103 protein-coding genes and 4 tRNA genes (2 of these 107 running past the window's edge) are annotated in these 113,287 nt (G+C 67.3%); 63 read left to right on the top strand and 44 right to left on the bottom strand.

Features of this window, described 5'->3' with window-relative positions; genetic code table 11:
• The 3 genes from FWJ47_RS11405 to FWJ47_RS11395 all read right to left on the bottom strand — a co-directional run.
• On the bottom strand, window positions 1-340 hold the beginning of the coding sequence (locus FWJ47_RS11405) for an ABC transporter permease (RefSeq protein WP_246126286.1). Its footprint begins 653 nt before the window's first position; the window shows 340 of its 993 coding nt (coding positions 1-340); the start codon lies at window positions 338-340; the stop codon falls past the left edge of the window.
• Window positions 340-1,476 (bottom strand): quaternary amine ABC transporter ATP-binding protein, encoded by a 1,137-nt coding sequence (locus FWJ47_RS11400; protein WP_147108371.1) that lies wholly within the window; start codon window positions 1,474-1,476, stop codon window positions 340-342. Before FWJ47_RS11400 ends, FWJ47_RS11405 begins: the two co-directional genes overlap by 1 nt.
• Window positions 1,477-1,587: 111 nt before the next feature.
• Complete coding sequence (locus tag FWJ47_RS11395; RefSeq protein WP_147108368.1) at window positions 1,588-2,892, bottom strand: MFS transporter; 1,305 nt, start codon at window positions 2,890-2,892, stop codon at window positions 1,588-1,590.
• Window positions 2,893-2,924: 32 nt separating this feature from the next.
• Here FWJ47_RS11395 and FWJ47_RS11390 point away from each other — a divergent pair, with 32 nt between their 5' ends.
• From FWJ47_RS11390 to FWJ47_RS11340, 11 genes are all read left to right on the top strand, one after another.
• Entirely contained in the window at window positions 2,925-4,631 is a 1,707-nt protein-coding gene (locus tag FWJ47_RS11390; RefSeq protein ID WP_147108365.1) for a 5-oxoprolinase subunit B/C family protein, read from the top strand.
• 62 nt (window positions 4,632-4,693) lie between these two features.
• Window positions 4,694-4,960 carry a hypothetical protein gene (locus FWJ47_RS11385; protein ID WP_147108362.1) on the top strand — a complete coding sequence of 89 codons (267 nt, stop codon included), beginning with the start codon at window positions 4,694-4,696 and terminating at the stop codon, window positions 4,958-4,960.
• Between the two features lie 252 nt (window positions 4,961-5,212).
• A complete protein-coding gene (locus FWJ47_RS11380; RefSeq protein ID WP_147108359.1) occupies window positions 5,213-6,451 on the top strand; it encodes an FAD-dependent monooxygenase in 1,239 nt (412 codons plus the stop codon).
• Window positions 6,452-6,478: 27 nt separating this feature from the next.
• Window positions 6,479-7,387, top strand: a complete 909-nt coding sequence (locus FWJ47_RS11375) for an FAD binding domain-containing protein (RefSeq protein WP_147108356.1) — start codon at window positions 6,479-6,481, stop codon at window positions 7,385-7,387.
• Window positions 7,384-9,765 carry a xanthine dehydrogenase family protein molybdopterin-binding subunit gene (locus FWJ47_RS11370; RefSeq protein WP_147108353.1) on the top strand — a complete coding sequence of 794 codons (2,382 nt, stop codon included), beginning with the start codon at window positions 7,384-7,386 and terminating at the stop codon, window positions 9,763-9,765. Before FWJ47_RS11375 ends, FWJ47_RS11370 begins: the two co-directional genes overlap by 4 nt.
• Window positions 9,766-9,776: 11 nt before the next feature.
• Complete coding sequence (locus FWJ47_RS11365) at window positions 9,777-10,319, top strand: (2Fe-2S)-binding protein (RefSeq protein ID WP_147108350.1); 543 nt, start codon at window positions 9,777-9,779, stop codon at window positions 10,317-10,319.
• Window positions 10,316-10,975: an SRPBCC family protein gene (locus tag FWJ47_RS11360; protein ID WP_147108347.1), complete on the top strand. Its 660-nt coding sequence runs from the start codon at window positions 10,316-10,318 to the stop codon at window positions 10,973-10,975. The genes FWJ47_RS11365 and FWJ47_RS11360 overlap by 4 nt, the downstream gene beginning before the upstream one ends.
• A gap of 143 nt (window positions 10,976-11,118) precedes the next feature.
• The gene (locus tag FWJ47_RS11355; protein ID WP_147108344.1) at window positions 11,119-11,310 is read left to right on the top strand and encodes a hypothetical protein; all 192 of its coding nucleotides are present in this window, start codon (window positions 11,119-11,121) and stop codon (window positions 11,308-11,310) included.
• Window positions 11,311-11,313: 3 nt separating this feature from the next.
• Window positions 11,314-12,819, top strand: coding sequence for a sodium:solute symporter family protein (locus FWJ47_RS11350; RefSeq protein ID WP_147108341.1), 1,506 nt, complete (start codon window positions 11,314-11,316; stop codon window positions 12,817-12,819).
• 90 nt (window positions 12,820-12,909) lie between these two features.
• A complete protein-coding gene (locus FWJ47_RS11345) occupies window positions 12,910-13,962 on the top strand; it encodes a TAXI family TRAP transporter solute-binding subunit (protein ID WP_147108339.1) in 1,053 nt (350 codons plus the stop codon).
• Window positions 13,963-13,973: 11 nt separating this feature from the next.
• The gene (locus tag FWJ47_RS11340; protein ID WP_147108335.1) at window positions 13,974-15,962 is read left to right on the top strand and encodes a TRAP transporter permease; all 1,989 of its coding nucleotides are present in this window, start codon (window positions 13,974-13,976) and stop codon (window positions 15,960-15,962) included.
• On the opposite strand, the gene FWJ47_RS11335 is transcribed toward FWJ47_RS11340, so the two are convergent.
• A complete protein-coding gene (locus FWJ47_RS11335) occupies window positions 15,952-16,974 on the bottom strand; it encodes an XdhC family protein (protein WP_147108332.1) in 1,023 nt (340 codons plus the stop codon). The two genes, FWJ47_RS11340 and FWJ47_RS11335, sit on opposite strands and share 11 nt — an antisense overlap.
• A 178-nt stretch (window positions 16,975-17,152) precedes the next feature.
• On the opposite strand from FWJ47_RS11335, the gene FWJ47_RS11330 reads away from it, so the two are divergent.
• Together FWJ47_RS11330 and FWJ47_RS11325 are read left to right on the top strand one after the other, a co-directional pair.
• On the top strand, window positions 17,153-17,815 hold the full coding sequence (locus FWJ47_RS11330) for a flavin reductase family protein (protein WP_170228572.1): 663 nt from the start codon (window positions 17,153-17,155) through the stop codon (window positions 17,813-17,815).
• Between the two features lie 41 nt (window positions 17,816-17,856).
• Window positions 17,857-18,699: a carbon-nitrogen hydrolase family protein gene (locus tag FWJ47_RS11325; RefSeq protein ID WP_170228571.1), complete on the top strand. Its 843-nt coding sequence runs from the start codon at window positions 17,857-17,859 to the stop codon at window positions 18,697-18,699.
• 9 nt (window positions 18,700-18,708) lie between these two features.
• On the opposite strand, the gene FWJ47_RS11320 is transcribed toward FWJ47_RS11325, so the two are convergent.
• On the bottom strand, window positions 18,709-19,755 hold the full coding sequence (locus tag FWJ47_RS11320) for a LacI family DNA-binding transcriptional regulator (RefSeq protein ID WP_147108323.1): 1,047 nt from the start codon (window positions 19,753-19,755) through the stop codon (window positions 18,709-18,711).
• A gap of 89 nt (window positions 19,756-19,844) precedes the next feature.
• On the opposite strand from FWJ47_RS11320, the gene FWJ47_RS11315 reads away from it, so the two are divergent.
• The 9 genes from FWJ47_RS11315 (at window position 19,845) to FWJ47_RS12100 (ending at window position 31,065) form a co-directional block, all read left to right on the top strand.
• Window positions 19,845-20,876, top strand: coding sequence for a 2,5-dihydroxypyridine 5,6-dioxygenase NicX family protein (locus FWJ47_RS11315; RefSeq protein WP_147108320.1), 1,032 nt, complete (start codon window positions 19,845-19,847; stop codon window positions 20,874-20,876).
• Window positions 20,873-22,381, top strand: coding sequence for an amidase (locus tag FWJ47_RS11310; RefSeq protein ID WP_147108317.1), 1,509 nt, complete (start codon window positions 20,873-20,875; stop codon window positions 22,379-22,381). The genes FWJ47_RS11315 and FWJ47_RS11310 overlap by 4 nt, the downstream gene beginning before the upstream one ends.
• A gap of 249 nt (window positions 22,382-22,630) precedes the next feature.
• Window positions 22,631-23,422 carry an alpha/beta fold hydrolase gene (locus FWJ47_RS11305; RefSeq protein ID WP_147108314.1) on the top strand — a complete coding sequence of 264 codons (792 nt, stop codon included), beginning with the start codon at window positions 22,631-22,633 and terminating at the stop codon, window positions 23,420-23,422.
• A complete protein-coding gene (locus FWJ47_RS11300; RefSeq protein ID WP_170228570.1) occupies window positions 23,419-24,186 on the top strand; it encodes an alpha/beta fold hydrolase in 768 nt (255 codons plus the stop codon). Before FWJ47_RS11305 ends, FWJ47_RS11300 begins: the two co-directional genes overlap by 4 nt.
• On the top strand, window positions 24,183-24,782 hold the full coding sequence (locus FWJ47_RS11295) for a nucleotidyltransferase family protein (RefSeq protein WP_147108308.1): 600 nt from the start codon (window positions 24,183-24,185) through the stop codon (window positions 24,780-24,782). Before FWJ47_RS11300 ends, FWJ47_RS11295 begins: the two co-directional genes overlap by 4 nt.
• A gap of 53 nt (window positions 24,783-24,835) precedes the next feature.
• Complete coding sequence (locus FWJ47_RS11290) at window positions 24,836-25,786, top strand: DUF368 domain-containing protein (RefSeq protein WP_246126285.1); 951 nt, start codon at window positions 24,836-24,838, stop codon at window positions 25,784-25,786.
• An 81-nt stretch (window positions 25,787-25,867) separates the two neighbouring features.
• Window positions 25,868-28,774 (top strand): aminomethyl-transferring glycine dehydrogenase, encoded by a 2,907-nt coding sequence (gene gcvP / locus FWJ47_RS11285; protein WP_147108305.1) that lies wholly within the window; start codon window positions 25,868-25,870, stop codon window positions 28,772-28,774.
• Between the two features lie 27 nt (window positions 28,775-28,801).
• The gene (gcvT, locus tag FWJ47_RS11280) at window positions 28,802-29,920 is read left to right on the top strand and encodes a glycine cleavage system aminomethyltransferase GcvT (protein WP_147108302.1); all 1,119 of its coding nucleotides are present in this window, start codon (window positions 28,802-28,804) and stop codon (window positions 29,918-29,920) included.
• An 875-nt stretch (window positions 29,921-30,795) separates the two neighbouring features.
• Window positions 30,796-31,065 carry a response regulator transcription factor gene (locus FWJ47_RS12100; RefSeq protein WP_170228569.1) on the top strand — a complete coding sequence of 90 codons (270 nt, stop codon included), beginning with the start codon at window positions 30,796-30,798 and terminating at the stop codon, window positions 31,063-31,065.
• Between the two features lie 477 nt (window positions 31,066-31,542).
• Here FWJ47_RS12100 and FWJ47_RS11270 read toward each other — a convergent pair whose 3' ends face one another.
• Window positions 31,543-32,256: a response regulator gene (locus FWJ47_RS11270; RefSeq protein WP_147108296.1), complete on the bottom strand. Its 714-nt coding sequence runs from the start codon at window positions 32,254-32,256 to the stop codon at window positions 31,543-31,545.
• Window positions 32,257-32,367: 111 nt separating this feature from the next.
• Here FWJ47_RS11270 and FWJ47_RS11265 point away from each other — a divergent pair, with 111 nt between their 5' ends.
• On the top strand, window positions 32,368-33,600 hold the full coding sequence (locus FWJ47_RS11265; RefSeq protein ID WP_170228568.1) for a sensor histidine kinase: 1,233 nt from the start codon (window positions 32,368-32,370) through the stop codon (window positions 33,598-33,600).
• 277 nt (window positions 33,601-33,877) lie between these two features.
• Here FWJ47_RS11265 and FWJ47_RS11260 read toward each other — a convergent pair whose 3' ends face one another.
• The 11 genes from FWJ47_RS11260 to FWJ47_RS11205 all read right to left on the bottom strand — a co-directional run bounded on the left by FWJ47_RS11260 (window position 33,878) and on the right by FWJ47_RS11205 (window position 45,650).
• Window positions 33,878-34,363, bottom strand: coding sequence for a hypothetical protein (locus FWJ47_RS11260; RefSeq protein WP_147108290.1), 486 nt, complete (start codon window positions 34,361-34,363; stop codon window positions 33,878-33,880).
• 25 nt (window positions 34,364-34,388) lie between these two features.
• A complete protein-coding gene (locus tag FWJ47_RS11255) occupies window positions 34,389-34,928 on the bottom strand; it encodes an NUDIX hydrolase family protein (protein ID WP_147108288.1) in 540 nt (179 codons plus the stop codon).
• Between the two features lie 81 nt (window positions 34,929-35,009).
• A complete protein-coding gene (locus tag FWJ47_RS12095) occupies window positions 35,010-36,626 on the bottom strand; it encodes a DUF2339 domain-containing protein (RefSeq protein ID WP_170228567.1) in 1,617 nt (538 codons plus the stop codon).
• A 274-nt stretch (window positions 36,627-36,900) separates the two neighbouring features.
• The gene (locus tag FWJ47_RS11240) at window positions 36,901-37,947 is read right to left on the bottom strand and encodes a pseudouridine synthase (RefSeq protein ID WP_246126284.1); all 1,047 of its coding nucleotides are present in this window, start codon (window positions 37,945-37,947) and stop codon (window positions 36,901-36,903) included.
• Window positions 37,944-38,477, bottom strand: coding sequence for a VOC family protein (locus FWJ47_RS11235; RefSeq protein WP_147108279.1), 534 nt, complete (start codon window positions 38,475-38,477; stop codon window positions 37,944-37,946). Before FWJ47_RS11235 ends, FWJ47_RS11240 begins: the two co-directional genes overlap by 4 nt.
• A gap of 129 nt (window positions 38,478-38,606) precedes the next feature.
• Window positions 38,607-43,193 carry an ATP-dependent helicase gene (locus FWJ47_RS11230; RefSeq protein ID WP_147108276.1) on the bottom strand — a complete coding sequence of 1,529 codons (4,587 nt, stop codon included), beginning with the start codon at window positions 43,191-43,193 and terminating at the stop codon, window positions 38,607-38,609.
• 33 nt (window positions 43,194-43,226) lie between these two features.
• Entirely contained in the window at window positions 43,227-43,901 is a 675-nt protein-coding gene (locus tag FWJ47_RS11225) for an NADPH-dependent F420 reductase (protein ID WP_147108273.1), read from the bottom strand.
• On the bottom strand, window positions 43,894-44,352 hold the full coding sequence (locus FWJ47_RS11220) for a 23S rRNA (pseudouridine(1915)-N(3))-methyltransferase RlmH (protein ID WP_147108270.1): 459 nt from the start codon (window positions 44,350-44,352) through the stop codon (window positions 43,894-43,896). The genes FWJ47_RS11225 and FWJ47_RS11220 overlap by 8 nt, the downstream gene beginning before the upstream one ends.
• A gap of 77 nt (window positions 44,353-44,429) precedes the next feature.
• A tRNA-Ser gene (locus tag FWJ47_RS11215) sits at window positions 44,430-44,515 on the bottom strand.
• A 95-nt stretch (window positions 44,516-44,610) separates the two neighbouring features.
• A complete protein-coding gene (locus FWJ47_RS11210) occupies window positions 44,611-45,168 on the bottom strand; it encodes an adenine phosphoribosyltransferase (RefSeq protein ID WP_147108266.1) in 558 nt (185 codons plus the stop codon).
• Between the two features lie 11 nt (window positions 45,169-45,179).
• On the bottom strand, window positions 45,180-45,650 hold the full coding sequence (locus tag FWJ47_RS11205; protein WP_211359005.1) for a nucleoside deaminase: 471 nt from the start codon (window positions 45,648-45,650) through the stop codon (window positions 45,180-45,182).
• A 48-nt stretch (window positions 45,651-45,698) separates the two neighbouring features.
• Here FWJ47_RS11205 and upp point away from each other — a divergent pair, with 48 nt between their 5' ends.
• The 3 genes from upp (at window position 45,699) to FWJ47_RS11190 (ending at window position 47,905) form a co-directional block, all read left to right on the top strand.
• Entirely contained in the window at window positions 45,699-46,334 is a 636-nt protein-coding gene (upp, locus tag FWJ47_RS11200) for a uracil phosphoribosyltransferase (protein ID WP_147108263.1), read from the top strand.
• A gap of 149 nt (window positions 46,335-46,483) precedes the next feature.
• Entirely contained in the window at window positions 46,484-47,290 is an 807-nt protein-coding gene (locus FWJ47_RS11195; RefSeq protein WP_147108260.1) for a winged helix-turn-helix domain-containing protein, read from the top strand.
• 105 nt (window positions 47,291-47,395) lie between these two features.
• A complete protein-coding gene (locus FWJ47_RS11190; protein ID WP_147108257.1) occupies window positions 47,396-47,905 on the top strand; it encodes a SixA phosphatase family protein in 510 nt (169 codons plus the stop codon).
• Between the two features lie 210 nt (window positions 47,906-48,115).
• Here the strand turns inward: FWJ47_RS11190 and FWJ47_RS12165 are convergent, their stop codons facing one another.
• Together FWJ47_RS12165 and FWJ47_RS12460 are read right to left on the bottom strand one after the other, a co-directional pair.
• Window positions 48,116-48,562 (bottom strand): Fic family protein, encoded by a 447-nt coding sequence (locus FWJ47_RS12165; protein ID WP_211359004.1) that lies wholly within the window; start codon window positions 48,560-48,562, stop codon window positions 48,116-48,118.
• A 6-nt stretch (window positions 48,563-48,568) separates the two neighbouring features.
• Entirely contained in the window at window positions 48,569-49,291 is a 723-nt protein-coding gene (locus tag FWJ47_RS12460; protein ID WP_425466010.1) for a Fic family protein, read from the bottom strand.
• A gap of 309 nt (window positions 49,292-49,600) precedes the next feature.
• On the opposite strand from FWJ47_RS12460, the gene FWJ47_RS11180 reads away from it, so the two are divergent.
• Window positions 49,601-49,864, top strand: coding sequence for a site-specific integrase (locus FWJ47_RS11180; RefSeq protein ID WP_147108254.1), 264 nt, complete (start codon window positions 49,601-49,603; stop codon window positions 49,862-49,864).
• A gap of 26 nt (window positions 49,865-49,890) precedes the next feature.
• Here the strand turns inward: FWJ47_RS11180 and FWJ47_RS11175 are convergent.
• Window positions 49,891-49,967: transfer RNA gene (locus FWJ47_RS11175), tRNA-Arg, on the bottom strand.
• A gap of 309 nt (window positions 49,968-50,276) precedes the next feature.
• Here FWJ47_RS11175 and FWJ47_RS11170 point away from each other — a divergent pair.
• From FWJ47_RS11170 to FWJ47_RS11155, 4 genes are all read left to right on the top strand, one after another.
• On the top strand, window positions 50,277-52,124 hold the full coding sequence (locus FWJ47_RS11170) for a phosphoenolpyruvate carboxykinase (GTP) (RefSeq protein WP_246126282.1): 1,848 nt from the start codon (window positions 50,277-50,279) through the stop codon (window positions 52,122-52,124).
• 98 nt (window positions 52,125-52,222) lie between these two features.
• Complete coding sequence (locus FWJ47_RS11165; RefSeq protein WP_170228566.1) at window positions 52,223-53,347, top strand: CdaR family transcriptional regulator; 1,125 nt, start codon at window positions 52,223-52,225, stop codon at window positions 53,345-53,347.
• Between the two features lie 86 nt (window positions 53,348-53,433).
• Window positions 53,434-54,615 carry a glycerate kinase gene (locus FWJ47_RS11160; protein ID WP_147108248.1) on the top strand — a complete coding sequence of 394 codons (1,182 nt, stop codon included), beginning with the start codon at window positions 53,434-53,436 and terminating at the stop codon, window positions 54,613-54,615.
• Between the two features lie 40 nt (window positions 54,616-54,655).
• Complete coding sequence (locus FWJ47_RS11155; RefSeq protein WP_147108245.1) at window positions 54,656-56,017, top strand: GntP family permease; 1,362 nt, start codon at window positions 54,656-54,658, stop codon at window positions 56,015-56,017.
• On the opposite strand, the gene FWJ47_RS11150 is transcribed toward FWJ47_RS11155, so the two are convergent.
• The 6 genes from FWJ47_RS11150 to FWJ47_RS11125 are packed head-to-tail and all read right to left on the bottom strand — an operon-like array spanning window position 55,998 to window position 60,511.
• On the bottom strand, window positions 55,998-56,729 hold the full coding sequence (locus FWJ47_RS11150) for an urease accessory protein UreD (RefSeq protein ID WP_147108242.1): 732 nt from the start codon (window positions 56,727-56,729) through the stop codon (window positions 55,998-56,000). The genes FWJ47_RS11155 and FWJ47_RS11150 overlap by 20 nt on opposite strands.
• The gene (ureG, locus tag FWJ47_RS11145; protein WP_246126281.1) at window positions 56,710-57,447 is read right to left on the bottom strand and encodes an urease accessory protein UreG; all 738 of its coding nucleotides are present in this window, start codon (window positions 57,445-57,447) and stop codon (window positions 56,710-56,712) included. The genes FWJ47_RS11150 and ureG overlap by 20 nt, the downstream gene beginning before the upstream one ends.
• On the bottom strand, window positions 57,440-58,144 hold the full coding sequence (locus tag FWJ47_RS11140) for an urease accessory protein UreF (RefSeq protein ID WP_147108236.1): 705 nt from the start codon (window positions 58,142-58,144) through the stop codon (window positions 57,440-57,442). The genes ureG and FWJ47_RS11140 overlap by 8 nt, the downstream gene beginning before the upstream one ends.
• The gene (locus FWJ47_RS11135; RefSeq protein WP_147108233.1) at window positions 58,144-59,847 is read right to left on the bottom strand and encodes an urease subunit alpha; all 1,704 of its coding nucleotides are present in this window, start codon (window positions 59,845-59,847) and stop codon (window positions 58,144-58,146) included. Before FWJ47_RS11135 ends, FWJ47_RS11140 begins: the two co-directional genes overlap by 1 nt.
• Window positions 59,847-60,182, bottom strand: coding sequence for an urease subunit beta (ureB, locus tag FWJ47_RS11130; RefSeq protein WP_147108230.1), 336 nt, complete (start codon window positions 60,180-60,182; stop codon window positions 59,847-59,849). Before ureB ends, FWJ47_RS11135 begins: the two co-directional genes overlap by 1 nt.
• Before the next feature lie 26 nt (window positions 60,183-60,208).
• Window positions 60,209-60,511 (bottom strand): urease subunit gamma, encoded by a 303-nt coding sequence (locus tag FWJ47_RS11125; RefSeq protein ID WP_147108227.1) that lies wholly within the window; start codon window positions 60,509-60,511, stop codon window positions 60,209-60,211.
• A gap of 269 nt (window positions 60,512-60,780) precedes the next feature.
• On the opposite strand from FWJ47_RS11125, the gene urtA reads away from it, so the two are divergent.
• The 9 genes from urtA to FWJ47_RS11080 are packed head-to-tail and all read left to right on the top strand — an operon-like array spanning window position 60,781 to window position 68,947.
• Window positions 60,781-62,097, top strand: coding sequence for an urea ABC transporter substrate-binding protein (gene urtA / locus FWJ47_RS11120; protein WP_147108223.1), 1,317 nt, complete (start codon window positions 60,781-60,783; stop codon window positions 62,095-62,097).
• 10 nt (window positions 62,098-62,107) lie between these two features.
• Window positions 62,108-62,989, top strand: coding sequence for an urea ABC transporter permease subunit UrtB (gene urtB, locus FWJ47_RS11115; protein ID WP_147108220.1), 882 nt, complete (start codon window positions 62,108-62,110; stop codon window positions 62,987-62,989).
• Window positions 62,986-64,119, top strand: coding sequence for an urea ABC transporter permease subunit UrtC (gene urtC / locus FWJ47_RS11110; protein ID WP_211359002.1), 1,134 nt, complete (start codon window positions 62,986-62,988; stop codon window positions 64,117-64,119). Before urtB ends, urtC begins: the two co-directional genes overlap by 4 nt.
• On the top strand, window positions 64,116-64,910 hold the full coding sequence (gene urtD, locus FWJ47_RS11105) for an urea ABC transporter ATP-binding protein UrtD (RefSeq protein WP_147108217.1): 795 nt from the start codon (window positions 64,116-64,118) through the stop codon (window positions 64,908-64,910). The genes urtC and urtD overlap by 4 nt, the downstream gene beginning before the upstream one ends.
• Entirely contained in the window at window positions 64,911-65,609 is a 699-nt protein-coding gene (locus FWJ47_RS11100) for an ATP-binding cassette domain-containing protein (RefSeq protein WP_147108214.1), read from the top strand.
• 13 nt (window positions 65,610-65,622) lie between these two features.
• Window positions 65,623-67,287 (top strand): purine-cytosine permease family protein, encoded by a 1,665-nt coding sequence (locus FWJ47_RS11095; protein ID WP_147108211.1) that lies wholly within the window; start codon window positions 65,623-65,625, stop codon window positions 67,285-67,287.
• Window positions 67,271-67,873, top strand: coding sequence for a TetR/AcrR family transcriptional regulator (locus FWJ47_RS11090; RefSeq protein WP_147108208.1), 603 nt, complete (start codon window positions 67,271-67,273; stop codon window positions 67,871-67,873). Before FWJ47_RS11095 ends, FWJ47_RS11090 begins: the two co-directional genes overlap by 17 nt.
• A 25-nt stretch (window positions 67,874-67,898) precedes the next feature.
• Window positions 67,899-68,498, top strand: coding sequence for a TetR/AcrR family transcriptional regulator (locus FWJ47_RS11085; RefSeq protein ID WP_147108205.1), 600 nt, complete (start codon window positions 67,899-67,901; stop codon window positions 68,496-68,498).
• Complete coding sequence (locus FWJ47_RS11080) at window positions 68,495-68,947, top strand: Fur family transcriptional regulator (RefSeq protein WP_147108201.1); 453 nt, start codon at window positions 68,495-68,497, stop codon at window positions 68,945-68,947. Before FWJ47_RS11085 ends, FWJ47_RS11080 begins: the two co-directional genes overlap by 4 nt.
• Here FWJ47_RS11080 and FWJ47_RS11075 read toward each other — a convergent pair.
• On the bottom strand, window positions 68,919-69,971 hold the full coding sequence (locus FWJ47_RS11075) for an SDR family oxidoreductase (protein WP_246126280.1): 1,053 nt from the start codon (window positions 69,969-69,971) through the stop codon (window positions 68,919-68,921). The two genes, FWJ47_RS11080 and FWJ47_RS11075, sit on opposite strands and share 29 nt — an antisense overlap.
• An 88-nt stretch (window positions 69,972-70,059) precedes the next feature.
• Window positions 70,060-70,215: a GntT/GntP/DsdX family permease gene (locus tag FWJ47_RS12310; RefSeq protein ID WP_281289265.1), complete on the bottom strand. Its 156-nt coding sequence runs from the start codon at window positions 70,213-70,215 to the stop codon at window positions 70,060-70,062.
• A gap of 43 nt (window positions 70,216-70,258) precedes the next feature.
• On the opposite strand from FWJ47_RS12310, the gene FWJ47_RS11065 reads away from it, so the two are divergent.
• From FWJ47_RS11065 to FWJ47_RS11010, 12 genes are all read left to right on the top strand, one after another.
• On the top strand, window positions 70,259-71,353 hold the full coding sequence (locus FWJ47_RS11065; RefSeq protein WP_147108196.1) for a FecCD family ABC transporter permease: 1,095 nt from the start codon (window positions 70,259-70,261) through the stop codon (window positions 71,351-71,353).
• A gap of 16 nt (window positions 71,354-71,369) precedes the next feature.
• A complete protein-coding gene (locus FWJ47_RS11060) occupies window positions 71,370-72,383 on the top strand; it encodes an ABC transporter substrate-binding protein (RefSeq protein WP_147108191.1) in 1,014 nt (337 codons plus the stop codon).
• Window positions 72,383-73,159 (top strand): ABC transporter ATP-binding protein, encoded by a 777-nt coding sequence (locus FWJ47_RS11055; RefSeq protein WP_147108188.1) that lies wholly within the window; start codon window positions 72,383-72,385, stop codon window positions 73,157-73,159. The genes FWJ47_RS11060 and FWJ47_RS11055 overlap by 1 nt, the downstream gene beginning before the upstream one ends.
• Complete coding sequence (locus FWJ47_RS11050) at window positions 73,156-73,959, top strand: class I SAM-dependent methyltransferase (protein WP_147108184.1); 804 nt, start codon at window positions 73,156-73,158, stop codon at window positions 73,957-73,959. Before FWJ47_RS11055 ends, FWJ47_RS11050 begins: the two co-directional genes overlap by 4 nt.
• 79 nt (window positions 73,960-74,038) lie before the next feature.
• Entirely contained in the window at window positions 74,039-75,049 is a 1,011-nt protein-coding gene (locus tag FWJ47_RS11045; protein ID WP_147108179.1) for a LacI family DNA-binding transcriptional regulator, read from the top strand.
• Window positions 75,050-75,153: 104 nt separating this feature from the next.
• Window positions 75,154-76,485: an MDR family MFS transporter gene (locus FWJ47_RS11040; protein WP_170228565.1), complete on the top strand. Its 1,332-nt coding sequence runs from the start codon at window positions 75,154-75,156 to the stop codon at window positions 76,483-76,485.
• 119 nt (window positions 76,486-76,604) lie between these two features.
• Window positions 76,605-77,813: an agmatinase gene (speB, locus tag FWJ47_RS11035; RefSeq protein WP_246126277.1), complete on the top strand. Its 1,209-nt coding sequence runs from the start codon at window positions 76,605-76,607 to the stop codon at window positions 77,811-77,813.
• A 59-nt stretch (window positions 77,814-77,872) separates the two neighbouring features.
• Window positions 77,873-79,537, top strand: coding sequence for an ABC transporter substrate-binding protein (locus FWJ47_RS11030; RefSeq protein ID WP_147108170.1), 1,665 nt, complete (start codon window positions 77,873-77,875; stop codon window positions 79,535-79,537).
• A gap of 11 nt (window positions 79,538-79,548) precedes the next feature.
• Window positions 79,549-80,892, top strand: a complete 1,344-nt coding sequence (locus FWJ47_RS11025) for an MDR family MFS transporter (RefSeq protein ID WP_147108167.1) — start codon at window positions 79,549-79,551, stop codon at window positions 80,890-80,892.
• Window positions 80,889-82,664: an ATP-binding cassette domain-containing protein gene (locus FWJ47_RS11020; protein ID WP_147108164.1), complete on the top strand. Its 1,776-nt coding sequence runs from the start codon at window positions 80,889-80,891 to the stop codon at window positions 82,662-82,664. The genes FWJ47_RS11025 and FWJ47_RS11020 overlap by 4 nt, the downstream gene beginning before the upstream one ends.
• Complete coding sequence (locus tag FWJ47_RS11015) at window positions 82,661-83,578, top strand: ABC transporter permease (RefSeq protein WP_147108161.1); 918 nt, start codon at window positions 82,661-82,663, stop codon at window positions 83,576-83,578. Before FWJ47_RS11020 ends, FWJ47_RS11015 begins: the two co-directional genes overlap by 4 nt.
• 5 nt (window positions 83,579-83,583) lie before the next feature.
• A complete protein-coding gene (locus tag FWJ47_RS11010) occupies window positions 83,584-84,582 on the top strand; it encodes an ABC transporter permease (protein ID WP_147108158.1) in 999 nt (332 codons plus the stop codon).
• A 198-nt stretch (window positions 84,583-84,780) separates the two neighbouring features.
• Here the strand turns inward: FWJ47_RS11010 and FWJ47_RS11005 are convergent, their stop codons facing one another.
• The 7 genes from FWJ47_RS11005 to FWJ47_RS10975 form a co-directional block, all read right to left on the bottom strand.
• Complete coding sequence (locus FWJ47_RS11005) at window positions 84,781-85,569, bottom strand: nitrilase-related carbon-nitrogen hydrolase (protein WP_147108155.1); 789 nt, start codon at window positions 85,567-85,569, stop codon at window positions 84,781-84,783.
• Window positions 85,570-85,573: 4 nt separating this feature from the next.
• Entirely contained in the window at window positions 85,574-87,283 is a 1,710-nt protein-coding gene (locus FWJ47_RS11000) for a flavin monoamine oxidase family protein (RefSeq protein ID WP_147108152.1), read from the bottom strand.
• Window positions 87,284-87,352: 69 nt separating this feature from the next.
• Window positions 87,353-88,318 (bottom strand): agmatinase, encoded by a 966-nt coding sequence (speB, locus tag FWJ47_RS10995; RefSeq protein WP_147108150.1) that lies wholly within the window; start codon window positions 88,316-88,318, stop codon window positions 87,353-87,355.
• 15 nt (window positions 88,319-88,333) lie between these two features.
• A complete protein-coding gene (locus FWJ47_RS10990) occupies window positions 88,334-89,713 on the bottom strand; it encodes an NAD-dependent succinate-semialdehyde dehydrogenase (protein WP_147108148.1) in 1,380 nt (459 codons plus the stop codon).
• On the bottom strand, window positions 89,710-90,639 hold the full coding sequence (locus FWJ47_RS10985) for an Lrp/AsnC family transcriptional regulator (RefSeq protein WP_147108146.1): 930 nt from the start codon (window positions 90,637-90,639) through the stop codon (window positions 89,710-89,712). The genes FWJ47_RS10990 and FWJ47_RS10985 overlap by 4 nt, the downstream gene beginning before the upstream one ends.
• Window positions 90,640-90,641: 2 nt before the next feature.
• Complete coding sequence (locus FWJ47_RS10980) at window positions 90,642-92,018, bottom strand: purine-cytosine permease family protein (RefSeq protein ID WP_147108143.1); 1,377 nt, start codon at window positions 92,016-92,018, stop codon at window positions 90,642-90,644.
• Window positions 92,019-92,306: 288 nt separating this feature from the next.
• Window positions 92,307-93,707: a phosphomannomutase/phosphoglucomutase gene (locus FWJ47_RS10975; RefSeq protein ID WP_147108140.1), complete on the bottom strand. Its 1,401-nt coding sequence runs from the start codon at window positions 93,705-93,707 to the stop codon at window positions 92,307-92,309.
• A gap of 55 nt (window positions 93,708-93,762) precedes the next feature.
• Here FWJ47_RS10975 and FWJ47_RS10970 point away from each other — a divergent pair, with 55 nt between their 5' ends.
• Window positions 93,763-94,611, top strand: a complete 849-nt coding sequence (locus tag FWJ47_RS10970; RefSeq protein ID WP_147108137.1) for a hypothetical protein — start codon at window positions 93,763-93,765, stop codon at window positions 94,609-94,611.
• Window positions 94,612-94,628: 17 nt separating this feature from the next.
• On the opposite strand, the gene FWJ47_RS10965 is transcribed toward FWJ47_RS10970, so the two are convergent.
• Window positions 94,629-94,716, bottom strand: a tRNA-Ser gene (locus FWJ47_RS10965).
• A 53-nt stretch (window positions 94,717-94,769) separates the two neighbouring features.
• Between FWJ47_RS10965 and FWJ47_RS10960 the strand changes: the two genes are divergently transcribed.
• The 3 genes from FWJ47_RS10960 (at window position 94,770) to FWJ47_RS10950 (ending at window position 97,015) form a co-directional block, all read left to right on the top strand.
• The gene (locus FWJ47_RS10960; protein ID WP_147108134.1) at window positions 94,770-95,210 is read left to right on the top strand and encodes a hypothetical protein; all 441 of its coding nucleotides are present in this window, start codon (window positions 94,770-94,772) and stop codon (window positions 95,208-95,210) included.
• Between the two features lie 262 nt (window positions 95,211-95,472).
• The gene (locus FWJ47_RS10955; protein WP_170228564.1) at window positions 95,473-95,793 is read left to right on the top strand and encodes a hypothetical protein; all 321 of its coding nucleotides are present in this window, start codon (window positions 95,473-95,475) and stop codon (window positions 95,791-95,793) included.
• Between the two features lie 559 nt (window positions 95,794-96,352).
• On the top strand, window positions 96,353-97,015 hold the full coding sequence (locus FWJ47_RS10950) for a hypothetical protein (protein ID WP_147108128.1): 663 nt from the start codon (window positions 96,353-96,355) through the stop codon (window positions 97,013-97,015).
• Between the two features lie 201 nt (window positions 97,016-97,216).
• On the opposite strand, the gene FWJ47_RS10945 is transcribed toward FWJ47_RS10950, so the two are convergent.
• The 6 genes from FWJ47_RS10945 to tmk all read right to left on the bottom strand — a co-directional run bounded on the left by FWJ47_RS10945 (window position 97,217) and on the right by tmk (window position 102,535).
• The gene (locus FWJ47_RS10945) at window positions 97,217-97,600 is read right to left on the bottom strand and encodes a hypothetical protein (RefSeq protein WP_147108125.1); all 384 of its coding nucleotides are present in this window, start codon (window positions 97,598-97,600) and stop codon (window positions 97,217-97,219) included.
• 155 nt (window positions 97,601-97,755) lie between these two features.
• Window positions 97,756-97,831: transfer RNA gene (locus tag FWJ47_RS10940), tRNA-Thr, on the bottom strand.
• Between the two features lie 81 nt (window positions 97,832-97,912).
• On the bottom strand, window positions 97,913-98,926 hold the full coding sequence (locus tag FWJ47_RS10935) for a universal stress protein (RefSeq protein ID WP_147108122.1): 1,014 nt from the start codon (window positions 98,924-98,926) through the stop codon (window positions 97,913-97,915).
• A 193-nt stretch (window positions 98,927-99,119) separates the two neighbouring features.
• Window positions 99,120-100,691 (bottom strand): alpha/beta hydrolase, encoded by a 1,572-nt coding sequence (locus FWJ47_RS10930; protein ID WP_147108120.1) that lies wholly within the window; start codon window positions 100,689-100,691, stop codon window positions 99,120-99,122.
• The gene (locus tag FWJ47_RS10925) at window positions 100,684-101,877 is read right to left on the bottom strand and encodes a DNA polymerase III subunit delta' (protein WP_147108117.1); all 1,194 of its coding nucleotides are present in this window, start codon (window positions 101,875-101,877) and stop codon (window positions 100,684-100,686) included. Before FWJ47_RS10925 ends, FWJ47_RS10930 begins: the two co-directional genes overlap by 8 nt.
• Complete coding sequence (gene tmk / locus FWJ47_RS10920; RefSeq protein WP_246126276.1) at window positions 101,870-102,535, bottom strand: dTMP kinase; 666 nt, start codon at window positions 102,533-102,535, stop codon at window positions 101,870-101,872. Before tmk ends, FWJ47_RS10925 begins: the two co-directional genes overlap by 8 nt.
• Window positions 102,536-102,585: 50 nt before the next feature.
• Between tmk and FWJ47_RS10915 the strand changes: the two genes are divergently transcribed.
• Together FWJ47_RS10915 and FWJ47_RS10910 are read left to right on the top strand one after the other, a co-directional pair.
• Complete coding sequence (locus FWJ47_RS10915; protein ID WP_147108113.1) at window positions 102,586-102,918, top strand: DUF2516 family protein; 333 nt, start codon at window positions 102,586-102,588, stop codon at window positions 102,916-102,918.
• A gap of 42 nt (window positions 102,919-102,960) precedes the next feature.
• The gene (locus FWJ47_RS10910) at window positions 102,961-103,704 is read left to right on the top strand and encodes a phosphoglyceromutase (protein ID WP_147108110.1); all 744 of its coding nucleotides are present in this window, start codon (window positions 102,961-102,963) and stop codon (window positions 103,702-103,704) included.
• Between the two features lie 100 nt (window positions 103,705-103,804).
• Here FWJ47_RS10910 and phoU read toward each other — a convergent pair whose 3' ends face one another.
• Window positions 103,805-104,452: a phosphate signaling complex protein PhoU gene (phoU, locus tag FWJ47_RS10905; protein ID WP_147108107.1), complete on the bottom strand. Its 648-nt coding sequence runs from the start codon at window positions 104,450-104,452 to the stop codon at window positions 103,805-103,807.
• A 172-nt stretch (window positions 104,453-104,624) separates the two neighbouring features.
• Here phoU and FWJ47_RS10900 point away from each other — a divergent pair, with 172 nt between their 5' ends.
• The 5 genes from FWJ47_RS10900 to FWJ47_RS10880 all read left to right on the top strand — a co-directional run bounded on the left by FWJ47_RS10900 (window position 104,625) and on the right by FWJ47_RS10880 (window position 112,099).
• Window positions 104,625-105,887: a sensor histidine kinase gene (locus tag FWJ47_RS10900; protein WP_147108104.1), complete on the top strand. Its 1,263-nt coding sequence runs from the start codon at window positions 104,625-104,627 to the stop codon at window positions 105,885-105,887.
• Window positions 105,884-106,564: a response regulator transcription factor gene (locus FWJ47_RS10895; protein ID WP_147108101.1), complete on the top strand. Its 681-nt coding sequence runs from the start codon at window positions 105,884-105,886 to the stop codon at window positions 106,562-106,564. The genes FWJ47_RS10900 and FWJ47_RS10895 overlap by 4 nt, the downstream gene beginning before the upstream one ends.
• 42 nt (window positions 106,565-106,606) lie before the next feature.
• Window positions 106,607-108,244 carry a bifunctional phosphoribosylaminoimidazolecarboxamide formyltransferase/IMP cyclohydrolase gene (purH, locus tag FWJ47_RS10890; protein ID WP_147108098.1) on the top strand — a complete coding sequence of 546 codons (1,638 nt, stop codon included), beginning with the start codon at window positions 106,607-106,609 and terminating at the stop codon, window positions 108,242-108,244.
• 174 nt (window positions 108,245-108,418) lie between these two features.
• Entirely contained in the window at window positions 108,419-109,777 is a 1,359-nt protein-coding gene (mgtE, locus tag FWJ47_RS10885) for a magnesium transporter (RefSeq protein ID WP_147108096.1), read from the top strand.
• A 99-nt stretch (window positions 109,778-109,876) separates the two neighbouring features.
• A complete protein-coding gene (locus FWJ47_RS10880; RefSeq protein ID WP_147108093.1) occupies window positions 109,877-112,099 on the top strand; it encodes an NADP-dependent isocitrate dehydrogenase in 2,223 nt (740 codons plus the stop codon).
• Between the two features lie 1,004 nt (window positions 112,100-113,103).
• On the opposite strand, the gene FWJ47_RS10875 is transcribed toward FWJ47_RS10880, so the two are convergent.
• A protein-coding gene (locus tag FWJ47_RS10875; protein ID WP_246126352.1) for a PadR family transcriptional regulator crosses the window boundary here: on the bottom strand, window positions 113,104-113,287 show its 3' portion. The gene runs 74 nt beyond the window's last position; only the last 184 of its 258 coding nucleotides appear in the window; the start codon falls outside the window, past its right edge — the gene reads right to left on this strand; the stop codon is at window positions 113,104-113,106.

Genomic DNA, 113,287 nt, shown 5'->3' with positions numbered 1-113,287 from the left:
AGGCGATGCCGGCGAAGACAAGGGCTGCGATGTACCAGGGCGGCAGGTGCAGTCCGCCGAGGATCAGCCCGAGCATGAGGGTCGAGCCCAGCCCGAGCTTCCACGACCGGGTGATGAAGTACAGGGCCGCGCCGATGACGAGGGCGAGGATGAGCGGAGCCCACTCGGGAACCTCGAAGGGCAGCACCGCGGCGAGCCCGTCGGTCACCAGGTTGAAGAGCATCCGCATGAGGTCGGCGAGCCAGCCCAGCGGGGTGTCGAAGACCTCCTGGACCCAGTCCTCAGCGGTCTCGGCCCACTCGCCGAGCGGGATGCGGAAGTCGATCGCCTCGTCAGCCATCACGCACCCTCTCCCTCAGTCTTGGCGGTGGGGGTGGTCTGGGGCTCGGGCACCACTGGGGTCGTCCCGGTGGTCTCGGGAGGCGACATGGCCTCCAGCAGGTTGCTCAGCTTCACGTATCCCATCTGTACGGGCTCGCCGTCGCGGCCGTCGCCCTCCACGGCGACTGCCCCGTCGGAGCGGATGGCGACCGGGACCAGCTCCTGCAGGGTCATCCCAGCCTTGACGGTGGTGGCCCTGGCCCGGGACTGCTCCTCGGCTGAGAGGGCGGCAGGCGGGACCATGACGGACTCGGCGGTCAGGACCCTGGTGCGGTCCACATCGGCGATGAAGGAGGCCACGTAGTCGTCCGCGGGGCGGGAGAGGATGTCCTCCGGGGTGCCGATCTGGGCGATCCTGCCGTCCTTCATCACCGCGATCCGGTCTCCGAGGTACATGGCCTCGTTGAGGTCGTGGGTGATGAACACGATGGTCTTGCCCAGCTCTTTCTGCAGGTGCAGCAGCTGGCCCTGCATCTCGCGCCGGATGAGCGGGTCCAAAGCGGAGAACGCCTCGTCCATGAGCATGATGTCGGTGTCGGCAGCCAGCGCCCGGGCCAGCCCGACGCGCTGCTGCATGCCGCCGGAGAGCTCGTCGGGGTAGTGGGCGCCCCAGCTCTCGAGGCCGACCTTGGACAGGATCTCCTCGGCCCGGGCCCGCCGCTCGCCCCTCTCCACGCCCTGGATCTCCAGGCCGTAGGCGGCGTTGTCCAGCACGGTGCGGTGCGGGAACAGCGCGAAGTGCTGGAAGACCATCGCCAGGTGCTCGCGCCGCAGGCGGCGCAGTTCAGTCCTGTTCGCCGCGGTGATGTCCTGGCCCATGATCTCCACCACGCCGTCCGTCGGCGGCTGCAGGCCGTTCAGCGTGCGGATCAGAGTGGACTTGCCTGAGCCGGAGAGGCCCATCACCACAAAGATCTCGCCGGGCTTGACGTCGAAGCTGGCGTCAATGACAGCGGCGGTCCCCTGAGACTTCAGCTCCTGCCGCGTCGCGCCCTCTTTGAGACGCTTCACGAGCTGCTTCGGCCGCCGGCCGAAGGCTTTGTATACGTTCTGGACGCTCACTGCTGGTGCAGCGGCATGACCACTTTGGCTCAAAACCTCAGTCTCCCTCTGGTGCAAGATTCAACACTTCAACATAGCAAAGCCTGTGTTGCACCTGGGTGAAGATGAAGCGACAGGTGTATTGCACCTGGGCTGCCCGGACGGTCATCGGCCTCCTGCAACGGCAGGCATCACGCCGGTCTCGGGTCGGCGCTGCCCGGCCAGCGGACCCCTGCGGTGGACTCCCTGCTTGACGCTGTAGCGGCCGTGCACCAGCCAGTACAGCCCCAGGTTCAGGGCGACGACGACGGCGCAGGCGCTGTACATCGCCTGGTACCCCACAGCCTCCACCACCGGTCCCAGGGTGAGCGGCGCGAACCCGAAGCCGACGTCCATGCAGATGAAGAAGGTGGAGACGCCGATGCTGATCCGGTGGGTGGGCAGCGCGTTGGCGATCACCGCCTGCAGCGCCGGCAGCATGGTGCCGAAGCCGCCGCCGGCCAGCAGCCCGCCCACGTACAGCGCCCAGGACCCCGGGGCCCAGGCGGTCAGCGCCATTGAGCCCACGAACAGGCACAGCGCGGGGTAGATGACGGAGTTGTCCCCGAACCGGTCTTGGATCCGCCCGGTGAACAGCCGGGTCGTCAGCATCCCTGCCGAGTACAGCAGGAAGTACACGGAGGCGGCGTCGAGCATGCCCAGCTCGCGGGCGTAGCCGTTGAGGAAGGTCATCACCGAGGCGAAGGTCAGCCCCAGCAGCATCGCCACCAGGGCGACGGCGAAGATCCTCGGCTCGATGATGTCTGAGGGGCGCAGCGACAGCCGCTCCCACCAGCTCGCCCCGGGGCGCTTGATCTCCGGGATGCGCATCAGCAGCGCCAGTCCGAAGGCCAGGGCGGAGAGGGCGCTGACCACCCAGAACATGGCGTCGAACCCGTAGCGCTCAGAGAGCTGGATGGACAGCAGCGGGCCCAGGGCAGGCGGCAGGGCGTTGGCCAGCAGGTAGTAGCCGGAGCCCTCCCCGCGGCGGGACTTCGGGATGATGTCGAAGACGGAGGCGGTCAGGGCGGTCTGCGCGAACCCCAGGGCGATGCCGTGAACGATCCGCACCGCGATCAGCACCTCGTAGGAGCCCACGGCGAGATAGGCCACCGTGGCGAGCGTGAAGACGGCCAGGCAGCTGATCATCACAGCCCTGCGGCCCAGCGTGTTGACGTACTTCCCGGCGAACACGCGGGCGCCCAGGGCTCCCACCACAAAGGAGCTGGCGGCGAACCCGGCAGCTGTCTCCCCGGCGGAGAACACGGAGGCTGCGTACACGGCCATCCCGGTGACCAGCGTGAAGAAGGTGGTGGTGATCAGCAGGTTGATCAGGGTGGCGAACAGGAAGTCGCGGGTGAACAGCTGCGGCTTCGGCGCAGCGGCCGCGGGCTGCGAAGCGCCTTGACCCTGCGACGTATCATCAACCACGTCTTTGATTGTCCCATGAGGAGCCTGCCCAGATGCCCGACGCCGTCCTTCCCGCCGGTCAGCGTGCGCTGATCGCGGAGTTCGGCACCCTCGCAGAGGTCATGGCGTTCCACGCCCATGTGAAGGCCTCCCCGCTGGCCGGGCAGACGGAGGCGGTGGCCGCGGCGCGCACTGTGCTGCTGACCTTCCGCTCCCGCCGGGAGACCGTGTCCGCAGCTAAGCAGATCCGCCGACTCCGGCCTCGTCCGCCTCGGGCCGAGAAGGCCCGTGAGGTCCAGGTCCGGGTCCACTACGACGGCGAGGACCTCGAGGCGCTCGCCGAGCAGCTGAGCATCACCCGGGAGGCGCTCATCAGCTGGCACATCCGGACCGTCTGGGTGGGCGCCTTCGGAGGGCTCGCCCCCGGTTTCGCCCACTGCGTGCCGGAGGAACTCGTCCGGCGGAAGCGGCCCCGAAAGTCTGAGCTGCTGGCCGGCGGCGCGGAGGTTCCTCGGCGCGCCTCTCCTCGGACGAGGGTCCCGGCGGGGGCGGTGGCGCTCGCCGGGGAGTTCTCCGCGGTGCATCCGCGCTCCTCGTCCGGCAGCTGGCAGCTGATCGGCACCAGTGACGCCCCGCTCTGGGACCTCACCCGCAGCGGTCAGGAGGGGCCGGCGCTGATCCGGCCCGGAGATCGCGTGCGCTATGTGCCGGTCACAGAGCGCATTGAGGTGGCAGAGCCGGCATCGCCGGCCTCCGGCGAGGTGCGCGATCCGGTGATGGAGGTGATCACGCCCGGCGCGCAGGCCCTGGTCCAGGATGTGGGCCGCCGGGGGTGCGCCGAGCTGGGGGCACCCCGCTCGGGCGCCGCCGATGTTGCTGCGCTGCGGCAGGCGAACCAGCTGGTCGGCAATGACGACGGCGCCGCGGCGTTTGAGGTGCTCTTCGGCGGCTTCGAGCTGGAGGTCCGACAGACCTGCGTGCTGGCGGTGACCGGTGCGGAGGCAGACCTGGAGGTCAGTGCCCCGGCGCCCCAGGACCGCTCCAATATGGCGTTCAGCGGTACTGGGGCGATTTCCTTGGAAGAGGTGTGGGAGTCTCGGGAGGTGCCGCAGCGGGCTCCGTTCTGGATGTATGCCGGGGAGCGGCTGAGCATCGCCGCTCCGACGGCCGGAATGCGCAGCTATGTGGCCGTCTCCGGAGGGCTGGAGGCCCCACGGGTGCTGGGCAGCCGATCCACGGACACGCTCTCCGGGCTGGGTCCGCCCGCCGTGAAGGCGGGGGACCGGTTCGCGCTGGACGGGGTGACCTCCCGCTTCGTCGGGATCGCGGACGTGGCCCGCACCCCGCTGCCGGGGGCGGGGCCGGTGGTGCTGCGGTTCGTGCCTGGCCCCCGCGAGGCCTGGTTCGGCGACGCTGACCGTCCGCGTCGCCGCAATCCAGGTGTGGAGGCGCTGCAGCGGCAGCGGTGGACGGTCAGCAGGGACGTTGACCGGGTCGGCGCTCGTCTGGTCCCCGAGGACGGTGAGCCGCTGGAGGTCACCGCAGAGGGGCGGCTGCCCAGCGAGCCGGTGGTGCGCGGGGCGATCCAGGTGCCCCCGAACGGCGAACCCGTGCTGTTCCTGGCGGATCACCCGGTGACCAGGAGCTGCCCGGTGATCGGCGTCGTCGTGCGTGAGGATCTTGGCCTGGCAGGACAGCTTCCGCCCGGCACCTCGGCCGTTTTCCAAGCGGTGGATCCGGAGACCCTGCAGCCAGTGTGACCGGCGGCACGACGCCCGTCGCAAACCTGAAAATTTACTGGGCAGGAGTACCGTACAAGTTCATGCGGACTCACAGACCCTGGCTGTACGGGGCCATCGGCGTCGTTGTGCTGCTGATGCTCCTGGTGCCCTACACGCTGCTGAGCGAGGTCAACGCCTGGTACGGCAGCTTCCTGTTCTGGACAGTCGGCGCCCTGATCGCGCTGGTCGCCGCCTTCGTCTCCCGGGCGGGCAAAGCCGCCAGCATGTCTGACTACTTCCTCGGCGGCCGCCGCATGGGCGGTCTCGTCTCCGCGATGAGCTACTCGGCCACCACCTACAGCGCGTGAATGGATCGCTGTGGCTCGCGACAAAGACTCAGAAGGCTTTGAGTTGTTTCTGGAATATTTCAGAAGACGCAGATTTTGAGGTTGCTATGCACGTTGCGGCACTGTTTTGTGAACGGCACGTAAAACATTCGCTGAGTCTTTGACCTTCATTCATGGTGCCATCTAGGTTTAGTGCAAACGTTCTCGCAAGCTATCGCACAATGGTAATCGGGGCCTCACTGAGGGTGTCCGTCCTGGACTGGAGGAGCGCAGTTGGATCTGAAGGAAGTCATCATCTGCGGTGCCGGAATCGGCGGCTTGACGGCTGCTGCTGTTCTGCGCCGTCGCGGTTTCACTGTCACAGTACTGGAGCAGGCTGAGGAGCTGGGGGAGGTCGGTGCTGGAATCCAGATCAGCCCCAACGCTATGCGCATTCTCCAAAGCCTGGGCTTGGGAGACGAACTGCTGCGGCTCTCACCCCTGGTGCAGGAAATCGCATACCGTCGATGGGACAACGGTCAGGTTCTGGGCAAGACTCACCTGGGAGGTTATGCCCTGAGCCGCTACGGTGCTCCGTACCTGCAGCTGCACCGTGCTGACCTCCACTCCCTTCTGCATGCTGATGCCGTCTCCGAGGAGGCGCCCGGCCAGCCCTGTGTCGTCAAGACTGGGATCCGGGCAGAAACAGTGGAGGGCATCGACTCGGACCGGCCCACAGTGCTCGACCAGAACGGCACGCGCTATACCGGCGACCTCGTCATCGGTGCCGATGGCATCCGCTCAGCTGTGCGGACATCCATCGGTGCTCCGGACGAAGTGCTCGACTCCGGCGACATGTGCTTCCGCGTTCTCTTTGACGGCGCCGGCGTGCTGGCAGACCCCGTGACCCGGTTCTTCGCAGACAGCCAGGTTAACAACTACTGGGTCGGCCCCGATAAGCATCTCGCTGTGTACCCCATCCGGAACAACCAGTACATCAACTTCGTCGGGATGCTCCCAAGCGATGAGGAGATCTTAGCGGTCGGACGTCGACAGGCCCCCGTGGAGGACCTCATCGCGGCCTACCAGGGGTGGGACGATCGTCTGCAGCACCTCTTCGCCAAGAAGAACTTCGGGATCCTGCTCTTCTCCCTGATGCGCCAAGACTCGTTCTCCGAATGGACGCGGGGCTCCGTGGCGCTGCTGGGCGACGCATGCCACTCCATGGTGCCCTACGTGGCGCAGGGCGCCTCCCAGTCCGTCGAGGATGCCTACGTGCTCGCCGAAGAGCTTGGCGAAGCGTCCCATGACATTCCCAGTGCCCTGGCGAACTATGCGGCGCGGCGCGCTCCCTACGCACATCAGGCTCAGCACGCGGCGCTGTCTAATCAATACAAATGGCACCTGCACGACGGCCCCGAGCAGGAGGCGCGTGACCGGACATATGCCCTCGAGCCTGACCCGGTCGAAAAGACCCTCGACTCCGTCTACTCCGGCACTCCGTTGAAGGCGGCTGAGCCCAGTGCGGTCTGACTCCAAGTCAAAGATGGGACGCTGTACATGAAGCCCGCCCCCTTCACCTATCACCGTGCACGCTCCGCAGAGGATGCCGTCCGGCTGCTCGCCCAGCTCGGAGAAGAGGCCAAGGTGATCGCCGGAGGCCAAAGCTTGGTTCCAATGATGAGCTTCCGCCTGGCCCGCCCCGAGCATCTCGTGGACATCACTGCGATAAAAGAGCTGCGCTACCTGCAGCGCGACAACAACGGCCTGCACATCGGAGCCCTCTGCACCCACCACGACGTCGAGCGGGCCGACGGCGTGCTGGAGGGCTACGAGGTGCTCCGAGAGACCATGAAATGGGTGGGCCACCTGCCCATCCGCACACTGGGCACCGTTGGAGGAAGCATGGCCCACGCCGACTCCACCGCCGAGTGGAACCTTCTGGCTGTGCTGCTCAACGCCGTGATGGTGGTGGAAGGCCCAGCTGGGCGCAGAGAGGTCCCAGCGGAAGACTTCCTCTTCGGTCTCTACATGACAGCTCTGGAACCTGACGAGATCCTGATCGAGATCCGCTTCCCGCAGCCCGCCCCCCACGCTGCCGTCACCGAGTACGCCGAGCGCGCCGGTGACTTCGCGGTCGTCGCGGCAGGCGTCAGCCTCACCATGGAAGGCAGCCGGCCCCAGGGCGGACGCATCGTCCTAGGGGGCGTGGCGCCCGCTCCACTAAGGGTTACAGCCGCAGAAGAGATCCTTCAGGCGCGGAGCATGGCCCACGACGACCGGTTCCAGAAGTGCGGGGAGGCCGCCTCACATGCTGTCGAGGAATTTTTCGCCAGCGGAGGCGAACCCGACCCCCACGACATTTCCTATCGGTCCTCATTGGCGAAGCGTCTGGTGATCGAAGCATGCCGGAGCGCCTTGGAGAAGAAGTCCCGGGCGCCCCTTGAGCAGAAAGGGCAGAAGCAATGAAGCCCAATAGCACCAAAACCCTCGTCGGCTCCTCTGCTGCCCGCCGTGAGGATCCCCGTCTGCTCAGTGGACGAGGACGTTTTGTCGACGACATGCACGCACCGGGAATGCTCCATGCCGTCTTCGTCCGCTCCGCCCACGCGCACGCCCGTCTCATCGGCATCGACTCAGCGGAGGCACAGCAGATGCCCGGCGTCGCAGCGGTGTTCACCGCGGAGGACCTTCGTCTGGGGCCTATCGTCGCAGGCCTCGACCGTCCTGCTAAGGAATGGGCTGAGACGGCGATGCCCATTCTCGCCTCGGGCAAAGTTCGTTTCGTAGGGGAGCCGATCGCCGTCGTCGTAGCCTCCGACCCCTATGCCGCAGAGGACGCGGCGGAGCAGGTCGATGTCTCCTACGATCCGCTGGATCCCGTGCTCGGCGATGATCAGGCGCTCAGTGCAGGAGCTCCCGTCGTGCATGAGGAAGCGCCTCAGAACACGCTGGTGGATGTTTCACTCTTCGCCACAGAAGGCATCGACAGGATCCTCGATGAAGCGCACACCGTGGTTGAGGTGGACCTGCGGACTGGACGGCAGAACGCCCTGCCCTTGGAAACCCGCGGTGCGCTCGCCCAGTGGGATGACCGCAGCGAACAGATGGTGGTCCACACCTGTACTCAGACGCCCCATCAGGTCCGAACTGTTGCTGCAGAGTCCCTGGGCCTGCTGGAGCGGCAGGTTCGTATTGTGGTGCCGGACATGGGCGGCGGGTTCGGGCAGAAATGTGTGGTCAGCCGAGAGGAAATCGCCACTGCCGCTGCAGCCCTCCGGCTGCGCAAACCTGTGAAGTGGATCGAGGACCGGCGCGAGGCGCTGACCGCTGCTTTCCTCGCCCGGCAACAGCATTACACTGCACGCGCAGCATTTTCCTCCGACGGTGAGTTTCTTGCCCTGGACGTGGACGTGATCTGCGACATGGGCGCCTACTCGGTCTATCCCTTCACGGCGGGGATCGAACCGCTTATGGCCTCGGCTGAAATGCCGGGCGTCTACCGCCTCGGCGCGTACCGTGTGCGGGGGCGAGCTGTGACCACCAACAAGGCGCCCACAGCTCCCTACCGGGGAGTGAGCCGGCCCCAATATGTTCTGCTGCTCGAGCACATTATGGAGAGGGCCGCTGCCGAGCTGGGTATGACCTCGGTGGATATCCGCCGGCGGAACCTCATCACTGAGTTTCCCTACAAGTCGGTCAACAACATCACATACGACCCCGGCTCATACCTGGAGTCCCTGGAGCTCTGCGAGAAGCTCGTCCAGGAGAGGGGATGGCCTCAGATGCAGCAGAAGGCGGCGGAGGAGGGCCGCCGCATCGGCATAGGCTACTCCTGCTTCAGCGAGCGGACCGGCTACGGCACCGGAGCCTTCGCCCAGCGGAAGATGAAGGCAGTTCCTGGCTTCGATCTCGCGGAGGCACGTATGGACTTCACCGGCGCGGTCACGATCACCTCAGCCACGATCAACCACGGGCAGAGCCATGAGACCACCATGTCCCAGATCGCCGCGGATGTTCTGGGGGTGGAGCTCTCCGCAGTGCGTCTCGAGCAGGGAGACACTGAGCGTGTCCCCTACGGCTGGGGCACTTTCGCCAGCCGCTCAATCGTGGTGGGAGGCAGTGCAGTGCGCAATGCTGCTAGCCGCCTCAAGGAGAAGATGCTGGCTCTGGGCGCCCACTTGCTTGAGGCTGAAGCCGATCAGGTGGAGATGCACCACGGAGGGGTCCGGGTGCTGGGCGAGCCCGAACGATCCGTTTCCCACACTGAGATCGCAACTGTGGCGTACCTGCAGGCGCAGCGTCTTCCGGAGGGGATGCCCCCCGGGTTGTCCGAATCGGACTCTTTCGACGTCTTCAACGACGGCACCTTCTCCAATGCCACCCACGCTGCGCTGGTGGAAGTTCATGAGGGAACCGGTCAGCCAGAGATCCTCAGTTTCCTCTGCGTCGAGGACTGTGGCGTGGCCATCAACCCTCAGGTGGTGGAGGGCCAGGCCCGCGGCGGAATTGCTCAGGGCATCGCCGGCGCCCTCTTCGAAGAGATCGAGTACGACGCTGCCGGTCACCCCCTGGCCGGCAGCTTCATGGACTACCGAACCCCGACAGCGCAGGAGATCCCCGATATTGAGATTCACCATCTGGAGACCCCGTGCTTGTTCAACGAAACTGGGGCTAAAGGCGCCGGAGAGGGGGGAACGATCGGAGCCCCGGCGGCCGTGGTGAACGCTATCAACGACGCCTGTCGGGGTACCGGTGCGGAGTTTTCGCACGTGCCGATCACCTCGCGGGACATTCACGCCGCCCTCTTCGCTGCCACCACGACTTCCAAGCTTCAGGAGGCCTGATGCAGACCCGAATGTCAGAAAACAAGCAGCTGTTGACGTTGCAGGTCAACGGTGAGGACCACGAGGTGATCTGTGATCCCCGGATGACCCTCGTTGATGTGCTTCGCCACGAGCTGTTCCTCACCGGCACACACGTGGGCTGCGAACACGGAGTCTGTGGAGCCTGCACTGTGCTCGTCGATGACAAGCCCGCGCGGGCATGCCTCATCTTCGCCGCACAGGCGGAAGGGCGGGTCATCCGTACGGTGGAGTCCCTGGGGACACCCGAGGAGCTCAACGACCTGCAGGAGGAATTCTCCCGCCACCACGGGCTGCAGTGCGGCTTCTGCACGCCCGGCATGCTCATGCTGGCTGAAGGATTCCTTGCCGAGGAACCCAACCCTTCGCGCGAGCAGGTCAGGGAGTGCATCTCCGCGAACCTCTGCCGGTGCACCGGCTACCAGACCATTGTCGACGCGGTGGAGTGCACCTCTAAGCGCCGTCAGTCGGCAGATTGTTCCGGATGCAGCTTCGCCGCCGCAGTTCCGCAGAACAAGGAGGAAAACCAGGCATGAAGTTGACCAACCAGGCACAGGTCGCCGCCCCGGCAGATGATGTCTTTGCTGTCTTCACTGATGTCGAACGCGTCGCCTCCTGCCTTCCCGGAGCTGTGATCGAGGGGCAGGAAGGTGATGAGCACCTCGGGCGGGTCAAGATCAAGGTGGGACCGGTCTCTATGACCTATGCGGGACGGCTCCGGTTCTTGGAGGTGGACGAGGGCAGCCGGACACTCAGGCTCAAAGGCAAGGGCGAAGACATCAACGGAAACGGTGACGCCGAAGCTGAAGTGACCGTCACTGTGGATGAGGACGGTGGGCAGGCTGCCCGGCTGCTGATTGAGACGGACATGGTCATCAGCGGCAAGATTGTGGCATTCGGCAAGGGGGCCATCAGCAGCGTCGCAGACCGCATCCTCCAACAGTTCGCCAACAATCTAGCCAACCTCCTCAAGAACGGAGAAACGGTCGAGGCCGCATCAACTCCGCGCACGGACGCTCCCGCTCAGCGGGCTGCCGCATCACCTGGTTCAGCGCCCCATGAGGAGAGCTTTGACGGTCTCGGCCTTCTGCTCCCCGAAGAGGCACGCAGGAAGCTAGCGATTGCCGGTGCCTTCGCGGCCGGAATGGTTCAAGGATGGCTGATCGTAAGAGCATTTGGGAGGCGCCGATGAGTAACTCCGAGTGCCCAGGTCATGCCTGAGCGCTCCGGCTCTCACCGTCACAGAGCTTAGAGAGATAGGTGACGGACGGCAGACAGGTTCCGCGTCCCTTTCAGCCGGTCCCTATTCACCCGCACCTTTGAAAGGACCATTGAATGGAAGAGACAAAACCGAGTACGTTGTGGCTCCTGGCCGCAATCCCGATCCTCATGCTTGCGCAGTTCATTGTGCCCTACACCCTCCTGACCGACGTCGACGCCTGGTACGGCAGCTTCCTCTTCTGGACGCTGGCGACCGTCGCCGTGATCATTATCAACTTCGTTGTTGCGTTTGAGTGGGAGGACTGAGCGATGGAAGCATCCTGGATCTGGTTCGGCGTGACCATTTACGTGGTCATCGCGCTTGTGGCGGCGGTGGCGTCCCGAGCAGGCAAGTCCAAGGACATGTCTGATTATTTCCTCGGCGGACGCAAGATGGGCGGCTTCGTATCCGCCATGAGCTACTCCGCCACCACCTACAGCGCCTTCATGATGGTGGGTCTGGCAGGCCTCACCTATGCAGGCGGCGTGGGCGCACTCGGCTTCGAGCTGCTCTACCTCTGCGGTGTGAGCCTCATCCTCATCTTCGGTCCGCGCTTCTGGCGAGTAGGACAGAAGTTCGGCTTTGTGACCCCCTCGGAAATGCTCGGTCACCGTTACCGCAGTCGGGCCGCCGGTATGACGACGGCACTTGCCAGCTGCGTCTTCCTGATCCCTTACGCAGGGGTGCAGCTGGCCGGCGTCGGCTACTTGCTCAGCGGTATGTCGGGCGGGGCGATCAGCTTCACCGCTGGGACGGTGCTGGCCACCATCCTGGCCATTCTGTTCGCCACGGTGGCCGGCCTCCGTTCGGTGGCCTGGACGGACTCCCTGCAGTCGATCATGATGATCGTCAGCGCGACGCTCGTGGTGGTCATCATTATCTGGCAGATGGGTGGCATCGGAACTTTCTTCGGCCGCTTAGAGGCCGAGCCTGGGGCTATGAGCGTGCCCGGCACCGGTTACTTCACCTTCAGCACGTTCCTCGGGCTGGCGCTTCCATGGATCTTCTTCGCCATCTCCAACCCGCAGGTCAGCCAGCGCCTCTACACCCCGGCCTCCATGAAGGATCTGCGCAAGATGCTCTTGGGCTTCCTGCTCTTCGGGTTCATCTACACGATGATTTCGGTGATCTGGGGCTTCACTGCAATGCTGGAGTTCCCTGACTTGGAGGCCGCGGATCAGGCTACTCCCACCTTGCTGGGCTCCGATCTGGTGCCGGTTCCGCTGGCCATCATTGTGATGATCGGCATTCTTGCCGCCTGTATCTCTACGATCGACTCGATCATGCTGACCCTCTCCTCCATGTTCACCCGTGACGTCTATGCCGTCGCTAAGAAGGGCACCTCGGAGAAGACTCAGCTGATCATCGGAAAGGCAGTTCTTCCCGTAGTCGCTCTGCTTGCGTTCTGGTTCGCCCACCTGGAGCTGGATCTGATTGCAGTGCTTTCCGTGGCAGCCTCTGCCGGACTTCTCGTCATCGTTCCGCCCACTGTGGGGGCGTTCTTCTGGAAGCGCGGCACCGGCTCCGCAGTGATTGTCTCAGTGATTGCGGCCGGGGCGATGGTGCTGGGCCTGGAGTACACCGGGTACCGATTCCTGAACCAGGGAAGCGGTGTCTGGGGGCTGCTGGTGTCCACTGCCCTCTTCGTAGGAATCAGCCTCGCTACACCTGCCCCCAAGGAGCGGGCAGAGGAGTTCATCACCAGCTCCAGGAAGCCGCCTAAGAGGAAGAAGAGCGCGGAGGAGCCTGACGAGGAAGAGGCCCTCGCGCCGTAGGCGCATCACGCGAACTGCACGTTGAAAAGCAAACGATCGCGGAAGCTCTTGCTCACTACGCATTGAGCACTAACTGACTCAGGAGCAATCATGAATATCCGACGCACATCAGCATCTCTGGCCATCCTCGGACTTCTGGGGCTAACCGCGTGTGGTGAAGTTGGCGCCGACGAGGACGCCGAAGCCGCCGACGGCGAGGAAGCCCCAGATCTCGGCGAGGGCGAATATTCCCTGGCCAGTATGGCTCAGGGGACGGCGTGGTACAGCTACGGCATAGGCGTCGCCGGTGAAGTCCAGGAGCACAGCGAGGACATCAGCAACATTGAGGTCCTGACCTACTCAGGCGGGATCGGCAACCCGGAGCTGGTGGCCGAGGGCGACGTCGATCTGGCACTGTCCTTCAACACCTTCACCGAATGGGCCTACGAGGGCGCCGAAGGTACGCCCTTTGAAGAGGAAGAGTTCGACAACCTCCGTGTACTCGTCGGCGGCATGGACGAGTACTACATGGGACTTATGGCGCCCGGCGGCCTTGAGGCCGAGACCCTCCAGGACGTGATAGACCAGGAAATGGGCACAGACATCTTCGCTCTGCCCGCCGGTTCAGCAGAGGAGGCGCTAACCCCCATGCTCCTCGAAGCCCACGGAAGCAGTCTGGAAGAGATTGAGGAATGGGGCGGCAGCATCGAATACACCGGTGTAGACGTCTCTGCTGACGCGGTCCGTGACGGCCGTGCGGACCTCTGGTTCCAGTCTGTGGCGGACGGCTACCCAGCGGTCACTGAACTGGCCCAACAGGCCGACATCGAGTTCCTTGAGTACACCGACGAGGCACTTGACCATCTTGCCGATGAATGGGGAATCACCGCTGAGACCCTCCCGGCAGGGACATTCCACGGCCAGGAGGAGGAGGTGCGGCTGGTGGGCTGGATGACCGGTCTCGTCACCTCTGAGGACATGGACGACGAGGCGGCCTACGCCATCACCGAGGCAGTCGTGGAGAACTACCAGAGCCTCGTGGACGCTAACGCAAGCCTTGAGCCGTTCGACCCCGAGCTGGCTGCCTCCGAGGAGATCAATGGCTCCGTACCGTTGCATCCCGGTGCTGAGCAGTACTACCGCGACGCCGGCCTCCTGGACTGAGGAGGACACGCATGACACATGCACCGGTCGCCCCAAGAGGCCTGGGATGGCTCTTCGAGTTGCGGGGGTTCCTCCACATATCGGCCCTGCTTGCTATCGCATGGTCCATATTCCATGTGTACAGCGCCGCCTTCGGAGCCCCCGATTCAATGGTCTTCCGGCCGGTGCACGTCGCTATGGGCACCGCGGTCGTCTTCGCCACCGCTCCGATGCTCCGCCGTTGGCAGAAGAAGGGCGTCGCTCCTGACGAGGCCATGGACGAGATGAGCATCCAGAGCGAATGCGACAAGCGTCCTGAGCCGGTGTGGATGACAGCCTTGGATCTGCTGCTCGTCATGGCCTCCTTGGGGATCGCTGCGTTCTACTGGCTGGAGGCTGGCCGCATTACCACGCGGGTGCAGTTTGTCGACAGTATTCTGGTGGTCGACGTGCTGGTCGGCATTGGCATCACCATATTGGTGCTTGAGGCGTGTCGCCGGATCGCGGGTCTGAGCCTCAGCCTCTTGGTGCTCATCTTTCTGGCCTACCAAGCCTGGGGCAATCACCTTCCCGGGCTCCTCTACCATCAGGGGCTGAGTCTGGAGCGCTTCGTGGAGCTGCAGTTCCTCACCTTGCAGGGAATGTTCAGCACTCCAGTCGGTGTATCCGCCGACTACGTCTTCTACTTCGTGCTCTTCGCGGCATTCCTCGAAGTGTCCGGCGGGGGCAGGCTGTTCATCAATATCGCGCTGGCTCTGACCGGGCGCTTCCGGGGAGGGCCGGCCAAAGCGGCCATCGTCGGGAGCGCCCTGATGGGATCGGTCAATGGGTCCTCGGTGGCCAACGTGGCCAGCACCGGGGTCTTCACTATCCCTCTGATGAAGCACATCGGATTTAAAGCACGGTTCGCAGCGGCAGTGGAAGCCATGGCCTCCACCGGTGGTCAGATCCTCCCGCCGATCATGGGGGCCGGTGCCTTCATCATGGCGCAGATGATCGGAATGCCTTACCACGAGGTGATCGTCGCGGCGATCATTCCCGCGGTGCTCTATTTCGTCTCAGCCTTCTTCATGGTGAACAAGCAGTCTGCGAAGGACGGCATCCAAGCCACGCCCAAGGATGAGCGGGTTGGGCTAAGAGAGATCATCACTCGCATTCATCTGCTCGCTCCGTTCCTCTACCTGGTCTATATGGTCCTCTCCGGCCGTTCCCTGATGTCCGCGGCATTCGAATCGATCGTGGTGGCGCTTGTAGTCGGGTTCCTGCACCGAGCTACCTGGTTCACGCCCTACGCGGTCCTCAAGGCGTTGGAGAACGGAGCGCGCAGGGCCGTGAGCGTGGCCCTGCCCTGCGCAGCAGCCGGCATAGTGGTAGGCGTCATCATCCAGACCAACATTGGACTGCGGTTCACCGAATTGATCTTCGCCCTCTCCGGAGGGCACGTGGGGCTGGCCCTGGTGCTTGTCGCCGTGGTCACTATTATTTTGGGAATGGGTATGCCCAGCACGGCCGCTTACATCATGGCCGCTGTGCTGACAGCGCCACCTCTGATCGAGATGGGCGTCGCTCCGCTAGTCGCGCACATGTTCATCTTCTACTTCTCCTGCTTGGCGATGATCACTCCGCCGGTGGCCCTCTCCTCATTCGCTGCTGCCAGCATCGCCGGGAGCCCCATCGCCCGGACCGGACTCACCGCGTTCAACATCAGTATCGCCGCCTACCTGGTGCCCTTCGCCTTCGCCTTTTCGCCAGCGCTCCTGCTGGAGGGCACGCTCGGTGAGACGGTGTGGTATACCTCCACCGCGCTGCTGGGCGTGTATTCCTTGTCCGCGGCTGTGATCGGCTATCAGTTCCGAAACTTAGCACGCATGAGGAGAGCCGCCTATGCCCTGGGGGCAATGGGTCTGATCTACCCGGGGTACTTCATGACCGGCTTGATGGCGGCGAGTGTGGCTGGCCTGCTCGCTTGGGACTGGTCTCGTCGCGGCCGTATACCCACTAAGCAGCGCCTTATGGCGTGAGGTGCGCCTCCGGTGTGACCACGATGCTCTGAGCTTCGGGGCGGTGCCGGTGCAAAGGCCCCTCGCTCATGCTGAACGACGCGCCCCGCGCGCTGGCGGCGTTCTTGGCTGCGATAATCTCGGCAAACATGGACACGGCGGTCTCTGCCGGTGTCGCCGCCTGGATATCCAAGCCCAGAGGAGAGTGCACGCGACGTCGTTCCTCATCTGAATGCCCGAGCCGTTCAAGGGCCGCGTTTCTTCTCGATGACGCGCGGCGGGAGCCCATGGCTCCGACGAAGTGTACGGCCGTCTCAGGCGTTCTCAGCGCAGAGTCGAGGACGGGAACATCCAAATCTGGATGGTGCGTCATCACGCAGACCGCAGTGAAGGAGCCCTCCTGCGCTTCGTTCTCCAGGAGCTCTCTGATGACGAACGGCGGATGCCCCAGGCGGATGTCGGTGCCGATCGGCAGCCGGGCCGTGGTCGCGAAATCCCGACGCAGGTCCACCAGGTTCACACGCCACCCCGACTGCAGGGCGATCTGTGCCAAGGCAGCCGAGTAGTCGTGAGCTCCCGAGAGAATCAGCCTTGGAGCGGCCGGGCGGTGCAGGGAGAGATCCAGGCCGAACTTTGGAACGTGCCGAGTGATAGAGGCTCTCTCCCGCGGATCTTGGGAAGAGAGCTGCTTGAGGGCCTCAAGCTCGCTGACAGAGGTCAGCGGCTCGATGAGCACCTCAAGCGTGCCGCCACAGGTAAGTGCCACCGAGCCCATGCGCTCACCGTCGGGACTGAAGACCTCGCGGACAGGCTCTCTGGAGATGATGCATTCCTGTGCGAGCACCGCCACAGCAGACTCTGCGCACCCTGCAGAGAGTGAGCCGATGATCTCCATGTCGCGGGAGACTGCCATAGAAGTGCCCACCGGCGCAGGGGAAGATCCTGCCACTGAGATGGCTGTGGCAACGGCCCAATTCTCGGGGTCCTCAAAGCACCGCGCGTACTCGGCAAGACGGTCCAGCATGATGCGCATATCCTTCGTCGGCAATCGGTTGCAGTAAGTTCACTGTATGTCTGGGATGTTGCCTCAGTGAGTCCCCGTATGAACCGAATGTAAAAGGTTTCACTCGGCGTTGACGGGGGTGTCGGCGACCTTTAAGTTGAAATGCAAACGTTCTCGCAAGCTATCGCACAAACGAGGGGAGATTCACTTGGCTGACACTGCCACCGGTGGAACCACAGGTGCACAGAGCATCGACATTAAAGCCCTGGACACGCCTATTGCCTATAAGCTCCTGGTCGGCGCAGCTCAGCCCCGGCCCATCGCATGGGTGTCGACGACGTCCCCGGATGGCGTCGCAAACCTTGCGCCGTTCTCCTTCTTCACTGTGGCATCGCGGGAGCCGGCCACCATGATGATCTCGGTAACTCGTCGGGTCGACGGTGATCCGAAGCATACGCTTGTCAACGCAGAGCAGACGGGGGTGCTCACCATAAACATTCCGGCCCGGGACCACCTCGACGCCGTGCAGATCAGCAGCCAGGAGGTCCCCGGCGAGGTTGACGAGCACGAACTCGCAGGCCTGGCCACCTTGCCCTGCGAGGACATCGATGCTCCGCGCATCGCTGGCGTTGGCATCAGCATGGAATGCGTCTTGGACCGCACTATTGACGTCGGCACCGATGTGATGCTGCTCGCGCGCGTGCTCCGTGTGCACGCCGCCCCCGGTGTGGTGGACGCGAGGTACCGGGTTGACAACTCCCTGCTCCAGCCACTGGCTCGCCTGGCCGGCCCCTGGTTCTCCACTGTTGAGACCGAGATCCCTGCACCTGTGGTGGAGACGCCTGTGCACAAGCCTGCGGGTGCACGATGAGCACCAGGAACGGAAGAGGTCGTTTCAATGGTGTCGCCGCAGTGTCAGGCGACTTAGCGACCGCAGAAAGCTTCCGCGCTGCCCGCCTGGGTGTGGTCCAGATGGAGGCCGCTCCGGGCGAGGAGCAGGCGAATGTCGCTCAGGCGCAGGCCTATGTGGAGCAACTGGCTGCCCAAGGCATCGATCTGATCGTACTGCCGGAGCTGTTCATCACCGGCTACGACCTCAGCTATGACCTTTCCGCTTTGGCAGACCCCCCGAAGGGTCCCCATACCCAGCTGCTCAGCCAGTGGGCCAGACAATACGAAATCATCATTGTCACCGCGCTGCTGGCCAAGACCCACGATGGTGACCTTCTCGACTGGGCCGTCGTCGTCGATGAGACAGGAACTATCACTGGGGCTTCCAAGCAGTACCTCTGGGGCAAGGAGTCTCAGAAGTTCATCACTGAGCCAGGACCCGCCGCACTGGCCCCAACCCGCATCGGCATGGTCGGGGCGGCCATCTGCTACGAAGCCGGCTTTCCTGAAGTAGTTCGGGATCTTGCTCTCCGAGGAGCAGAGATTATTGGTGTCCCGGCGGCCTTTGGGCGGGAGCGGCTCTACGCCTGGGATCTGCTCACGCGCTCTCGTGCACTCGAGAACGGCTGTTTCCTTGCTGCGGCCGGACTCACCGGCACCAATCCAAGCGGGGTGAAATTTGCGGCCCACAGCCGGTTGGTCTCTACCAAGGGTGAGGTGCTGGCTGGACTGGGTGAGAACCCCGGAGTCGCCAGTGCCTCCGTGGACCTCGGCGACATTTCCCGCTCCCGTGGAGCCATTCCCTACCTGAAAGATCTCACATCTCCCGGCCACTACGCACCGGCTGGATATGGGGAGAGGTAGGCCGTGCTGTTACGTCAGGGGAACTGTGGAATCCCTGACCACCAGTTTGGTGGGCAGGGTCACTGGGGATGCGGGCAGGTTGTGGAGGACGGCCAGGAGGATCTCCACGGCCCGTCCGCCCATCCCCTGGAAGGGGCTGGAGACTGTGGTCAGCGGCACCGGCAGCTCCGAGGCGATGGAGATGTCGTTGTAGCCCACCACGCCGATGTCATGTCCCGGGCGCAGCCCCGCTGCCGTCACGGCGCCCATCGCGCCGATCGCAGAGAAGTCGTTCACTGTGAAGATGGCCGTTGGCCGGTCCTCGAGGGCGAGCAGCTGCTCAGCGCCCTGATGCCCCTCCCGGGCGTCGAATCCAGTGTTGACGATGCAGTGCTCGGGGATGTCGATGCCAGCCTCAGCGAGCGCGTCGACGCAGCCCTTCGCACGGTCGTAGGCGGTCGAGGCCCACTGCGCTGCGCCCACGATGCCGATTTGGGTGTGGCCCAGGGCGGCCAGGTGCTTGCCCGCCTGGTAGCCGCCCCCATAGTCGTCCGAGACCACCGAGAGGTATCCCGGACTGCGACGGTTCACCAGCACAAAGGGGACTCGGCGCCGCTCGAGGTACTCCAAGTTGGTGCCGTCGAGATGGGCGTCGCCGAGGATCAGCCCATCCACCCGGCGGCCGATGAGCAGGTTGATGCGTCGCTTCTGAGCCTCCGGATCGTCATGGCTGTTCGCCACGAAGGCGTCGTAGCCGGCCTGGTTCGCCGTGGACTCGATCGCGTCGTAGGCCGCAGAGAGAACGATGTCCGTCAGATGCGGGACCACTACGCCAAGGGCCGAGGAGCGGTTGGTGGTCAGCGATGCTGCGTTCGGGTTGCGGGTGTAGCCCAGATCCTCGGCCAGCGCCGCGATCCGCTGATCGAACTCCCGGGTGCGGGAGGACCCGCCTCCCGAGGAGGCCCGGCGCAGAGCCCTGGACACCGTGGAGATGTGGACCCCCGCAGCGTCTGCCACGTCTCGCAGTGTGACGGGGCGGTCGTAGAAGCCTGTGCCGGTGTGATCGTCGCTTGGCATGCAGGCCATACAACACTGCAAGAAAGACTTTGCGCAAATCATTTGCGCAAACAGTTGAGGACAAGTATCCCTACCAGAAAGGAACGGTCATGACTGACCTGCAAGGCATTGATCTGGTTGAGCTCTTCAAGAAGGAGTTCGAGCTGTGCAACCTCACCGAGGGGGAGCACGTCATCGTTCTCTCCGAGCCCACCAGCCGTCCTGACTACGTCCAGGCGGCATACGGCGCAGCCCGGGCCCTCGGCGGCCTCGTCGCCCAGGTGACCGTGCCCTCCGGCACCCCCGTGCCCGAACCCGCCACCCACACCGGCTCCGGCCCTGGCCTGGAAGCCATCCTGGAGAACAAGGTCGTCCAGGAGGCGCTGAAGGGGGCGGACTTCGTCATCGACGTCACCCACGAGGGGTTCATCCACTCCCCGCTGCAGGTCGAAGTCCTCGACACCGGAACCCGCATCCTCTTCATCTGCGATGCCCCCGACGTGCTCGCCCGCAACCTGCCCAGCAAGGAAGATGCTGAGCGTGTGAAGTGGGGTGCTGACCTCATGAACTCCAAGGAGAGCATGTACGTCACCTCCCCGGCCGGCACGGACTTCGTCGCCTCCTTGGTCGACTGCCACGGCGGCGGCCAGAAGGGCTTCGTCGACAAGCCCGGGCAGTGGGACCACTGGCCCTCCACCATGAACCTCTGCTGGCCCAAGGACTCCAACGGCACCATCGTCCTCGACCAGGGCGACATCCTGCTGCCCTTCAAGGAGTATGTGCACAACAAGGTCACCCTCGAAGTGAAGGACGGTGACATCGTCAGCGTCTCAGGCGGCCACGAAGCTCGCATGCTCGAGCGCTACATGGACGACATCGGCGACCGCTGGTCCCGCTCCCTGTCCCACCAGGGCTGGGGCATCATGCGATCCGCCAACTGGTTCGCCACCGCCATGTACTCCAAGCACGAGATCATGGGTATGGACGCCCGCGCCTTCGCCGGCAACTACCTGTGGTCCACGGGCCCGCACCCCTTCCTGGAGCACGACTCCTTTGCGCACCTCGACATCGTGATGCGCGGAGTCTCCGTGCGCTGCGACGACGTGCAGGTGGTCGACAGCGGGAAGCTGATCCACCAGTGACCAGCACTCACGCACAGGTCCCGGCCGGCGGCGCTGCGTCGTCGCCGGCCGGGACCGCCCGTGGCCTGCTCGCCCAGGACGCCCGCGCCCAGGCCGCGGCGCTGAAAGCAGGCGCTGTCACCCCCGTGGAGCTTGTCTCCGCCGCGCTGGCCCGCATCGACGAGATGGACCCCAGATGCTGGGCCATCAGCTGGCTGCGCTCCGAGCAGGCCCTCGCAGAAGCCGACGCCGCCGACCCCGCCGCGCCCGACGCCGCCCCCTTCGCCGGGGTCCCGATCCTCCTCAAAGACCACCGTGCCCAGGCCGCCGGCCAAGAGACCCGGTACGGCACCACGGCCCTAGCCGATGCCGCCTCAGACTGGGACTCCGGCTCCAACGTCCACGCTGCTCTTGCGGCCCAGGGCTTCATTGTGCTCGGACGCACCACCACCCCTGAGTTCGCCACGCATCTGCTCACCGAATCGGCAGCTACCGGCATCACCCGCAGTCCCTTTCTGCCCGAGAGGGTCTCGGGCGGGTCCAGCGGGGGATCAGCAGCAGCCGTCGCATCCGGCATGGTCGCCGTCGCACACGCCACCGACGGCGGAGGCTCCATCCGTGTTCCCGCCAGCTGCTGCGGCGTCGTCGGCCTCAAACCGTCCCGCGGACGCATCTCCCTCGGCCCCGCGGGGGGAGGGGAGTCCTGGGGCGGGGCCACTGTGGAAGGTGTGCTCACACGTACGGTCGGCGACTCGGCGGCCGTGACGGCGAACATGTCGCGCCGTTTCCCCGGCGACCGCTACCTGGCGCCGGGCGAGCTGCCCGCAGAGCCGCCCGCCGCGCCTGAGAACCTCTGCATCGGGGTGATGAGCTCCGACCCGTACGGCGAGCCATGGCATCCCGAAGTGCTCCGCGTGCTGCGCGAGACTGTCGCCGCGCTCGCTGGCCGGGGGCACGACGTTGTCGACTCCTTCCCTGTAGCCCTCACTGAGGCAGCTGCCTTCAACGAGCGGGTCAGACTCATGATCTCCGTGGACCTTGAACTGCTGGCCCAACGAGTGGAGGCCCGCCTGGGACGGGAGCTGCACGCCCGTGAGATCGCTCCGCGCAACACCGCGCACCGGCACCGTGCACGCAGCACCAGCGCCGCCGACTATCTCGCCGAGAAATACTGGCTGAACGAATGGTCCGGCCGCGTCCAATCCTGGTTCGAGGACGGGTGGGACGTTCTTCTGCTCCCCACCCTCGGAGCTCTCCCCGCATTGGCGGGCGAAGAGAGCGATCTGAAGGACGCCGCCGCCCTCGACGCATCCATGGACCGCAGGCTGGCCGAGATGCGTCCCATGACCAACTTCTTCAACACCAGCGGGCTGCCGGCCATCAGTCTCCCGCTCGGCCAGACAGAAGAGGGGATCCCGATCGGCATGCAGCTCGTCGCGCGGCTGGGAGACGAGGCCACCCTGCTCGGCCTTGCCGCGGAGTTCGAGCAGCACGGGCCGTGGCACCCCGCTCGCCCCTTCGGCTGAGCGGCAGAGGAGAAGCCGGGCCCCATACCAGGAGCACAGACGCGGGTGCGAGCGGTATGGGGCCCTTCTCCCTGCTCTCCCCGCATCAGCTGTTGAGAATCAGTCCCGGTCTGATGCCGTTGGGTGAACGCCGTGTAAAAGCTTCGGGATTCCATTGACCCCCTGATTCCGCTCCTCCTATTCTCAAATGCAAGCGTTTGCTGAAACATTTGCTCCCAGGGTGCGGGAGCACCAAGGGAAGGTCCGGAGATGGAATATGACGTCGTGCTGATCCACGGAGCGTGGACCGGCCCGTGGCTCTGGCAGAAGTTTGCGCCACACCTGACCCGGCAGGGACACCGGGTCCACGCGCTCAGCGTCCCCGGAGTGGGGGAGGAAGAGCCCTTCCCCGGCAGCCTGAACCGGCTCACCGCGCGGATGGAGGAAAAGCTCGGTGAGACTGAAGGCCCCTACATCTTCGTCGGCCACGGCGAAGGCGGAATTGTAGCGACTGAGCTGGCGGAGCGGCTCGCCGAGCAGACCGCCGGCGTCGTCTTCATCGGCGGCATCATGCTCCCGCACGGCTACTCGTTCGCAGACATCCGCAGGGACCTCCAGCTCTTCGGGTCCAACAGCTTCTGGGGCCACCTCACCTTCTTCGACGGACGCCGCTCCAGCATGCTCCCCGCCGATGCTGCTCCCTCCCTGCTGTTCCACCGCGCCGAGCCCGCCGATGCCCAGCGCGCCGCCCAGCTGCTGCGGCCCCAGAGCGAGGCCCTCCGTGACATCAAGCCGGCCTGGACCGCCTACCGGTTCGGGAAGCTGCCCCGCCTCTTTGTGGAGACGCTCGGAGACCGTGCCATCCCTCTCGCCGCACAGCGCCGCATGCAGCAGCTCATTCCTGGGGCCGAGGCGGTGAGCCTCGACGCCGACCACTGCCCCATGCTCTCCATGCCGGAGGAGCTGGCCGAGGCAGCAGGCAGCTTCGCCGCCCGCTGCGCTTCGTCACCATCTGCGCCAGCGGCCGAAGCCTCAGCGCTGCACATGGAGCAGCTCTCGTGAGCGGCCAGGACGCAGTCCTCCTGCACGGGGCATGGACCGGCGCCTGGGTGTGGGGGCCCACAGCCGCACGTCTGCGACAGGCTGGGCACCGTCCCCACGCGTTGGCTCTGCCAGGCACAGGACCGCGGGCTGACATGGGCGCCGAGCTGAGCGACGCCGTCGACCATGTGCTGCGGTTCCTCGAACGGCTGCCCGGCCCGTCGCTGCTGGTGGCCCACGGCAGCGCCGGCCCCATCGCCGCAGCAGTGGGGGAGAGGGCCCCGCACCTGGTGCGCGGCACGGCCTACGTCGCGGGACTGATGCTCCCGGCCCGCATCAGCTACGCCAGGCTCGGACGAATCACCGGCTACGACCCCACCTTCGGCGGAGCGGGATGCCTCGCAGCAGCGCACGACCACCGGGCCAGCGAGCTCACCAGCGACGCCGCGTGGGAGATGCTCCTGCACGATGTCCGGCCGGAGGACGCCTGCCCTGCCATTCTGCAGATGGGGCCGCAGTCCGAAGCGGTGCGGCTCGGCATCGCCGACTGGACCCTCACCCGGTTCGAAAGTGTGCCGCGGCTCTACGTGGAGACCACGCACGACCGGTGCATACCGCTGCACGCTCAGCGGCGGATGCAGCAAGCGGCTCCCGGAGCAGAGACAGCCTCCCTCCCCACCGGCCACCTGCCGATGCTCGCCGCGCCCCGGCTTCTGGTGGAGCACCTTCTCGACTTCGCACGGTCCCTCCACCCTGCATCGACGCCCGCTAGGCTCGCAGTGTGACTCGTACGGCTGCCGTGATCCTCGCCGCCGGGCAGGGCAGACGGATCGGCGGGGTGTCCAAACCGCTGCTGCGCCGGCACGGGCGAACCCTTGCCGGCCTTGCGCTGCAGGCGGCCGTCGAGGCTGGCACGGAGCCTGTGCTGCTGCTCGGGCACCGGTCCGATGAGGTCAGGGCCGCCCTCGATGCCGAGGAGCCGGGTCTGGTGCGGCAGACCCGCATCGTTGAGCTTCCGGCAGGCCAGATGGCCGACTCCTTCCGCGCCGGCGTCGAACAGGCTGTGAGACTCGGCGCTGACCAAGCGGTGCTCACGCTCGTGGATCAGCCTGCGATCGGGACGAAGGCGCTCCACGCGGTGCTCAAGGCCCACCAGCCCGGACAGATCACCCGAGGCAGCCTCCACGGCCGTCCCACCCACCCCGTTCTCATGGAGCTGGGCGATGCGCAGGCGGCCGCGGCGCTCGCCGTCGGGGATGAGGGCGCCCGCAGGCACCTCAGGCAGAACCAGCATCGCACCCGACTCGTCTCCCTGGACGGAATGGCGGAGGACTGGGACATCGACACCCCCGAGGACGCGGAGCGGCTCAGCTCACACTGACAGGTTCGTGCTCTCGTACTTCTCCGCTCCGGGGCCGCGTACGCTGGTGGCCTGTGAACGAAGCATCTTCGGCGCCGGCTGCTGAGCGGCGCACCTCCCTTCCCGGCAACATGATCCGCGGCGCTCTCATCGGCGTCGTCGAAACCGTCCCCGGGGTCTCCGGCGGGACCGTGGCCCTGGTGGTCGGGATCTACCACCAGCTCATCCGCTCCGCCTCCGCGCTCGTCTCCGCGGCTCGCAGCCTCATCACTGGGCCCACTGCCGGCGACGACGCCGCCACGCGCGGCGCAGCGGCCAGGACCCACCTGCAGGAGGTCGACTGGCAGATCATCGTCCCGGTCCTCATCGGCATGCCGATCGGCCTGTTCTCCGCAGTCCAACTGCTCAGCCCCGCCATCGAGAACCACCCCGAGCTGACTCGGGCCGCGTTCTTCGGCATGGTGCTCGCCTCCCTGGCAGTGCCTCTGCGGATGGCCGGAAAGCTCGCGCCCAAGCACTGGATCGCCGGGCTCGCCGCGGCAGCCCTCACCTGGTTCCTCGTCTCCCTGCCGCCCACCGTCACGGAGCCTGCCTGGTGGGTGATCCTGCCCGCGGCCGCCGTCGCTGTCTCTGCGCTGCTGCTGCCCGGGCTCTCCGGATCATTCCTGCTGCTGACCTTCGGGCTCTACGAGCCCACGATGGCCGCAGCCCGCGACTTCGACCTCGGCTACCTCGGCATCTTTGCCCTCGGCATGCTTCTGGGCGTGGTCAGCATCGTCAAAGGCTTGAAATGGCTGCTGGAGAACCACCACACCATCACGATGGCCGTTCTCGCCGGCGTCATGCTCGGAGCGCTGCGGACCCTCTGGCCCTGGCAGACCGACGGCCGCGACCTCCTCGTCCCCGCCGAGAACCTCCCCGCAGCCCTGGGGCTGGGCGCCGCCGGGTTCGCCGTCGTGGTCCTCCTGGTCATCATCGACGCCCGGCTGGCGAAGAAGCCGGAGCGGGAATTCAGTGCGGATTGACCGCGCACGAAGGTCAATGTGAGAGCGAGACTGCGCCCTGCCGCCCGGTGAAGACGTCGTGAACGTGGCAGAATCAGTCAAATGGCCCCCCGTCTGACCGGATTTCCTGAACGACACATCGCCCACGACGGCGAGAAGACCATGCTCGAGACCATCGGCTGCGAGTCGCTGGAGGAGCTGGTGGACGCCGCGGTCCCCGCAAACATCCGGCAGGAGGAGGCCCTGAGCCTCCCGCCCGCCCGGCATGAGCACCAGGTCCTCGCCCAGCTGCGCGCCTACGCCGCGAAGAACCAGGTGAAGACCACCATGATCGGCCAGGGCTTCTACGGCACCCGCACCCCGGCGGTCATCATGCGCAGCGTCCTGGAGAACCCGGCCTGGTACACCGCCTACACCCCCTACCAGCCGGAGATCAGCCAGGGCCGTCTGGAGGCGCTGCTGAACTTCCAGACGATGGTCTCGGACCTCACGGGCCTGGACATCGCCAACGCGTCCCTGCTGGACGAGGCCTCCGCCGTCGCTGAGGCGATCCTGCTGATGCGCAGGGGCAACAAGAAGCGCACGGACGCCCCCGTGGTGGTCGACGCCGATATCTTCCCGCAGACCCGCGCCGTCATCGCCGGCCGCGCCGAGGCTGTGGGAATCGAGCTGAAATTCGCCGACCTCGCCGCAGACGGGCTGCCCGAGGGCGACATCTGCGGGCTGGTGCTGCAGCAGCCCGCCTCCTCGGGGCGCGTCTGCGATCACTCCGAGCTCATCGCCGAGGCCAAGGAGCGCGGGGCGCTGGTCACCGTCGCTGCGGACCTGCTGGCCTGCACCCTCATCACCCCTCCCGGGGAGCAGGGCGCCGACATCGCCGTCGGCTCCGCCCAGCGCCTCGGAGTGCCCCTGTTCTTCGGCGGCCCGCACGCCGCGTTCATCGCCGTGAAGGAGGGCCTGCAGCGGCAGCTGCCCGGACGCCTCGTGGGCGTCTCCGTGGACGCGGAGGACCGGCCCGCCTACCGGCTGGCCCTGCAGACCCGCGAGCAGCACATCCGCCGGCAGAAGGCCACCTCCAACATCTGCACCGCCCAGGCCCTGCTGGCCGTGGCCGCGGGGATGTACGGGGTCTACCACGGCCCGGACGGGCTGAAGGAGATCGCCGAGCGGATCCACCTCCAGGCCCGGGCCGTCGGTGAGTCGCTGACCGCCTCCGGCCGGGAGCTGGTCAGCACATCCTTCTTCGACACCGTCCAGTTCCGCACCGCTGACGCCGCTGAGGCAGACCGGATGGTGGCCCGCACAGCCGACCTCGGCATCAACATCCGCCGGGCGGGGGAGACCACCCTGAGCATCAGCGTGGACGAGACCACCACCACCCGGGACCTTTACCTGCTGGCCTACGGCATCGGCCTGGTCGCCAAGCCGAGCGCGGCCGCGGAGCTGTATGACGACGTCGTGATCGAGGGCGACTACGCCTTCGGAGACGAGCTGGTCCGCACCAGCGAGTTCATGACGCACCCGATCTTCCACACTGTGCGCACCGAGACCCAGATGATGCGGTATCTGCGCCGCCTGGCCGACCGGGACCTCGCCCTGGACCGCACCATGATCCCGCTGGGCTCCTGCACTATGAAGCTCAACGCCGCAGCAGAGATGGCACCGATCAGCTGGCCCGAGTTCGCGAACATCCACCCCTACGCGCCCCAGGACCAGACCGAGGGCTGGCGGGAGCTGATCGCTGACCTGGAGTCCAAGCTCGCCGAGATCACCGGCTACGCGGAGGTCTCCGTGCAGCCCAACGCCGGCTCCCAGGGGGAGTACGCCGGGCTATACGCCATCCGCCAGTACCACCTGGCCAACGGGGACCAGGACCGGGACATCTGCCTGATCCCCGCCTCGGCGCACGGCACCAACGCGGCCTCCGCGGTCCTCGCCGGGCTCCAGGTGGCCGTGGTCGCCACCGCCGAGGACGGCACCATCGACCTGGAGGACCTCGACGCGAAGATCGCCGAGAATGAGGGCCGGATCGCCGGGATCATGATCACCTACCCCTCCACGCACGGGGTCTTCGAGACCGAGGTGGGGGATGTCTGCGCCAAGGTGCACGACGCCGGCGGGCAGGTCTACATCGACGGCGCCAACCTCAACGCCTTGGTGGGCCTGGCCAAGCCGGGCGCCTTCGGCGGCGATGTCAGCCACCTCAATCTCCACAAGACCTTCTGCATCCCGCATGGCGGCGGAGGCCCCGGCGTCGGGCCCGTTGCCGTGGCGGACCACCTGCGGAGGTTCCTGCCGACCACCACGGTGGGCACCGACGAGTACGACGCCGCCGGCGCCCTGCGCACCGGTGCGCCGCTGACCGCCTCTCCGTACGGCTCCGCCGGGGTGCTGCCGATCAGCTGGGCCTACATCGCCCTGATGGGCGCGGACGGGCTCACCTCCGCCACCGAGCACGCCCTGCTGAGCGCCAACTACATCGCCGCGCGGCTCGCCGAGCACTACCCGACCCTCTACACCGGGGCAGCCCCCGAGGGCCGGGACCAGGGTCTGGTGGCCCACGAGTGCATCCTGGACCTGCGCCAGCTCACCAAGGACTCCGGCATCACCGCAGAGGATGTCTGCAAGCGGCTCATCGACTACGGCTTCCACGCTCCCACCCTCGCGTTCCCGGTGGCCGGGACCCTGATGGTGGAGCCCACCGAGTCCGAGGACCTGGAGGAGATCAACCGGTTCATCGAGGCGATGATCACCATCCGCGGCGAGATCCAGGCGGTCATCGACGAGGAGATCGCCGCGGAGGACTCCCCGCTGCGGCATGCCCCTCACCCCGCCGATGTTGTCGTCGCTGATGAGTGGGAGCGGGCCTACACCCGTGAGGAGGCCGCGTTCCCGGTGGCGGACCTGCGTCAGGACAAGTACTTCCCGCCGGTGGGCCGCATCGACAACGCCCACGGCGACCGCAACCTGGTGTGCGCCTGCCCGCCGCCCGAAGCATTCGCCGGCTGAACGAGCACGGCAGAACTGAGGAGTCAGATGACTGAGCTGAAGCAGAGCCCCCTGGCCGCCGAGCATGAGGCCCTCGGGGCCTCCTTCACCGGGTTCGGCGGATGGGAGATGCCGCTGAAGTACTCCTCCGAGCTCGCCGAGCACCGGGCCGTCCGCGAGGCTGCCGGGCTCTTCGACCTCTCCCACATGGGAGAGGTGCGCGTGGTGGGGCCGGACGCCGCAGCGTTCCTGAACACTGCGCTGGTCTCTGACCTGGGCAAGGTGGTTTCCGGGAAGGCGAAGTACACGCTCATGGTGACCCCCGCCGGCGGGGTCATCGATGACCTCATCGTCTACCGGATCGAGGAGGCCGAGTACCTCCTGATCCCCAACGCTTCCAACCGGGAGCGCGTCGTCGCTGAGCTGGAGGAGCGGGCGGCCGGGTTCGACGTCGAGGTCTGGGATGAGACGGAGGGCATCAGCCTGATTGCCGTGCAGGGCCCCAAGGCGGAGGAGATCATCTCCTCCGCGGTCCGGTTGGATGAGACCTACCTGGTGGAGGGCCTGAAGTACTACGCCCACACCACGGTGACCATCGGTGGGGACGAGATTCTGCTGGCCCGCACCGGGTACACCGGGGAGGACGGGTTCGAGCTGTACCTGCCGTATGACAAGGCGGGCGCGCTGTGGCGTGCGCTGCTGGAGCGGGGCTCGGAGTTCGGGCTGGCGCCCTGTGGGCTCTCCGCCAGGGACTCGCTGCGCCTGGAGGCGGGAATGCCGCTGTACGGGCACGAGCTGTCCGAGGGCCGCCTGCCTCAGGAGGCCGGCCTGCCGGTGGTCTCCTATTCTAAGCCGGAGGCCTTTGTGGGCCGTGAGGCGCTGGAGCGGGCCCGCGAGGCTGGTCTGGGTAAGACCACGGGTCAGCGGCTGGTGGGCCTGAAGGCGGCCGGCAAGCGTGCCGCCCGTGCGGGGTCCGCGGTGCTCGACGACGCGAGGAACGTGATCGGCGAGGTCACCTCGGGCGCTCCGAGTCCGACCCTGGGCCACGCGATCGCCCTCGCCTACATCGACGTCGCCCACACGGAGCCGGCCACGGCGCTGAAGGTGGACGTTCGTGGCAAGCCCCAGGACTTCGAGGTCACCAAGCCGCCGTTCTATCACCGCTGAGAGAAGCACTGCACTTAGGTCCAATGGTGGGTGCGCAGAAGCAGTATTACCCTCCGAGGGTTGGATCGATCTTCCTTGGAAGGATAGTTATGGGCCACGTTGCAAATGTCTTGATGACTTCTGCTGCTCTTACGGCTGCTTCAGGTGAACCACTGGGCTTGGGCAGCCTCCTGTGTGACAGTCGTTGCTGCCTTCTGTTCTGAAGAATGAGGGGAGCGTGACAGCGACTCGAGAGCAGGTTTCTGAGCCCCGGCTTCAGCTCCTCCTGACCGGTGGGTTGACCGCTTTCGCGTTTTTGACGCAGCGGCGGCTGCCGCCCAGGGAGGTTTCAGCAATCCGCAGCTAACCCTGTCTGTGTATGCCTTATGGGGCGTATTCATAGGGGCCATGTGGTGGAACTTGGATAGGGCCTGTTGGTTTTCTCTCGGAGGCGCTGCTCTTGTCTTGGGCGCGGTCGGTTCATGGCCGCTCCTATGGATCCTTGTGCTGCTGGGATTGGCGTTGATCGCGGCACGCCAGTCCGGGACAGCGGCCAGCGCATATTTGGGATGTGTTCTCTGCTTAGGCGCATTCTGGATAAGTACGTCGGGCGCGGACTTCTCGTCATTGTTGTCATATGGCGGTGCCATTGGCATTCCCGCCTTATTGGCATATGGGACTGGGCGAGCTTTTCATCGCAGCAGTTCCAAGAGGAGCAGGGCCGAGGCTTCGTTGAAGGAGTTCCAGCGCCGCCAGGGATTCGTGCTCTCAGAGCAGGGGCAAGTGGTTACGTCCTGAAAGATGCCTCGAAACAAGAGGTGCTTGACGCGGTGAGGGCGGTCGCTGATGGCTCAGTCTGTCTCTCGCCAGAGGTTGCTCGAGGATTGATGTTGGAGGTGGTCAATGATTCTCATGAAGTCACGGCTTCTCTCAAAGAAGCGGAGAACGTCGTCCCCGCAGACTTGCCGCCGCGGGAGGAAGAAACCCTCGCGTTGGTGGCCAAAGGATTGAGCAACAGCGAAATCGCGAACGCGATGGTTATTACGGAAAGAACGGCCAAAGCTCATGTCGGGAGCCTCTGCCGCAAGTTCCTCGTCCGCGACCGCACGCAACTGGTCATCCGTGCTGCGGAATTGGGATTGGTGGAGCTCGAGTTAAGCGAGTAAACCGCTTCCGCCGACATTGAATTCTTCTTATAGGACTGAGAAGGAGAAGACAAGAGCTGGCGCTCCTATTAAGCCGCACCCCAGCGCCAGCCACTCAACCACCCGGGTCCGTTGCTCCCACTGGACTCCGAGGTATAAAAGTGAAAGCCCTGCGGAAAGTGATACACCTCCTACAACTGTGTATACGTCAAAACCGCTTGAGAGTATAAAAATACTGGAAAAACCGAGTGATAGTCCGAGGCCGAGGGGGCCGTGGATCCTGCTACGACGTTATACCATCGCACTGGCTGATCTTTTTTGGCCTCCATAGAGTTCACCTTTCGACAGGGGTCAGCAACCCATTACGCCGCCAACTCCGATCATGGCGCTAGTGACGACCCCAGCAGCACCCGCGACGGCAACCGCCTTAAGAAGTCTGCTGTCTGGGAATAACAATTCATATTGTCCGATGGGTCAGATTTCTGCCCACTCGGGCAATCAGTCGAGAGAGGGGTCGACGAGGCCGAGCTGGGTGCTGCGGATGAGCAGCTGGACCCGGTCCCGGACCTCGAGGCGCTGCATGAGTCGGCCCATGTAGACCTTGACGGTCGCCTCGGACACGGACATCTGCGTGGCGATCTCTGCGTTGGAGGAGCCTCGGGCGAGCAGCTGCAGGCCCTCGAGCTCCCGCTCGGGGATGTGCGGGGCCTCTCTGAACCGGGTGAGGGCTGAGGCCACCTGCGCAGGTTCGTTCTTCACCGAGACCATCAGCTGATGCGCCACCGCCGGGGAGAACGGGGCCAGGCCATCATGCACCTGCCGGATCGCTGAGATGATCTCCGCGGGCTCCGCATCCTTCACGATGTAGCCGCCCGCCCCAGCACGCAGGGCCGGGATCACGTACCGCTCCGTGGAGAACGTGGTCACCGCCAGCACAGCGGTCGCCGGGCACTTCTCCCGGATCTGCCGCGTCGCCTCAATGCCTCCGATGCCGGGCATATGCAGATCCATGACGACGACGTCGGGCCCCAGCTCATCGCAGCTGGCCACCGCGGTCTCGCCGTCGCGGGCCTCACCCAGGCATTCCAAGCCGGGAGAGGAGTCCACATAGGTGCGCAGGGCTGTGGACATCACCGGATGGTCGTCTGCGATGAGCACACCTACGGTCCGGCCCGCCGCCGGTGTGTCAGTGTGTTCATCGGATACGGTCATGGTGGCAATCCTAGGCGGTTCAGCCGCACATTCCCTGGACCTCCCCTGGGCGCGGTCGCACTTACAGCGAACATTCAGAGAGTGCCCAGAACGGTGAATAGAGTGGAGGCCATGCCATCGTCCCCCAGCGGCTCCACCAAGACCCGCCCCAGCGTCTTCGAGGAGTTCGAGACCGGCAGCTTCTGGTCCTGCAGACAGCTGAACAAGTGGATGCTGGTCATCGTGACCCTGGGGGCCGGCATCGCTCTGGGTGCGGACATTATTATCGAGCTGTTCTCCGTGGACGAGGACGGCTTCCCCGTGGAGCTGGCGCTGGTGGGGGCGCTGTCCATCGCCTGCGTTCTGCTGCTGTGGATCTGCGTGACCTACGCGGCCGCGGCGGCCGCCTTTGTGCTTCTCCTCGCCCTGTTCGTCGAGGGCACGGTGCTGGGGGTTCTCGTGGCCTTGCTGATCACCGGGCTCACGGCACAGACCTCCACTAAGAAATTCCGCCGCGGGACCCTGGCAGTGATGCTTCTGTGGTCGGTGCTGCTCGGCGTCGTCACGGATGAGGGACTGCTCGGCCTGGGAGTCGGCGCGGCGGTGGCCGCAGGTGTGCTGTGCGCCTACGGCCTCGGCGACGCCTTCCGGCGCGCCACCAACGCGAGCCTGCAGTCCCGCCGGGACCTGGAGGAGGCGGAGCAGCGCCACCGCGAGTCGGTCTCGGCGGAGCGGAAGTCGATCGCCCAGGACCTGCACGACGTGGTCGCCCACGACATCACCATCATCGCCATGCAGTCCCGCGCCGCCCAGCTGGAGGACACCCCCAAGGCCTACCAGGACGCCGTGAGCGTGATCGGGGACGCCTCCCGGGCTGCGCTCAAGGACATGCGGCGGGTGCTCACTCTCCTCAACCCCGAGCGGGGTCAGGCCCTGGAGAGACAGAACGGGCAGTCCCATGCCTCTGCCTCAGAGCTCGACGTCCGCCGTGGACTGGATCTGTTCACCGAACGGCTCGAATCCCTCGGCCTCACCGTGGAGAAGCAGGTGACCGGAGACATCGGCAGCCTCTCCCGCTCCGTCGGGGCGGCCCTGTACCGGATACTGCAGGAATGCACGACCAACGCAGCCAAGTACGCCGATGAGGCCACTGCGGTCCGGCTGGAGCTGACGGTGGCCGAGGAAGTCAGCCTCGAGGTCATCAACCCGGTGGGGACAGGCCGCCGCGCCAAGCACTGGTCCAGCTCTGGGGCCGGCCTCATCGGGGTGCGTGACCGGGCTGCCGCCTTCGGGGGCTCCACCACGTACGGCATCGACCGCGATGGTTCCTGGAGGATCAGCATCACGGGGATGAAATCCGCCTGAAGGGCGCGGCTCACACGACGTTGAAGCCGATGTGAAGTTGTAGACGAAAGTGGACTGGTGGGGCGGCCCTCCGGGCGGAAAAATCTCCTAAGTGCACCGCAGTAACGGTGCGATGCACATATCAGGTGGGAAGGGAGCACTCGCTGGGCTCTGGTGCAACGGCGCCGGCGGGCCCGCTCATCCGACCTGGGGCCCGGGCGGCACTCTTCGCTGCCCGGGCCCTCCTGAGTCTGCTGCGTCGGCGCAAAGGGGCCGAGCGGCCCCCACGCCTGGAGCTCTACTCGGACTCTTCGGCAGGGTCGATGACGTAGGCCATGGTTTGGGCGAGCCAGCGGCTCAGGCCCATGAGCACACCGGCCGGGAAGCCGATGATCGGGATCAGCATGGGCACCAGCCCGCTCGCTCCGGCCAGCAGGATCACAGGGCCGTACAGCAGGCCCACCAGCACCCAGCCGAGGACATGCACCAGCGGGTTGAGCTGGTGACGCAGCAGCCAGCCCACCAGCAGGGTGCCGGGGACGCCCACCACCACAGCGGCTCCGCCGATATAGGGGATCAGCGGAGCCAGGAACTCCATGTCCCAATCGAGGTCGAGCCACTCGGGCAGCAGCCCGGCGCCCAGCAGCAGCACGCCCATCAGCAGGGTGGGCGCCAGCCAGGCCAGCAGCCATGCGGTCCACGACAGGCGGAGATGCGGCCGGGGACCGGTCTGCTTCTTGGGCCGACGCCGTCCAGCGGTGCGTTCCGGGGCGGGGGTCGTCATACGCGTTCGCTCGCTTTCTGCTCGCTCAGCCTGTGTGTCCGAGGTGTGCCAGCGCCTGCGCCACCAGCTTCTCCCGGCCGCCCACGAACTCCATCTGAGTCTGGGAGTCCAAGACCTGGTCCGGGGTCAGCCAGGACACCTCAAGGGCATCCTGGCGCGGGGAGCATTCGCCGTTGACCGGCACCACATAGGCCAGGGAGACGGCGTGCTGGCGGTCGTCGACCAGGCCGGTCTCGCTCGGGTACGGGAAGTACTCGCCCACAGTGAACGGGGTGGGGGAGGCGGGGATCTGCGGCAGGGCCAGAGACCCCAGGTCCTTCTCAATGTGACGGATCAGCGCTGCCCGGACGGTCTCCCGGTACATCACCCGGCCGGAGACCACAGACCGATAGAACCGGCCCTCGTCGTCGGCGGTGTAGAGCAGGCCCACCTCGGTCACGTAGCCGAGGGAGTCCAACCGCACCGGGACAGCCTCCACGTAGACGATGGGAAGGCGCTGACGGGCGAAGTCGAGGTCATCCTCAGAGAGCCAGCCGGGGTTCGGGTCAGGTGTCCGCACGCTCATACAGGGATTCTCCCAGAGTAATGCTCCTGAGACGTGCAGGCCGGCGCTTCTGCCGCCGGCCGGGAGCTGCGCGGCCGCGGGCTAAATGATGTCCTCGAGCGGTCTGCCCATGGCGGCGCGGCGTTCGGCGTGGTTGATGCGGTGACGGCGCGACTGGGTGGCGAGGATGACGATGAACGCGCTGATGGCTGCGCCCACCGCTACCCAGGCGCTGGTGGCTTCGCCGAGCACCCGCGGGAACACCAGCCACATCATGCCCCAGGACAGGGCCAGGGCAATGGTGATGCGGCCGCGCTCGGTCATCGAGTAGAAGGCCGCCGTCCATACGCACAGGAACAGGCCGATGAGGGCCCACAGGCTCGCTGGGATCCCTGGAATGTCCCAGCCCCAGGAGGTCAGCCGCACCGAGAGCGCGGAGCCGGCCTGCACCAGGGCGAAGCCGAAGAAGATGCCGACAGCTTCATCGGTGAGCCGGCGTTCGAGGTCGTTGCGGGCGGTGTGCTGATTCAGCTGCCGGATGGCCTCCAGCAGCGGGGGCACCAGCGCCAGGGAGAGCAGGGCGGCGACAGTGATCCACTGGTAGTGGAGGGAAAGGGTCAGCGGCGTCATGAGCAGTCCGGTGCCGGCCACCAGCCAGCCGGAGCGGCGCTGGCGGGGCGTGGACTCCTGGGACGGCTTCCACTGGAAGATCGCGTGAGCGACCAGCCCCACGGTGATCACCGGCCATATCCAGTACCAGGACTCGTCGGGGGAGAGGAGCGCCAGGTCGCCGTCATACCAGGTCTCCCTGAGCTGACTGCCGAGGATCCCGCTGCTGCCGGGGGTGAAGAGCCCGAACATCCACAGCGCGGAGAACACGGCAGAGAAGGCGCCCACGCTCACAGCGATCCGACGGTAGAAGTCCCACTTGTCCGGCTCCGGGTCAGGGTCCCGGGACGGCAGGTTGTAGGGCGGGATGTAGGTGTAGAGGTCTTCCTCATCATCGGCGAACTCGTAGCGCGGCGGCTCCTGGTACGCGGAGGTGGCGGCCTCGATGGCTGCCGCCTTCTGGGCGATGACGCTGCGCTGCCGCTGCTCGTCCAGGGCGCGGCGCACCCGCGGAGGCGGTGAGGGGCGGGTGGTGACCTCACCGGGCGCCGGAGGCAGGGTCGTGGGCACATTGGCCTCCTGCGGGGGTGGGATCTCCGAGGAGGTGTCGTCGTCCGGGGCATCGGGCTCGGGCTGCTCAGCCTCCGGGGCATCGGGCTCCCGGTAGGCGGGGATGACCTGGGTGGCGTCATCGAGATTCTCCCAGGGCAAGCCGGTCTGCGGAGCGGCAGCGGGCGCCGGGGCGGCGGGCACCTCGGGCTCGGCTTCGGCCCGCCGGGCCTCCTCACGGGCGCGCTGCTTGGCCTGGCGACGGGTGCGACGGCCGCTCCACCACGTTTTCAGCCGCTGGTCGATGCTGTCGAAGAAGTCCGGCTTCCCGGAGCTGCCGGACCCGGTGCTCGGAGTGGGGTCCGCCGGGGGGTCGGCCGCCAGCACGACATCATCCTCGTCGGGTCCCTGTGCCGAGTCCTTCTCGCCGGGGGCGCCGACGTCGCGCACGCCCTCACCAGGAGTGAAGGAGTAGCGTCTCACTGTGCTGGTCCCGTCCTCCTGAGGCTCCTGCTCGGCGGCCGCGGCGGGCGCAGAGTCCTCGGACGACGTCTCGGTCAAGGTGGAGCCTCCCCTGGGGGTGAAATTCAGAACGAAGGTTGTTGTGCTGCAGTCGCAGTCGGCTGACGATCGTTCCACTCGAACCTGAGCGGAACCCCGATGCCGTCCGGTTCGGACCACTGCGATGAGGACCCCACAAGCGTACCCACCCGGGCGCCCGTCACAGTGCTTGTCCACGGGGGGTGGACGGCAGTTGTTCCCGTAATGTGACCAAGCCCGGCACCCATAACGGCCAGGTCAACGAGTCCGCCGTCAGGGGGTGTCCATCCTTCCCTCAGGTGTGTGCCCGCTCCGGCGCCGCCGGCTCCTCTGCGAGTGCCCGGCGCGAGGAGAAGCTCCTGGCCTCACCTGTGAGCGGGTCGAGGAAGCCGATGGTGCGGGCGAGCAGCTGCAGGGGCGCGTCGAAGTCATCCGGGGCGTCGTCCCAAAGGTCCGGGTAGAACCGGTCGTGCATGATTCCCGCGCCCAGCATCGCCATGTGGATGCGCAGCTGGTGGGTCTTGCCCGTGTGCGGGGTCAGCCGGAAATGCCCGACGTCGGCTCCCTGCGGGTTCCTGCCGGCACGGAGCAGCTCAACCCGGCTGGAGGAGTTGGCCCCCGGGGGCTGCGCGGCGCGACGTCGCCGGCCGGGCGCCTCGTCCAGGCGGCGTCCGGATCGGCGCACCTCGTAGGGGATGCGCTCACTGACGACGATCCCCTTGGTCTTCTCGATGCGGCTGCGGACGGTCAGCGGGAACCGGGAGGCCATCGCGGCGGGGCTGATTCCGGACGGCAGGGCGGAGACGCACTCGTAGGTCTTGCTGACCGCGCGGCGTTCGAACAGCAGCTGGTAGGCGCCGCGGGTCTCCGGACGTTTGGACAGCAGCACGACGCCCGCGGTGCCGCGGTCCAGCCGGTGGATGGGGATGAGCTCGTCGTAGCCGAGCCGGCTGCGCAGCCGCACCAGCAGCGACTCCTGCACGTACCGGCCGGCGGGGGTGGTGGGGAGGAAGTGCGGCTTGTCGACGACGAGCAGGTCCTCGTCCTCATGGAGGATCTCCTCGGTCACCGGCAGCGGGTCCTCCGTGGGCAGGGACCGGTAGTACCAGATGAACTCAGCCGCGCCGAGGGGAGTGGAGGGGGTCAGCGGGATGCCCTCGACGTCGACGACCTCCCCGGCGTCGAACCGTGCGGTGATTCCGTCCGCGTCCAGGTGTCCGAAGGCTTCCAGCACGTAGGCGTGCACCGTGGGCCAGGGGCCGGTGAGGGGAACGCGCAGCCGGGTGGCGTTGACGCCGTTGCGGACCGGAAGCGGGGAGCGCCGCAGGTTGGGCCGGCTCACTCCCAGCGGGGTGACTGAATGGGGGAGGCGGCCTCGACGGAGTCCGGCGCGGGTTCGCCCGCGTTGGAGGGCAGCACGACCTGCCAGGTCACCCCGAAGGTGTCCTTGACCCAGGCGTAGTTCTTCGCGAAGTCGTAGTCGCCCGGCTCCATCAGGTACTCGCCGTCTGCGGAGAGGTTGTGGACGATCCGGTCGAAGTCCTCGTCGCTGTCCACGACCACGGACAGGGAGATCGAGGGGGTGAAGCCGAAGGCGTGCTTGACCAGGGAGTCCTGCAGCATCAGCACCTGCCCGCCGATCCGCAGCTGGGAGGTGGCCACCAGGGTCGGGAGCCTGTCCACCACAGTCTCAAGGTCCGCGGTGTCCTCGGCGCGGGGGTTCTCGGCCTTCTGGGCGAGATCCTGGACCTCTGTTCCCTCCGGGTGGTGCACGACCTCCAGCAGCTCGACGTCGGGGAAGGTCTGGAGGTAGAGGTCGATGGCCTCCTGGGCGCGGCCCTGGAACATCAGGAACGGAAGGCAGAAAATCACGGGTCAAGTATATCGCCTAGGCGGACCGTCTCCGTCCAGGTCAGCGCGGATCGCAGCGGCTTCAGGCGTGAGGGCTGACACCCATGCGGCCGGCCGAGAGCTGCGCGGAGCCTCCCCGCCAGCAGGGCGTCACAGCCGCAGGCCTCTGGGGGTGCTGTCGAAGCCGGCCTCGCGCAGCAGCTGTCCGAATGGGTGGGTGAGGACCGGCTCCCCGTTGACCTTCTCCACCGAGAGGCGGGAGCTGGACGCGCGGCGCAGCGCGGCGACGAGCGCCTCCGCGACAGGGGCAGCCTGATCGGGTTCGATGTAGAGCAGCACCGTCTTGCCGCCGCGTTCCATGTAGAGGGCGAGGTCCCCGCGGTGCAGCACGACGACGGCGCCCGCCTTCCGTCCGGGTCGGGCCTTCACGTCCTCCAGAGCGGGCCAGTCGAGGGCTGCCCCGTAGGGGTTGGCGGGGTCCGCGGCGGCCAGGGCGACCACGTCGCTGATCCGCTGATCCTCGAGTGCTTCTCCGATGTCGCGGAGCCGGTCGACGGTGGCGGAGGAGGTGAACTGGGCGGCGCCGAGGCGCTCGACGAAGTATCCGCGGCGGACCTGTCCCGCCTCTTCCGCGCCGGCGAGCACCTTGTACACGCCGGCGAACCCGCCCGGGACGTCCTCCGAGGCCGCAGATCCGCGGGTGAGCACCCCGTAGCGGTCCAGCAGGATCTCTGCCCTGGCGTGAGCGGCCGCTGTGGCCCCCGCCGCATCCTGCTGCTCGGGGCGGGGAGTGATCGACCAACGCCCGCCGGATGTGCCCGGGCCGGTGCTGCCGCCGCGGTCCCGCTGGGCCTCCGCGGCGCGCCGCAGCGCCATTCGGCGGGAGGCGTGCCGCGTTCGGGGCGCGGCGGGCCTGCGCTTATGCGCCGTGCTGCCGCCGGCCAGCCGGGCCCGCACCGGGGCGAAGCCGTCCGGGGTCACCTGCCCTGTCCAGAACAGCTCCCACAGCGCCTCCTGCACCGCAGCTGCTGAGGTCTCCAGGGAGGCGGCGATGGCCTCGGGGAACCAGGCGCCGCCGCGGTCCAGCATCTCCAGCACCTGCTGCTGCAGCTCGGTGGGGCCGGTGCCCTCACGCCGCAGGTCGAGTGCTTCGGCGTCATCGGCCGGGGTGAAGCTGACCCAGCCGTCGTGTCCGGCGAGCTCCCCGCGACCGGTCGCCAGCACCTCCCCGGCGCCCAGCAGCTCATCCAGCATGCTGGGCGCATAGTCGCGCACCCGGGCGGGCAGGATGAAGGTCTCCCATGCGCTTGCCGGGGCGGGGTAGCCGGCCAGCTGGGCGAGCACCTCAGCCAGCCCGGAGGTGCCTTCTGTCTGGGTGCCGGGTGCCACGGACTGCCATTCGGCCAGGAGCTGCGCGTAGGCGGCGGTCGGCACCGGCTCCACGGCTGAGCGGAGTGCGGCGAGGGAACGACGACGGATGCGCCCCAGCATCTCTGTCTCACAGTATTCGCGGTCGGCTGCGACGCTGCGGTCCGGGGTGAATAGGCCCTCGACCATCCGCCCCTGTTCGGTGAGCCGGTCGAGGGTCTGCTGGACGGCTGCCGTGGGCAGGCCGAGCTCGCCCGCGGCCTCCTCCACGGCGAAGGGCCCGTGGCTGCGCCCGTAGCGGGAGACCAGGTCACCCAGGGGATCCTCGACGGGGTCCAGGAAGACCTGCTGGATCCCCTGAGGCAGGGGGAGCCCGAGACCGTCGCGCAGGCGGGCGGCATCCTCTGCGGCGGCGAACCGCTCCTCGCCGTGCCAGTGCACCCGGAAGGCGCGCTGGGCGGAGACGAGCTCCTCTGCCCACCGGCGCGCCTGCTGCTCTGCAGCGGGAGCGTCCTCGTGCGGCGAGGCATCTTCGGCCGGTGCTGCGCTGCCGGGGCGCTTCAGCCGGGCCGCCATCTGTTCGGCACTGAGCGGACCCAGCAGGCGCAGGAGATCGGCCGCCCCTTCGGCGTCTCCGCGCAGGCGGCGGGAGGGGGAGAGCCGCTGGGCGTAGTCCTGGGATTCGGCGATGATCGCGGCGTCGAGGAATTCGCGCAGCTCGACCCGGCCCAGCAGCTCTTTGAGCAGCCGGGGATCCACGCTCAGGGCGGCGGCACGGCGTTCGGCCAGCGGGGAGTCGCCTTCGTAGAGGTATTGGGCGATGTAGCCGAACAGGAGGCTCTGCGCGAAGGGCGACGGCGACTGGGTGGTGGTCTCCACGAGCCGAACCTTCCTCTGGTTCAGGCGGCGCGTGAGGCTGTCCAGGGCAGGAAGGTCGTAGACGTCCTGGAGCACCTCCCGCATCGTTTCGACGATCAGCGGGAAGTCGGAGTAGCCGGCGGCCACCTCCAGCAGCTGGGAGGCCCGCTGCCGCTGCTGCCAGAGCGGGGTCCGCTGGGTGGGGTTCTGCCGGGGCAGCAGCAGCGCGCGCGAGGAGGTCTCCCGGAATCGGGCGGCGAAGAGCGCGGAGTTGGACACCTGGGAGGTGACGAGCTCATCCAGCTCCTCCGGCTCGAAGGTGAACAGCTCCGCACCGGGCGGACTCTCGTCCATCATCGGCACCCGGAGCACGAGCCCGTCGTCGGCGGCGAAGGCGGCCCCGTCCAGCCCGTACCGCTCGGTGAGCCGGGCGCCCACCGCCAGGGCCCAGGGGGCGTGGACCTGCATTCCGTAGGGCGAGTGGAGGATGATCCGCCAGTCGCCGAGCTCGTCGGTGGTCCGCTCGATGACCAGCGTGGTGTCGGTGGGAACTGCTCCGGCGGCGCCCTGCTGGTCCTCCAGGTACCGGGTGAGGTTCTCCCGGGCCCAGGCATCCAGCCCCAGGGCATCCAGCCGGCGGGCGATCTTCTCCCCGCCGGAGCGGACCTGCCGGATGAACTCGCCCATCGCCTGGCCCAGCTCAGCGGGCCGGCCGATCCCGTCGCCGTGCCAGAACGGCAGGTTGGCCGGCTGCCCGAAGGCCGGGGAGACCATCACCCGGTCGAAGGTGATCTCCTCGATCCGCCAGCTCGTGGCGCCCAGCGCGAAGACGTCCCCCACCCGGGACTCGTAGACCATCTCCTCGTCGAGCTCGCCCACTCGGCGTCCCCCGGTCCGCGAGTCCTCCTGGCCCACGAGGTAGACCCCGAAGAGTCCGCGGTCAGGGATGGTGCCCCCCGAGGTGACGGCCAGCCGCTGGGCCCCGGGCCGTCCGGCGAGGGTGCCGGCGTCGCGGTCCCACACCAGCCGGGGTCTCAGCTCCGCGAAGCGGTCGGAGGGGTAGCGGCCGGCCAGCAGATCCAGGGTGGCCTCATAGGCCGACCGCGGCAGGGCGGCGAAGGGCGCGCTGCGGCGCAGCAGCTGGTACCAGGCCTCCACATCCAGGGTGTCCATCGCCGCGGCGGCCACCGTCTGCTGGGCGAGGATGTCCAGCGGGCTGCGGGGGACTCTCAGCGCCTCGATGCGTCCGGAGAGCATCCGGTCCACGACGACGGCGGTGCTCACCAGGTCGCCCCGGTGCTTGGGGAAGAACCATCCGACCGAGACCTCGCCGACCTGGTGGCCGGCCCGCCCGAGCCGCTGCAGGCCTGCGGAGACCGCATGCGGGGCCTCCACCTGAATGACCAGGTCCACCGTGCCCATGTCGATCCCCAGCTCCAGGGAGCTGGTGGCCACTACGCAGCGCAGCCGGCCTGACTTGAGGTCTTCCTCGATGAGGGAGCGCTGGTCTTTGGACACCGAGCCGTGGTGCGCCTTCGCCAGCGGCGGGGGCTCCCCGCCGTCAGCGGGGTCGGGCTGCTTCTCGGCCCAGATCTCGTTGATCCGGCCGGTGAGCTTCTCCGCCAGGCGCCGGGAATTGACGAACACGATGGTGGAGCGGTTCTGGCTGATCAGCTCCACCACCCGGTGCTCCACGTGCGGCCAGATGGACGGCTGCAGCGGCTGCCCGCCGTCCTCCCCGCCGCCCGAGGCAGCCTCCGGGGATGACATATCCGAGACCGGCACGGAGACAGTGATGTCCCACCGCTTCTCCGCGGGCGGGGCAACCACGTCCACGGGCTGGGCACCGCCCAGGAACCGGGCCACCTCCGCCTTGGGCTCCACCGTGGCGGACAGCCCGATCCGCTGAGCGGGCGCGGCAGGTCCGTCCTCCTGCTGCCGCCGCAGCTCATCCAGCCGCTCCAGCGACACCGCCAGATGCGCGCCGCGCTTAGTGCCGGCCAGAGCGTGGATCTCGTCCACAATGATGGTCTCCACCCCGGCGAGGGTCTCCCGGGCGCGGGAGGTCAGCATCAGATACAGCGACTCCGGGGTGGTGATCAGGATCTCCGGGGGGCGCCGCAGCAGATCCCGCCGCTGCTTGGAAGTGGTGTCCCCGGTGCGCACCCCCACGCTGATCTCCCGGGCCGGCTCACCCAGCCGTTCGGCGGTGTGCCGGATTCCCACCAGCGGGGAGCGCAGATTCCGCTCGATATCCACGCCGAGCGCCTTGAGCGGAGAGATGTAGAGCACGCGAGTCTGTCCCGATGCGGTGCTCTGCTCCCGCATCAGCCGGTCGATGCTCCAGAGGAACGCCGAGAGGGTCTTGCCGGACCCGGTAGGGGCGATCACCAGCGCGTTCCGGCCCGCAGCGACGGAGCCCCAGGCCCCCTCCTGCGCGGCGGTCGCAGACCCGAAGGACGCGCCGAACCAGGTCTGCGTCGCCTCCGAGAACTGCTCCAGCGCTGTCATGGGCTCCACCTTATGAGCACGCTCGGACAACCCCTATGCCAGGTGCCGGAGGATGTCCTCGCGGCGCAGGGGCCGGTTGAACAGCGGGCCGTCCGGGTCCATCAGGCCGCTGACGGCGAGGGAGCCGATGGAGACCGGATCGAACCCCATCCGCACCAGCAGCCCCATGGCTCGGGCGCGGGCCTGGTCGTCGTCGGCCGCAAGGGCGAGCGCTCGCCGTTGGGCCGTCGGCAGGTCCGGCTGCGCGGCGTCCTGAAGCTCGTGGTGGGAGATGTGGTTGAGCGCCTTGACCACGGTGCTGCGCCGGAAATGCCCTGCGATCGCCTGGCTGGTGGGCAGCTGCTCGTCGATGGCGGCCTGCAGCCACCCGGGCAGCAGCTCGTCGTGCCAGGTGTTGGTCGCGTCGATCAGCACGGTGCCGGCCGTGGTCTCCGGGTCGACCTCGTCCAGGTCCTCGTGCGGCACGGCGAGCACGACGACGCCGGGCCCGCTGACACGGGTGCGTTCGGCGATCATCTCCGGCCGGACGGGGTTCGCGCCGGGCGCGTAGATCTTCAGGTGGTGCTGCAGGGCTTTGGGCGGCCGGGTGGAGCAGATGTCCACGTCGATTCCTGCGGCGAGGAGGGTCCGGGCGATAGCGGTGCCGGCCCGGCCCGCACCGAGGATGCCGACCACGGGCCTGCTGCCGGCGTCGGCTGTCTCACTCATGGTGGTAGGGCCTTCCGGCGGAGATCTCCTGGGCCCGGTACACCTGTTCGATGAGGATGAGACGGACGAGCTGGTGGGGGAACACGAGTCTGGACAGCGACCAGGTGAGGTCGGCGCGCTGGTGAAGCTCATCGCTGACCCCGTAGGCCCCGCCGATGATGATCACCACGCTCTTGCCGGTGTCGAACTGCTTCTGCAGGGCGGAGGCGAGCTGAGGGGAGGTGAGGCTGGTGCCGCGCTCATCGAGGAGGATCACATGATCCTGCGGCTTGAGGGTCTTGAGGATCCGCTCGGACTCCTCCTGCCGGGCGGCGTCGCCTTCGCGCTGGGAGTGGGGGAGGAGCTTCCACCCGACGTCGTAGTGCCTGCGCGTTCGCTGGGAGTAGCGCTGGATGCCGGGCAGCACCCAGTCCTCGTGCTTCTTTCCGATCGCCACTGCGGTGATGCTCATGTGCTCCTCTCCTCCGTCAGGGGATGCATCTGCGGCCCCGATCCTCAGGAGGGTTTCGGGGCCGCAGGACGGGAGAGCGGTGCGGGTGGGATTTGAACCCACGGTAGGGGTTGCCTACACGACATTTCGAGTGTCGCACCTTCGGCCGCTCGGACACCGCACCTGGTGACTGCCTGCGGGCAGTGCCTGTCCACTATAGGCGTTGAGGCGGCTGCGCCTCAACGCAGGGCCTCGGCGGGCATGCAGCCGAAGCGCAGCTCAGCAGTGGAAGAGGGTGTGGACCTCACCGGCGGTCTGCGGTCCGTTGAGCGCATCCACCTGCATGACGACGCCGGCGCCGACCGACTGCGCTCCGAGGTCGCTGACCAGCTGCCTGCACGCGGCGATGGTGCCGCCGGTGGCGAGCACGTCGTCGACGATGAGCACCCGGTCCTCACTCGTCAGCACATCGGGTGCCTCGATGGCGGCGGTGCCGTACTCGAGGGAGTACTCGACCTTCGCGGCGGGGGCGGGCAGCTTGCCCTCCTTGCGGATGGTCAGCACCCCTGCGGGGTGGCCCCGCTCGGCGCAGATGCCCGCCATCACTCCGGCGAGCAGGAATCCGCGAGCTTCGATGCCGGCGAGCTGGGTGAACTGACCGGCGAAGGGGGCAAGGAGCGCTTCGGCGACGGTGCGCAGCCCGGCCGGGTCGGCGAGCACGGGAGTGATGTCCTGGAAGCTGACGCCCGGCTCGGGAAAGTCAGGAATGACGCCGAAGAGCGACTGGGCGTGCTCCAGGCGCTCGGCGCTGGGGGCGGGGAAAATGGTGGATGCCATGGCAGAGGAGCCTAGCTGCGGAAGGTTTCGAAGAAGTCACGCAGCAGCCCGGCGCAGGCTTCCGGGCGGACCCCGGGGATGGTCTCCACCCAGTGGTTCAGCCGAGGCTCCCGCAGCACGTCGAACACGCTGCCGGCCGCCCCCGCCTTCTCGTCCCAGGCGCCGAACACCACGGTGCTGATGCGGGCCTGGGTGATCGCCCCGGCGCACATGGGGCAGGGCTCCAGGGTCACTACCAGCCCGCAGCCGTCCAACCGCCAGCTGCCTGTGGTCCTGGCCGCGGCGCGCAGCGCGTTCATCTCGGCGTGGCCGGCCGGGTCGGCGTCGCGCTCCCGGGTGTTGTGCCCCTCGCCCAGCACCTGGCCGTCGGGCCCGACGACGACGGCGCCCACGGGAACGTCCCCAGCGGCAGGGGCGCGCCGGGCCAGGTCCAGGCAGCGGTCCATCAGCTGGTGCTGCACGGCGGGATCACGCAGGAGCATGCGGCAAGCCTAGTGGGGCTGCCGCTGACCGCTGATAGTTTTAGCTCCATGCAGGTCCATGTTGTGGAGCATCCGCTCATCGCTCATAAGCTCACCCAGCTCCGCCGGACGGAGACCCCATCCCACCAGTTCCGCGACCTCACCAAGGAGCTGGTGATGCTGCTGGCCTATGAGGCCAGCGAATCCCTGCCGACTGAGGGAGTGGAGATCGAGACCCCGGTGACTTCGATGACGGGGACGCGCCTGGCCGGCGCGAAGCCCCTGGTGGTGCCGATCCTTCGAGCAGGCCTGGGCATGCTGGACGGCATGGCTGCGATGATCCCGACCGCTGAGGTCGGCTTCCTGGGGATGGCCCGGGACGAGCAGACCCTGGACATCGTGACCTATGCGGAGCGGCTGCCGAACGACCTGACGGGCCGCCAGGTGTTCGTGCTGGACCCGATGCTGGCGACCGGCGGCACCCTGGCCGCGGCCTTCCACTACCTGAAGGAGGCAGGCGCGGCCCAGATCACTGCGATCTGCCTGCTGGCTGCGCCTGAGGGCATTGAGCGGCTTCAGCAGGAAGCTGGGGACCTGGATGTGGAGCTGTACACCGCCGCGATCGACGAGAAGCTCAACGAGAAGGCCTATATCGTCCCAGGCTTGGGGGATGCTGGAGATAGGCTGTACGGGCTCGCTGAGTAGCCGCTGAGGAGCGGCATCCTGCCGGCCGCGCCCCATGGGGGTCTCATTATTTGGAATCTTCGGAGTTATGTTACTTGCATTCCGTAAATATTACGGGGATGCTGGGATCGCACATCGCCGGTCGCCACCGCCAGAAAGCCTGAGATTCCATGCCCGCATCGCCGAGTTCGAGCCAAAGCCCAGGTTATGTTCATGTGTCTGTGCGGAACGCGGCTCGGCGCGCTGAGGCAGCTCGGCGGATGCGCAGCGGCGCCGGCGGCAACGGAAGGAACGGTGCTTACCAGCCCCGCACGGCCCCCGTGCCGGTCGTGGCCGGCAACGGGCAGGGCACGCCTGCGGTGAATCCGGACGTCGTCGCTCGTGGGTTCGTCATCTACGTGGGCCTGGATGAGGACACCGCCGCGGCTGAGGGCACCTCCCTGCACAAGATCGCCACAGAGCTGCGCGACTACGTGGAGCACATCGCCCCTGAGTCCCAGGTGCACATTGCGATGGCGATGGCCTCTGCTGCCGCCGAGGGCACTGACCTGGAGGTGGTTCGGCAGGCGCTGGGGGACCCGACCGTCGCCAACCGTCCGGCTGAGGCCCCCACCGCCCCGCAGTCCCCTGCGCCGCAGCCGACCACCAGCAACGGTGTGCTCATCGACTTGGCCCGCCGCGAGGTGCGGCTCGACGGGGAGGGGCTGAACCTCACCTACAAAGAGTTTGAGCTGCTGAACTACCTGGTGGACAACTCGACTCGCACGGTCGGCCGCGAGGAGCTGCTGAAGACGCTCTGGCGCAGCATGGACGACGAGCAGATGCCCAATGAGCGCACCATCGATGTTCACATCCGTCGCCTGCGCTCCAAGCTCGGCCGCCTGGCCAATACGGTCCGCACCGTCCGCGGGCAGGGGTACCGGTTCTACGAGCACCCCGAAGTGACCGTCTGGGCCGCCCCTGAATACTCCATCTGAGGCCTGTTCGGGCGATCCGAGGCGCCGCTGCGCCGGGGGTCCTCCATGGCCCTCTTCCGCGTCTTGCTTGCAGCTGGTCCCGCACAGCCCCCAGAATCGTCGTCTATGAAGAAGCTCCTGGTCCTTCGGCACGCTGAGGCGGGTATGAGCTTCACGGGGGAGGACCGCTCCCGGAATCTGACCGCGCACGGCCAGGAGCAGGCGCGCGGGGTGGGGCAGCTGCTCCTGGAGGAAAAGCACTGGCCCGAGGTCACCCTGGTCTCCGACGCGATGCGGACCCGGCAGACGGCGATCTGGATCGGCTCAGTGATGGGGGAGAGGGGGACGACGCCGTACCTGGACTCCCGCCTGTACCTGGGCGACTCCCGCACACTCGGCTCGGTGGTCAACGAGACCCCGGAGACCGCCGAGACCCTGCTGCTGATCGCACACATGCCGGGTGTCCAGGAGCTCAGCATGGAGCTGGCGAGCATGGCCTCGGAGGAGCGGGCTGTGCTCAGCATGGCGGAGCACTGGCCGCCGGGCGGCCTGGCGATCTTCACCTTCGACGGCCCCTGGGCGGAGCTGGACCACCGCAACGCTGACCTCCAAGAGTTCCGCCGCCCTGCTTTCTAAGCGGGGTGAGAAGTGCGGCAACGACAAATGGGCCCTGATCTGAGAGAGCAGCGCCCATTTGTCGTATATGGGTGTGCCCATAGGGATTCGAACCCCAGACTTTCGGTTCCGCAGGTCGAAGCACCTGTTCCGGAGGACATAGGGGCAGCCACCCGCGTCGCGTAATCGCACAAGGTGTTCACTGGTGGGGGCGGGGCGTTTCTGGTTCGTCTACTGCTCTGAGCGCGAAACAAAAACGTCTAGAACCTCAGGAGCGTAGAAGCGCCTCTTGTAAGTCTTTTGTCCTCTCTCGCTCAATATGCCAAGATCAACTAGTTCGCTGACAAGTCTGTTTGCGCGATTGTAGGAGACCCCTAGATGTCGCTGGGCTTGAGGAACGGTAAAAGAGGCGCTTCCTACAGCGAGATCTACTAGGGCATGAGCCGTACCAGACCTTAATGCTGAGTCTCTGATTTTCTCTTTGAGGCTCTCTTGGACCGCCACTAGAGCAAGCATCTGCCGCTTAGTTGAATCCGCAGCCTCCCGGATGCCTTTTGCAAAGAAAGATACGTAAGAGTCCCATGCCCCGGTGGAACTCACATTGAACAATGCGTCGTAATAGTTCCTCCGCCTTGCCTCAAACCACGGCGAGACTGTCAGGGTCGGCTCTTCCAGCACTCCGGCCTACAGTAGGTGCAAAACTATGAGAAACCGACCAAGTCGTCCATTGCCATCCCGGAACGGATGGAGGGATTCGAATTGGTAATGCGCCATGGCGGCCGAAACGACTGGATCAATAGTGCTGGAATGGTCGATGCGTATCCAATCCACGAGATCCCCTACACCTGTTCTCAGGTGATCGCCGGGCGGCGCTGGGACAAAACGTGACGCGAACACAGGGAGCTCTTCCGGCTCCACATCGTCTCGACGTCCAATGACCACGGGTCTATCTCGCAGTCGGCCTGACTGCGACTCAAGAGGTGTAGCGCGCATTAGCACCCCTTGGAGATCCTCTAAGAGGGTCAGAGTCACCGGCATTCCCTTATCGATCCATCCGAACCCCATGTTGGCCATGGCCACGTAGTTGAAAATTTCGATGAGTTCTGGTGTGAGAGTGTCTTCTTCGTCAGCTGTCAGCACTTCAGCAAGAGGCGCGTATGTACCCTCCAGGGCTGACGTACTCTGAGCCTCACGACGTAGAGTCGGCATGCGCAGTAAGCGTGGATTAGGAAGCAGACGAGCCGTGCTATCTAGGGCTGCGAGCGCGGCGCGCGCGTTCGCTATGGTTAAGTAAGTCTGCGGTTTCAGTTCTGGAGACTCGGTCGGAAGCGGTGCCGGCACGAAGGCCTTGTGATGCCACGCTCCTAAGTCAGGATCGTGCCCAGAGATGTCGACTAGAGAGCCCATAGCGCTGTTTGTGAACAGTCCGGTTTGCACAATTTCACTTTATCACCGTAGGGGGAGATTCTTCCCTCGAAATTTCCGCAAGTGTGCCGTAGTGGAAATTTGCCAACCTAATATTCCGCCCTGTCCCGTTCCGGACAAGGCTGCGGACCGGGGGAGCCCTCGGGACGACTGCGAGCGCGGTGGACTTCTACCCATCGTGAAGGGCTTTGGGCTGAAGCAAGACATCTTCACCGGGTCTAAGAGCGGCACGCTCCGGGGAGATAACTGGCGCAACCGTGTCTTCGCTGCAACCCGCGGGTCGTGCACGATATGCGACACGCCTTCGCATCATTGGCGGTGCAGTCCGGCGCGAACATCAAGGCGCTGCAGAACGTAATGGGGCATAAGAGTGCTTCGGTGGGCCTGGACATCTATTCACACCTGTTCGATGGCGACCTGGAAGCACTCGGTGACAGCCTTGGGAGCCTGATCCCAGAGCGGAGGGGCGCGGGAGCGGTTCGTCCCCGAGGGTACTGCGGCCCCTTAGGAAAGATGCACGAAACCCCTGGTCTTCGAGGCTTCTTGCCTGTCTGACCAGGGGTTTCGTTGCTCTAGCAAATTGGTGCGCCCATAGGGATTCGAACCCCAGACCTTCGGTTCCGTAGACCGACGCTCTATCCAGCTGAGCTATAGGCGCATGTCCTTGGACTGTACATCATACTGCCCTGTGGACCTAGAAGAATATACCGGGCTTCAGGTCCCCTCACAAATCGACGTTGTTCAGTGTGAGGATGAGCACAATAATAGCCCTCGTCATGCGCTTGTCACATGCGGAGGCTACAGTTGGAGCAAGCTGTTCATGCTCAGGACTTCTGGGCGGTCGGCGGGCCAACACGGACAAAGACGTTCGTGCGCCGGATCATCCGGGCCCGTGTGCCGCACAGCCCTGGGTGCAGGCAGTCGCCCCAATTGAACACAGCAACCTGTACCCAATGGAGGGAAAACAGTGACCACCGTTGCAACGGCGCCCGGTTCGGCACACTCAGGGGATATCGCAAAGGACGCCCCCACGACTCACAAAGGTCTGCTCAATTTCGTGCAGCAGATCGCTGATCTCACCACACCTGACTCGGTCTGGTGGGTGGACGGCTCCGAGCAGGAGCACCAGAAGCTCACTGACCAGCTGGTCGAGGCGGGCACGCTGACCCGCCTGACCAGCTCTGACTTCCCCAACTCCTTCGCCGCATTCTCCGACCCGGCCGACGTCGCCCGCGTGGAGTCCCGCACCTTCATCTGCTCCGAGGAGGAGCGCGACGCCGGCTTCACGAACAACTGGGTGGACCCCTCCGAGATGCGCGAGACGCTCAGCGGAGTCTTCGAGGGTGCTATGAAGGGCCGCACCATGTACGTGATCCCCTTCGTCATGGGGCACCTGGATTCCGAGGCCCCCAAGTTCGGCGTGGAAGTCACCGACTCCGCCTACGTAGTGGCCAGCATGCGGATCATGGCCCGCATCGGCACCGACGTGCTGCGAAGGATGGAGGAGCTGGACGCGTTCTTCGTCCCCGCCGTCCACTCTGTGGGCGCGCCGCTGGAGCCCGGTCAGGAGGATGTGCCCTGGCCCTGCAATGAGGAGAAGTACATCGTCCACTTCCCGGAGACCCGGGAGATCTGGTCCTACGGCTCCGGCTACGGCGGCAACGCCCTGCTGGGCAAGAAGTGCTACGCACTGCGCATAGCCTCCGCCATGGCCCGGGACGAGGGCTGGCTCGCCGAGCATATGGTCATCCTGAAGCTGACCAGCCCGCAGGGAAAGAGCTACCACCTCTCAGCCGCCTTCCCCTCGGCCTGCGGCAAGACCAACCTGGCGCTCATCGACCCCTCACTGGAGGGCTGGAAGGCCGAGACCCTCGGTGACGACATCACCTGGATCCGCCCCGGCAAGGACGGCGAGTTCCGCGCCATCAACCCCGAGGCCGGCTACTTCGGGGTCGCGCCGGGCACCGGCTGGCACACCAACGCCAACGCCATGCGAGCCATCGCCAAGGGCAACACCATCTTCACCAACTGTGCGCTGACCGACGACGGCGGCGTGTGGTGGGAGGGGATGACCGAAGAGCCGCCGGCCCACCTCACCGATTGGAGAGGCAACGACTGGACCCCCGATGCCGACCGCCCCGCGGCGCACCCCAACGCCCGGTTCTGCACCCCGATCGACCAGACCGACATGCTGGCCGACGAGTACTTCCAGCCCGAGGGAGTGAAGCTCGACGCGATCCTCTTCGGCGGACGCCGGAAGACCACCGTTCCGCTGGTCACTGAGGCCCGCGACTGGAACCACGGCATCTTCTTCGGCGCCACGCTCAGCTCCGAGACCACCGCGGCCCAGGAAGGAGCAGTCGGCAACCTCCGGCGAGACCCGATGGCGATGCTGCCGTTCATCGGCTACGACGCCGGCGACTACCTCAAGCACTGGGTGGAGGTCTCCAGCCAGGCCGAGGAGGACAAGCTGCCCAAGATCTTCCTGGTCAACTGGTTCCGACGCGGCCGCGACGGCAAGATCGCCTGGCCCGGATTCTCCGAGAACACTCGGGTGCTCAAGTGGATCATCGAGCGGATCGAAGGCACCGCTGAGGCGCAGGAGACCGTGGTCGGCTACACCCCCACCAAGAGCTCCATCGACGTCGAGGGCCTGGACATCACCGAGGAGGAGCTCGAGGACTCCATCACGGTGCGACCGGAGGAGTGGAAGGAAGAGATCCCGGATATCGAGGCATGGTTCGACCGCTTCGGCGAATCCCTCCCGGACTCCATCACCGCCGAGCTCGAAGAGCTCAAGAGCCGCGTCGCCTGACACCGGCACCCAGAGATCGGGCCGTCCTTCCTGCCGGGAGGGCGGCCCGACCTCTGCGAGCCCCGGCCGATTCGCCGGAGGCTCATATGATCGATCCCATGCAGACCTCATGGTGGGACGCCGTCAGCCCCAGCGCCGCCAGCGGAGGGCTCGGCCAACGGATTGTTGACGTGCTCGCCCCCGCGGCGGAGCAGAACATCAACCTGATGAACTCCTCCGGGATCATCGTCGCCTCCACCGACCCGGAGCGTATCGGCGCGGAGCACCGTGCCGCCGTCGAAGTGCTCCAGACCGGGCGCCCCGTCATCGTCCGGCACTCCGTGGAAGGCATTCCGGACCGCCCCGGCATCAACCTGCCGCTGACCATCGACGGCCAGCTCACCGGCGTCATCGGAATCACCGGCGATCCCGAGACGGTCGAACCGGTGGCGCAGGTCGTAGTGCTCACCGTGGAGCTCCTCATCGAGCAGGAGCGCGAGCACCGCACCTCCATCGCCGCACGCAGCCGTGCGCGGGAAATCGTCGCCGCCTTGGTCTCCGACGGACAGTCGCTCGCCAAGGTCCACGAGCTCCTGGCCGCCGCAGGCACCGGGAAAGGGCCCTGGTCGCTGGGAGTCTGGGCCGCCGCGGAGCCTCGGCAGGACGGGTCCGCCCAGCCCCCTGAGAGGGCGGAGCAGATGGTGGTGGCCCTCAACGACGGCACCGCCCCCGGTGCTCCCAAGCCCGCCCGCGCCGTGGTGTGGCGCGGACTGCTGTGGGCCGTCTCGGGCTGCGGAGCGCTCGATGAGCGGCTGGGGGGCGAGGATGCCCGCCGCTTGGTGGTCTCCGGCGTGACAGAGCTGGAGACCCTGCGCTCCTGGGCTCAGGACATGGCCGCCCTGGGCAGGTCCGTCCGGCTGCTCAGCGGCCCCGCCGAAGCGGAGCATGTCCCCGCGGAGCTGGCCATCGCTGTGGCGCATCTTCCCCAGCCCACCCGGCTGCGGTTCGCGGGCATCGGCGGGCGCCTCTCTGAGGCGCAGCAGGAGACTGTCCGCCTGGTGGCCAGCACCGGCTCGCTCGCCGAAGCAGCCCGGCGGCTCTACCTCCACCGCAACACGCTGCTCCAGCGGATCAGCCGCATCCGCAGCCTCACCGGACTCGACCTCAAGCGTGCCGACGAAGCCACCCTGCTCAGCCTGGCTGTGATGACCGCTGAGGCCGCTCCGCCCACCACTGATCCCTGATGCACATACTCAGAGGATTATTCGACGCCATATTGTGGACATTCTGACGTGCCGCGGGTCACACCTATTCATCTAGTCTGTGACGCATGCCACCGACGACGATGTCGACCCGACCGCTGCGCGTCGCACTCATCCCTGATTCGTTCAAGGGGAGCGCGACGGCGGCCGAAGCCGCCCAGGCAATGGCTGAGGGCGTCGAACGTGCGACTGAGGCTCACGCCCGGTCCGCGGAGATCAGCGCCCTGCCCTTCGCCGACGGAGGAGAGGGAACCCTCGACGCTATCTGCAGCGCCTGGGGCGTTGAGCCGCGACGGGTGACCGCCACAGATGCCCTCGGCCGTCCCGCCGAGGCCCGCTACGCGGCCTCAATGGTGGACGGAAAGCTCATCGGTCTGATCGAGGCCGCCGAGGCCAACGGCCTCCCCACCGTCAGCGACGTGCCGCTGCAGCCGCAGCAGGCCACCACCTACGGAGTCGGCACCCTCATCAGCGCCGCGCTCGATGCGGGGTGCGAAGAGATCCTGCTCTGCATCGGCGGCTCTGCCACCACTGACGGAGGCGCAGGAATCCTGCAGGCCCTCGGAGCACGTCTGCTGGACAGTGCCGGCCAGGAGATCGGCCAGGGCGGCGGCGCCCTGCAGAGCCTGGCCCGCATCGACACGCAGGATCTGGACCCCCGCGCCTCAGAGGTCCGGTGGCGGATCGCGTGCGACGTCACCAACCCGCTGCTGGGCCCGGACGGTGCGGCATCGGTCTTCGGGCCGCAGAAGGGCGCCACGCCGCAGGACGTGGAAGTCCTCGACGCCGCCCTCACCAACTTCGCCGACCTCCTGTCCGCCGAAGCAGGGCGGGATGTGCGCAGCGAACCGGGCATGGGCGCGGCCGGGGGCATCCCCGCGGCCCTGGTCAGTCTCTTCAGCGCCGAGATCGTGCCGGGGGGAGTGCTGGTGGCAGAGACTCTCGGCGTCCACCGGGTTCTTGAGGAGGCCGACGTCGTCCTCACCGGGGAGGGCCGCCTGGACTCCCAGTCCCTGCACGGCAAAGTCGTCGACACCGTCCGCCGCCTCACCCCGGAGGGCACCCCCGTGTTCGTCATCGCCGGTACGGTCGATGTCCCCGCGGCTGAGCTGCAGCGGACCGGCCTCACCGCAGCCTTCTCCATCGCCAACGGCGCCGAGCCGATCGAGGAGCTCTGCTCCGCCGCCGCCGGCCGCATCGCCCACACCGCTGAGCAGGTCCTGAGGGTCTACCTCAGTGCCCGCCCCTGACCCCGCCCACCAAGAAGACAGAACAAAGGAGTTCTGAGCCATGATTGACCTGCTCATCCTGATTGCCCTGGTGGCCGCCATCGTGCTGGTCACCGCCCGCTGGAAGATCAGCCCGTTCCTCGCCCTGCTGGGCGCGGCGCTGCTGGGGACCTTCCTCTACCGGATCCCCCTGGAGGAGAGCGTCTCCACTGTGACCCAGGCGTTCGGGAACACCTTGGGCAATATCGGCCTGGTGATCATCTTCGGCACCATGATCGGCGTCATCCTGGAGCGCTCCGGGGCAGCGATCGCTATGGCAGACGTGATCATCAAGCTGATCGGCCAGAGGTTCCCCAACCTGACGATGACGCTCATCGGCTACATCGTCTCCATCCCGGTGTTCTGCGACTCCGGCTACGTGATTCTCAACTCCCTGCGGAAGGCCATCACCGCCCGGGCCGGGATCTCCGCGCTGGCCACCTCCACCGCGCTGATGACCGGCCTCTTCGCCACCCACAACCTTGTTCCCCCGACGCCTGGTCCGCTGGCCGCTGCGGAGGAGCTGGATGTCACCAGTGAGCTCGGCCTGATCATCCCGCTGGGCCTGCTGGTCTCCCTGGTCGCAGCGATGGCTGCCCTGCTGTTCGCCTCCCGCCTGTCCCACAAAGAGTTCGCTGCCCTGCCCGCTGAGCGTGAGGACGATATCGAGGTCCAGGACTACGAGGCTCTGCGGGCCTCCTACGGCAAGCTGCCCCACCCGGCGCTCGCCTTCCTGCCGATCGGCCTTCCTCTGGTGCTGATCTGCCTGGGCTCCATCGCCCAGCTGCCCGGCGAGCCCTTCGGGACCGGTGCCTTCACCGACGCTCTGGTCTTCCTGGGCACCCCCGTGATCGCCCTGATCCTTGGTCTGATCGCGGCGGTCTTCCTGGTCTCCGGCGGCGACCGGCTCAAGCGGTTCAACGAGGACATCACTGAAGCGATCCGCGTGGCCGCCCCGATCCTGCTGATCACTGGTGCCGGCGCTGCCTTCGGCGCGGTGCTCAACGCCTCTCCGCTGACCGACTTCCTCGCCGAGAACATCGCTGACCTGGGACTGGGCCTGCTGGTGCCCTTCCTGATCGCAGCGGCGCTGAAGTCGGCGCAGGGCTCCTCGACGGTTGCCATCGTCACCGGCTCGGCGCTGATCGCGCCGCTGCTGAGCTCCCTGGGCCTGGACTCCACCGAAGGCGCAGTGCTGGCGGTGCTCGCCGTCGGCTCGGGCTCGATGATGGTCTCCCACGCCAACGACTCGTTCTTCTGGGTGGTCTCCCAGCTGAGCCGCATTCCGGTGGGAACCGCCTACAAGACCCTCACCACCGCCACGGCGATCCAGGGTGCGACGGCGTTCGCCACCGTCTGGCTCCTCAGCCTGGTGATGCTGTAAGGCGCTCCCGCCACTCGTCCAGACGGGCGGAGAGGGGGGATGTGTGGGTCTCGGCGCCGAGGTGCCGGGCGACTGCGCCCGGCGCGGCGAGGACCAGATCGCCAGCCTGAGTCTCCGGCTCGAAGCCGAGCGCGATCAGCGAGTCCATCACACGGTGCTCGCCAAGCACTCCCGGCTCAGGGGCTGCCGCGTCCGCGGCGAGATTCTCGTACAGGAGATCACCGCCCTCGTCGTAGGCGTGTGTGGTGCTGCGCAGGCGTCCGCCCGTCTCCCGGGCGCGACCCCAGACCAGGGTCTCGCGGACCAGGGCACGGGCGCCCTCGCCCAGCTGGACCTCGGTGCGGCGCAGCACATCAGCTGACTGGGCCACGACGAACGGCAGCCCCTCCCAGACGAGCCGGGCCCCCGCTGCCAGCCGCAGGCTCACGTGCCACTCGGCGGGCGGGCCGGGTTCCTCCGGGCGGCGGCGCGGGTAGGCGACCATCCCACCGATGTCCTCCATATGCAGTGTGCACGCCGGGCCTACCTCCACCTCCAAGTGCACCTGGTCGCCGTCCAGCAGGATCATCTCCGCGGCGGTGACACCCACATGCACCCGGTCGGGCCCCCGAGAGATCAGGCGGGGCGCCAGCTTGCCCACCACCAGCTCGGCCCGTGCACGGGAGGCGTCCCGGCGGACACGGATGCGGGTGTCAGGCGTGGCTGTGGACATACCCGCCCTCGGGGTGCTCCTCGTCCGCGTGGAAATGCGGGGCCATCGGGCCCGGGTCCTGGGGGATGTGCTCCCCGGAGCGGTGCGCGGCCAGCACCGCCAGCACCCAGCGGCGCAGCGCGGCCACCGACTCCTCATCCTGGCGGGAGAGCGCCAGCACCGCGCGTCCTTCACGGGCCTCCTTCGCGTCGGAGACCATCTGCTCAACATCCACCCCCACATACGGGGCGAGGTCCGTCTTGTTGACCACCAGCAGGTCAGCCCGGCCGATCCCGGGACCGCCCTTGCGGGCCACGTCGCCGCCGCCGGCCACATCTAGCACGAAGATCTGGGCATCCACCAGCGCGGGGGAGAAGGTGGCGGTGAGATTGTCTCCGCCGGACTCGATCAGCACCACGTCCAGGGGCGCGAAGTCCCGCTCGATGTCCTCGGCGGCCATCAGGTTCGCCGTCACGTCATCACGGATCGCAGTGTGCGGGCAGGCGCCGGTCTCGATCGGGCGGATCCGCTCCGGGTCCAGGACGCCGGCCGAGCGGAGGAACCTGGCGTCCTCGTCGGTGTAGATGTCATTGGTGATCACGCCCAGGCGCAGCTCCTCACCCAGGGCGCGGCAGACCGAGGCGATGAGCGAGGACTTGCCGGTTCCCACCGGCCCGGCGATGCCCAGGCGAAGGGCCCGGTCCTTGGGGGCAGGGGCGGCGGCAGAAGTGTCAGGCACGGAACAGTCTCCTTGTGGTGTTGGCGTGACGCTCGATCCAGTCTTCCATCTGGGGAGCGGACGAGGCGGGCATGTCATCAGGGGCAGTGAGCCCTGCGACCCCTGGAACCTGGGCCTCCACGGAGGCGCAGGCATCCAGCACCAGGCTCATCGCCTCGGCGGGATCGCCCGGGTCAAGCTTCAGCAGTGCAGCGGCCGCAGCGGCGGCGTCGTCGTAGATCACCAGCCGCACCAGCTCCTCGGCCCCCACCCCGGCGTGGGCGGCGACTGCGCCCATCACCGCCGGGCGGGAGGGCGCAGTCCGGCCCGTCGAAGCTTCCAGCAGCCGGAACGAGGGCCCGTCGGGCCACAGCGACTTGGCCAGGCGCAGCAGCCCGCGCCCCAGCTCCGCGGCGATCTGCCGGGCCGCGCCGCTGGGTGTTCGGGCCGCCCAGGCCCGCTCCGCGCGGGTCAGCGCGGCGGCAGGGTCAGTCTGCTGAATGAGCGCGTGACGCACGACGACGGCGCAGGCCGCGTCGGTCAGCGCCGCGGTTCGGGCCCGGACCAGCATGTAGTCGAGCACCTGACTCCGGGAGAGCCCGCCCATCAGGGCCGGTTCCAGCCCGGAGGATGAGACGTGCCCTCCGGAGGGCAGGCGCGAGTCGGCAAGGAGGAGCCCCACCGTCTGCGCGGCGGGAGAGGACGCAGCTGCGGGCATCAGAACATGCAGTAGAACTGGGCCAGCGGCAGCTTCTCGGCGGGCTGCTGCTCCACCTGCTCACCGTCGATCGAGATCTCGAAGGTGTCCGGCTTCACCTCGATCGTCGGCAGCGCATCGTTGTTCTTCATATCGGTCTTGCCGATCTCACGGGTGGGCTCCAGGGCGCGCACCGCGCGGCGCAGGCCCAGGGACTCCTCCAGCCCGTCCTCCAGCGCGGCGGGTGAGACATAGCTGACCGAGTGGTCCCCGGCGTTGAAATCGGCGAAGGCCGGCCGCTGCAGGATCGGCTGCGGGGTGGGGATCGAGGCGTTCGGGTCGCCGAGGGAGGCCCAGGCGATCGCTCCGCCCTTGATCACGCTGGCGGGCCGGATCCCGAAGAACCGCGGGTCCCACACCGTCAGGTCGGCGAGCTTGCCGACCTCCACGGAGCCGACGTCGTAGTGGATGCCGTGGGCGATCGCCGGATTCACCGTGTACTTGGCCACGTAGCGGCGGGCTCGCTCGTTGTCTGCCGGCAGGCCGCCTCCCAGGGCGCCCAGCCGGTTCTTCATCGTGTGGGCGACCTGCCAGGTGCGGGTGATCACCTCGCCGATGCGGCCCATCGCCTGGGCGTCCGAGGAGGTGATCGACAGTGCGCCCATGTCATGCAGGATGTCCTCGGCGGCGATGGTGGTGCCGCGGATTCGGGACTCAGCGAAGGCGAGGTCCTCCGGCACGCTGGGGGAGAGATGGTGGCACACCATCAGCATGTCCAGATGCTCAGCCACCGTGTTGGTGGTGTGCGGCAGGGTCGGGTTGGTGGACCCGGGGATGATGTGCGGCAGGGAGGCCAGGGTCAGGATGTCAGGGGCGTGACCGCCTCCTGCGCCCTCGATGTGGAAGGCATGGATGGAGCGGCCGTCGATGGCGCGGATCGTGGAGTCCACGTAGCCGGCCTCGTTCAGGGAGTCGGAGTGCAGCGCGACCTGCAGCCCCCACCTCTCCGCGGCGGTCAGCGCGGCATCCACGGCGGCGGGGGTGGAGCCCCAGTCCTCGTGGACCTTGTAGCCGGCCGCCCCGCCGAGCGCCTGCTCGGCGAGCCCGGCCGTGGAGACGGTGTTGCCCTTGCCCAGCAGCAGCACGTTGATGGGGATCGAGTCCAGGGCCCGGTGGATCTTCTCCAGGTGCCAGGGACCAGGCGTGACGGTCGTGGCCTTGGAGCCCTCGGAGGGGCCGGTGCCGCCGCCGACGACGGTGGTGATCCCGGTGGCCAGGGCCTCGTGGAGCTGGGAGGGGGAGAGCAGGTGCACGTGGGAGTCGATGGCGCCGGCGGTCACGATCTTGCCGTCGCCGGCGATGACGTCGGTGCCGGGGCCGATGATCAGCTCCGGGTCGACGCCATCGGCGATGTCCGGGTTGCCGGACTTGCCGATGCCGGCGATCCGGCCGTCGCGGATGCCGATGTCGGCCCGGACCACGCCCCACCAGTCGAGGATGATGGCGTTGGTGATGACGGTGTCCAGGGCGCCCTCGGCCCGGGACGCCCCGCCCTGGGCCATGGACTCGCGGATTGACTTGCCGCCGCCGAACACGGCCTCCTCGCCGCCGACTGTGCGGTCCTCCTCCACCTCGATCCACAGGTCGGTGTCGCCCAGCCGGATCTGATCCCCGGCGGTGGGCCCGTACATGGCGGCGTATGCTTCGCGGTCGATGCTGACCATCAGGCGGCCTCCTCGTTCTTCGTGATCTGCAGCCCGGCAATGTGCTTGCGGCCCCTGATCGCCACGGCGTCGAGCTGCCGGGATGCGCCGGGCTCGAATCGCTGGGATGCCCCGGCGGGGACGTCCAGCCGGAACCCTTCGGCGGCCTCGCGGTCGAACTCCAGGGCAGGGTTGGCCGCGGGCAGATGCAGGTGGGAGCCGATCTGGATGGGCCGGTCCCCGGTGTTGGTGAAGACCAGGGTGATGCGTTCGTCGTCGGCCCGGTCCGCGTTGAGCTCGATGGTGCCCGGCCTGACCCGGACCGCGCCCGGTCCGGAGGAGGATGCGCCTGCCATAGTGTCTGCCTTCCTCTTGTCTCGTCTCAGTCGATCGGGTGGTGGAGGGTCACGAGCTTGCGGCCGTCCGGGAAGGTCGCCTCGACCTGGATGTCGGTCAGCGCCTCCGGCACGCCCTCCATCACCTGGTCCCGGGTGAGCACGGCCCGGCCGGCCTCCATCAGCTCAGCGACGGTGCGTCCCTCGCGGGCACCCTCGATCACCCAGGAGGACAGCAGCGCCACAGACTCTGGGTAGTTCAGCCTCACGCCGCGGGACAGCCGGTCCCGGGCCACCATGGCCGCAGTGGCGAGCAGCAGCTTCTCCTGCTCGGCGGGGGTGAAGTGCATAGGTGTCCTTCCGGTGTCGTATCGCTGTCACGATCCTGCCATTCGAATGTTTCACGGAATTTTCCGAGAACCACCGCAAAGCGCCTGCATCCCTTTCAGGAGGCGAAGAGCGGCGCCAGCGTCCCCATATTCGTTTACATCCAAGAAATAGTTGGGCAACGTCAAAGTAATGCCACTGGCGCACTCTGTTGCCAGCCCCGCGGAAGGGTCACGGCCTTCCCGGAGCTGCTGACGCACCACTCGCATTCTTGACTGATCGGAGAGCAACAATGAGTGAGAAGACTCGTCACTCCCGCCTCAAAGCATATGCCGCCCTGGGCGCGGCCGGAACTCTGCTGCTGTCGGCCTGCGGAGCCCGCGCCGGCGACGACGACGGAAACGGGGCCGCCGCGGAGTCCTGCGTGGACACCGACGGAGACACCATCAAGATCGGATTCATCAACTCTCTCTCCGGGACCATGGCGATCTCCGAGACCACGGTGAACGACGTTCTGCACATGGCCGCTGACCAGATCAACGAGGACGGCGGCGTGCTCGGCTACGAGCTGGAGATCGTCGAGGAGGACGGCCAGTCCGAGCCGGCGACCTTCTCGGAGCGGTCCGACTACCTGCTCACCCAGGAGTGCGTGGCCGCGGTCTTCGGAGGCTGGACCTCCGCCTCGCGCCAGGCGATGCTGCCGGTCTTCGAGGGCAACAACGGCCTGCTGTTCTACCCCACCCAGTACGAGGGCCTCGAGGCTTCGGACAACGTCTTCTACTCGGGCGCCACCACCAACCAGCAGATCATCCCGGCGCTGGACTACCTGCTCGAGGAGGAGGAGATCGAGTCGCTGTACCTGGTCGGCTCCGACTATGTCTTCCCGCGCACCGCCAACATGATCATCCGGCAGTGGTCCGAGGAGCACGGCGTCGAGATCCTCGGCGAGGACTACACCCCGCTGGGCTCCACCGACTTCACCACCATCGCCAACCAGGTGGCCTCATCCGAGGCCGACGCGGTGTTCAACACCCTGAACGGCGACTCCAACGTGGCCTTCTTCAACCAGTACAACTCCCTGGGCCTGGACGCCGACGAGATGCCGGTGATGTCCGTCTCCATCGCGGAGGAGGAGGTCGACGGGATCGGCGCCTCCAACCTTGAGGGCCAGCTGACCTCCTGGAACTACTACCAGACCCTGGACACCCCGGAGAACGAGGAGTTCGTGGAGGCCTTCCAGGAGGCCTACGGCGAGGACCGCGTGACCTCGGACGTGATGCAGTCCTCCTACAACAGCCTGTTCCTCTGGGCCGCGATGGCCGAGGAGGCCGGCTCCTTCGACGTCGACGAGATCCGCGATGTCGCCGACGGGACCAGCTTCGACGCCCCCGAGGGCACGGTCACCGTCGACGGCGAGACGCAGCACGTCACCAAGACCCCGCGCATCGGAGTCATCAACTCCGAGGGCCTGATCGACGCCGTCTGGGAGGGCGAGCTCACCGAGCCCGACCCGTTCCTGGACACCTACGAGTGGGCGGACGATGATGAGGCCGCCGAGTTCGCCGAAGAGGCCGAGGAAGACGCCGACGACGACGCTGAGGACGAGTGACTCCCTGACCATGGACGTCGTGCTGTCACAGCTCGTCGCCGGGATCAGCGTCGGGTCGATCCTGCTTCTGGCAGCGATCGGCCTGGCGCTGACCTTCGGCCAGATGGGCGTCATCAACATGGCCCACGGGGAGTTCATCATGATCGGGGCCTACGTGGCCTTCGTCATGCAGGGGCTCTTCGGATCGGGCATCAGCCTGATCGTCGCGATCCCGGCGGCGTTCCTCATCGGAGGCATCTTCGGCGTGCTGCTGGAGCAGATCCTGATCCGGCACATGTATCACCGGCCGCTGGACACCCTGCTGGCGACCTTCGGCGTCGGCCTGATCCTGCAGCAGGTGGCCCGGGACATCTTCGGCGCTCCCGCCGTGGAGGTCGCCAACCCCGCCTGGCTGTCCGGCTCGGTGCAGATCCTGGGGACCAACGTGCCCTGGACGCGCATCTTCATCCTGGCGCTGGTGATCCTCGTCGTGGCAGGGCTCTCGGCCCTGATGGCATACACCAGCCTGGGGCGCCGCATCCGTGCCACGGTGCTGAACCGGAAGCTGGCCGAGACCTCCGGCATCTCCACCCGGTGGACCGACCGGACCACCTTCTTCATCGGCTCCGGCCTGGCAGGGGTGGCCGGTGTGACCGTCACCCTGATCGGGGCGACCAGCCCGACCATCGGCACCAGCTACATCGTGGACGCGTTCCTGGTCGTGGTCGCCGGCGGCATCGGCAAGATCAAGGGCGCGGTCATCGCCGCCTTCAGCCTGGGGATCCTCCAGGCCTTCATCGAATACTCGACGACCGCGTCCATCGCCAAGTTCATCGTGCTGATCGTCGTCGTCGCGTTCCTCCAGATCAGGCCGCAGGGACTGTTCAGCGTCCGGACAAGGAGCCTCGCATGACAATCGCCGCAACAGCCCCCAAGCGGGGGAAGCTGGCCGCGATCAGCGCCGCCGGCTCCAGCCCCGGGGTGCCCCGGCCGCGCACCGCCTACATCGGCATCGGACTGATAGCCCTCGGACTGATGGTGCTGGCCCCCGCACTGCTCACCCCGTTCGAGCTGCGTCAGATGGGCCGGTTCATCTGCTACGCCATGGTGGCCGTCGGCATCGGCCTGGCCTGGGGCCGCGGGGGAATGCTGACCCTGGGACAGGGCGTGTTCTTCGGCATCGGCGCCTACTGCATGGCCATGCACATGGCGCTGGAGGACGCCGCCCTGCGCGGCGAGGAGGCCCCGCAGTTCATGGGGACCTTCGGCGTGGACCTGCCCTGGTTCTGGGAGCCCTTCCACTCGCCCCTGATGACCATCCTGCTGATCCTGCTGCTGCCTGCTCTGCTGGCCTTCGCACTGGGCTTCTCGGTGTTCAAGCGAAGGGTCAAGGGTGCGTACTTCGCGATCCTGAATCAGGCGATGGTCTTCGCGTTCGTCACCCTGCTGGTGGGCCAGCAGGCCACCCTCAACGGCTCCAACGGCCTCTCCGGGTTCCAGTCGTTCTTCGGGTTCGCGATCAACGACCCCGCCAACCGGCAGATGATCTACATGATCGCCGCCGGCCTGCTGATCGTGATGATGCTGGTGGCCTACTGGCTGATGCGCAGCCGCTTCGGCGAGCTTCTGGTGGCCACCCGCGACGCCGAGGAGCGGGTCCGCTTCCTCGGGTACGACCCCGCCATCATCAAGACCATCACCTTTGTGGTGGCCGCCGTGATGGCCTCGGTGGCCGGCGCGATGTTCGTGCCGCTGGTCGGCATCATCTCCCCGGCCGAGCTGGGGGTGGTCCCATCCATCGCGTTCGTCATCGGCGTCGCCATCGGCGGCCGCGCCACCCTCTTCGGACCGGTGCTCGGCGCGATCGCCGTCGCCTGGGCGGAGTCCACGCTCGCGGAGAACTTCCCCTCCGGCTGGTCCTACTTCCAGGGCCTGCTGCTGATCCTGGTGATCGCCCTGCTGCCCGGCGGCATCGCCTCAGTGGGCCGGTACTTCAGATGGAAGAGGGCAGGAAGCAGATTTCGGAAGGAGGCCGAAGCATGAGCCAGCCCACCGCTCTGCGCGTCGACGGGCTTGAGGTGAAGTTCGGCGCTTTCACCGCCGTCGGCGGCGCCAGCTTCGAAGCGCACCCCGGTGAGGTGCACTTCCTCATCGGCCCCAACGGCGCGGGCAAGACCACCTGTGTGGACGCCATCACCGGGCTGGTGCGCGGCACCGGGAGCGTCAGGCTCGGAGAGGATGAGGTGCTCGGCAAGCCGGTGCAGAAGATGGCCCGCCTCGGCGTCGGCCGGACCTTCCAGACCGCCAGCGTCTTTGAGCAGCTCTCCGTGCTGCAGAACCTGGACATCGCCGTCGGGATGCATCGCTCCAAGTGGGCCCTCTTCGGCACCCGCCGCAGCCTCGACGGCCGTATCGCCGAAGCCCTGGAGCAGACCCAGCTGGAGCACCTGATGCACCAGCCCGCGGGCATCCTCTCCCACGGGCAGAAGCAGTGGCTGGAGATCGGCATGCTGCTCGTCCAGGACGCCCGGGTGCTGATGCTGGACGAGCCCGTGGCCGGCATGAGCCTGGAGGAGCGCAACGCCACCGGCGAGCTCCTCCACCGGGTGAAGGAGGACCGCGCCGTCGTCGTCGTCGAGCACGACATGGAGTTCATGAGGAACTTCGCCTCGCGGGTCACCGTGCTCCACCAGGGCCAGGTCCTCTCCGCCGGGTCGGTGGCTGAGGTCCAGGCAGACCCCAAGGTGCAGGAGGTCTACCTCGGCACCGCATCCATGGCCGAGGAGGACGCGGAAGAGGCCGCAGCCCTCGCCGGAAGGACCGAGGAGGTTTAGATGCTGGAGCTGAAGAACGTAGAGGCCGGCTACGAGCGCACCCGGGTGCTCGGCGGGGTCAGCCTGACCAGCGCCGAGAACGGCATCGCCGCAGTCCTGGGCCACAACGGAGCCGGCAAGACCACCCTGCTGCGCACCGTCGTCGGGATCATCCGGCCCACCGCCGGCACCATCACCTTCAACGGTCAGGACATCACCCGCACCGCCCCCAACAAACGGGTCAGGATGGGGATGGCCTACGTGCCCCAGGGGCAGCAGTCCTTCGAGCAGCTGAGCACCCTGGAGAACCTCCAAGTGGTCGCCGACGGCAAACCGCGGTCCAAGCGGAAGAAGCTGGTGGACCACGCCCGTGAGCGGTTCCCCGCGCTCAACGAGGTGATCGACAAGAAGGCCGGGCTGCTCTCCGGCGGGCAGCGCCAGCAGCTCGCCATCGCCCGCGCCCTGATCACCGAGCCCAGCATGCTCATCCTCGACGAGCCCACTGAAGGGATCCAGCCCTCAGTGGTCTCAGAGATCGAGCGGACCATCTCGGGGCTCGCCGCCGAGGACGGGCTCTCCGTGCTGCTCGCCGCCCAGCACGTCGGCTTCGCGCTGGCCAGCGCGTCCAAGTACTTCGTGCTCGCCTCCGGGCAGGTCACCAGCACCGGCGAAGGCGGAAGCGCGGCCCAGGACGAGGTCCGCGACGCGATGGCCATCTGAGACGATTCATTGCATGCCGGACGCCTCGCGTGCACGACGAGCGGCGGAGGACAGTCTTGAGGACTACGCCTTCCGCTATGTTCCGCGCACCTTCCGGCGCTGGTCCGCGCCCGCGGTCGGCGGTGCCGCTTTGGGGTCGATGGCGTTCCTCGCCGACTTCTCCATGGGGGCGACCGTCGGCCTGGAGCACGGCACCCTGAACGCGGTGGCCGGCATCGCGCTGGCCTCGGCGATCATCTTCGCCGTCGGGCTGCCGATCGCCTACTACGCAGCCCGGTTCAACCTGGATGTGGACCTGCTCACCCGCGGCTCCGGCTTCGGGTATCACGGCTCTGTGATCACCACGGTGATCTTCGGAGGGTTCACCTGCATCTTCTTCGCCCTCGAGGGCGCGATCATGGCGCAGGGGCTCTATGCGGGGGTCGGCATCCCGCTGCCGCTGGGCTACCTGCTCTCCACCGTGGTGGTCATCCCCATCGTCATCTACGGGATGCGGGCCCTGGAGCGGCTGCAGTTCTGGACGACCCCGCTGTGGCTGGTGCTGGCGCTGCTGCCTCTGATCTGGGTGGCGCTGACCGAGCCGGCGGTCGTGGAGGCCTTCCTGACGTTCGAGGGCGAGGGGTCCGGGCAGCTGGAGATCGGGGCGGTGGTGGCCTCCGCGGCCGTCTGCTTCGCGCTGACCCCGCAGCTGGCTGAGCAGCTGGACTACATCCGGTTCATGCCTCCGCGCACCCGCGCCAACCGGCGGGTCTGGTGGGCCTCGATGCTGCTGGCAGGCCCTGGGTGGGTGATCTTCTCCGGGACCAAGCAGGTGCTCGGCGTGCTGCTGGCGGTCTACGTGCTGGTGAAGATCGACCCGGGCCTGGGGGAGCGGGCCGCGGAGCCGGTGGTCCAGTTCCTCGGGATCTATGAGCAGCTGATGCCCGACTGGCTCGCCGTCACCCTGGCGCTGACCCTGATCGTGATCGCCCAGGTGAAGATCAACGTCACCAACGGATATTCCGGCTCCCTGGCCTGGCTCAACGCCTACACCCGGGTGACCCGCCGGTACCCGGGCCGCAGCGTGTTCGTGCTGTTCAATCTGGTGATCGCCTACTGCCTGATGATGATGGACGTCTTCGGGCTGATGTACTTCGTGCTCAGCCTGTACGCGAACTTCGTGATGTCCTGGCTGGTGACCATCTCCGCGGACATCGTCTTCAACAAGTACCTGCTGGGGATCTCCCCGATGCGGCCGGAGTTCCGCCGCGGGATGCTGCACAGCTGGAACCCCGTGGGCCTCGTGTCCGTCAGCGCCGCCTCGGTGCTGTCCCTGGCCGCGTTCTTCGGGCTCTTCGGCGCGGCGGTGCAGCCCTTCGCGATTCTGATCGCCATCGGCACTGCGGCGCTGCTGACCCCGCTGACAGCTTTGGCCACCCGCGGGAAGTACTATCTGCGGCGCCGCCACGACGGCATCGGCCTGCGCATGTATGACGAGGACGGAAACCCGTCGGCCGAGAGGCTGCGCTGCCATGTGACCGGCTACACTTTTGAGCGCCCCGACATGCTGGCCTCCGCTGAGCGCGGACCGCTGGGGGAGACTCAGTACGTCTCATCCCTGGCACTGACCCTGGCCGGCTCCGAACAGTACCTGCTGCCCCCGGAGAACGAGACGGAGACCGATGAGCGACGCCGCTGACACTGCATCCGCCATCGTCGCCGCCGCCGCGGCCCAGCTGGGCCGGATCGGGTTCGACGAGATCACCTACAAGGACCTCGGCTCCGCCGTCGGCGTCTCCGAGCGCACCGTCTACCGGCACTTCCCCACCCGCGCGCACCTGCTGGTCCGGGTGGCGCTCGACCTGGAGTCGCGCCTCTTCGCCCCGGCCGCGTTCACCAGCTGGGAGGGACTCTACGACGCGGTGGCGGCACGCTTCGCAGCCTTCGCGCAGCACCCGGCTGAGGCGGTCATCCTTGCTCGCTCAGCCTCCCTCTCCCCGGTGGGTGCGGAATCCCCGGCCGGCGGAGCGGGATCCTTCTTCTCCGCGGCGGTGGGAGCGCTGCTCGAGGAGTCAGCGCCGGGGCTCAACGGTCGGGACCGGCGCCGCACCGCCTCGGCGCTGTGCTACTTCGCGTCCGCCCAGTTCTGGGCCCGCTGCCGGGCGGCCTTCGGAATGAGCGCCGAAGACGCTGCGGCCAGCTTCCGCACCGCGGCTGGGCAGGTGCTCGCCGCCGCTCCGGAGGGAACCTGGCCTCAGCAGGCGCTGGCGGGCGCTGGGCAGTGAACGGGAGCGAGGCGGTGATGCAGCGATGATCGGGCAGGCACTCGAGGCTGAGGTGATCGTTGAGCGGCTGGGGCTGTCCCGCACCTCCGCGGAGATCCTCGCCGCCTATGTGGAGCTGATCGAGGAGCTCGGCACCGATGATGTCTCCCTGAAGCTGATCGCCCGGCGCGCCGGGGTGGGGGAGCGGACCATATTCCGGCACTACGGCACCCGATCCGAGCTGCTGCTGGGGGCGGTGACCTGGGCAGACCAAGCGGTCTTCGTGCGCCCCAGCTACGACTCGATCTTCGACCTGCCCCTGGCTCTGCGGCAGACGATGTCCGCCTACAGCCAGCGGCCCGAGCTGGCGTTCCTGGTGGCCGAAACGATGATGCGCGGGCCCGACGGCGCCGACCCGGTGCCGTCGCGGGCGCACCTGGAGCAGCTGCTGGCCGCCGAGATCCCGGATATGGGCGCGCGCGAGCGGCAGCAGACCCTGGCAGCGCTCTGCCATTTGGATTCGGCGGGGGCCTGGGCCGCCCTGCAGCGGGAGTTCGGGATGTCTCCGGCGGACATCGCCGACGCCGCCGCTTGGGCGGCCGAGGCTGTGCTGAACCCGCTTCGGTCCCGGGCGGCGAACGGATGAGCGGGCACGCCCACCATCATCACCACCGCGGGGAGGGGGGTGAGCTGGTCGAGGCTGCCCTGGAGGAGCTGCGGCGTCAGGGGGAGCGGGCCACCGCTGCCCGGCGGGCTGTCCTCCAGGTGCTGGAGGAGCATCATCGCCATCTCTCCGCCGATGAGGTCGCTGAGCGGCTGACCGACCGGGGCGTCCACCGCACCACGGCCTACCGGGCGTTGGAGCGCTTCGCTGAGCTGGGCATTGTGGCTGTCCGGCAGCTGGCCGGGGAGGCTGCGTCGTACCACCTGGCCACCTCAACCCACCTGCACGGGCACTGCCGCGGCTGCCAAGCCGTCGTCGCCCTGCCTCCGGAGAGCTTCGCCACCGCCGTCGAGGCGGTGGACGCCGCAGCCGGCTTTCAGCTGGACCTCCACCAGTCCACCCTCACCGGCCTCTGCTCCGACTGCCGCTGAGGGACGCGGCTCTCAGCGCGGCCGCAGCCGCCTTGCCGGCCGCCGCCGCCACGGGCACGGCGACCACTGTGCCTCCGGCCAGGACCGCTCCGGTCAGGGCACGCCGTTTGGCCTGTCGCCTGCGGCCGCCCCAGCCGCCCTGGACTTCAGCAGTCTCGAGCGGCGCGGATTCGTAGAGGTTGCCCTTGGTTGCGGGGGAGGGCTCCTTGCGGGAGAGGTGCTTTTTGTCCACCTGCGCTGCCATCAGCTTCTCCGTCGTGGCGGGGGACGCCCGGTGCTGCGCGATCATCTGACGGGCCGCCTGGCCGACGGGCATCTCATGCCGGGGCTTCTTGGCGCCCATCAGGATGGTGTCGGCCACGCGCTGGGGCGAGTAGACCGGAGGCATGGGCACTACGCGGCGTCCTGTGTAGTTGGCCACCTGGCCGAACAGGGGAGTGTCAACGGTCGGGGGCAGCACGGTGACTACATGGACGCCCTCGAGCTTCTCCAGGAGCAGCTCGGAGCGGATACTGGCCGAGAGCGCGTTGATGCCGGCCTTGGAGATGGAGTAGGAGGCTGTGAAGGGCTGCGGGACCTCGCCCACCACCGAAGAGACATTGATGAGCACGCCTCGCCTTTGGGGACGGAAGTGCTTCAGCGCGGCGCGGGCGCCGTTCACATAGCCCATGATGTTGACGTCCAGGACCCGGCGGAAATCCTCTGCGGGGGTGCTGCTCAGTGAGCCGAACAGTGAGACGGCGGCGTTGTTGACCCAGATGTCGATGCGCCCGAAGGCTTCCGCCGCATGGTCGCCCAGCGCCTGGACGGCCTCGGCATCGGTGACGTCCAGGGGGACCACCAGGGCACGCACGCCATGCTCACGGCATTCGTCGGCGACCTCTTTCAGCGCCTCTTCCCGCCGGGCGGCGAGAACGACATCGGCACCCGCCTTGGCGAACCGCAGTGCTGCGGCCCGGCCGATGCCTGACGATGCCCCGGTGATCACTGCTGCAGAACCTTTGACCTTCATCGATGCACCCATTCGCCTACGCTAGGCAGGAGGCCTGAGCAATGGCTGGACGATGGCAGGTCCGCCCCGGACGGACCTTTCGGCGGCGCGCGGTTTTTCCTCAGAGGACGAGGGAGACCGGCAGAATCACGGCGAACGCTGTGCCCGCCAGCAGGGTCTGCATCACGGTCCAGGAGGCGAAGGTCTGCTTGGTGTCCAGGTTCAGATACCGGCTCACCAGCCAGAAGCCGGAAGCCTTGACGAAACGTTTCGCCAGTGAAACAGTGCCGTAATCGGATGGCCTTAGGCTTGATGCAACAATGTTGCAGAAAGCCGAATCTCAGAGTCTCGGGGCCCCGTCGAACGAGGGCCTCGCCAGCGGCGCGCGCCGCCGGGCCGCTCTCTGGACAGTCGGGCTCGCAGCCTTCCTCTGCATCACCGTCGCCCTGTGCGTGGGCATCGGTCCGGTGAGCATCGCCCCCTCCACCGTGCTGGGCATCATCGGGCACAGCCTCGGCCTTCCCGTGGAGCAGACCTGGACCGACTCCGAGCGCTCCATCGTCTGGGAGATGCGTGTGCCCCGGGTGCTGCTGGGCCTGGCGGTCGGCGCTGGCCTGGCGATCTGCGGCGCGGCTCTGCAGGGCATGGTCCGCAACATCCTCGCCGACCCCTACATCCTCGGAATCTCAGGGGGCGCCTCCACCGGGGCGGCGGCCTCCATCCTCTTCGGCTTCGCCGCCGGAGCAGGGCAGTACGCTCTTCCCCTGAGCGCGTTCGTCGGCGCGTTGGGCGCCTCCCTGCTGGTGTTCTTCCTCGCCCGGGCCAACGGGCAGGTCACCTCGATCCGCCTGCTGCTGGCCGGCATCGCCGTCGGCTACGCGCTCTCAGCCGCCACCAGCTTCCTCATCTTCGCCTCAGACAACGCTGAAGGCTCCCGCTCAGTGATGTTCTGGCTGCTGGGATCCCTCGCGCTGGCCCGCTGGGACGCCTTCCTGGTGCTGGTCCTCGCCGTTGCCCTGACCAGCACCGCGCTCCTCGTCCTGTGGTCCCGTCGGCTGGATGCGCTGTCCATCGGGGACGAGACCGCCCGGGCCCTGGGGGTCCCTCCGGTGGCGGCCCGAGTGCAGCTGCTCACCGTGGTCTCACTCTGCACCGGTGCAGTGGTCGCGGCCGCCGGCGCCGTCGGATTCGTCGGGCTGGTGGTCCCGCACCTCGGGCGCCGCCTGGTCGGAGCAGCCCACGGCCGTCTCATCCCGGTGGTGGCGCTGCTGGGCGCGATCCTGCTGATCTGGGCCGACGCAGGGGCCCGGGTGCTCATGCAGCCCCGCGAGCTGCCGATCGGCATCATCACCGCCCTGGTGGGCGCCCCCTTCCTGCTGATCCTGATCCGCCGCATGTATGCGCGCACGCTGTGAGCTGAGAGGACCCTTCATGCATCGCACCCTCCCCGGGCCCAGATCAGGCCGAGCGCTCGCCGTCGGCATCGCCGTCCTCGCCCTGACCGCCTGCGGCGGTGACGGTGCCGCATCCCCCGAAGAGGAGAACCGGGAAGGCGCCGGCCACCACTACCCGCTGACCATCGAGAACTGCGGGCAGGAGGTCACCTTTGACGAGGAGCCCGAACGGATCATCCTCCTGGAGACCGCCCCTGTGACCATCCTGGACAGCCTGGGCCTGATGGACCGGGTGGTCGCCCGCGCCGGAGACTTCCCCGCGGAGTACTACGACGACGAGCTCCACCGTCAGGTCCAGGAGATCGAGTCCCTCTCCGAAGACCTCGACGCCTCCGGGCACCTGATGATCTCCCAGGAGGAGGTCGTGGCCCACGAGCCGGACCTCGCACTCGGCCAGCCCGACGGTGTGGAGCGGGAGGGCCTCGAGCCGGCCGGGGTCAGCATGCTCATCCAGGAGCTCTACTGCCCCGAGCCCGCTGCTGAGGCCTCCTACGACGCGCTCTACGCGGAGATTGAGACCTACGGTGAGATCTTCGGCGAGCAGGGGGCCGCCGAGGACCTCATCGCCGAGCTGGAGGCCCGGACGGACGCCGTCGCCGAGAACGCTGAGGATGAGGACCGCACCGCAGCGGTCCTCTACCCGGGCGTCGGCGGCGGCAGCTCCTACGCCTACGGGAGCCGCTCCATGGCACAGCCCCAGCTGGAGGCCGCCGGGTTCGAGAACGTCTTCGCCGACGCCGACGAGCGCGTCTTCGAAGTCCAGGTCGAAGAGCTCGTGGACCGGGACCCGGACGTGCTCATCCTCCTCTATCAGGGCGACGCCGACGGCGTGGAGGAGGCCATCACTGAGATTCCCGGCGCCGAAACGATGACAGCGGTGCAGGAGGGCGAGATCCACGCTCAGCTCTTCAACTTCACCGAGCCGGCCACCCCTCTCGCGGTGGACGGACTGGAGCAGATCTCAGAACGCTTCCAGCAGGAGGAGGACTGATGCTGGAGGCTTTCGAGCTCACCCATTCTTACAGGGACAGGCCCGTCCTGCACGGGGTGTCCCTGCGGGCCGGAAAGGGCGAGGTGGTGGGGCTGACCGGCCCCAACGGCAGTGGGAAGACCACCCTGCTGCGCGCCCTCTACGGGGCGCTGGCGCCCGACGCCGGCAGAGTCGAGCTCAACGGCGAGGACGTGCGCCGGATCCCCCCGAAGAGGCTGGCCCAGCGGGTCGCCGTCGTCGTGCAGGAGCCCCCCAGCGACCTGATGCTCTCCGTGGCGGACATCGTGCTGCTCGGCCGCACCCCGCACCTCGGAATGTTCAGCCGGCAGGGGCCCGAGGACGAGCGCCTCGCCGCCGACGCTCTGGAACGTGTGGGCCTGCTGCATCTGGCCGACCGCGAGTTCAGCGGACTCTCCGGAGGTGAGAAGCAGCGGGTGCTGATCGCCCGAGCGCTGGCTCAGCAGGCCGAATGCCTCCTGCTGGACGAGCCCACCAACCACCTCGACATCAGCTACCAGCACCAGGTCCTCCACCTGGTCAGAGAGCTGGGGATCACCGCCGTCGTCGTGCTGCACGACCTCAACCTCGCCGCCCGCTACTGCGACAGCATCGTGCTGCTCTCGCACGGGCGGCTGTACGCCGAGGGCAGCCCGGAGGAGGTCCTCACCAAAGACACCATCGAGCCCGTCTACCACGTCAGCATTGAGCGGGTCGCCGCTGAGGACTCCACCACTCAGCTGCTCTTCCGCCGCACCCCGAAGGAGTCGCCCCTATGAAGAACGCATCCGAGCTCGCCAAGGACGTGAAGCTCACCCCCGCCGAGAAGGGGGACCCTGTGGCCGCCCAGAGCGACGAGCAGCGCCGCATCAGCGAGTACTGGTCCCGCTGGGCCGGCGAGTACGAGGCATACCAGGCCCAGCGCCGCGAAGCCGAGGGCGAGTCCTCCGTCTGGGAGGGGATCTGGAGCGCCGGGCTGCCGCAGCCCCCCTCCCAGGTGCTGGACCTCGGCACCGGCTCCGGCGCCGTCGCCTTCCTGCTCGCCGGGATGGGACACAGAGTCACCGGCATCGACCTCGCAGAAGGGATGCTCGCCGAGGCGCGACGCCGCTCCGGCTACTCCGCCAACCCGATGTTCGGATTCGGCGACGCCGCCGGGCCCCAGTTCGACGACGCCGCCTTCGACGCGCTCACAGCCCGCTATGTTCTCTGGACGCTGCGGACGCCGGACCAGGCGCTCGCCGAGTGGCTGCGCATCCTCAAGCCCGGCGGCGTCCTCGTCGCCGTCGACTCCCTCTGGTTCCCCGAGGGGCTGATCGCCCATGAGCATGAGGAGGATCATTCCGGCGCGCGCGGGCAGGACTTCCGCCGGGCCTACCAGGGCCAGGAGCAGGACCTGCCGCTGGCCGAGGCCGGCTCGATCGGAGCCTTCGCTGACCGGATCCGCGCCGCAGGCTTCGCCGAGGTCACTGCGGAGGAGCTGCCTGAGCTGAAGGAGGCCGACCAGGAGTACGGTGTGGCCCCCGGCCACCGGGTCCAGATGCAGTACCGCATCCGCGCCGTGAAGCCCATCTCCTGAAGGGAGCAGCGTGAATGGCGCTGTCCGGATCGTGGACGGCCCGTCCGTGTGATCTGGGCGTCGGCTTATAGTTGGCCCCATGCCTGACTCCCGCCAGCCTCGCCGCGTGCGGCTGAAGGACGTGGCCGAGCAGGCCGGCGTTTCGGTGGGAACCGCCTCGGATGCCCTCTCCGGCCGCGGACGGATCACCGAGGAGACCCGTCGGAAGGTCGCCGACGTCGCCTCTGAGCTGGGGTACGTGGCCAACGCGCTCGCCTCCGGGCTGCGCACCGGGCGGACCCGCACCATCGGCCTGCACCGTCAGTCACCCACCGAGCAGCTCGACAAGCCATATTTCCGCCAGTTCTTCGCCGGGGTGCTGGAGGTGGGGCAGCGCCACGACTATGACGTCTCCATCCTCTCCGCCAACACCCAGGTGCCCCGCAGCACCGCTCCCCGAGTGGACGGGGTGATTGTGGTGGACCCGCTCAGCGACGACCTGCGCGCGCGCGAGCTGATGCTCTCGCCGCTGCCGGTCGTCGCCGGCGAGCACCTGCCTCCGGGCCTGCCCGAGTGCGAAGTCGTCGCCGTGGATCACCGCAGGGCAGTCAACGAGCTTCTGGCCGCAGAGGAGGAGCGGGGTGTGAGCCGGCCGCTGCTGGTGGCCCCGGACGAGCACTCCGGGTGGGGCAATCTGCTGCGTGAGGTCTTCGAGGCCTGGGCCGCTGACCTGGGTGTGGAGCCTGCCCACGGGTACGTGCGATTCGGCGGCTGGGACGACAAGGACGGTTTTCGCCAGGTCATCCGACAACTGCTCGAGGCTCACGGCGATGCCGACTTCATGCTCGTCTCCAGCCCCTACGGGGTGCTGGCCGGCCGGGAGCTGCTTCTGGAGGCCATGCCGGGGCGGGAGGTCCGCTTCGCCAGCGCGGGGCCCGACGTCGACGGGGTGCTCTCGGAGACGCCGGAGGTCGGGTACGTGGACCTGCCCGCCCGGGCGCTGGGCGCGGCCTGCGCTGAGCGGCTCATCGAGAGGCTGGAGGCCGGCCCCGCCCCCGGCCGAGCCCCTGGCGGCACTCTGGTCCCGGCGTCCGTCCGCCTGCCGCGGTAAACACTGCGTTAAATCCTTTCAGGGTTCCTCGCGCACGCTTGACGAAACGTTTCGTCACCCGCAGGCTGAGGGGCACATCGCCCGCACTCTCGAGGAGCCGCCCCGTGGGAAAGCCCCCCGCTCATGAGGTCCAGCACACCAGGCTGAAGGACCTCCCCGCCGCCTACTGGTGGCTGTGGTTCGCTGAGCTGGTGATCTGGGTGGGCCGTTTCGTGGTCCCGTTCATGACCATCTTCCTGACCCGCGACGTCGGGCTCTCGGCCTCCACTGCGGGTCTGGTGGTCTCCGGGTACGGGCTGGGGGTGGTGGTCTCGGCGATGACCGGCGGGGTCCTCGCCGACAGACTCGGACGCAAGCGCACCCTGCTGGGCAGCCTGCTGCTCTCAGCCGCCACGGTGGTGATCATCCCCTTCGCTGAGGGGGCGCTGCTGATCTGCAGCCTGCTCTTCGTCTACGGGCTGTTCAACGGCGCCGCCCAGCCGGTGATGGTGACGATGGTCGGCGACATGGTCGAGCCCAAGCACCGCCGCACCGCCTACAACTACAACTTCTGGGCCGTGAACCTGGGGTACGCCATCGGTCCGCTCATTGCCGGGTTCATGGCCGACCGCACGTTCGTCCTGGTGTTCTTCGGCCAGGCGGTGCTGCTGCTCATCGCCACCGGCATCGTCATCGCCAAGGTTCCGGAATCCCGCGCCCCGGCCCGCGCCCTGCGGCGTCGTCGCCTTCTCCGGCGCCGTGCGCCGGCCAACAACCTTGCCGAATCGATTCAGTCATCGCCGCCGATCACCCAGCGGGGCGGGGGCAGCATCCTCAGCGTGCTCACCGACGGGGTCTTCATGACCTTCGCGTGCGTGATGCTGCTGTACTCGATCGTCTACGTGCAGTCGATGACCACCCTGCCGCTGGTGATGACGGACCAGGGCTTCTCCTCAGCCGCCTACGGGTACCTCCTGACCCTCAACGGCCTGCTGCTGTGCGCCCTGCAGATCCCCACTGCCAAATGGCTGAACCGGTACGGCCGCGACGCCGTGATCGTGGTGGCGATCCTCGTGACCGGGCTCGGCGTCGGCCTCCAGGCCGCCGCAGCCACCCTGCTCTTCTACTTCGCCGTGGTGGCGGTGTGGACGCTGGGGGAGATGGGCTCCCACCCTCAGGCACAGTCTGTGGCCGCCGACCTGGCGGACCATGCCCAGCGCGGCCGGTACCAGGGTGTGTACTCCCTGAACCACTCGATCGCGATGGTGCTGGGTCCCATCCTCGGCGGGGCGGTGCTCGACGGCTTCGGCCACCAGGCGCTCTGGATCGGCGCGGGCGGGGTCTGCCTGCTCGCCGCCGTGCTCCTGGCGGTCACCGCGCCTGCACGGCGACGCCGTCTCGGGCAGCGCTATGAGGAGGACAGGTTACGACGACGTGACGCTGAAGCCGCCCTGTAAAAGCCTTGTAAACATCCTGTGAAAGCCATTGACGAAACGTTTCGCCAAGCTCAGTCTTAATGTCCAACAGCACTCCGGCGTCCAGCCGGAATCACCGCACGATATGGAGGCCCCCGCCCGTGGGAGACGACCACAGCCACGACCACCATCACGACGTCTGGCCCGAGGGGTTCTGGGAGCAGCCTCGCCGCCTCGGCGAGGGGCTCGAGGGCCACGGCGCCGTGGACAGCTACAACGTGGACCGCAAGCCCGGACTGCTGCACGTCAACCGTCAGCGCGAGGGCGGCTTCGCCGGCATCCAGACCTTCGCCAAGCTCCCTGTGGCCCTGACCCCGGAGGACCTGAAGGCCGCGGAGGTCGACGTCGCCGTCTGCGGGGTGCCCTGGGACTCCACCGCGGGCGGCCGCAGCGGCACCAACCATGGTCCGATGGTCATCCGCTCCTGCGACTACAAGGGCGGCTACGGGCCGCGTCCGCACTTCTCCCTGGACACCCACGTGGACGCCTTCGCTGAGCTGAAGATGTGCGACTACGGGGACGCGCCCATCATGCTGGGCAACACTCCGGGCACCTTTGAGGAGATCCGGAAGTTCGTCGGAACCATCGTCGACTCGGGGACGATCCCGATCATCATGGGCGGCGACCACGCCATCACCTGGCCCGCAGCCACTGCGGTGGCCGACCACTACGGCTACGGCAAGGTCGGCATCGTCCACTTCGACGCCCACGCGGACACCGGCACCGACATGCCCGGCTCCCTGGCCTCGCACGGCACTCCGATGCGCAAGCTCATCGAGTCCGGCGCCGTGCCCGGCAAGAACTTTGTGCAGGTGGGGCTGCGCGGCTACTGGCCGGACCAGGAGACGCTCGACTGGATGGACGAGCAGGACATGCGCACCCACTTCATGGCCGAGATCAACCACCGCGGCTTCTACGAGGTGCTTGAGCGGGCAGTGGATGAGGCCCTCGACCAGGCCGACCACCTCTACCTCTCCCTGGACATCGACGTCGCCGACCCCGCCTTTGCCCCCGGCACCGGAACCCCTGAGCCCGGCGGGCTGACCAGCACGGACGTCCTCACCGCGGTGCGCCGGCTCTGCGCGGAGGTCGGCGTCGTCGGAATGGACGTGGTGGAGGTCTCCCCGCCGTATGACGACAAGGGAGAGATCACCGCGCTGCTGGCCAACCGCGCCATCCGCGAGGCCATGACCGGCATCGCGATGCGCCGGCAGGGGCTCACCGAGCCGAACTATATGCATCCCTACGCGCTCGGCGAGGGGCTGGACAGCCAGGGAAAGGAGAGGAACCGCACCTTCCGCGCCCGATGAGCGCGACGACGATCACCGTTTGAAGCATCCGCATCACCGCACCTGTGAAGGAAGAGACCATGAAGAACGCATCGTTCACCCCTGAGGATGACAACCCGCTGCGACGACGCCTGCCCGGCACGGTCAAGGCTCTCAGCGTGCTGTCCATCGCCGCGCTGACCCTGTCGGCCTGCGGCAACGGCGGCGAGACCGATGAGGACCCGGAGTCCGCGGAGGGCGACACCGACCAGGCCTCCCAGGACGCCCCCGACGACGGCGTGCTGCGGCTGGGAGTGCTTGATGACATCGGTCAGCCGCCGGACCCGGACGTCTACTACTCCGGCAACGGCCTGGCGCTGACCACCAACCTCTACGAGGGCCTCGTCCGCTACGAGCCCGGCAACCACGATGAGGCCAACGTGGTCCCGCTGCTGGCCGAGGACTGGGAGATCAACGACGACTTCACCGAGTTCACCCTCCAGCTGCGCGAGGGAGTGACCTTCCACGACGGCGCCGAGTTCAACGCTGAGGCTGTCGAAGCCTCCTTCCAACGCCGCCTCGACGTCGACGCAGGCCCCTCGTACATGGTGGACGGCGTGGACGTGCAGGTTGAGGACGACTACACCGTCACCCTGGTGCTGGAGGAGTCCAACTCAGCATTCATGGACTACCTCGCCTCCCCCTACGGGCCCCGGATGATCAGCCCGGACATCATCGAGGAGCACAGCGACGACAACGCTGAGGACTACATCGCTGAGAACTCCGCCGGCACCGGGCCCTACACGCTCACCGAGGCCTCCGTCGGAGACGGGTACACCATGGAAGCCTTCGAGGACTACTGGGACGAGGACCTGGCAGACCCCGACTTCCACACCATCGACCTGCCGGTCTACACCGAGATCTCTGCGATGCAGCTGGAGCTGGAGCAGGGCGACCTGCACGCGCTGCTGCAGGGCGTCCCCTCCTCATCCCGTGAGGACTACGTCGAGGACGAGGCGCTCTCGGCCTTCGCGCTGCCCTCCTACCAGCTCTCGAACTTCCTGATGAACCCCAACCGGGACATCCTGGCCGACGCCGAGGATCGTGTCACCCTCTTCGAGGGGCTCGACTGGAACTCATACGTGGAGAACATCATCGGCCACAGCGCGGACCCCGCCACCGGTCACTTCCCGCAGGGCGGCCTCCCCGACTACGAGGACCGCGACCTGGTCCACGACTCGGACGCCCTGGCTGAATGGGCCGCTGAGAACGAGGGTGAGGACATCACCATCGGACACATGTCCGCCTCCACCGACTCGGAGCAGATCGCCAACCTGGTCGCCGCAGACCTGCAGGGCCTGGGGCTCAACGCCACGGTGACCTCCCATCAGTCCTCCGAGGTCTTCAGCGACTTCTACGAGGACCCCACCTCATCCCCGGACGCCTTCGTCTACTCGGGCACCTGGCCTGACTCCAACAACCCCTACATGCACGGTCACATCTTCTGGGGCGAGGCCGGCGGCCTGAACCACCTGCAGTGCTACGACGACGAGATCGACGAGCTGCTCGACGAGGCCCTGGTCACCGACGACGCCGAGACCTTCAACGAGGCAGGCGACGCCGCCTACGACTACGGCTGCTCGCCGACCTTCGCCTGGGTCAACGACTTCATGGTGTTCCAGCCCTGGATCGCCGGGGTCGAGGAGGCTCACAGCATCGCCGCGCCGGCGACTGTGGACTTCGCCCGCCTCTCCGTCGAAGACTAGTCGGCACAGCATTGACCAGCTCATCTCCGCGGTTTGCCGAGACCGGCCGGAGCCGCCTGAGGGACCTGCCCGGTCCTTTCTGGTGGCTCTGGCTGGCTCGGCTGATCATCATGGTGGGCCATTTCGTGGTCCCGTTCATGACTATCTTCCTCACCTCCCAGGTGGGGCTCACCGCCGGCTCGGCGGGGATGGTGGTCGCAGCATTCGGGGTCGGCGTGGTGGTCTCCGGGCTGGTCGGCGGGGTCCTCGCCGACCGGATCGGCCGGAAGGTCACCCTGGTGGGCAGCCAGCTGCTCTCCGTCGTGGTCCTGGTGTTCATCCCGGCAGCGCAGGACCAGCTCGTCATCTCGGGCCTGCTGGCGCTCTATGGGCTGTTCAACGGCTGCTCCTACCCGGTGATCGCCACCATGATCGGGGACCTGGTGGAGCCGGCGCACCGGCGCCTGGCCTTCAACTACAACTACTGGGCGGTGAACCTCGGCTACGCGATCGGCCCGCTGATGGCCGGCTTCATGGCCGACACCCGCTTCGAGCTGATCTTCTACGGCCAGGCCCTGATGCTCACCGCCTCAATGGCTGTGGTGGTCGTCAAGGTTCCCGACTCCGACGCCGCGGGAGCTGTCAGGGCTTCGGCCGCGGCGGGGAAGGGCCTGCGGCGTCGGCTCGGCAAGCCCGACAAGGGCGGGCTGCGCCAGGTGCTGAGGGACCGGACCTTCGTCACCTTCGGGCTGGTGATGCTGATCTACTCGATCGTCTACGTGCAGTCGACCACCACCCTTCCGCTGGTGATGGCCGATCAGGGTTTCCCCTCCTCGGCCTACGGGATGCTGCTGACGCTCAACGGCGTGCTCCTGTGCATCCTGCAGATCCCCACCGCGAGGATCTTCGGCCGCATCCCGAGGAACCTGTGCGTGGCCCTGTTCATCCTGGTCACCGCAGCAGGGGTGGGGCTGCAGGCCGCGGCGACCACCCTGGTCGTCTATTTCATCGCCGTGGCGATCTGGACCCTGGGGGAGATGGGCTCCCACCCGCAGGCCCAGTCCCTGGCCGCAGACCTCGCCGAGCCCGCTCGCCGCGGGAGGTACCAGGGCATCTTCTCCATGCACAAGTCGCTGGCGATGGTGATCGGCCCGGTCCTCGGCGGCTTCGTGCTCGAGGCATTCGGCGCCTCCGTGCTCTGGCTGGGCGCAGCCGGGCTCTGCGTCGTCGCAGCCGGGCTGCTGATGCTCACCGCGCCCTCCCGGCAGCGGCGCGTGGAGGAGAACGTCGCCGCCGAGACCATCCAGCGCCGAGACGCCGAACACCGTGCTGCTGAGCAGCGATCCGTGAAGAAGAACGAGGAAGAGAGCGTATGACAGCGCTGAAGGAGAAGCCCGCCGCGGCCGCCGCAGAGACGGGGCCGGTGGCCAGCCTGAAGGATGTGCGCATCAGCCTGGAGCGCAACGGGGTGCGCTCCCCGATCCTCAGGGGAATCGACCTGGAGGTCGGCAGGGGGGAGATCGTCGGCGTCGTCGGCGAATCCGGCTCCGGCAAGTCCGTGATGTCGATGTCGATGCTCAATCTGCTGCCGGAGTCGTCCCGCCCCCAGACTGAGGGCGGGATCAGGGTCTCCGGGCACGATATGGCCAGCATCAGCCCCCGGGACCTGCGTGATCTGCGCCGCCGCCGGATCGGGGTGGTCTTCCAGGACCCGATGACCTCGCTGAACCCCACCATGCACGTCGGCACCCAGATCACCGAGAAGTCCGGCTCCGCTGAGGAGTCCATCCGCCTGATGGAGGCCGTCGGCATCCCCGAGCCTCGCCGCCGGTACAAGTCCTATCCGCACGAGCTCTCCGGCGGGCAGCGGCAGCGAGCGATGATCGCCATGGCAGTGGCCGGGGACCCCGAGCTGATCATCGCCGACGAGCCCACCACCGCCCTGGACGTCACCGTGCAGGCGCAGGTCCTCGCCCTGCTGAAGCAGATGCAGGAGCGGCTGGGATGCAGCATCCTGATGATCACCCACGACCTCGGCGTCGCTGGGCAGATCGCCGACCGGATCGTGGTGATGAACGCGGGGGAGATCGTCGAGCAGGGCCCCAGCCGGCAGGTGCTCACCGCCCCGCAGGACGACTACACCAAGCGGCTGCTCTCCGCCCGTCTCTCCCTGGACGTGCCCGGCCCGCCCCCTGCTCCCGGCCGAGACCTTGAGGGGGAGCCGCTGATCGCCGCCGACGACATCGAGTGCACCTTCACCGTCCGGGACGAGAAGGGCCGCCGCACCCCGCTGCGGGCCCTGCGCGGCGTCACCCTCTACGTCCAGCCGGGCGAGTCCATCGCAGTGGTGGGGGAGTCCGGCTCCGGAAAGTCAACCATGCTGCGGGCGGTGGGGCGCCTGCAGAAGAAGATCGACTCCGGCAGGATCACCGGCCCCACCAGTCCGGAGGTCCAGATGGTCTTCCAGGACGCCGGGTCCTCCCTGACCCCGTGGCTGACCGTCGAGGAGATGCTCTCGGAGAGGTTCGACGCCGGGGTGTCCCGTGCCGAGCGCAGCGAGCGGATCGCCAGCATCATCGAACGGGTGGGACTGCCGCTGTCCGTGCTGCGCGCCAAGGCCGGGGAGCTCTCCGGCGGGCAGCGGCAGCGGGTGGTGCTTGCCCGTGCCACCATCGTCCCGCCCAAGGTGCTGCTCTGCGACGAGCCGACCTCGGCCCTGGACGTCTCCGTGGCCGCCGAGGTCCTCGCCCTGATCAATCAGCTGCGCACCGACCTGAGCATCGCCGTGGTCTTCGTCACCCACGATCTCGCCGTCGCGCGCATGGTCAGCGACCGGATCGCAGTGATGCACCGAGGCCGGGTGGTGGAGCTCGGACCCGCTGACGACATCATCGACGACGCCCGCCACCCCTACACCCGGCAGCTGCTCGCCGCCGTGCCGGACCCGCGGCGCCGCCCCGGGGAGGCCGCGGCTGCGGACGAAGGCGCCGGCCCGCCCGAGGGGCACACCTTCGAGCGGCCCGAAGGAGCCGGCGACGGCCCGCTGCCCAAGGACCAGGAGGCCAACCTGATCGCGCTGAGCACCGCAGTGCCCCGGGTGCTCCGGCATTCTGTGGCCTGCTTCAAGGAGGAGGGGACTGACCGATGACAGTATCACCGCCCGTCACCACCCCCGCCGGGACAGACCCCGGCGGACCCGCCGCCCCCGAGCCGAGGTTCCGGCTGCTGGGCCGGATGAGCCCTGCCGCCTGGTGGCACAGCCGTGGGGCCGCCGTCGACTGGACCTTCATCAGCCTGCTGGTGATCATGACAGCCGTTGCGCTCGCCGCCCCGTGGCTGGCCCCCCACGACCCCGTCCAGCCGGTGGGCGCGCCCCGTCAGCCGTGGTTCAGCGACGGCCACCTGCTGGGCACCGACATGCTCGGCCGTGACCTGCTCTCCCGGTCTCTGCTGGGGCTGCGGACCTCCTGGCTGCTGGCCATCATCGTCACCGTCGTCGGATTGGTGATCGGGATGATCGTGGGGCTGGTCGCCGGGATGTACGGCGGCTGGGTGGACACGGTGCTGATGCGGTTCACCGAGGTCTTCCTGGCCCTGCCCTCGATGATCGTGGCGGTGGCGGTCGCCGCAGCTCTCGGCCCGGGGCTGGTCAACACGTTCATCGCGGTCACCATCGTGTGGTGGCCCTACTACGCGCGGATCATCCGCAGCGAGGTCCGGGCCCTGGCCGCCCGCCCCCACATCGAGGCTGCGCGCATGTCCGGGGTGGGATGGTTCCGCATCATGCGGCGGCACCTGCTGCCCGGAACAATCCCGACGGCGATCATCACCGCCAGCCTCGACATCGGCAACGTGGTGCTGGTGCTGGCCACCCTGTCCTTCCTGGGGCTGGGGCAGCCGTCGCCGGCCCCGGAGCTGGGCGCTGATACTTCCCGGGGCATGGTGGAGATCCTCAACGCCTGGTGGGTTCCAGTGATCCCCGGCGCCTGCGTGGCCCTGCTGAGCCTCATCTCTAACCTCGCCGGCGACGGCGTCCGCAACCGTCTGGCGAACAGGAGGTAAGTCCGATGCCCGCACGGCTCCGCTTCATTCTCATCCGAACAGCCTCGCTCATCGGCCTGCTCTGGGTGCTGGCCACTGTGATGTTCATCCTCCAGGAGATCTCCGGGCAGGACCCGGTGGCTGCGACCATCGGCGCCACCGCCTCCCCGGAGGCGATCGCCGCGGCCCGGGAGCGCTTCGGCCTTGATGACCCGATGCTCGTTCGCTACGTCAGCTTCCTGGGCGGCCTGCTGGTGGGGGACCTCGGCCTGTCCTTCCGCACCCGCCGGCCGGTGATGGAGGACCTGATGGCCTACATGCCCGCGACCCTGGAGCTGGTCCTCTTCGGCTTCGTGCTCGCCCTGATCCTCGGTGTGGTCTTCGCGGTCTCCTCGATGCTGCGCTGGCCGGGGGCCTCGGTCTTCCGCGGGATCCTCTTTGTCGGCTCCACCATCCCCACCTTCCTGGTGGGCATTCTGGGACTGATCATCTTCTACCGGAACTTCGGGCTCTTCCCCTCCCGGGGGCGGGGCACCAGTCCCGACGGGCCCACCGGGTTCTACACCGTGGACGCCCTCGTCACCGGGCAGTTCGACCTGCTGACGGAGGCGCTGCACCACATGGTGATGCCCGCCGTCGCACTGGCCCTGGCGCCGGCTCTGGCGATCGGCCGTGTGCTGCGGTCCTCGCTGATGGAGACCTACGGCCAGGACTACATCCGCACCGCTGATGCCAAGGGCATGCGCGGCACTTCCGTGCTGTTTCGGCACGTGCTGCGGAACTCGGTCAACGCCGCCCTGTCGATGGGCGCGCTGCAGCTGGGATTCATGCTCGGCGGGGTGCTCGTGGTGGAGGAGGTCTTCAGCTGGGGCGGAATGGGCTCATACCTGGGAGCAAGCCTCAACGTGGCCGACTTTCCGGCGGTGGCCGGAGTGACCCTGGTCCTCGGGGCGGTCTACGTGGTTGCCAACACCGCTGCGGATATTCTGCAGTCCATGGCCGACCCGCGCATCGCGGTCAGCTGAAGAGACGCGGCGGCGGCCTCGTGCCTGGGGATTGCCGGCCTTCCTAACGGTGGTAGGGCATTCGAATCGCTAGGTGCGACCGGAAGGCGGAGGCCGCCGCCGCGCGGTGCGTCCGGCGCAGCGAAGCACGATCTCTGCCCCGAACACAGCACCACTGTAAAGACGCTGCCTCCTTAGAAGCTGGGAATATGCGTCGGCTCAGAGCCAACGGCGGTGCAGATCCGCCCGACGGTCCTCCAGGTACCAGGGCCCCTCCGGGCCCGGGCCAGCAGGGGCCGGAACCTGGGCCAGCAGCAGATCCGGCTGCTCCCCGGCTCGGGAGAGCACCGACCCGTCCGCGTCCAGAACCACGCTGGCGCCGTCGAACCTCAGCCCCTCCTCCCTGCCGCAGTGGTTCGCATACGCAATGGCCGCACGGCTCTCCCGGGCGCGGGCCGGCAGGAGAATCTCGACGACGGCGCGGTCGCCGGAGAGCGCGGTGGGGACCAGCAGCAGGTCGGCGCCTTGGGCGACGGCCGCACGCACCATCTCAGGGAACTCTGCCTCATAGCAGATCAGCAGCCCGATCCTGCGGCCCAGGTGCTCCGCCACAGGCGGACGCTCCGCGCCGGGAACGAAGGCTGACTTCTCCTCGGGGCCGAAGAGCTGGACCTTCTGATGCCGGAGCAGGCTCTGCCCCTGCTGGTCCGTCAGGACAGCTGCGATCCCGCGGCCCCCGGGGGATTCGGGCCCCGGAAGGCTGTGGACCATGCTGATCCGGTGCTCCCGGGCGATTCCGGACAGCTGCTCCTCGGCGGCACGCACGGCCTCGGCGGGGACCTCTGCGCGGATGCGGGCCGGCACGTAGCCGGTGACGAACAGCTCCGGGGTCAGCAGCAGCTCCGCCCCGGCCTCAGCGGCCTGGGCGGCCGCGCGCTCCACGGCGGCGAGGTTGGCCCCTATGTCCAGAGGCTCCGCCTGCGCCTGCAGCAGCGCGATCCGTGTCATGGCCCTATTCTGCCGTGCCGCGCGGCGCAGTGCTCTCCAGCAGTACGGGGGCCAGCTCCTCCCACTGGTCCCCGGGGCCCGGGTTGTGCGGGTCTGTGGCCCCGCCCAGGTGGTGCATCACGCCCCAGACCGCGTTGAGCGCCGTGGTCACCGCGCCTTCGGCCCAGCCGGCGGTGAAGGAGATGTCGTCGCCGGCGAGGAAGATGCCGCGCTGGTGATCGGGCAGCCTGTCCTGGACGAAGTGGCCGAAGAGCCTTTCCTGGTACCGGTAGTGCCCGGGGAGGTTGTTCTTGAAGGCGCCCATGAAGTTCGGGTCGGCCTCCCAGGAGACGGTGAGGGGCTCACCGATGATGTGGGAGCCGATGTCCAGGCCCGGGTAGATCTTGTGCAGGGAGTGCAGCATCAGGCGGGTGCGCTCGGATGCGTCGAGGGCCAGCCACTTCAGAGCATCGTCGTTCCAGGTGTAGGAGAGCAGGATCGACGCCGGTCGGTCGGATCCGCCGGGCTCCTGATGGGGGTTCTCCAGCAGGTAGGTGGCCCGGGGAAGCCGGTCGGTGAGGGTCATCGACATCTTCGGCTGGCCGGTCTCCGGGTCGGTGTCCCGCCAGAAGGGCCGGTCGACCATCACAAAGGTCTTGGAGGAGAGCATGTAGTGGCTCTTCTCGATGGCCCGCCACATCGACGGGGTGAACAGCGCCTCGTCGGTGTCGATCCGGGAGGAGAGCAGCCACGACTGGCAGGTCACCACGGCTGCGGCGAACACCTGGTTGCGGCCCCACTTCTCCGTCACGGAGATCCCGCCGCTGGGCAGGTCAGGGCTCTGGCCGCGGCGGATGCCGGTGACCGCGCCCCGTGGCGCCCCGCCGTGCAGAGAGGCCAGCGAGGTTCCGGCAGGCCAGTGCGCCATGTGGGCGGGGGAGTGGTGCCAGAGCTCCACGGGCAGGCGCTGGGCCCCGCCGACGATGCTGCGGTGGTTGTCGTCGGCGTCGGTGAACACCACCCGGAGGACCTCGAGGATGGAATTGGTGAAATCGGTGTCCCAGCCGCCGGTGCCGAAGCCGACCTGCCCGAAGGTCTCCAAGTGCTCATAGGTCAGGTGCCTGAATGCTGCCGAGTTCGCGAGGAACGCGTAGAAGGACTGGTCGTCGTACTTCCTGACCAGCTGGTTCCAGAGATCCTTGAGCCTGCTGGCATCGCGCTCCCGGATGGCCCGCTGCACGGCGTCGAGCTCGGCCTCCTCGCGCAGCGCCCTCTTCCACGCCTCGGCGACCTCCGTATAGAACTCGGGGAGGTCCGCCGCGGTCTCGGCGCGGATCGACTCGCCCTTCAGCTCGATCACAGTGGAGGGGGCGGCCGGCGAGAGCGGGTTGGGGAACTCCTGGGTCTGGAGTCCCAGCAGCTCCACGTAGTGGTAGAAGGCCCGCCCGGAGGTGGGGAAGCGCATCCCGCCCAGGTCAGCGACCACATCGGGGGCGGCGTCGAAGGACTCGGTCTTCAGCCGCCCCCCGATGCTGCCGGCCTCATAGATGACGGGTCTCAGGCCCATCTTCATCAGCTCGTAGGCGGCGACCACCCCGGCCGCCCCGGCACCGATCACCGCCACTTCGGTGCCGTGCTTCTCCGCGGGCAGCGTCCCGAGCCCCTGCGGGCCGGCGAGGTAACAGTCGTAGCTGAAGGGAAAGTCCGGGCTGAGCATCGTCAGGGGCTGGGTCATCACTGGCTCCTTGGGTGAGGTGGGGCGAAGGGGGCGGAGCCCGCGCGTGCACGAGGTCCGCCGACGGGCTCAGCTGCCGCGCGGTGCCATGGCCGAGATCAGCTCATAGACCACATGGGCGGCGGCGATCCCGGTCAGCTGGGCGTGGTCGTAGGGAGGCGAGACTTCTACAACGTCTGCGCCGACGATGTTCAGGTCAGTGAGGGAGCGGATGATCCGCAGCATCTCCCGGGTGGTGAGCCCGCCGGCGTCGGGGGTGCCGGTGCCCGGGGCATGGGCGGGATCCAGCACGTCGATGTCGATGGAGACGTAGACCGGCCTGTCGCCTACGCGGTCCCGCAGGCGCTTCACCGCCGCGGGAACCCCATGCTCCTCCACGAACTCAGTGGTGGTCACCTCGAAGCCCAGCCGCTCGTCCTCCTCGAGGTCATGCTCGCCGTAGAGCGGTCCTCGGATGCCGAGGTGGGCGCTGGCCGTCAGGTCGATGAACCCGGCCTCGGAGGCCCGGCGGAACGGGGTGCCGTGGGTGACCGGGGCGCCGAAGTAGCTGTCCCAGGTGTCCAGATGGGCGTCGGCGTGCAGCACCGCCACCGGGCCGTGCTTCTCATACATGGTCTTCAGCAGCGGATAGGCGATGGTGTGGTCCCCGCCGATGGTGACCACCCGACCGGCCCGCTTCAGCAGCTCGGAGGCTCCGGCGCTGATCTGCTCAAGCGCCTCGTCCAGGTCGAACGGGTTGGCGACGATGTCTCCGGCGTCGGCCACCTGCTGCACGCCGAACGGAGACACCCCCTGGGCCGGGTTGTAGGGCCGCAGAAGCCGGGAAGAGTCCCGCACATGGGTGGGGCCGAACCGGGCTCCCGGCCGGAAGCTCACCCCGGTGTCGAAGGGGATGCCGACGACCGCGATGTCCGCCTCGCCGACCTCGTCCAGGTGGGGCAGGTGGGCGAAGTTGGCCTGCCCTGCGTACCGGGGAACCTGGGTGGAGTCGCGCGGGCCGACTGGGGCGCCGTCTCCCGAGGGTGTCTCAGTCATGGTGTGTCTCTCTTCCTATCGGTTGACGTACAGGAGGCGCTTATTGGCGAACTCGTCCATCCCCAAGGGGCCCAGCTCCCGGCCGAACCCGGAGCGCTTCACCCCGCCGAAGGGCATCTCAGCCATCTCGGAGCCCGCGACGTTGACGTTCGCCATGCCCACCTCCAGCTGCTGGGCGACCCGCAGCGCCTGCTCCTGGTCGGCGGAGAACACCGCACCCGCCAGACCGTACGGAGAATCGTTGGCCAGCCGCACCGCGGCCTCCTCGTCCGGCACGGCCCAGACCACCGCCACCGGCCCGAAGACCTCCTCCCGGTACAGGTCCATCTCCTCGGTGACCCCGCTGATCACCGCTGGGCGCAGCCAGGCCCCCGGTGTCTCCGGTCGCTCGCCGCCGGCGTGCAGGACAGCGCCCTGCTCCACGGCCCGGGCAATCTGCTCACGGACCTGGTCTGCGGCGGCAACGGATGAGAGCGGGTAGCAGCTGCTCTCGGAGGGGTTCAGCGGGTCCCCAGGGGTGAGCTCATCGGCGGCGCGGCTCAGCTCGGCGAGGAACTCCTCGGCATAGTCCTCGTGGACGATGAGCCGCTTATTGGAGGTGCAGGCCTGCCCCATCACGAACAGGCGCCCCTCCCAGGCCTGGCGGGCCGCGGCGGCGACGTCGTCGACCTGGAGGTAGATGTGCGCGTCCGATCCGCCGAGCTCCAGCACCACCTTCTTCAGGTGCTTGCCGGCCAAAGAGGCCACAGCGGAGCCGGCCCGCTCCGAGCCGGTCAGGGAGACCCCGTGGACCCGTTCGTCGGCGATGATCTGCTCGACCTGCTCATGAGCGGCGAAGACGTTCCGGTAGGCGCCGGCGGGGAGACCGGCGTCGTGCAGCAGCGCCTCGATGGCCAGGGCGCACTGCGGGACGGTCTCCGCGTGCTTGAGCAGAATGGTGTTGCCCAGCACCAGGTTGGGGGCGGCGAACCGGGCCACCTGGTAGTAGGGGAAGTTCCACGGCATGATCCCCAGCAGGGGGCCCAGCGGCAGATGCTGGATGACCGCGCGGCGCTCGGCGTCGTCGGCGATGATCTTGCCGGCGGCCAGTTCGGGACCGTTCTCCGCGTAGTAGCGGAAGATGTCCACGCATTCGGTGATCTCCTCGCATGCCTGGTCCAGCGGCTTGCCCATTTCAAGGGCGGCCAGGCGCGCCAGCTCGGTCCCGCGCTCCTGGAAGAGGTCGGCGATCCGGTGGGCGATGCCGGCGCGCTCGTCGATGCCCCGCCGGCTCCAGTCGGCGTAGGCGGCCGCGGAGGATGCCACGGCCTCATCGATCTGCTCATCGGCGGCGGTGCTGAAGCGCTGCAGCACCTCGTCGGTGCGGGGGTCCTGGGTGCGGAATCCTGCGCTCACTGCGGCGTCCTGTCTGTCGGGTGCGGGGGAACGGAACGGCCGGCCATCGGCTCGGAGTAGTCCTCCTTATGGGTGCGCACGTGCATCCAGGTCTCCATATGCCGGACCTGGGGCAGAGCGCGCAGATCTTCGAGCCGCCCGGCGATCTCTGCCGGGTCGGAGGAGTTCAGGGTGGCGATCAGGTCGAACCGGCCCAGTGCCTCGGCGGCGAACTCGACCTCCGGCATCGCCACGATGGTCTCGACCGCTTCGGCATCGTCGCCGCTGAGGCTCAGGCCCACCCCCACCTTCACGCGCCCGGACTGGGGAGTGTGGGGGATGAGCGCGCTGACGCGCAGCAGCCCGGCCTCCTGCATGCGACGGATGCGGGTGCGCACCGCGGTGGGGGAGAGGCGGATGCGGGCGGCGAGGTCGTTGAAGCTCATCCGCCCGTCGCTGCGCAGCAGCTCGAACAGTGCGATGTCGGTCCTGTCCAGAGTGCCGTCCCCGGAGGGATGGGTGCTGAACGCCGACTTCACCACTCGGTGGTAGAGGGTCACTGCCGTGGTGGCGACCTCCGGGTGTGCGCGGATGCTGCGGAGCACCTCGTGAAGGGAGGCGACGTCGGGGGCGCGCAGCTCAGCCACGACATCGTGCGCGCCGGTGACCGCGGAGACCAGCGGCACATCCTCCCTGGCCATCAGCGGCCCGATCACCCCGTGGGCGTGCGGGGTGCAGCGGATCGCCGCGTGGGCGAGCACGTGGTGCCCGGCCGCGCTGTGCGCCGCGGTCGCCACGATGCGCAGCTGGCCGGTGCTCAGAAGCCGCCTGACCGTGGTGGAGACCAGGTTCCGGGGCGCGTCCAGCCGGGCGGCCAGCTCGTTGTAGCTGGCGCGCCCGTCCTGCTGCAGGGCGTGGATGAGCTGCTCGGCCAGTTCTTCGCGCATGCTCAGCGGGACCCCTCCAGCGCGGCGCCGGACTCCTGACGGGCCCCGCGGCGCTTCCAGGAGAGCGCCAGGTAGAGGCCCGCGGAGAGAAGGAATGCGGGGATCGCTGAGCCCACCGCCGGCGGAATCCAGAGGTAGCCCCACACGTAGGTGGCTGCCGCGCCGATGGCCCAGACCACCATGGCCGGCCAGTTGACCCCGTTGGTGAACCAGTAGGCGCCGCCGTGGGAGCTCAGGATGTCCCGGCCGTAGGAGAGGCGGCGGATGATGAAGTAGTCCACGATCATGATCGCGAACACGGGGATGAAGAAGGCCCCGATCAGCGCCAGAAAGTCCGCGAAGGCGTCCAGCAGAGCCATCCAGGTGGAGCCGATCACGCTGATTGCGCCGAGGGTGAGGGCAGTGGGCAGGAATCGCAGCCGCAGGTGCCGGCCGGTGTGGGAGGTGACTGCGGAGGTGGTCATCCCGTAGACGACCATCGTGTTGGTCGCCATCACTGACAGGAAGATGACCAGCGCCACCACAGTGCCGAAGCTGTCGACGAAGGGGGTGGGGTCGAACTCGGCGGCTTCCTCCCCGCCGGCGAGGAAGTAGGAGATCCCTGTGAGGCCCATGAGCATCGCAAGGGTGGTCGACGTCGTGTAGCCAAGGCCCGCGCCGGCTGCACCGGCCTTGGGAGAGCGCGCGAACCGGTTCAGGTCGGCGGAGAGCACGGTCCAGGAGATGGCGGTGTAGATGACGATGTCGAGGACCGCCACGCCGTCGAGCCCGAGGGCTTGGTCTGTCGGCAGCGCCTCAAAGTCGGCGATCCCGAAGGAGGACAGCGCCGTGTAGAACACGTAGGCCATCAGTCCCAGGATGAGCACCGCCAGCCAGGGCTCCACCTTCGCGATGCCCTGGTGCCCGAAGATCGCGAGGGCGACCACGATGCTCTGGCAGATCACCGACCACAGGATGGGGTTCGACGCTGCCTCCGTGTAGGCGGAGATCAGGTGGTCCACGGTGATGCCGGCGAGCATCGCCTGCACCCAGGACCAGCCCATGAGGATGATGATGTTCGCGGCCACCGGGAGCATCGATCCTCGCAGCCCGAACGGGGCACGGGTGAGCGCCATGGTGGCCAGGCCCGTGCGGGTGCCGATGGAGCCCACGGTGATCAGCACGATCGCGCCCAGGAGGGTGCCGGCGATGATGCTGAGGGCTGCGGTGGAGTAGTCGACGCCGGGGACGAAGAGGGTGCCTGTGAGCATCGTGGTGACCACGAGGTTCGCGGCCAGCCAGATCATGAAGATGCGCCCGCCCCCGAGGCTTCCGGGAACCGGGTCTCCGGTCTCGGAGTGCTTCTGCAGGTGGGCATCGAGGCGCCGGTAGAGGTTCATGCGGGGCTCATTCCTTCAGTGCGTGAGTGATGGGATGAACCTAAGCGTGCCGGGGGCGGGAATCAATGGTCCACGAACAGGTTCGGATGCTCTGCGCAGTGCATCTGCACGAATAATAGCTGCGCCTGGTGCCATAGCGGCAGGAGAATCGGTGCCAAGGTTCAGATGTGCACACCACTCTGCTGATAAGCAAGAAGGTGGATTAATTTTTAATGTCCACTTATTGAGTATTTGTGTGAACAGCATGTTTCCTGGACGGTTCAGGAGGTGCTGAAGGCTGACGGCGGCTCAGCCGCGCACGAGGCCGAGCACCTCGTCACGCACGGCCTCCATCTGATCCCTGGTCTTCGCCTCGCCGTTGAACCGCAGGAACGGCTCGGTGTTGGAGGGGCGCAGGTTGAACCACCAGGTGCCGTCGCTGGCCTGCACACGCAGCCCGTCCATCCGGTCCAGGACCACGTCGCGGGCCTCGAAGGCGGCCTCCGCCCCGGCCATCGCGCCCTCCTTGTCCTCCACCTCAGAGTTGATCTCCCCGGAGGCGAAATAGGGGCTGAACTCCCGGGCCAGCTCGCTGAGCGGCTGCTCCTGCTCGCCGAGGGCGGCCAGCACATGCATGGCTGCCAGCATCCCGGTGTCGGCGTTCCAGAAGTCCCGGAAGTAGTAGTGGGCGGAATGCTCTCCGCCGAAGACCGCAGCCTCAGAGGCCATGACGGCTTTGATGAAGCTGTGCCCCACGCGGGTCTCCACAGCCCGTCCGCCCTCGGCCTCGACCAGCTCGGGCACAGCCTTGGAGGTGATGAGGTTGTGCACAATGGCAGGCTCCGCCTCCCCGGAGGCCCTGGCGCGGGCGAGCTCCCGGCGGGCCACCAGCGCGGTCACCGCCGAGGGAGAGACGGGCTCGCCCCTCTCGTCGATGACGAAGCACCGGTCGGCGTCGCCGTCGAAGGCAAGCCCGATGTCCGCGCCGTGCTCCACCACGGCCTTCTGCAGATCACGGAGGTTCTCCGGCTCCAGCGGGTTGGCGGGATGGTTGGGGAAGGTGCCGTCGAGCTCGAAGTACATCGGGGTGATCTCCAGCGGCAGAGAGCTGAGCTTCTCGTCCCCAAGCACCACCGGGGTGGTCAGGCCCGCCATGCCGTTGGCCGCATCGACCACGACCTTCAGAGGGCGGATTCCGGTGAGGTCGACCAGCTCGCGCAGGTAGGCGGCGTAGTCGGTGAGGAGGTTCTCTGCGTCGACCGCGGTGGGTTCGCCCAGCACGGGGAGCTCGCCGGTGTCGAGGTGGGCCTGGGCGACCACACGGATGTCCTCCAGGCCGGTGTCCGCGCCGATGGGGACTGCGCCTGCCTTGGCCATCTTCATGCCGTTGTACCCGGCGGGGTTGTGGGATGCGGTGAAGACCACGCCGGGAGCGTTGAGCCTGCCGCAGGCGAAGTAGAGCATGTCGGTGGAGATCAGGCCCAGCTGGGTCACGTTGGCGCCGCGAGCGGTGGCGCCCTCGGTGAACGCCTCGATGAACTCGGCTGATGTGGAGCGCATATCCCCGCCGACCAGCACCCGCTGGCCGGCCAGTCGCAGGGCGTCGACGAACCCGGCGCCGACGGCGCGGACGGACTCGGCGGTGATGGTCTCTCCCACGAGACCGCGGACGTCGTAGGCCTTGAAGGATTCGCTCAGATCGATGCTCACCCGCCCATCTTAGGCGCACCGGCACAGGGGAGGGGTGCGCGCGTAGAATGGAGGAATGCCAGAAATTGTGCTCCTCCTGGTCCTCGGCGTACTGATCTTTCTTGGCCTTCGCCTGTTCGCGCAGCGGCAGGCGCCCAAGGTGGCTCAGAAGCTCCAGCAGGAGATCACTCCGCGCGCCGCCCGCGAGGCTGCGCTGGCGCTGTCCGACGACCAGCACAAGGCCGTGTACAAGCACATCGCCGGCGGGAGCGGGCGCGAGGCGATGGCTGCGTACAAGGAGTTCACCGGGGTGGGGCTGCGTGATGCGGTGCTGGCCATCCATGCGCTGAACGAGTACCCGCAGCCGTCCCCGTCCCAGCTGCGGCTGGACGAGGAGCTTCCGCTGGATGATGAGTCGGTGGAGGAGGAGTACCTGGAGGACTCCATCGACGCGGTCCGCGACGACGCCGAGGTCAGCCCGTTCGAGGAGGAGGCCCTGAACGATGAGGGGCCGCTGGCTGAGGCGGACCCGAACACCGGGGAGATCATCGGGGAGAACGAGCAGAACATCCCTGATATCCCGGGCGGGACGCCGGCGCAGCCTGAGGATGAGGATGTGGACGCTCGGGCCCGTGAGCTGATGCGCGAGTCGGGCTTCGACCCGGACGCGGAGCTGACCATCCCGGATGACTGGACTGCGCAGGAGCAGGAGGATGAGCCGGCGGGGTTCCACCTTGAGGTTCAGCGCGGTGAGGAGAAGATCACCCTCTCCCATGAGGACCTGGAGCCCTGGGTGCATGATCAGCTCTATGCGCTGCTGCGTGACGACCATGTGGACGAGGCCGCCAACCTCCTCGCCGCCAACTCCCCGCTGACCGAGGAGGAGGCCCATCGCTTCCTCACGGTCTTCAAAGACCAGTCGTAGGGCCCAAGGCAGAAGAGCGGTGCGGGTGGGATTCGAACCCACGGGACGGGGTTGCCGCCCAACGGTTTTCAAGACCGTCTCCTTCGGCCGCTCGGACACCGCACCACGGCGTGAACGCCAGCGCACCACTATACGCGACATATAGACTCTCAGCCGTTATGAAGATCATCCCGCCCGGACTGCTCGCCGGCCGTCGCCAAGCCCGCCGCAAGGAGAAGGACCTCGGCGCCGGACTCTGGCGTCGGGCCCACGACCGCTTCGAGCGCGGCCTGGATCGTTACCACCAGATTCTCGCCGGGGTGGAGGATGACGCCGTGCACAACCAGCTCGTCGTCATCGGAGACCAGCTGGCAGACCAGCTGCCCGCTGTCTATGAGCTGTGCCGCAGGGCCAACGAGCGCTGGCCGGGTGAGTCTCTGCAGATCCCCGGCGAGGCGCGCGACCTCCACGCCGCGCTCTCTCGGGCGGCAAACCATGTGGCGACCACAGCCGAGGCAGAGGCAATGGTCAGGCTTCACCACTCTGACGTCCCCGCCGTGCAGCGGCGCGCCGATCAGGTGCTGGACTGCCTGAATGAGGCAGAGAGCGCCCTCGACTGAAGGTGAGGGGGAGCCTCCATCGATTTCCATTGGGATGCGGGTCTCATCGCGTTACCGTGGAGAGATGAGTACTTCAAGGCCTCTGCTACGTACAACAGTCAGTGCAGTTGGGGCAGGAATACTCGTGCTCACTGCATGCGGTGGAGCAGAAGCGGATTCCTCAACGCCGGGAGCGGAAGACACCACAACACCCGAGCCCGAAGCCTCCCCGACACATGACAACACCGACTCGACAGGCAGTCATCGGGATAGTACAGAGGAGATGCCTGGGGAGGAGTGGCCTCAGGGCGAGGTGCAAGAGCCTGTCGAAGAGCTCTCGTCACTGCATTATGTGGAGTGGGCAGACTATGAGGAAATCGACGACAACGTCGTCCGGTTCTCCGTCGTCATGGGCAACCCAAATTGTAACGGGCTGCAGTACGAAGTGGAGGAGACCGAGGACGAGGTGGCCGTCGCCGTGATCAGCGGCATGCGTGAAGGCGTGGAAATGTGCACAGCTGATGCCTTCTTCGGGGCCATCGACGTCGAGCTTGAAGAACCCGTAGGCGACCGCGACGTTGTCGACCTCAGCGAAGGCCGCTAGGCCGGGAGCTCCGTGGGAGGCTTGTCCATCTGAGCAGCCAGGCAGCAAGCTCATGGGCCAGGGCACCGAGCAGGGCATGTAACGAGGTCGACGAACAGGCCCATCAGTAACTGCGCGATGGCCTGCATCCCCGCAATCGTGGGGGAGTAGCCAGGTCGAACACCCTATGCTCGGCTACCTTGCGCGCAGGCTATCAAGAAGTCGCCCCATCTGGACATAGGTCTGGGTGGGGCGGCTTTTTGCATTTTATAGAGTCATTTTTTACGGTTCCTAAAATCGTGGGACGCCTGAATGAGCACTCTTAAGGAGTCCTGCAGGTCCCACGTCGAACCCACCAATCCTGGGATGCGGATACTGCGTTCACATGAACGCGTCATCTGCCGGTAGCCACCAAGCGGCAACGGCTTGGACCGCAGGATCTGCACCTGACGCCAGCGGCGCTGTGGCTCCGGGACCCCCTTGCACTCGTGCTCCCACACCTCCTTCACTGGAACCGGAGCATGAGGGTGAGTCTATCCACGGCGTAATCCGTGTCACTGCCTGAATGTACGATTCTGCTATGACAGAGACTGCGGCGGAACCGCGTATGGATGCTTTGCTTGATGCCATAGCAGAACTCGATGATGAGTTCTTCCAGGCATATAGGGGCGGCTGGCCCGGTGAAATCAGTGTGGCACTCGTTGATGCCGTCTACTCCATACAGGCGACGTACGATTCGGAGCACCCGGAGCGCGGTGTCCTGAACCGGGTGAAGGATCTTAAAGCCCGGCACTCGGAAGTCGCGAATGATCTTGCCGCGCTCATTGACCTCGGTGAAGAGCGCCTGCGCGGCATTATGGGCAACGGCAAGACTAGCCAGCGTTACAAGAGCGAGTGTGTAATCGAGGCAGCGCACAATTTCATGGCCCTGGACCCCAGTGTTCGGAGCTCCGCGGAGTTCACAACTGAGCGGCTCGATGAACTACAGGGAGCGTACGTGCAGGTGCACGGCCTAGGCCGAGTGACCTTCGACTACTTCGTGATGAATCTAGGGGTCCCGGGCATCAAAGCGGACACGCTCCTCACTCGGTTCGTTGCTCGACATGCTTATGACGACGAGACCCGGAAGATGCCCACCAATGAGGTTGTATCTCTCGTCAACGCCGCTTGGCAGGCGAATCCCCGCGGAGCGGAGAGCCTGAGCCACTTCGAGCACGCACTGTGGCTTGCTGAGAGCTCGTAAACTCCTCGCCTCGTCCTTGAACCATGCCGGCACTACTCTTGGCCTATGTGTGGACGCTACGTGGTGGCCCGGGCTACCGGTGATCTTGTCGCAAACCTGGGCGCTGATCCTGGGAACATCCCCACCTGGTTTCGGCTGGGTGGGGGCGCATTCTTTGTGTCTAGTGCCGTTGATCCGACGTTTCAGGCCCCCATCACTGGCTCACGCTGGTGGTGGGGGCCTCTTTTCGTATGTTGCGGACCGCCCTGATTCTAGGACGACGACGTTTCCGTCGGCGGCACGCCTGCTGGCGTAATGACGGAGTCGACCCACACCACGGCGGCGCCGCTCCTCCTCCCACGCCTCTTCGACCGGCCGGGCCATGTACTCGCCGGTGTCCACCTTGTCTTCAGCCTGAGCACCCAGGCTCCGCCGCATCCCCAAATCACGCACCATCGCCTCAGCCTGCCTCCGCAGGTAACCCCGCATCTTCACACTCGGGGCCTCCCCGTAGGTGGCCTGATGCGCCGAGAGCATCTGCTGATAAAGCACCTTTGGGATGGCCTGCTGGTCCTCGTCCGGCGCAATGTGGAGCGCCGGCTGCAACCGAAATATTGCGCGTAGACCACCCATAGGCAGTCATAGCGTCGTCACATTGAAGGCAACACCTTCGGCAACACCCGAGCCGCATGCGACATGAAGGTTATAAGGCCGAAACGCTCCGCTCCCTTGTTATGACGGGGATCTACGGCTCTTGTGTATGGAGCCTCCAACCGGATTTGAACCGGTGACCTTTCCATTACGAGTGGAATGCTCTACCAGCTGAGCTATGGAGGCGTGCGCGCATGCGAATGCGCCGCGCGGTGAACTATCTTAGCTCATCCGCGCGGCGCTCCGCTCCGCGGGGCGACCGTCCGTTCAGACGGTCGACGTGGGCTGGTCGGCGACCCGCTCATCCTCAAGGTCCGGCACGACCATCACCGGTCCGTGGGCTGACAGGAGCACGCCGCGGGATGTGGAGCCCATCAGGGCGCTGGCGACCGCACCCCGGCCGCGGGTGCCGACAACGGTCAGCTGCGCCTTCTCGCTGGCGAGGGCGAGCGTGCCCACCGGCGTACCGGACTCCACGCCGGTGGTGATCCGCAGGTTGGGGTAGTGGCCGCCCAGCCATTCGGCCTCCCGCTCCATGTGGGCCTTGAGCTCGTCGACGCGACGCCGTACGGCGCTGTTGTCGCTGGGCCCCACGCCTGGGTACCACTCGAGAGTGTCGCCCAGGGGCGGCAGGGTCAGCAGCAGGTGAAGCCGGGTGCTGCGGGAGTCGGCGGCCTCTGCTGCCTGCAGGGCGGCCACCCGGGACTGGCTCGAGCCGTCCAGGCCCACCACCACGGGAGCCTCCTCGTCCTTCACCGGGGCGAAGGGGTCGTCGGCATCGGCGACGGCGGCCGCATAGCTCTTGGGCACCACCACGGTGGGAGCCTTGGCATGGCCCGGCACTGCTGAGGAGACCGATCCGAGGATGCGGCCCAGGAACCCGCCGCGGCCGCGCCCGCCGAGCACGATCAGGTGCGCGGACTCGGAGAGGGTGACCAGGATGCCGGCTGCGTCGCCGTGATCCGTCCGGTAGGTGACCTCGCCGGGATATTCGTCGAGGTAGTCGCGCGCCTGGTCGAGGGTCTTCTCGGCAGCCTGCCGGGTGACGGCGTCCTCAGGGACCTCCGGGATGGCCGGCAGGGTCGTATAGATGTGGGACGGCAGCTTGTACGCGTGGACCACGGTCAGCGGAGCGTTGCGCCGCTGGGCTGCTCGGGCACCGTAGTGCAGGGCAAGCTTGGCCTGCTCGGAGCCGTCGAATCCGACCACCACCCCCAAGGGGCGGTCGGAGAGGCGGAAGGGAATGGCGCTGCTCTGGGTGGGGATCTCGGAGTTTCTCATGCTGCCTCCTTGGGCTCAGGGCTGAAACCGCCGGCGGAGGGGCCTGTCCTCGAGGGCGGCTGCACCGCCGCCGGTACTCTTATTGTAATGCGAGATGCGTCACTTTTCTACAGTGTGTAGAAAATGTTTCGCAGCGGCTGAGTCCCGGATGCGAGCGGCCTCCCAGGGCCTGCGAGCGGGAGGGGGTGTTCGTTCAGCAGCTGTGCCGGCCGTTGTCCAGCTCCCCCTCAACCAGCCATGCGTCGACGATGTCGGTCACGCACTCGTTGCCGGGACGGTAGGCCACATGCCCCTCGCCCTCGTAGGTGATCAGCGACGACGCCGGAACGGCCTCGTGCATCTGCTCAGCCCACTGCACGGGAGTGGCGGGGTCGCCGGTGGTGCCGACCATCAGCATCTCGGGGAGCTCCCTGCCGGCGATGGAGCCGGGCTCCCAGCCGTCGGAGACGGGCTCATGCGGCCATTCGGAGCAGAGCACCCCGGAATGACCGAGGTAGGGACCAAAGGTGGGAGCCTGCTCGGTGAGCTCCTCGAGCTCGGCTTCGATCTCCTCCTGCTCGGAGGCCATCTCATAGTCCAGGCACATCACGGAGCGGAAGGCCCAGGAGGACATCCAGTCGTACTCCCCAGCGGGGGTGCGGCCGGCCTGCTGGTCCGCCCAGAACATGAACGCGTAATAGTCATCCTCCTCCAGGGCCAGCTGCAGGCCCTCGGCGAGGTGCGGCCAGCCCTCTGGGGAGTACATGGGTGCGATGAACCCGCTGACGAGCATGGAGGCGTTCACGGTCCGGCCCTCGGGCTCCACGGTGACAGGCTCCTCGTCGACGTCGGCGAACATCTGCTGGACGGTCTCCACCACGTCCTCCGGCGTGCCTGCGATGGGGCACTGCTCGTCCTCCACGCACCATTCGGCGAACCCTTCGAGCGCGTCCTCGAAGCCGACCCCCTGGGCCACGGTGAGCTCGTGGGCGCCGTTGGTCACATCCATCATCGCGTCCAGGGCGAACCGGCCCACCTGCTCGGGGAACAGCTCCGCGTAGGCCATTCCGAGCTTGGTGCCGTAGGAGAAGCCCATATAGTGCAGCTCATTCTGATCCAGGGCGCCGCGGATGATGTCCATGTCCCGCGCCGCGGAGAAGGTGTCCACGTGGGCAAGGAGGTCTCCGGTGCGCTCTGCGCACTGCTCGCCGATCTCAGCGGCCTGCTCCTGGGATTCGCCGAAGGCAGTGTCGGCGTCGAGCTCCGGATCGTCCTCCAGCTCGCGGTACTCGTCCATCTCTTCGTCGGTCATGCACTCCACCCCCTCGGAGCGGTGCACTCCGCGCGGATCGAAGCCGACCACGTTCAGCTGGTCCCGGACCTCTTCGCTGACGGTCCCGCTGAGCTGCTCGGTGACCATGTCAACGCCGGATTCGCCGGGGCCGCCGGGATTGGTGAGCACATAGTCGAGCTCAGGGTCGGTGGAGTCTGCGACGACGGCGAGCTCCAGGGATCCGTCCTCAGGATCCTCGTAGTCCACGGGCACGGCGACGTCGGTGCACTGCATCCCCGTCCCACAGTCCTCCCAGGTCAGCTCCTGGTCGTAGAACTCGGAGAGACGCTCGTCATCCTCCCCCGCCTCCTCAGCTGCGCCGGGCGCCTCCTGCGTGCCGGCAGGGCCGTCTTCCGGCTCATCGTCGCCCGGTCCGGCGCAGGCGGAGAGCCCCAAGGCGAGGAGCAGGGCCGAAGCGGCCCAGCGGACGGACGGACGAGGGCGTTCATGCACCGGTGGACCTCCTGGGGATCAGCTGCATCATCATCGCCTCCATGGCAAGCTGGGGAGGGACGTTTCCCGCGATCCGTTCGCGGGCGGAATTGAGGGCGTCGAGGCACTCCAAGGCCTGCTCGGCGCTGAGCCGCCCCGCGTAGTCGACCAGCTGCTCGCGCAGGTGGCCGTTGATGAGCTCGGCTGCGCCGGCCTCGCCGCCGCCGAGCTTGATGGCCAGCACGTCCCGGCACACCGCGGTCAGGTCGACCAGCGTTCGGTCCAGAGCATCATGCACTGCGCGCTTGGCCCGGCGGGAGGACTCATCCTCAAGGCGCTTGAACTGGGCGCGCAGCTTCGCCGGAATCTTCTCTTTCGGCTCCAGGCCGAGGGAGCGGCGCAGCGCGGCGGTCTCCTCAGCCAGACGGGTCTCCGCGTCGGCGTCGGCTTCGGTCTGGGCGATGCTGACCAGCTCCCCGGCGGCGAGCACGGCGGTGGATGCGCTGGCGACCCTCAGCGGCAGCGAGACCACGTGCTCGCGGCGTTTGCGCGCCTCAGGGTCGCGGGCCAGCCGGCGGGCCACTCCCACGTGGTTCTGGGAGACCCGGGCGGCGAAGGAGGCCTGCTCGGGACTGAGCCCGTCGCGCTCCACCAGCAGCTTCGCGACGGCGTCGGAGGGCGGGATGCGCAGGCTCACCAGCCGGCACCGGGACCGGATGGTGACCAGTACGTCGGCGGGGGAGGGGGCGCAGAGGACCCAGACGGTCTGCGGCGGAGGCTCCTCGATCGCTTTGAGCAGCACGTTCGTGGCCCGCTCAGTCATCCGGTCGGCGTCCTCGATGACGATGACCCGCCAGTTCGCTCCCTGGGGGCGGTCCTGCGCGGTGCCGACGAGCTCCCGGACATCCTCGATCCGGTAGGTGACGTTCTCGGTGGACACCATGGACACCGCGGGGTGGGTCCCGCCCATGATCAGCTGGCAGCTCCGACACTCTCCGCAGCCGCCCCCGGCTTCGCAGTTCAGGGCCGCGGCGAAGGCGCGGGCAGCGTTGGACCGGCCGGAGCCGGGGGGTCCGGTGAACAGCCAGGCGTGCGCGGGAACAGCCGCCACCGCGGTCTGCAGCTGCTCGACGACGGCGGCCTGCCCGACCAGCTCGGAGAACACCCCCGTCGCCGGTCCGCCCTCGGCTCTTACCGGCTCAGTCATCGAGCATCGGCTCCATCGCCTCGCGGATGCGGGCGTGCACGGCATCGGGCGCCTGGGTGCCGTCCAGCACGAGGTATCGGCCCGGGGCGGCCGCGGCTCGCTCGAGGAACGCCTCCCGCAGGCGAGCGTGGAAGGCGTCCTCAGCCGACTCGATCCGGTCTCCGGGCCTGCCGCCGTCGCGGGCCTCGCGCCGGGACCGGGACACGGACGGGTTCACATCCAGGAGCACCGTCAGATCCGGCACCAGCCCCGCGGTGGCCCACTCGTTGACCCGGGCGACCGCGTCCACGCCGAGCCCACGCCCGGCGCCCTGGTAGGCCAGGGACGAGTCGACGAACCGGTCGGTGAGCACCAGCTGTCCGGCAGCCACCGCCGGCCGGATCCTCTGCGCCACATGTGCGGCCCGGGAGGCGGCGAACAGCAGGGCCTCAGTGCGCGGGTCCACCTCGCCCTGCCCGTGCTCCAGCAGCAGCGTGCGGATGCGCTCGCCGATCTCGGTGCCGCCGGGCTCGCGGGTGAGCACGACGTCGTGCCCCGCCTCGGTCAGCCAGTCCCGCAGCAGCCTCAGCTGGGTCGTCTTGCCGGCGCCCTCCCCGCCCTCGAGAGCGATGAAGAGCCCGGTCCGGGCGGTGCCGGCGTCGTCCTGCAGGATTCTCACCCGGACAGCCTATCCGCCGTCGGGCGCCGAATGGATAGGATGGTCGCATCATGATTGATGCCCTCGCGCTGACCAGCCAGCTCGCCGTAGCCCCCATCTGGATCTGGGTGACGACCATCCAAGGCCTGCTCTACCAGCTCTTCGCCCTCGTCATCCTCGTCGTGGCGATCGTCGCGCTGGTGAAGTGCCTGTCCAAGGACGCCCAGCGGTTCGAGATCGCGTTCAAGCGCACCAAGTCGTTCTGGATGGCGATGACCGGCGGCGCCTGCCTGCTGGCACTGCTGGGGCTGCTCGGCTTCGGACCCTTCACCCTGCTCTTCCCAGTGGCCGCCGCGGTGATGGCCACCGTCTACCTGGCTGACGTCAACCCGGAAGTGTCCTGATCACAGCACGCCCTGCAACCTGAGAACGCCAAGGAGCCCGCAATGGCCTACAACCTGATCCTGCTGCGCCACGGCCAGTCCGAGTGGAATGAGAAGAACCTCTTCACCGGCTGGGTGGATGTGAAGCTGACCGAGACCGGGCGGGCCGAGGCTGCCCGCGGCGGCGAGCTGCTCAACGAGAAGGGCCTGCTGCCCGACGTCGTGCACACCTCCCTGCTTCAGCGCGCCATCACCACCTCCCACCTCGCGCTGGAGGCCGCTGACCGCCTCTGGATCCCGGTGAAGCGCGACTGGCGGCTCAACGAGCGTCACTACGGCGCCCTGCAGGGCAAGGACAAGGCGGAGATCCGCGAGACCTACGGCGACGAACAGTTCATGACCTGGCGGCGCTCCTTCGACACTCCGCCCCCGGAGATCGACGACGCCGACCCCTATTCCCAGGCCGGCGACCCTCGTTACGCGGACCTGCAGTCCCCGCCGAAGACCGAGTGCCTCGCCGACGTCGTCGAGCGGTTCCTGCCCTACTGGGAGGAGTCCGTGGTCCCGGACCTGAAGGCCGGGAGGACCGTGCTGCTCGCCGCCCACGGAAACTCCCTGCGCGCCCTGGTGAAGTACCTGGACGGCATCAGCGACGAGGACATCGCCGGGGTCAACATCCCCACCGGCATCCCCCTGCACTACGAGCTGGACGAGAGCCTGAAGCCTCTCACCGCCGGCGGTGCCTACCTGGACCCGGAGGCTGCCGAGGGCGCTATCCAGGCCGTCGCCGACCAGGGCAAGAAGTAGAGCCTCGCGCTTTCCTCTGGGTCTGAGCGGCCAATATGCGCAGTGTTCAGGGGCAGAAGCGGGGCTGATGCTGCACAGATTGGCCTCTCGGTGAGGAGGCTCAGCGCGGGTTGAGCGCCCCGGTGTTGAGGAACTCCACCTTGCGGGCCACGGAGACGCCGTGGTCGGCGAAGCGTTCGAAGTAACGGGAGGTCAGGGCGGCGTCGGCGCTGGCGGCACCCCGCGCCGTCCACTCGTCGGAGGCGATGGTGGTGAAGACTCCGGCGTGCAGCTGGTTGATCTGCTCGTTGAGGGCTTCGATCTCGCTGATCAGCTGCGGGTCCCGGGTGAGGAGCAGCTCGACGAGCTTCTTGGCGATGAGGATGTCCTTCTCCGCCATCTGCTGGTAGACGCCCCTGAGGGCACGCTCGGAAGCATGCTCGGGGTAGCGCAGCCGTACAATCTGGGCGATGTGCCGGGCGAGGTCGCCCATGCGTTCCAGCGAGGCGGACATCCGCAGCGCGCCGACCACCAGTCGCAGATCTGAAGCGACAGGGCCCTGGAGGGCGAGCAGCTCGATGGCCTTCTCGTCCAGCTGGGCCTGGAGCCGGTCGATCTCCCGGTCGCCGGCGATGACCTCTTCGGCGAGGTGCACGTTGACGGTCTCAAAGGCACGGTAGGCCTTGTCCATGGCCTGATGCACCAGGACCGCCGCCTCGTGGAGCTTGTCGCCGAGGTTGTGGAGGTCTTCTTGGAAGAGCTTGCGCATCGGGGGAGTCCTTACAGTGGAGCCGTTCAGGGTGCTGGCTCTCACGGTGGTGGCCTCAGGTGAACGCGGCGCGGGGCGGAGGCTGAAATACAGGTGAACTTCTGGTGAATATCTGGTCGCTGGTCGACGCGGCTGCAGTGCGCGGGCGAGCAGACCCCTAAGCTTGGGGGCTGTGGACTCCCTGCTCATTGCGGCCCTCGCGCTGATCGTCGGCCTGGCGCTCGGTGTGGCGTGCATGTACGCCTTCCGGGTGAGTGAGCGTCAGCGCGCCGCCGACGTGGACGTGGAGGAGCCTTCGATGCCTGAGGGGGCCACCGAGGTGCTGGCTTCGCTGGGGCTGGGCTACATCGTGGTGGACACGGTAGACGGCGTCGTGCGCGCCAACCCTGCCGCCTACGCGTTCGGCCTGGTGCGGGGACACACGGTGGTGCACCGGGAGGTGCTGGCGCTGACGGCTCGGGTGCGCGGCGACGGTGTGATCATCGAGGAGCAGCTGGAGCTGCCGCGCGGCCTGCAGGGGGAGACGAGCATCGTGGTGAACCTGCGGGTGGCGCCGCTGGGCGATGAGTACATTCTGGTGCTGGCCGATGACCGCACGGAGGTCTCACGCACGGAGGCGGTGCGGAATGATTTTGTGGCGAACGTGTCGCATGAGCTGAAGACCCCGGTGGGGGCGATCAGCCTGCTTGCGGAGACCATTGAGGACGCCGCGGATGACGAGCAGGCGGTGCGCCGCTTCTCTCAGCGGCTGCATAAGGAGTCGGTGCGGCTGGCCGCCCTGGTGCAGGACATCATTGAGCTGTCCCGGGTGCAGGGCAAGAATGTGGTGCACGCTGGGAAGCCGGTGGACCTGAACGACGCGATGGCCGAGGCAGTGGATCGCTCCCGGATGACCGCGGAGGAGCGCCGCATTGAGATCAGGGCGGGTGGGCGTGTGCCCCGTCGGGTGCATGGTGATGCGGAGCAGCTGACGATGGCGTTCCGGAATCTGATCGACAACGCGCTGCGGTACTCTCCGGAGAGCACCCGGGTGGGGGTGGGGCTGACCTCGGCGGACGGGGTCGCTGAGGTCACCATCACGGACCAGGGGATGGGGATCGCCCCGGAGAACCAGGAACGGATCTTTGAGCGCTTCTACCGGGTGGACGCGGCGCGGTCGCGCCAGACTGGAGGAACCGGCCTGGGCCTGAGCATTGTGAAGCATGTGATCGGCAACCACGGCGGCGATATCGCCCTGTGGTCCCAGCAGGGGAAGGGCTCCACGTTCACGGTGCGTCTGCCGGAGATCGATGAGGGCTTGGACTCCCTGGCGGGCCTGGCCGGCGCTGAGGATGATTTGAATGACCAGTTCGCTCCGCCCGAGCGGCCTGCTGAACCCATGCCCGCACCCCACGATTCGACCGCTCGCACCCGCGGTGAAGGAGGAAACGCGTGACCAGGATTCTCATCGTCGAGGACGAGGAGTCATTCTCTGATGCTCTTTCCTACACTTTGGAGAAGGAGGGGTACGACGCTCTCGTAGCCTCTGACGGGGATGAGGCGGTGGAGGTCTTCGACCGTGAGGGCGCAGACCTGGTGCTGCTGGACCTGATGCTGCCCGGGCAGCCCGGCACCGAGGTGTGCCGGCAGATCAGGCTGCGCTCCAAGGTGCCGGTGATCATGCTGACGGCGAAGGACTCGGAGATCGACAAGGTGGTGGGCCTGGAGCTCGGTGCCGACGACTACGTCACCAAGCCGTACTCCTCCCGGGAGCTGCTGGCCCGGGTGCGCGCGGTGCTGCGCCGCAACCTGGAGCCGGAGTTCGAGGACTCTTCGACGATCGCGGCGGGTCCGGTTCGGATGGATATTGAGCGCCACAGTGTGGAGGTGGCGGGCCGGAAGGTGAGCCTGCCGCTGAAGGAGTTCGAGCTGCTGGAGATCCTGATCCGCAACGCGGGCCGAGTCCTGACCCGCGGTCAGATCATTGATCGTGTCTGGGGATCCGACTACGTGGGCGACACCAAGACCCTGGATGTCCACGTCAAGCGCCTCCGCTCCAAGATCGAAGCCGACCCCACCAAGCCTCAGCTCTTGGTGACCGTCCGAGGCCTCGGCTACAAGTTCGACGGGTAAGCTGGTTCGCGGCCAGGAACCGTTCGACGCCGGAGGCAGTGCATGCGCGATAAGGACACCACCCAGCCCATCAAGCGGGCGCTGATCAGCGTCTTCGACAAGACGGGGCTCGCTGAGCTGGCCCAGGGGCTGCATGACGCCGGTGTGGAGCTGGTCTCCACCGGTTCGACGGCGACCCGGATCGCTGATGCTGGGATCCCGGTGACGCAGGTGGAGGAGGTCACGGGCTTCCCGGAGATGCTGGACGGCCGCGTGAAGACTCTGCATCCGCGGATTCACGGCGGGATCCTCGCGGACCGTCGCAACCCGGAGCATGTCTCGACGCTGGAGGAGCACGGCATCGGTGCCCTCGATCTGGTGGTGGCGAACCTGTATCCGTTTGCGGAGACAGTGGCGTCGGATGCCTCCGAGCAGGAGATTGTGGAGAAGATCGACATCGGAGGCCCGTCGATGGTGCGTGCCGCGGCGAAGAACCACGCCTCGGTGGCCGTGGTGGTTGACCCGCTGCGCTACAGCGAGACTGTTGCGGCGGCGAAGGCGGGGGGCTTCTCCCTGGGGCAGCGCAAACGTCTGGCCGCACTGGCCTTCGCCCACACCGCCGCCTATGACACGGCGGTGGCCCGGTGGACGGCCCAGGAGTTCGACACTGACTTTGATGCCGCGGAGCTGCCGGCGCCTCCGGCGGTGACCGGTTCGCGTCGCAAGGCCCAGTTCCCGCCGTATGCCGGCCTGGCCCTGGAGCGGGCCGCGTCCCTTCGGTATGGGGAGAACTCCCACCAGCCGGCGGCCGTGTACACGGAGCCGAATGCGGCACCGGGCCTGGCGCAGGCGAAGGTGCTGCACGGCAAGGAGATGAGCTTCAACAACTATATGGACGCCGACGCTGCGGTGCGGGCGGCGTTCGACTTCTCAGAGCCGGCGGTTGCGATCATCAAGCACGCCAACCCGTGCGGCGTCGCCCAAGGGGGGAGCATCGCCGCGGCGCACGCTGCCGCGCATGCCACGGATCCGCTGTCTGCGTTCGGCGGTGTGATCGCTGCCAACCGTGAGGTGAGCGCGGAGATGGCCCAGGCCGTCTCTGAGGTGTTCACCGAGGTGGTGGTCGCTCCTTCCTTTGCCCCGGAGGCCCTGGAGGTCCTGACGAAGAAGAAGAACCTCCGGCTGCTGCAGCTGGCCGAGGGCCACCACCGGGAGACGGTGGAGTACCGGCAGATCTCCGGGGGCATGCTGCTGCAGGCTTCGGACGCGATCGACGCTGAGGGCGATGACCCGTCGAGCTGGAAGCTGGTGTCCGGTCCGGCCGCTGACGAGCAGGTGCTGGCTGACCTGGCGTTCTCGTGGCGGGCGGTGCGCAGCGTGAAGTCCAACGCGATCCTGCTGGCCAAGCAGCAGGCCGCGGTGGGCATCGGCATGGGGCAGGTCAACCGTCTGGACTCCTGCCGTCTGGCCGTGCAGCGGGCCAACACGCTGGGCGGTGAGGGCGTGGAGCGCGCTCGCGGCTCGGCGGCAGCCTCGGATGCGTTCTTCCCGTTCGCCGACGGCTTGGGCATCCTGATCACGGCAGGGGTGTCCGCCGTGGTGCAGCCGGGCGGCTCCCAGCGGGACGAGGAGGTCATCGCCGCCGCCGAGGAGGCCGGCCTGACCATGTACTTCACCGGCCAGCGTCATTTCGCGCACTGAGGCCCGCGGACCCATGCGGGTCCTGAGAGCACTTCGACCACAGAGAGTTTGGGTAAGCTGAACATCGTGAATCGATCCAGTAGTTAGCCCCTTGGCGTTGGTCAGCGGCCGCGCGCCTTGAGGGGCTGCGCGTGACCAGATCCTGAACGACCCAAGAGATGGGGGCTGATTGCCGTGACCGAAGAGCTGCTGGACGAGCTGACGGACCTGATCCGTGACGAGAGGCTTCGTGAGCTTCGGTCTGCCCTCAATGACCTGAACCCGGGCGACGTCGTCGACTTCTTGGAGCGGCTGGGCGTGAAGGACCGCGCCGTCGCGTTCCGCATGCTGCCGAAGGACACCGCGGTCGAGGTGTTCGACCTGCTGGATGAGGCGCTGCAGCACGAGCTCCTGGAGGGCCTGAAGGATCACGACGTCGCGCACTTCTTCGAGTCGCTGGACCCGGATGACCGTGTCCGGCTGATGGATGAGATGCCGGCCTCGGTGGCTCGGCAGATGATGCGTCACCTGGATGAGAGGGAGCGCAGTCTCACCAGCCTCGTGCTGGGGTACGACCCAGGCACGATCGGCCGTCACATGAGCCCCGAGTTCGTGGCGATTCGGGAGGAGCTCACGGTTGCCCAGGCGTTGGAGAAGGTCCGCGCCCAGGCGGAGGACGCAGAGACAATCTACACCGTGCCGGTGGTGGACGCCGGCCGGATGCTGCAGGGCGTGGTGTCTCTGCGCGACCTGCTGAAGGCTGACGGCGCCGCGGTGGTGAGCGAGCTGATGGCGGAGGCGGACTCGGTCGACGCCGACCATGACGCAGAGGATGCCGCCCGCCGCTGTGCGGACCGCAAGCATCTGGCGATGCCGGTCACCGATAAGGAGCACCGGGTGGTCGGCATCTTCACCGTGGACGATGCCCTGGACATCATTGAGCGTGCGGAGAACGAGGACGCGGCCCGCCACGGTGGTGCTGAGCCGCTGAACCGGCCGTACCTGTCCACCCCGATCCTGACGATCATGAAGTCTCGCATCGTATGGCTGCTGGTGCTTGCCGTGGGCGCCACCCTGACGGTCTCGGTGCTGGACGCCTTCGAGGGGCAGCTGGAGGCGGTGACGGCCCTGGCGCTGTTCGTGCCGCTGCTGATCGGCACCGGAGGCAACACCGGCAACCAGGCGGCCACCACGGTGACGCGTGCGCTGGCGCTGGGCGATGTGCGGACCAGGGATGCGTTGAAGGTGCTCTGGCGTGAGGTGAGAGTCGGCGTCACCCTGGGATCTTCATTGGGGGTGCTGGGCTTCCTGCTGGTGGCGCTGTGGGGCCCGGGCGAACCGGAGATCAGCAGGTGGGCGATCGCCTCCGTGATCGGCCTGACCCTGCTGGCAATCTGCACCTTGGCGGCCTCGGCCGGCGGTCTGATGCCGCTGCTGGGCAAAGCCATCGGCGCGGACCCGGCGGTGTTCGCGAACCCGTTCATCGCCACGTTCGTGGACGCCACTGGGCTCATCGTCTACTTCCTCATCGCCATGGCGATCCTCGGCATCTGACCGCACCGGGGCAGGTCACCGCCGTGCTTGATAGGTTGTGACCGACACAGGACATCATGACTGACGTCATCACGATCGACCTCGAGGGGACACATACCCATGGCAAAGATCATTTATACGAACACTGACGAAGCACCCATGCTGGCGACCTATTCGCTGAAGCCCATCGTCGAGGCATTCGCCTCTACCGCCGGCGTCGAGGTCGAGACCCGGGACATCTCCCTCGCCGGCCGCATCGTCTCCCAGTTCCCCGACTACGTCGGTGAGGACAAGGCGGAGGCTGATGCGCTGGCAGAGCTCGGCGAGCTCGCCAAGAGCCCCGAGGCCAACATCGTCAAGCTGCCGAACATCTCTGCCTCCGTGCCGCAGCTGAAGGCCGCGGTCGCCGAGCTGCAGTCGCAGGGGTACAAGCTGCCCGACTACCCCGAGTCCCCCTCCACTGATGAGGAGAAGGACATCCGGTCCCGCTACGACAAGGTCAAGGGCTCTGCGGTCAACCCCGTGCTGCGTGAGGGGAACTCTGACCGCCGCGCGCCCGAGCCCATCAAGAAGTACGTGCGTGCCAACCCTCACCGGATGGGGGAGTGGTCCTCTGACTCCAAGACCAACGTAGCGACTATGGGGGACCAGGACTTCGCCGCCAACGAGCAGTCCGCGGTCTTCGACGCCGAGGACACCGTCACTTTCCAGCACGTGGCTGAGGACGGCGCCGTCAACGTTCTGAAGGAAGGTCTGAAGATCCAGGCCGGGGAGGTGCTCGACGGCACCTTCATGTCCGCGAAGGCGCTCGACGCGTTCCTCGCCGAGCAGGTCCAGACCGCCAAGGACGCCGACGTCCTGTTCTCCGCGCACCTGAAGGCCACCATGATGAAGGTCTCCGACCCGATCATCTTCGGCCACATCGTCAAAGCCTTCTTCCCCACCATCTTTGAGAAGCACGGGGAGGACCTTGCTCAGGCCGGCCTGTCCGCCAACGACGGCCTGGCCTCCATCCTCAAGGGCGCCGAGGAGCTCGGCGAGGCCGGGGAGGGAATCAAAGCTGAGTACCAGAAGGGCCTGGAGAACGGCCCCCGGATGTCCATGGTGGACGACTCCAAGGGCATCACCGGCCTGCACGTCCCCTCCGACGTCATCGTCGACGCCTCGATGCCCGCCATGATCCGCAACGGAGGCAAGCTTTGGGGCCCCACCGGCGAGACCGACGACACCCTCGCCGTCATCCCGGACTCCTCCTACGCCGGGGTCTACCAGGCGGTCATCGAGGACTGCCGGGCCAACGGTGCCTTCGACCCCACCACCATGGGCACTGTCCCCAACGTCGGCCTGATGGCGCAGAAGGCTGAGGAGTACGGTTCCCACGACAAGACCTTCGAGATCGAGGCTGCGGGCAAGGTGCAGGTCCTCAACTCGGCAGGCGACGTGCTCATCGAGCACACCGTGGAGCCCGGCGACATCTGGCGCGCCTGCCAGACCAAGGACGCCCCCATTCAGGACTGGGTGAAGCTGGCCGTGGAGCGCGCCCGGGAGACCGGCGCCCCCGCCGTCTTCTGGCTGGACGAGGAACGCGCTCATGACTCCAACCTCATCAAGAAGGTCGTGCACTACCTGGACGACCACGACACCGAGGGCCTGGAGATCAAGATCCTCAGCCCGGTCGAGGCCACCAAGTACACCGTGGAGCGCCTGCGTGAGGGCGATGACACCATTTCGGTGACCGGCAACGTCCTGCGCGACTACCTCACCGACCTCTTCCCGATCCTGGAGCTCGGCACCTCCGCCAAGATGCTCTCCATCGTGCCCCTGATGGCCGGCGGCGGCCTCTATGAGACCGGTGCCGGCGGGTCCGCCCCCAAGCACGTCCAGCAGCTCACCGAGCAGAACTACCTGCGCTGGGACTCGCTGGGCGAGTTCTTCGCCCTGGTGCCCTCGCTGCAGAAGTACGCGGACCAGGCCTCCGCCCCCAAGGCGAAGGTGCTGGCCTCCGCGCTGGACCGCGCCACTGCCACCTTCCTGATGGAGGACCGCTCCCCGGGCCGGAAGATCGGCAGCCTCGACAACCGCGGCTCCCACTTCTACCTGGCCCAGTACTGGGCCCAGGAGCTGGCCGAGCAGGCCGAGGACACCGAGCTCGCCGAGACCTTCAAGCCCGTTGCTCAGGCACTGACTGAGAACGAGGAGAAGATCGTCGAGGAGCTGAAGGCCGTGCAGGGCAGTCCCGCAGACGTGGGCGGCTACTACCGCCCGGACGAGCAGAAGGCGTTCAAGGCCATGCGCCCTTCCGCCACGCTGAACGAGATCGTGGACGGCTTGGCCAAGAGCTAACGCTTTAGGGCACTGATTATCGATAGAGGTGGCCGTAGCTCTCCTAGCAAGTCTTGGGAGCTACGGCCACCTCTATTTTCTAACCCGGCTGACCGCCGGCCCTGTGCTGCCACGAAGGGGAGTCGGCCTCTCGCGCAGAGAGGAACTTTCAATGTTGCGCACCTACCTGCCCGGTGTAGTCGTTGGCCTGCGCGGGGGTGGCGTGATGCACTGCTGCTTTTTGAGGTCGAGGGCGAGCAGCCTGTTGTAACGGTGTAGGAGTTAGTCGGGTCGGGTGCATTCTTATATCGGCTAACACGGTAAAGTCTTCAGCCTGCAGGGCTACCTGGCTTGTGGTCCGGGTGCTTGGTCTGGAGTTTTGGATGCGTTTGAAGGGTCCAAGTATTTCTTCGCCCGGAGTGGCCTGTAACGACCTTAAGCGAGTTGAGCAAAGCATGTGAGCGCGCAATTCGCACACAAGTCCCGTGCTCATCTCCTCGGAGGATCGTTTGCTTTCGACTTCTTCCCGACGAGTGAGGCGACACTCTTATGCCGCACTAGAGTCAGAAACGGCAAGGAGGAGGGAGAGCATGATGGCAGAGAGGCAAAGACTGGCCACGCTCATGTGAACTGAGGCTCTGCCCCACACCGCGCACGTTCCGTAGCGCTGTGTCCTTCCAGCAATTAAGCTGAGCAAAGCTGCTGGTGCCGCAAGGTAGGGGGCCCAAAGGGCTAGGACGGCGCTAGCAGAGGCCCAGGCCAGGGTGAGTTTGGCGAAAAGTGTGTGTGGGGGCTTCTCGGAAGGGGAAGCGGCTTGAGCAATATCTTCGACCGGCCCCAGAGCCTCGAGGTGGCCTCGCATCTCCTCAGCGGTAGTGCCCTCGTCCACTAGTCTGTCGAGCTCGCCCCTTATCTCGTTAAGTGTTTCTCGACGTTCATTCAGATCAGCACCCACCATCGCTTGGTCGAGCTTTTCGACGTACTGAGACGCGACCCGCTCGGCTGAAGCTGTCATGCGGTTCCTTTCAGAGTAAGGCGTCAATCTCGTCACTAAAGGGCGCCCACGTTTGTATAAACTGGTCTAGGATTTTCCGTCCCTCGTCAGTGAGGCGGTAATAACGCCGTGGAGGGCCAGAGGGGGATTCCTGCCACTCTGTACTCACCCATCCCTGTTTCCGGAGGCGGGACAGGAGAGGGTAAAGGCTCCCT

The organism is Nesterenkonia populi (assembly GCF_007994735.1).
GTDB lineage: Bacteria > Actinomycetota > Actinomycetes > Actinomycetales > Micrococcaceae > Nesterenkonia > Nesterenkonia populi.
The sequence above is the reverse complement of the archived record's forward strand: the minus strand, read 5'-3'. Positions and strand labels throughout refer to the sequence as shown.

What these genes read in the sequence shown, in the direction of transcription:
- FWJ47_RS11055 (WP_147108188.1), top strand. Translation starts at nt 72,383, where the DNA reads ATGCTGGAGGCTTTCGAGCTCACCCATTCTTACAGGGACAGGCCCGTC.
- FWJ47_RS11390 (WP_147108365.1), top strand. Translation starts at nt 2,925, where the DNA reads ATGCCCGACGCCGTCCTTCCCGCCGGTCAGCGTGCGCTGATCGCGGAG.
- FWJ47_RS11365 (WP_147108350.1), top strand. Translation starts at nt 9,777, where the DNA reads ATGTCAGAAAACAAGCAGCTGTTGACGTTGCAGGTCAACGGTGAGGAC.
- FWJ47_RS11345 (WP_147108339.1), top strand. Translation starts at nt 12,910, where the DNA reads ATGAATATCCGACGCACATCAGCATCTCTGGCCATCCTCGGACTTCTG.
- FWJ47_RS11340 (WP_147108335.1), top strand. Translation starts at nt 13,974, where the DNA reads ATGACACATGCACCGGTCGCCCCAAGAGGCCTGGGATGGCTCTTCGAG.
- FWJ47_RS11255 (WP_147108288.1), bottom strand. Translation starts at nt 34,928, where the DNA reads ATGAGCGTGCGGACACCTGACCCGAACCCCGGCTGGCTCTCTGAGGAT.
- purH (WP_147108098.1), top strand. Translation starts at nt 106,607, where the DNA reads ATGCGCGATAAGGACACCACCCAGCCCATCAAGCGGGCGCTGATCAGC.
- FWJ47_RS10910 (WP_147108110.1), top strand. Translation starts at nt 102,961, where the DNA reads ATGGCCTACAACCTGATCCTGCTGCGCCACGGCCAGTCCGAGTGGAAT.
- FWJ47_RS11225 (WP_147108273.1), bottom strand. Translation starts at nt 43,901, where the DNA reads ATGAGTGAGACAGCCGACGCCGGCAGCAGGCCCGTGGTCGGCATCCTC.
- FWJ47_RS11180 (WP_147108254.1), top strand. Translation starts at nt 49,601, where the DNA reads ATGCGACACGCCTTCGCATCATTGGCGGTGCAGTCCGGCGCGAACATC.
- urtA (WP_147108223.1), top strand. Translation starts at nt 60,781, where the DNA reads ATGAGTGAGAAGACTCGTCACTCCCGCCTCAAAGCATATGCCGCCCTG.
- FWJ47_RS11315 (WP_147108320.1), top strand. Translation starts at nt 19,845, where the DNA reads ATGACTGACCTGCAAGGCATTGATCTGGTTGAGCTCTTCAAGAAGGAG.
- FWJ47_RS11135 (WP_147108233.1), bottom strand. Translation starts at nt 59,847, where the DNA reads ATGGTCAGCATCGACCGCGAAGCATACGCCGCCATGTACGGGCCCACC.
- phoU (WP_147108107.1), bottom strand. Translation starts at nt 104,452, where the DNA reads ATGCGCAAGCTCTTCCAAGAAGACCTCCACAACCTCGGCGACAAGCTC.
- FWJ47_RS11000 (WP_147108152.1), bottom strand. Translation starts at nt 87,283, where the DNA reads ATGACCCAGCCCCTGACGATGCTCAGCCCGGACTTTCCCTTCAGCTAC.
- FWJ47_RS10955 (WP_170228564.1), top strand. Translation starts at nt 95,473, where the DNA reads ATGCCTGGGGAGGAGTGGCCTCAGGGCGAGGTGCAAGAGCCTGTCGAA.
- FWJ47_RS11015 (WP_147108161.1), top strand. Translation starts at nt 82,661, where the DNA reads ATGACAGTATCACCGCCCGTCACCACCCCCGCCGGGACAGACCCCGGC.
- FWJ47_RS11155 (WP_147108245.1), top strand. Translation starts at nt 54,656, where the DNA reads ATGATTGACCTGCTCATCCTGATTGCCCTGGTGGCCGCCATCGTGCTG.
- urtB (WP_147108220.1), top strand. Translation starts at nt 62,108, where the DNA reads ATGGACGTCGTGCTGTCACAGCTCGTCGCCGGGATCAGCGTCGGGTCG.
- FWJ47_RS10915 (WP_147108113.1), top strand. Translation starts at nt 102,586, where the DNA reads ATGATTGATGCCCTCGCGCTGACCAGCCAGCTCGCCGTAGCCCCCATC.
- FWJ47_RS11360 (WP_147108347.1), top strand. Translation starts at nt 10,316, where the DNA reads ATGAAGTTGACCAACCAGGCACAGGTCGCCGCCCCGGCAGATGATGTC.
- speB (WP_147108150.1), bottom strand. Translation starts at nt 88,318, where the DNA reads ATGACTGAGACACCCTCGGGAGACGGCGCCCCAGTCGGCCCGCGCGAC.
- FWJ47_RS10980 (WP_147108143.1), bottom strand. Translation starts at nt 92,018, where the DNA reads ATGAACCTCTACCGGCGCCTCGATGCCCACCTGCAGAAGCACTCCGAG.
- FWJ47_RS11140 (WP_147108236.1), bottom strand. Translation starts at nt 58,144, where the DNA reads ATGCCCGCAGCTGCGTCCTCTCCCGCCGCGCAGACGGTGGGGCTCCTC.
- urtC (WP_211359002.1), top strand. Translation starts at nt 62,986, where the DNA reads ATGACAATCGCCGCAACAGCCCCCAAGCGGGGGAAGCTGGCCGCGATC.
- FWJ47_RS11335 (WP_147108332.1), bottom strand. Translation starts at nt 16,974, where the DNA reads ATGCGCATCATGCTGGACCGTCTTGCCGAGTACGCGCGGTGCTTTGAG.
- FWJ47_RS11095 (WP_147108211.1), top strand. Translation starts at nt 65,623, where the DNA reads ATGCCGGACGCCTCGCGTGCACGACGAGCGGCGGAGGACAGTCTTGAG.
- FWJ47_RS10950 (WP_147108128.1), top strand. Translation starts at nt 96,353, where the DNA reads ATGACAGAGACTGCGGCGGAACCGCGTATGGATGCTTTGCTTGATGCC.
- FWJ47_RS11065 (WP_147108196.1), top strand. Translation starts at nt 70,259, where the DNA reads ATGTTGCAGAAAGCCGAATCTCAGAGTCTCGGGGCCCCGTCGAACGAG.
- FWJ47_RS11265 (WP_170228568.1), top strand. Translation starts at nt 32,368, where the DNA reads ATGCCATCGTCCCCCAGCGGCTCCACCAAGACCCGCCCCAGCGTCTTC.
- FWJ47_RS11085 (WP_147108205.1), top strand. Translation starts at nt 67,899, where the DNA reads ATGATCGGGCAGGCACTCGAGGCTGAGGTGATCGTTGAGCGGCTGGGG.
- FWJ47_RS11210 (WP_147108266.1), bottom strand. Translation starts at nt 45,168, where the DNA reads ATGGCATCCACCATTTTCCCCGCCCCCAGCGCCGAGCGCCTGGAGCAC.
- upp (WP_147108263.1), top strand. Translation starts at nt 45,699, where the DNA reads ATGCAGGTCCATGTTGTGGAGCATCCGCTCATCGCTCATAAGCTCACC.
- FWJ47_RS11090 (WP_147108208.1), top strand. Translation starts at nt 67,271, where the DNA reads ATGAGCGACGCCGCTGACACTGCATCCGCCATCGTCGCCGCCGCCGCG.
- FWJ47_RS11150 (WP_147108242.1), bottom strand. Translation starts at nt 56,729, where the DNA reads ATGTCCACAGCCACGCCTGACACCCGCATCCGTGTCCGCCGGGACGCC.
- FWJ47_RS11350 (WP_147108341.1), top strand. Translation starts at nt 11,314, where the DNA reads ATGGAAGCATCCTGGATCTGGTTCGGCGTGACCATTTACGTGGTCATC.
- urtD (WP_147108217.1), top strand. Translation starts at nt 64,116, where the DNA reads ATGAGCCAGCCCACCGCTCTGCGCGTCGACGGGCTTGAGGTGAAGTTC.
- ureB (WP_147108230.1), bottom strand. Translation starts at nt 60,182, where the DNA reads ATGGCAGGCGCATCCTCCTCCGGACCGGGCGCGGTCCGGGTCAGGCCG.
- FWJ47_RS11050 (WP_147108184.1), top strand. Translation starts at nt 73,156, where the DNA reads ATGAAGAACGCATCCGAGCTCGCCAAGGACGTGAAGCTCACCCCCGCC.
- FWJ47_RS11045 (WP_147108179.1), top strand. Translation starts at nt 74,039, where the DNA reads ATGCCTGACTCCCGCCAGCCTCGCCGCGTGCGGCTGAAGGACGTGGCC.
- FWJ47_RS11100 (WP_147108214.1), top strand. Translation starts at nt 64,911, where the DNA reads ATGCTGGAGCTGAAGAACGTAGAGGCCGGCTACGAGCGCACCCGGGTG.
- FWJ47_RS10925 (WP_147108117.1), bottom strand. Translation starts at nt 101,877, where the DNA reads ATGACTGAGCCGGTAAGAGCCGAGGGCGGACCGGCGACGGGGGTGTTC.
- FWJ47_RS11080 (WP_147108201.1), top strand. Translation starts at nt 68,495, where the DNA reads ATGAGCGGGCACGCCCACCATCATCACCACCGCGGGGAGGGGGGTGAG.
- FWJ47_RS11160 (WP_147108248.1), top strand. Translation starts at nt 53,434, where the DNA reads ATGCCACCGACGACGATGTCGACCCGACCGCTGCGCGTCGCACTCATC.
- FWJ47_RS11060 (WP_147108191.1), top strand. Translation starts at nt 71,370, where the DNA reads ATGCATCGCACCCTCCCCGGGCCCAGATCAGGCCGAGCGCTCGCCGTC.
- FWJ47_RS11270 (WP_147108296.1), bottom strand. Translation starts at nt 32,256, where the DNA reads ATGACCGTATCCGATGAACACACTGACACACCGGCGGCGGGCCGGACC.
- FWJ47_RS11165 (WP_170228566.1), top strand. Translation starts at nt 52,223, where the DNA reads ATGCAGACCTCATGGTGGGACGCCGTCAGCCCCAGCGCCGCCAGCGGA.
- FWJ47_RS11020 (WP_147108164.1), top strand. Translation starts at nt 80,889, where the DNA reads ATGACAGCGCTGAAGGAGAAGCCCGCCGCGGCCGCCGCAGAGACGGGG.
- FWJ47_RS11305 (WP_147108314.1), top strand. Translation starts at nt 22,631, where the DNA reads ATGGAATATGACGTCGTGCTGATCCACGGAGCGTGGACCGGCCCGTGG.
- FWJ47_RS11230 (WP_147108276.1), bottom strand. Translation starts at nt 43,193, where the DNA reads ATGACAGCGCTGGAGCAGTTCTCGGAGGCGACGCAGACCTGGTTCGGC.
- FWJ47_RS11195 (WP_147108260.1), top strand. Translation starts at nt 46,484, where the DNA reads ATGCCCGCATCGCCGAGTTCGAGCCAAAGCCCAGGTTATGTTCATGTG.
- FWJ47_RS11385 (WP_147108362.1), top strand. Translation starts at nt 4,694, where the DNA reads ATGCGGACTCACAGACCCTGGCTGTACGGGGCCATCGGCGTCGTTGTG.
- FWJ47_RS11260 (WP_147108290.1), bottom strand. Translation starts at nt 34,363, where the DNA reads ATGACGACCCCCGCCCCGGAACGCACCGCTGGACGGCGTCGGCCCAAG.
- FWJ47_RS11320 (WP_147108323.1), bottom strand. Translation starts at nt 19,755, where the DNA reads ATGCCAAGCGACGATCACACCGGCACAGGCTTCTACGACCGCCCCGTC.
- FWJ47_RS11205 (WP_211359005.1), bottom strand. Translation starts at nt 45,650, where the DNA reads ATGCTCCTGCGTGATCCCGCCGTGCAGCACCAGCTGATGGACCGCTGC.
- FWJ47_RS11125 (WP_147108227.1), bottom strand. Translation starts at nt 60,511, where the DNA reads ATGCACTTCACCCCCGCCGAGCAGGAGAAGCTGCTGCTCGCCACTGCG.
- FWJ47_RS11010 (WP_147108158.1), top strand. Translation starts at nt 83,584, where the DNA reads ATGCCCGCACGGCTCCGCTTCATTCTCATCCGAACAGCCTCGCTCATC.
- FWJ47_RS11030 (WP_147108170.1), top strand. Translation starts at nt 77,873, where the DNA reads ATGAAGAACGCATCGTTCACCCCTGAGGATGACAACCCGCTGCGACGA.
- FWJ47_RS12460 (WP_425466010.1), bottom strand. Translation starts at nt 49,291, where the DNA reads ATGGGCTCTCTAGTCGACATCTCTGGGCACGATCCTGACTTAGGAGCG.
- FWJ47_RS10985 (WP_147108146.1), bottom strand. Translation starts at nt 90,639, where the DNA reads ATGCGCGAAGAACTGGCCGAGCAGCTCATCCACGCCCTGCAGCAGGAC.
- FWJ47_RS11005 (WP_147108155.1), bottom strand. Translation starts at nt 85,569, where the DNA reads ATGACACGGATCGCGCTGCTGCAGGCGCAGGCGGAGCCTCTGGACATA.
- FWJ47_RS10880 (WP_147108093.1), top strand. Translation starts at nt 109,877, where the DNA reads ATGGCAAAGATCATTTATACGAACACTGACGAAGCACCCATGCTGGCG.
- FWJ47_RS10935 (WP_147108122.1), bottom strand. Translation starts at nt 98,926, where the DNA reads ATGAGAAACTCCGAGATCCCCACCCAGAGCAGCGCCATTCCCTTCCGC.
- FWJ47_RS11355 (WP_147108344.1), top strand. Translation starts at nt 11,119, where the DNA reads ATGGAAGAGACAAAACCGAGTACGTTGTGGCTCCTGGCCGCAATCCCG.
- FWJ47_RS11220 (WP_147108270.1), bottom strand. Translation starts at nt 44,352, where the DNA reads ATGAGCATCACCGCAGTGGCGATCGGAAAGAAGCACGAGGACTGGGTG.
- FWJ47_RS10960 (WP_147108134.1), top strand. Translation starts at nt 94,770, where the DNA reads ATGAAGATCATCCCGCCCGGACTGCTCGCCGGCCGTCGCCAAGCCCGC.
- FWJ47_RS10970 (WP_147108137.1), top strand. Translation starts at nt 93,763, where the DNA reads ATGCCAGAAATTGTGCTCCTCCTGGTCCTCGGCGTACTGATCTTTCTT.
- FWJ47_RS11075 (WP_246126280.1), bottom strand. Translation starts at nt 69,971, where the DNA reads ATGGGTGCATCGATGAAGGTCAAAGGTTCTGCAGCAGTGATCACCGGG.
- gcvT (WP_147108302.1), top strand. Translation starts at nt 28,802, where the DNA reads ATGACTGAGCTGAAGCAGAGCCCCCTGGCCGCCGAGCATGAGGCCCTC.
- FWJ47_RS11375 (WP_147108356.1), top strand. Translation starts at nt 6,479, where the DNA reads ATGAAGCCCGCCCCCTTCACCTATCACCGTGCACGCTCCGCAGAGGAT.
- gcvP (WP_147108305.1), top strand. Translation starts at nt 25,868, where the DNA reads ATGGCCCCCCGTCTGACCGGATTTCCTGAACGACACATCGCCCACGAC.
- FWJ47_RS11370 (WP_147108353.1), top strand. Translation starts at nt 7,384, where the DNA reads ATGAAGCCCAATAGCACCAAAACCCTCGTCGGCTCCTCTGCTGCCCGC.
- FWJ47_RS11190 (WP_147108257.1), top strand. Translation starts at nt 47,396, where the DNA reads ATGAAGAAGCTCCTGGTCCTTCGGCACGCTGAGGCGGGTATGAGCTTC.